Raw genomic sequence first — 112,031 nt, forward strand, 5'->3', positions numbered from 1 at the left:
TGGTGGAGCAAAGGGCCGCGTGGTGCGTTGTTCAAGGATCGAACCAGCGATATTGAAGCGTCAGTCCGACCGTTTGGAAGCTTCCGCCGACCCGCGTGATCAGCGACTTCGACCAGGCCAGCTTCGCGGACACGCCGTCGAGGATCGGCACGGAAAGGGTCAGGCCATAGCGCGAATTCGCCTGAAGGTCGTGCTTGGCGGTGCCGTTCAGGCTGGTTTCCCCACCCGTGTAATAGGTCGCGTCGGCTGCCAGCCAGAGGCCGGGGCGGAAGTTGTAGCCGCCGTGCATCTCGAACGTCCACAACGGATCCTGGCTGCGCCGGTTGCCCCGGAAGAAGTTTGGATTGTCGGTGAACAGCCAGACGCCGGTGGAGGCATCCGCGAACCAGTTCCCGTATGGCTGCGACAGGCCGATTTCGGGTTTGAACGCCCACCGGTGGGAGCTGACGTTGATCAAGTAGGCCGGGTTGTACTGCCCGGTCGGCGCCACGACGGTGAGGCTCGTGCCGAGCGTGGTCGTCGGTGCGCGTTGCGCAAACTCCGCCGGGGTGAGCGCCGGACCGCCGACGAGGTTCGCCGTAAACCGCAGTCTCACGTCGCCCAACCCGTTGCGGGAGACTTGCCGGCTCTGGTCTTCCAGATCCCCGCGGACGTCTCCGTTGATGAAGGGCACCAGCAAGGCCGCGCTGGCGGCACGCCCGGCCAAGCCGAAGGACCGCTGATAGCCAAGGATGCCGCTGGTGATCACGGCCTCGACGTTGGTGAGCGGCAACGACGGGTCAGTCGACACACCCCCTGTCGAGCGGCTGTAGCCCGCGACCAGAAAGTTGGTGCCGACGGGAGAGACGGAGAAGGCGCGCGGCTCCATCTCCTGTGCGCGGGCCCGATGAGTCCCCGACACGGCGCCGGCCATCGCGAGCGCGACAAGCGTCGAGACCATGCCACGTCCACAACGCGCATGGGCGCCCCTGCTCCGCCACGTCGACCAGGATTCGAGTGGTGACGCACTCATCCAATCCTCGCGCGCCCGATCCCGACCGCAACCTTCTGCATGGGCACGATCCACGCAGCATCCTGCTGTCGAGGTCGCAGCCCTGTCAATTGGGCCTTCGCCCCGGAAACTTCTTTCGAAACGGCATAAATGTATTCCTCAGATTGAGCGCCGGAGATAGCCCGACATTTCCGGAAAGCACAATTGAACGCATCGTTCCTCTTTTGAACGGTTAGGCCCGGTTCCTTTGGAAGAGCGAGCCTGATGTTGATCCAAATCAAGACAGCTATTGCTACAATGCTGAACGCTGCCAGTCCGGACGCTTTTCCCGAAAGGCATGGACTCCCGACATCCGATTCCGGTGACCGGCCTTACCGCCAACAGGTTTTCTCCTGACTACCCCGTCGAACGACGGGTGAGCCTGCGTCCGATCCAGATCAGGAGGTCGCATCGATGAGAAGGCTCACACGACCGCTATGGCCGGTCCTTGGCGTTTCGCTGCTGCTCAGCCCCGCCTGGGCCGCCGGGCAGCCTCCGTCCAGCGGCACGCCCATGGCGACGCAACAGGCGACGGCACCCGCGGCCGAGCCCCCCAAGGCCGGGGGCGACGCGCCGGTCATCGACAGCGGGGCGATGAACACGCTGAAGCGCATGGCCGACACCCTGGCGCAGGCCAAGGGGTTCCGCGTGACGATCCGGTCCAACTACGACGTGGTTCAGGACACCGGTGAGACGATCGAGTTCGGCGAACGCCGCACGGTTACCCTGACCCGTCCCGACGCGTTGCGCGTCGAAGCGCAGCAGAGCGACGGGAAGACGACGCTGGTGAGCTATGACGGCAAGGCGATCACCGTCTTCAATCCGGACCGGAACGTCTATGGCCAAGTCGACGAGCCAGGCAGTGTCGATGATGCCATCCACTCTATGGTCCAGGACCTTCAGGTGCGGGTGCCGCTGGCGCTGCTGCTGGTCACCACGCTGCCGGCGGAGTTGGACCAGCGCATCCAGGCGCTGGACTACGTGGAGCGCGACACGCTGACGCCGGTGCCGACCGATCATCTGGCGGCACGGACCGAGGATGCGGACTTCCAGGTCTGGATCGCCGGCGAGGGCACGCCCCTGCCGCAACGGATCACCATCACCTACAAGAACGACGAGGGCGAGCCGCAGTACCGCGCCGAGCTGACGGACTGGGCGCTGAATCCCGAGGTGGCGCCGGCGCAGCTCGCCGTCGCCCTGCCGGCGGGGGCGGAGCGCATCCCCTTCCTGATCCGGGTGCCGCGTGCAAAGTCCGACCAACCGCCGGCCACCACGTCGCCGCCCCAGACCAAGCCGGGACCATCCGGCAGCGCAGAAGGAGCACCGAAATGAACATTCGGTCATCCAGACTCGCCCTTCCGACCGCAGCCCTGCTGGTCCTGGTGGCCGGATCGGTGATGGACGCCCATGCCGTCGGCAATCGTGGCGGTGGTGGCGGGGGTGGGGGAGGCAACTTCTCCCGGTCCGGCCCCGCGGCGAGCGGCAGCCTCTCAGGCCAGAGAGGCGGTGCTGCGGCGACAGGGGCCCGGCAAGCCGGTGCGACGGAGCGTTCCGGGCAACGGGCGGCGACCACGCAGACCGCCTCCCGTCAGGCGGGCGCCACGGAGCGGTCGGGGCAACGCGCCGACACGCAGCAGACCCGCACCCAGTCCCGCGCCGACACCCGCACCTCGGGCCAGCAGGAACGGACCGAGCGGGAAGGACAGCGGCAGCAAGGCCAGACCGAACGCACCGATGCCCGCCAGCAAGGCCAGACCGAGCGCACGGAAACCCGGGCCAACGCGGCGCAGAACATGTCGGGCAACTGGGACGGCCATCATTATGACGACAACGACAACGAATGGGGCTACGCCCTGGCCGGCGCCGCGGTCGGGGCAACCGCCGGTTACATCGCGGGGGCCGCGACCACGGCGTCGACGGTGCCGGCCACCGTGACGGTGCTGCCCTGCACGCCGACGGTCGTGCCGGCGGGCGGCGTGAGCTATTACGGCTGCGGCGGCACTTGGTACAACCAAAGCTACGTCAACGGCAGCGTTTCCTACGTCACCGTCGCTCCGCCTCCGGGCTATTAGGGCCAGCGGGTCGTAGGGTGCCGGCCTTGGAGGCTTGATGATGCGGGCTGCCTTCCGAACCTGGGTTGCGGGTGCGGTTCTGCTGGTCGGGGTTCTCCTCGCCGGCGGTTGCGCGACCCCGGTCACCGTCGAGCGCGTGGACCATGGCACGGTCCATCAGCAGATCACCCGCAATGTCCTGTCGGCGAACGCGCTCAGCGACCCGACCCACAACGTGCTGCGTCGCTGGTCTCTCGCGGACCTTTACCTGGAAAAGCCCGAAGTCGCCATCGCCGACCTCCACACCGCGGTCGCCCAAGGGCGCGGTGGCGCCGATGAGGTCTTCGCGCTGGCGGAAATGGCGTTCCTGCACGCCGAAAACCGGGGTGGGCGCCCCTATTATCTCGCCTCCGCCCTCTACGCCTACGCCTTTCTTTTTCCCGGCGCGGCGGACCAGCCGCCCAGTCCCTACGATCCGCGTTTCCGCCTCGCCACCGACCTGTACAACCGTGGCCTGACCACGGGATTGGAAACCGAGGACCGGAACGGCATGGCCATCCAGGCGGCGAGCTATCGGTTGCCGTTCGGCCAGCTCGACGTCGCCTTCGACTCACGGGAACTCGCCTGGGGAGGACGCCAGCTGACCGACTTCTTTCCGATCGCCGAGGTGGAAGTCGATGGCCTCGACGCCCGCTACCGCCAGCCGGGTATCGGGGCGCCCCTGGCGGCCGGCACCACGCAGGGCACTCTGACCAAGGGATTCCAGGTTGCGCCGCGCGTCAAGACGCCGGTAACCGCCCTGCTGCGCATCACGGACCCCCGGCGCCAGATTGCCGACGGAACGGTGCGCGGGCAGCTCGAACTCTATCCGTCATCCGACACCGAAGCGGTGCTGATCGATCATCAGCATGTCCCGTTGGAGGTGGAGTACACCTCGACGCTCGCCTACATGCTGAGTGGATTGCCGGTATCGGAAATCGAGTTCGGCGGCTTCCTGCGCGGCAGCCTGCTGGAGCAGAAGGTTCCGTCCCGTCTGGTCGCCCTGGAACCCTACCGGGCCGGTCGCATTCCCGTCGTCTTCGTCCACGGGACGGCGTCGAGCGCCGTGCGCTGGGCCGAGATGCTGAACGACCTGAGAGGCGATCCGCGCATCCGCGACCACTTCCAGTTCTGGTTCTTCAGCTACGAAACCGGCAATCCGGTCCCCTATTCCGCGATGCTGCTGCGCGACGCGTTGCAGAACGCGGTCTCCGGCCTGGACCCATCCGGGCAGGATCCGGCGCTGCACGAGATGGTCGTCATCGGGCACAGCCAGGGCGGCCTGCTGACCAAAATGACGGCGATCGATACGGGTGACCGGTTCTGGAACACGGCGTTCCGGAAGCCGCCGGACGAGTTGCCCGTCGATCCGGACAGTCGGGATCTGTTGAAGCGCTTCCTGTTCATAAAGCCGGTGCCCTCGGTCAAGCGTCTCATCTTCATCGCCACCCCCCACGGCGGCAGCTACGTCGCCGGCAACCGGATCAACCAGTTCGTCGCAAGTCTGGTGCGTCTGCCGGGCAACCTGCTGAGGGAGGCCTTGGCCGTCGGAAAGCTGGACAGCACGAGCACCGCCCTGGCCGGACAAGGGGGGTTCGGCAGCGTCTACGGCATGACGCCCGGCAGCGTGCTGGTCCGGGCCTTGGCCGCCACTCCCATCGCCCCGGGGGTCAAGGCGCATTCGATCATCGCCGTGCGCGGCGACGGTCCCATCGAGTCCGGCGACGACGGCGTCGTCGAATACAAGAGCGCCCACATCGCGGGTGTCGAATCCGAGTACATCGTCCACTCCGGCCATTCCACGCAGGGCGATCCGCACACCATCGAGGAGGTGCGGCGCATCCTTCTCCTGCACTGGGCGGAGTCCTGCACAAAGCGCCAGGACTGCAGACCACCGGGCGTCGCAGCCCCCCGCGTGGCAAGCCGGTCGCCATGAGGCCGGGCTTGCGCAAAGGCGCTTTGTTCCCGGCCCTCATGCTCGCCGTTTTGCTGCTGTGCTCTGCGGCTCCCCAGACGGACGAGTCGCTGCGCTTGTCGCAGGTCATGGCCGAGCTGTCCCGGAATCCGGATTTCGTGGAGGCGGTGTACGCGCGCATGGGACGCACCCCGAAGGCCGGTGGCATTCTCGGGCCGGACGAGATCAAGCGCCTGCGTGAGTTGATCCTGGGCAAGGACTTCGCGGCGCTGGACCGCTTCCCCGGCCTGACCGTGCGGGGGATGGGGCGGTCCGTCCGTTTGGCGGCGGCAATGCTTGGCCGGCCCGTGGACAGCGCCCCGCCGCAGCCGGCGATCGCTGAAACGTCGGTCGACGACGCCCTCGGCATTCCCGCAACGGGCGATCCCCCAACGCCGGATGCCTATCTGCGCCCCCTGGGGTTCGGGTTGGAGATCGGCGACCGGATCGACCCAACGCTGGCCGACCGGTATGCCGACAGCCTGCGCCTTGCCGAGGTGCTGAACCGTCTCTCGCTGAACGCACCGGCGGGCCGGGGGAGCTACCGGATTGTCCTGAAGGGACGGGCCGTCAGCACCCCGGGCGCCCTGCTGGACGCGCTGGCGGCGGACGGACACGATGTGGAGGTCCGGGATTCCCGCTACTTCGCCAACTTCGGCGACCTGATCTATCGCGGCCGCGACGTCCTCACGCCGTTCTGGATCGACACCGAACTGCCGGTTCCCGGGACCGACCGGACGCTGCTGGTCCCGGTGAGCCATTCCCAGCATGAGTTCATCGTCCGCGGCCCCGTGGTCAACGCCGATCTGTCCTTCTATTTCGGGATCGACGGAGAGGCGGTGTTCCGCCCCAGCGTGACCCGCGATCAGGCCTGGGTCATGGGCCGGGTGGCGCACCGGTACCGGGGACCGGACGCCGTGGAGGTGACCCGCCTCGCCGGCGCCATCGTGCAGGCCTACGGCGCGATCAAGCGGCGCCATCCGGACCTGCCGTTCGGCGGCTACTACGCACTGGGAGTCTGCAACGACGTCAACGCCATGATCGAGTTGCGCATGCAGGGGGCAACGACCCTGTTCCCTCTGACGCTTGATCCGCAGTTCTTCGATGGGGGAGGCGAAGTCGATCATCTCGCCCGGCGCCTGCCGCTGGACGGCGGGTGGTGGGCGACGCCGGACCCGCGGCGCATCCTGGGGTCGATGCCCGTCGATGACCTCGCCACGCTGCCCTTCCCTGCCCTGAGGGACGATTTGAAGAGCGTCGGCGCGGCGTCGCAAAGAGACGTCACTCTTCCGGCCGATACGCGCGACCTTGCGCTTCTGGGCCTCGTCGCGGCGGCCGCCATCGTGATCGGCCTGCGGCTCGTCCGGCACCGGGGCCGGCACCGGCAAGGCTGACCAGGACGCTGTCCGGCCATGTCGCGACACCAACGCCCGCGACGATACAGTGAACGGTTACTGTAGCATGCCCGTGCTCATCCCAACGGTACTTCCAACGCGCCGCGTGGTTGCCGCTCAATGGTCCGTGATTGCGAGCGTTCCGCACACGTACCGAGGACCGGGTTACGATGGTGGTTGCGATGGTGAGTGGTGCGCCTCGTCATAAGCTCCGTCGGGCCACAAGGCTGGTTGCCGCCTTTGCGGCCCTGCTGCTGGTGGGGGGTGTTGCTGCGTGCGCGGTCGTCTCCGACGAGCCCGCCGACGCCAATGCCGCGCTTGAACAGTACAGGTCCGCGTTCGCCAGGATGCGTCCCGGTGAAATTCCGCCGGCGATGGACGACCGCAATTACAAGCTCTTTGAAAACATCTTCCATCTCGTGCTGGCGGCCTACGTGAAACCGGCGTCCCCCACACGTCTGGTCGATCAGGCGTGGGAGGGATTGTGGAAGAAAAAGGCAGAGAACCCCAGTGCCAGCGAGCGCGCGCTCACCGAAAGCGCCATCGAGAGCATGCTGACCGCCCTCGACCCTTATTCGAATTTCCTCAACGCGGACCGCGTCCGCGACGTTCGCGAGCAGATGCATGGCGAGTTTCCCGGTCTCGGCATCGAGGTCGTAATCGATAAGGAAACCGGCCTCCTGCGCGTCGTCGGCACCGATCAGAACACCCCCGCGGCCCGCGCCGGGGTTCGGTCCGGTGACCTGATCACCCGGATCAACGACCACAATGTGAAGGGCGTGAGCTTGCACGACGCAGTGACGGCCATGCGCGGTCCAGTCGGCGGTTCGGTGACCTTGGAACTGCTGCGGCCGGGCAGCGACGTTCCCATACAGGTGTTCGTCACGCGTGCTGTGGTCCAGGTCCCGTCCGTCGTTTATCGACTGCTGGACAATGTCGCTTACATCCGCATCGATTATTTCGGCGAGCAAGCGGCCCGTCTTGTGCGTGAAGGTCTGGCGAGCATGAACCTTCAGGCCATGGGGAATCTGGCCGGCATCGTCCTTGATCTGCGGAACAATCCGGGCGGGCTGTTCGAGCAGGGCGTGAACGTCGCCGGCATCTTCCTGGGGGCGGTGGACATCGTGTCCACCCGCGATCGCGACGCCAGCGTGCGGCACTACAAGGGCCGCGCGGATGATGATGTGCTGCCGGAACTTCCGCTGATGGTTCTGATCGACAGCGGTACGACGTCCGCGGCTGAGGTCGTTGCCGGCGCCTTGCAGGACCACCATCGAGCGCTGCTGATCGGTGCGCGCAGCTATGGCAAGGGCTCGGTGCAGACGATTTTCATGCTGCCGGGCGGTGATGGTCTTCGCTTGACGACGGCACGGTACTTCCGGCCCTCCGGCGGACCCGTGGAATGCTTCGGGATCACGCCGAATCTCGAGATAAAGCCAGCCGGGCGTCCCTTGCCCGCAGGACTGTGGCCGAGGGCGGGATCGTGCCCCGAGGCGTGGTGTCTGAGGGGGCCTCTGTGCTCTTCGGCGGGTTGAGGCCGCCGGTCTACTCCGCTGCGATGGACAGCGGATCAGGGGTGTGAGGGTGGCACAGCTCGGCCAGGCTTTCCATGGTCATGTAGCGCCGGGCCACCGCCCATTCATCATGCTGCTCCAGCAGCAAGGCGCCGACGAGGCGCACAACCGCCCCTTCGCCAGGGAAGATGCCGACGACGTTGGTGCGCCGCTTGATCTCGCCATTCAGCCGCTCCAGAGGATTCGTGCTGTGCAATTTGGTGCGCAGGTCCTTGGGGTACTTCATGTAGGCCAGCACGTCGAACTCCGCCTCGTCCATCAGCGCCGCCAGCTTGGAAAAGCGCGGCCGCAGGCTGTCGGCCACCCGGCGCCACTGCTCATGCGCCGCCTCAGCGGTCTCCTGGGCAAAGGCGGTGCGAATGGTGGCCGCGACCATCGTCTGGTGCGCCTTGCCGACGCAGGCGAGGAGATTCCTCATGCAATGAACACGACAGCGTTGAAGTGTGGCGCCCAGCACCTTGGAAGCGGCGGCCTTCAGCCCGAGATGCGCATCGGCGATCACCAGCTTTACGCCGCGTAGGCCCCGGCGGGTGAGGGTGCGCAGGAAATCGGTCCAGAAGGTCTCGGCTTCCGACAGCCCGAGGCCGAGCCCCAGCACCTCGCGCCGGCCATCGCTGTTGACGCCGATGGCCAGTATGGCGGCGAGCGAGACGATGCGGCCGTCCTGGCGCACTTTCACGTAGGTCGCATCCAGCCACACAAAGGGCCAGTCGCCTTCCAGCGGCCGGTTCAGGAACGCCTGCACGCGCTCGTCGATGTCCTGGCACAGGCGGCTGACCTGGCTCTTGGAGATGCCGGTCATGCCCATCGCCTTGACCAGATCATCGACGTTGCGCGTCGAGATGCCCTGCACGTAGGCCTCCTGAATCACCGCGATTAGCGCCTTCTCCGCGGTGCGGCGCGGCTCCAGGAAGGCCGGGAAGTAGGAGCCGCGCCGCAGCTTGGGGATGCGCAGGTCGATGGCCCCGGCGCGCGTCTCCCAGGTCCGCTCCCGGTAGCCGTTGCGCTTGGTCTGGCGGTCCTCGCTGCGTTCGCCATACCCGGCGCCGCACAGGCTCTCCACCTCCAGCTCCATCAGGCGCTGGGCGGCGAAGCCGACCATCTCGCGCAGAAAGTCGGCATCGGCGCTCTTCCCAATCAGCTCCTGAAGAGCGATCCTGTCCTCGGTCATCGTGGTCTCCGTCTTGGTTGATGGTCGTTAAGCAACCTCAACTTAGCCGAAGAACACGGTGACCGCCGCTCCCGAACGGCCGGCCCGCCTGCGCCAGCTATGGGGGAGCGCTCCGGCGGGCCAGCCTCACGCCTCAGACACCACGCGGTGGGACGCGATCGAGGGCGGCCGAGACCGGAGAAACGCATGCCGGCACGAGCGGTTGCGATCCCGGTGCTCTCGCGCCACCACCACCGCGGACCTGGGCCATGACCGAACTTTGCCCCGATGTGGTCAAGACGTGGACCAATCGAGCGTCCGATGGTCCGCTTGAGTGCGCCGTGGCCGCCATCCGCACGCATCGGGTGGAGAGCGCTTTGCCGAAATGAGCCTCTGCCGCCGTCGGGCCGGTGTTTCGTGCCTGGTCCGTGTACGGGCGCCTCCTCGTGGATAGGGTCATGCTGCGACAGCTTCTTCTGGGCAGTCTTCTCAGCCTTGGCAACATCGCCATCCACGCCGTCGTGATGACCGCGGCCGTCGGCACCGCCCGGCTCGCGTCGACATGGCAGCGTCGGTACCCTCAGTTGTGGCTTATGGCCGTTATGGTCGCGACCGTCGGGATTCTGCTGACGGCGCATGTCATGGAGGTGTTCACGTGGGCGCTTCTCTATTCATTTTTGAAGGTGGCCCAACCGCAGGCCAATCTCCTGTACTTTGCGTTCGTCAACTACACGACGCTCGGCTATGGAGACATCGTTCCAAAGGAACGCTGGCTTCTGCTTGGGCCAATGACCGCCATGAACGGGGTGCTGCTGTTCGGCTGGTCGACGGCGGTCATTTTTGAAGTGTCGATGCAGGCTCATCGTATCCGCGAGCGTTCAGGGGAGCCATGAACGCGGAGCGACGTTAGGCTGCAATGAATGTTCGCCGCAGCGCCCAGGGTTGCCCAACCGCCATCACCACGCCGTTTTTTCCCCGACACCCCCGGTTCGACCCTCAATAGGGTTCGCTCCCGGACGATCTGAACCGCGCCGGGTTTCCTGGAGCCCCCATTTCTTGAGAAACTGGGCTCATCTTGACGAAGCAGATACACCGGGCTGACGTGCTGGACGGTCCCCCGGCGCACGAGGGAAATCCGCAAGCGCGGTTTCCGATCACAGGAATCCGGCGCCGGCGTGGTCCTTGAAGAGGTCGGCGTCGCGCACGTAGCCGGCCAGCACGTCGAGGGACTCGTGCCGCGACTGGTCGCGCATCTTGAACAGCGACGCTCCGGTGGCGGCAGCCGAGGTGAGGAAGCCGGCGCGCAGGCTGTGTTCGTCGTACAAGGCAACGTCCGGGTCCCCATCGCCCAGCGGCGGCAGCGCCTTCACCCGCGCCAGCATGCGGTCGACCTTGGCCTGCTGGTCTGGAGTGAGACCGGCGGGAGTTGGCCGCTCACCGGGCTGGGCGTCGGCGTCGGCGTCTCCTGTTGTCGATCGGCCCGCGACGGTCTTCCGGGCCACGAGCCACGACGTGGTCGCCGTAGGACCAGTGTGGTGCCCATCGAACCATGCGGCAAGGCGACCCTGCCGATACGCTCCAAGGGCTGACGGCCACCCCGTTGGAGCAGGTCCGGTTGGTCGTGAGAAGACCGCATACTAACAGTTATATCCATGCAATTCCTATTTTTTGCCAAAGACCGATGACGGCTCCAATCTCCGCGATCGGCGCAACCCTCCAGACCTTTGCCCTGGTGCTCCAGATCCCAAATGCCTTGACCCTACCGTTCTAGGGTTTCGGACGCCCCGCCGCTATCGTCCTCGGGTCCCGGTCCAGGCAGCACCGGCTCCGCGCCGAACGGCCGGTTGATGACCGACAGCGCCTCCGTTGCCGCGAAGAGCCGGTTGCGCCGGTGTCCCGTCCGTTCGGTTAGGATGCCGGCTTGCTGCAACAGGCCGATGGCCGTGTCGGCAGCCCGGAAACTGACGTTCAGGAGCTTGGCCAAGCGCTTGACCGTGATGACCGGGTAGTGCGGCAGGATGTCGAGCGCGCGCAGGGCGGCCGACTTGGCACGGAATGGACGGCGGTTCAGCCAAACCCGGCGAAGATCCGCCAGTGCGGCCCGCGTCACCAACAGTTCGCTCACCGTGCCGACCACCGCATCCGCCAGATACCCGACCATGGCGTGCCATTCGAGGCGCTGCTGCGCGGCCTTGAGAGCGTCGTAATAGGCCTGTTTGTGAGCCTCGATGTAGGGGCTCAGGTAGAGCGGGACATGGCTTTCCGCGGCCATCATCAGGGGCAGCAAAAGGCGACCCACGCGGCCGTTGCCGTCGCGGAACGGGTGCACGGCCTCAAAATGCGCATGCGCGACCGCCATCCGCGTCAGCAGTCCCTGGGTCTGCCGCTGCAGTCCCTCGCAGCGAAGATAGTCGACAGTCTGCTCCAGGCACGCGGGCAGGTGCGGCGGCGGCGGTGGGTTGAAGGTGGAGTAGGCGATGTCCTTGCCGCCGCCGATCCAGGCGACGACTTGCCGGAAGTCGCCGGGCACGTCCTGGTATGCGGTGTCCCCCTTCATGACGGCCCGATGCAGATTCCGGATGAGATCGACCGTGAAGATGGCCGGCCCGGCCGCCTGGGCGCGCGGCAGCAACACATCGAGCGCCAGGGCATAGTCACGGACCTGGGCGGCCGCGTCCGTCGCCTCGCCGTCTTCGGTTTCCTCGACGGACAGCAGTTCGTCGAGGGTCGAGTTCGTGCCCTCGATTCCGCTGCTCGACACCGCCTCGCGCCGGGTCAGAACGCGGCTCAGCAGGTACGGGTCATGCAGGTCGGCCGCCAGCGTGTCGATGCGGGCGAGCGCCTGGTTGGCGGCCTCGCTGCGCGTCAGCACCGGCCCGAGCGGCACCGTGTCCTCCGGCGGAGGCGGGGGCACGACGCCATAGTGCGCCTGGTGCGGTGGCGGCAGGCGCACCAGCCGTTGGCGCACTTCGTGGCACAGGGTATCGCGGCGCATGACGGTCCGAAAGCTTCAATGACTGACCGCTCCGGCCAGCTGTATTGAAGCTTAGCATGCCAACCATAAGCAAGAAAGCCGGCGAAGAGGCCGTGATGAAGGCTCCAGGATTGCGCGGTTGGGAGGGCTGGACAAAAGACGGTCGGTGCGCGAGCTTCATCAGGGGCACCATCCACGAACAATCCGGCGAGCAACCGTCCATGACCGCGACAGGCCAGTCGACGAAGGTTCCCAAGGGCTGGGAAGAGTTCTACCGCGGCATGACGGCGATCACCGACGATGTCTGCTACCGACATCTCAACGAGGAATACGCAGAACTGGCGCGCGTCGCCATCGCCGCGCTGTGCCGCAAGCGGCCAAGCCCGCTGCGCTCGGGCAAGCCGGAAAGCTGGGCATGCGGGGTCCTCTACGCCTTGGGCCAGGCCAACTTCCTGTCCGACACATCCAGCTCCCCGTCCATGCCGTTGCAGGAGTTGTGCGCCCGGTTCGGGGTCACTCCATGGAACGGGCGAAATTATACGCTAAGCGAACAAAGCGAGAACGCGGCCGCTTCACGCCCAGTGACATGGGGTAATCGCGGACGCGTGGGGCTTCCAACCAAAGCGGTGAGTTCTGCGTTACCCGCTTCAAGGAAAGGCACTGCAAGGAGAGCCGCCATGGAGCAGTTTGTCGGGTTGGACGTGTCGCTGAACGAGACCTCGGTGTGCGTTGTGACGGAAGCCGGCAAGGCGGTGTGGAAGGGGAAATGCGCCTCGACCCCGGAGGCCATTGCGGAAACGCTGCGCCGCCACGCCCCTCAGGCGGTTCGCATTGGTCTGGAGAGCGGCCCTCTGTCGACCTGGCATTGGCACGCTCTGCGCGACCTGGGCCTGCCGGTGGTTTGCCTCGATGCTCGGCAAGTCAAGGCGGCGTTATCGTTGCAGATCAACAAAACCGATGCCAACGACGCCCATGGCTTGGCCCAGGTCGTCCGCACCGGCTGGTTTCGCGCAGTCGAGGTCAAGAGCCTGGACAGCCATCTCGCGCGCGCCCAGTTGATGGCCCGCACCCAGCTGGTGGCCATGCGCCGGGACGTCGTCAACCAGATGCGCGGCATCCTGAAGACCTTCGGCCTGATCCTGGGCAAGGTCGGCGGGGCGGCGCTGCCCGCACGGGTTCGGGAGTTGACCACCGGTCAGGCCGGTGTGGCGGTCGTCACCGAGGCGCTGCTGGCCGTCTGGCAACGCCTCACCGAGCAGATCGAGGTGCTTGACCGGACGGTTCTGCGCCAGGCGCGGGACAACCTGGTCTGTCGGCGCTTGATGACCATCCCAGGGATCGGGCCGATCACCGCGCTGAGCTTCACCACGGTGATCGATGATCCCGCGCGGTTCGCCAAGTCTTCAAGCGTGGGCGCCTACTTGGGCCTGACCCCGCGGCAGTACCAGTCGGGCGAAGTGGACTGGGCGGGGCGGATCTCGAAGGCCGGCGACAAGCTGACGCGCGGTTATCTGTTCGAAGCCGCGGGAACCCTGCTGACCCGGGTGGAGAAATGGTGCGCTCTCAAGGCCTGGGGCGTTCGCCTGGCCAAACGCATCGGCCTGAAGAAGGCCAAGGTCGCGGTGGCTAGGAAACTGGCGGTGCTGATGCATCGGCTTTGGGTGGACGGCAGCGAGTTTCGCTGGGCGGGCCAGGAGGTGGCCGCCTGAACCACGTTTGAACGCGAGGTCGAAAGGGTTCCGCCCGCCGCGGAGCGAGGTCCCTGCCGGGACGAAGCGGCAGCCATCCCGTCTATGTGGATGCAAGATCGCTGGGGCATCCCGCCCGCGATCACTGCGTCAGTGACATTGGGAGGCTGCGCTCCTCACGCCATCATGCGGCGGCACCTGCCGACCGCGGAGACAACCATGGATCCGGCAGTGGTCTTGGTCCTCGGAACGGACTGCGACATCAACGAGCCTCGTCGTCTGGAACGGTCGCCCAGGTGGGTCCACAGGCCCGCCCCGTCATTGATGGAGGTGCGAGGCGGGCCTGTGGACTACCTGGACGACCTGGCACAGTGAAATGAAAACCCACATTGGGAAAGTGCTTGATCCTTGGCCCGCGATTAGACAACCACATAGTTGTGCAGAATGGCCAAAAACGGCGGGGGCGGTTCCCGCCGTTCTCCAGAAAATCCGTTCTCTGACTGGATCGCGAATCGCCCTTCTAAGCCATTGACGCTGAGTACGTTGGACCGCCTTCCCGATGATGGTGACTGCAAGGGTGGGTTTTGACGGCAGATCGGCTTTGGGTCTGTTCCGCAACACCCCGCAGCGGTTCCGGCTACGCAAGGACTGACCGGCGTGGAAAGAGGGCAGTCACGCCGGCCGCACCGCGACTGGGCCGGCTATGGCTTGGCCGGAGACGAGGCGGGCGCTTCGGCAGTTTGCTCAATGGGCTCGGCTACTGGCATCATGATGTGAGCATAGGGCGTATTGCCCCACATCACATACGGCATCCGCGGGTTCTCAGCGGTCTTGGGATAACCTTGCAACAGGTCTACGGCATTCAGGATCATCACGTGCGGGCCGGTGTCCACCCACTTATGACCCGCCTGTGGCGCCGTCGCGTATGGGTCGTCGTTGCTGGCGTCAGAGCCGCCGGCCAGCATGTAGGCGAGACCGATCTGCCCCTTTGGCGGCTCCTTATGCTCCATCCACGCCTTGGCCCATTCCATGGCGTTCTTGTCCAGGCACATGGGGTCGTTGCCCGGACTCATGGGATTGTCGGGCATGCAGGTGAAATTGCCCGTGCCCTGGCGCAGGACGCGCATCTCGCCTTTCTCGTTCATAGCGATGATCGTCGCCGTCTCGGCGACCGCGCGCGGTGCCGCTGACATGGCGTTCGTGATCATCTCCGCATCGGTCTTTGGCGCCATGTGGGCACCGCCGTGGCTCTGAGCGAAGGTGCTGGCCGATGCGCAGGCCAGCACCACGGCGGATAGAGGCAGGGTCATCCTGAATGCGTTCATGTGACGCTCTCCTTTGGAGTGTGCAGCTTGTCCGGCTGCCCGGACTGTCCCTGCGGACGGGCTCTTCACGCAGTGAAGACGAAGCGGGTGCCCGTGTAGGAGCGCAGCAGCTTGCCTGGCATCTCGGCCTTGGCGATCTCGTAGAAGGGCTCACCGGTGCAATGCAGCGGGACAACATAGTCGGGGTCGATCTCCCGTAGGGTCGCAACCACCTGCCGCACGTAGTCCGCCTTGTACGGCGCCAGATGGAAGCCCCCGATCACCGCGTGGACCTTGCGCACCCCCGAGGCCGCCTGCGCCTGCCGGACGGCGTTGACCACGCCGCGGTGGCTGCACGAGGTCAGCACGACCAAGCCCCGCCCCTTCACGTTGAAGCTCGTTGCCAGCTCGTGCCGGAACTGGTCGGGCACGATGGCTTGGGTGCGCTCGTCGGGGGGAAGCTGGTCGGCGTAGCAGCCGATCCCGCGTTCCAGGCCGATCCGCATGGCACTCGGCGACAGCACCTTTTCAAAGCTCGCCAGTCCGATCTGGCCCGAGGTGAAGCCGTGCCCGGCGACGAGCGCCGGCCCCTCAGCATAGGTCACGGTGAGCTTTGCGTCCTCCAGCGCCCTGCGGTCGAGCGCGCCGAAATCCCCGCGGACCGGTCCGGCTGTCCATTCCCGCGAACAGAAGCAATCCTCGCCGCCGACGTAGAGCGGGAGGTTCGGCTTGAGCGCCGCCTTATGGAGGACAGCGCGATAAGTGTCTCGGCTTTGCGCATCGTGGGACATCCGTCCGTTCTGGGACGGTGGTCATCCGGCCAAGCGGAGTGCGGGATTGACGTGGCTCATGGAGCGTAGCAGACGGATTCGATGAGGCGGCGCAGGAGCGGAGGGGCGGTTTTCGTCATCTCGGTGGTTTCGGACGAGATGGCGAAAACCTGTTCGAACCACAGGTGCCGGCGCAGGCGGGCCAACGCATCAGCGAAGGTCGGCGCCGGCTTGGGGTACCACAGGGCGCGCCGCGGCGACAGCGCCAGCCGGTCGGCATGTTGGTGCACGTACAACGTGATCAGCGAATACAGCCCGAACAGCAGCGGCGTCGTGCGGAACACCGCCGGATCGGTCCACTGGCGCTGCGTCGCGATCCCGATGTGGGCGCGACTTTCTTCGTAAGTGGTTTCCATGGACCAGCGACGATTGAACCATTCCAGCACCGTGCGCGGCGGCACCGTCGGATCGGTACACAGGAAGGCTTCGGGCTCGCGCCGGCCGTCGGGATAGCGGACCAGCACCCACAGGATCGGCACGACCGGCTTACCCGCATGATACCACAGCGCCGTGCCGCTGGCGTACTCGATCCAGCCACCGGTGCGCCACTGGGTGCGGCTGGCCTGGACAGCGCGCCGCCAGACCGTCTCCGGGTCGCTCAGCCGAGCGCGCAAGCTCGGCTGCCGGGCTCCCTTGACCGCCGGGCGGCCATAGTGTTGCTCGGCCGGCGGGGGATCGAACAGGGCGGCATCCAAGCGCAAGCGCGTGACGACAATGATGGATGGGCTCAGCGCGTCGAGCAAATCCAGCGCGGCGAACCCGCCGTCCATAACGGCGACCACCAGCCGCTCCGGCAGCCAGCGGTGCAGGCGCCGCAGGACGGCGCGTGCCCAGTCGTTGACCGACCGGTAATGTCGTCCGTGCTCCTGGCACCAGGAGCGGCTGGGCGTCAGCGCGGTGAGCACCGGCAGGCCCCAGATGCGGCCGGCGAACGGCACCTCGACCAGCAGCATGGCGGTCAGCCAGCGCAGGCCGTGGCTGGTGACCCGTCTCTTCTTGGACGACCGCACCGCGTCATAATACTGGCTGGCCGGGCGGATGCACGGGCCGCGCCGGCGCTCCAGAGTGTGATCGACGCCGATGACGACCGGTCCGTCCGGAACGAAGGCGCCGACCAGGGCGTGCAGCAGCGTGCGGGCCAGCACCAACCCCGACCAGGCGTTGCGGTTGAGCACGCGGTGAAACGTCGCGAACCCCGGCTCATCGGCCAGACCGAGGGCGCGCAGCGCATTGGCGACCGTGCGCGGGCCGACCGCCAGCACGGCGCCGACGGCGAGTGCCGCCACCGTGGCGCGGGTGCGTCCGGAGAAGGCCTCCAGGTACGGCCAGAGCCACGCGACGAAGCTTTTGGGGAGGACAATGGGGCGTACCATGGTACACCTCTGGCGGCGCCGGATGTATGACCACCCAACAGACTTGCGCACGCGTGATCGCGATGCCCACGACCGACCCCGTCCTGGAGCGGATTGCCACCTATCCCTGGCCGCGCGGCGGCCTCACCGTCCGCCGGATCAACCGCGGCTACTCACTGTTCAGCGCCCGCACCGGCGCGCCAGTTGCCCGCTTGCGGCCACTGGGCGAGACCAACCGCGTCGAAGTTCTGTGGTGGCGGCGCGAGGCCTGGGGACCGGCTGGACCCTTCGGGGCGGTGTTCGACCTTGAGGACGCTCTCGCCTTCATCGCCGATGAACCGGCCTTCTGGATCCGGGCATGAGGGAAGGAATGCCGTCCCAGATCGCGCAAAGCCGAGTCAGCTAAACAACGCTAAGTCAGAACGAACAAAGAACTCCGTTCATAGATCAGCATCCTCGCTTCCGTTTACGCCAAGTGCTGCATAGAGCGCGGTCTTTCCGACCTTTATCCGCGCGGCGGCTTCACGAACCGTGAGACCTTGGGCGAGCAGTGCCATCGCCCGGCGGAGCTTGTCCTCGGTCACCACCGGCGTGCGCCCGCCCTTCCGGCCACGCGCGACAGCAGCGACCAAACCGGCACGGGTCCGTTCCCGGATGAGGTCACGCTCGAATTGGCCAAGAGCGCCGAAGATGTGGAACACCAGCCGGCCGCCGGGGGTGGTCGTATCGATCGCCTCGGTCAGAGACCGAAAGCCGACACCGCGGGCCTCCAACTGGTTCACCGTTTCGATCAGGTGCGGAAGAGATCGGCCGAGACGGTCGAGCTTCCAGACCACCAGACTGTCGCCGGCCCGTGCGAAAGCGATGGCCGCCGCCAGCCCAGGCCGATCAGCCTTGGCTCCGGATGCTTGATCCTGAAATACCCGCTCGCAGTCTGCCTTGGCCAAGGCGTCGAGTTGCAGGGCCGGATCCTGATCGACGGTCGAGACTCTGGCATAGCCGATGTTCGCCACCGCCCGCTCCTGTGACCTTCAGAGATAAGTGGCGGTCTTTTTCCAACGCTATGTGGCGCACATGATGTCGCTACCGGGCGAGGGTGCGGTAGACGGTGGGGCGCGAGACCGAGAACAGCTCGGCCAAATCGCTGATTGAGTAGTCACCGGTGTCGTGCATACGGCGCAATTCGCGCTGCTGCTTGTCGGAGAGCTTGGGCTGTTTGCCGCGCAGCTTGCCGCGGGCGCGAGCGATCGCCATGCCCTCGCGCGTACGCAGGCGGATGAGGTCGGCCTCGAATTCGGCAAAGGTGGCGAGGATGTTGAAGAACATCTTCCCCATCGGGTCGGCCGGGTCGTAGACGCTCGAGCCGAGCGCAAGCTTGACGCCACGGGCGACCAGCTCATCGGCGATGGCGCGCGCGTCGGGGACCGAGCGTGCCAGCCGATCAAGCTTCGGCACAACGAGCGTGTCGCCGGCGCGCACGGCGGCGAGCGCCTGGTCGAGCCCTGGCCGGGCCCGGCTCGTGCCGGTCAGCCCATGGTCGGTGTAGATGCGCTCGGGTGGCACGCCGAGGCGCTCAAGCGCGGCCCGCTGGGCGGCGAGGTCCTGCTTGTCGGTCGAGCAGCGGGCATAACCGATGGTGATCGCGGACATGGCCGAAGCGTACGATTGGGGCCCCTTCAATGAAAGGATCATCGTACCATCTCAATGAGATAGAAAGCTCCGTGATCCGAACGGCATGGACGGCGCGATGCGAACCGTCCGTTGAGCGATCCCCTTGCGGACGAAGGGGGATCGCCGGTTTCGGGAGGCGGTCATGGCTCGGGAGAGGACGACGGCTTCGTTCGCGACCCTGACCGAGGAGGGCCAAGCGCAGGCGATGGCGCGCTTCGCCGCCTTGCGGCCGCACCTTGAGGACGGCGTCCCCTTGGCGCGCGCGGCCGCCGACGCCGGCGTGCCACTGCGAACAGCGCAGCGTTGGCTCGCCTGTTACCGCCGGGACGGGCTGGCCAGCCTCGCGCGTCGTAGCCGCAGCGATGCCGGTGCGCGTCGCTCGCCCGACGACCTCGTCACATTGATCGAGGGTATGGGGTTGAAACGGCCGCGACTGTCGGCCGCCGCCATCCACCGTCGGGTCTGTGACGTCGCCGCGGCGCAGGGATGGCGTGCGCCGTCCTACGGCACGGTCCACGCCATCCTCGCGAGCCTGGACCCGGCGATCGTGACGCTCGCGCTGGACGGACCGGTCGCCTACCGCAACCGTTACGAGCTGATCCATCGGCACCGCGCCGAGACGCCCAACGCGCTCTGGCAAGCCGACCACACGCAACTCGACGTCCTCATCCTCGACGAAAGCGGGAAGCCGGCGCGGCCGTGGCTCACCACCGTCATCGACGATCGCTCCCGCGCGATCGCCGGGTACTTGGTGTTCCTCGGCGCGCCTTGTGTGCTCAACACCTGCCTTGCGCTTCGCCATGCGATCTGGCGCAAGGCCGACCCCGCTTGGCCGGTCTGCGGCGTGCCGGACGTTCTCTACGTCGACCACGGCAGCGATTTCACCAGCCGGCACCTTGACCGAGTGGCGGCGGACCTGCGGTTCCAGGTCGTCTACTCCGCCGTCGGCCGCCCACAGGGTCGGGGCAAAGTCGAGCGCCTGTTCGGCACGCTCAACACCGAGCTGTTGCCCGAACTGCCTGGGTATCTTGTCAAGGAAAGGCCCGCATCGCCCCCGACACTGTCGCTGGCGCGGCTCGACCATGAGGTCGGCGCCTTCATCGCCGGCACCTACCACGCCCGCATCCACGGCGAGATTGGTGAGACACCGCTCGACGCGTGGCGTAGCGAGGGCTTTCTGCCCCGCCTTCCCGACAGCCTCGAGGACCTCGACCTCCTGCTGGTCCAGCATGCCGAGCCGCGCCGCGTGCGGCGTGACGGCGTCCGCTTCCAAGGACTGCGCTACGTCGCCCCGACGCTCGCAGGCTTCATCGGCGAGGCGGTCACCGTCCGCTACGACCCCCGCGACCTGTCCGAGATCCGGCTCTTCCACCGCGGCGGCTTCCTCTGCCGCGCGGTGAGCGAGGAACACGCCGGGGAGGTGGTGACGCTCAAGGACATCCAGGCGGCCCGACGTGCTCATCGCCGGTCCTTGCGCACCGCGATCAACGAGCGCGTGGCGAAGGTGGCCGACTTCCTGCCCCACCACGACCAGCCGTCGAGGCAGGTCCCACCGCCGCGACCGGCGGCCTCACCGGCCCGGCCGCGGTTGCGTCTCTACGAGGAGGATGATCCGTGACCGGTGGCGAGCGGACAGGTGCGTTCATCGCGACGAAGGAACACCGGCGCTTTTCCGAGTTCGCCGATGCCGTGCGCAAGCACCGCTATATCGGCCTTTGCTTCGGTGCTGCCGGCGTCGGCAAGACCCTGTCGGCGCGGCGCTACGCGAAGTGGGATGTTGCCGAGCCCCTGCTCGTCGAATGGGGGCCACGCCAGCCGTCCGATGCCAAGGTGTACGCGGCGGTCGCCGGGACCCGGACCGTCTTCTACACGCCCACGGTCTGCTGCCCGTTTCGCGAGCTGCGCGACGGCATCGACACGCTGGTCACGCGGGCGGGCGTCTGCATCGACGCGCACCTGCACCGCGAGGACCTCATTCGCACGGGATTCACCCCCAATCCCGCCGAGTTGCTCATCGTCGATGAGGCCGAGCGGCTCTCGACCCCGGCGCTCGAGCACCTGCGCGACGTGTTCGACAGAACCGGCATCGGCGTGATCCTCATCGGCATGCCCGGCATCGAGAAGCGCCTGGCGCGCTACCCGCAGCTCTACAGCCGCGTCGGGTTTGCCCATCACTACCGCCCTTTGAAGGGCGACGAACTCGCCTTCGTGCTCACCCGCCACTGGCGGCAGCTCGGGCTTGCCCTCGACGAGGCCGACTTCACCGATGCCCAGGCCATGGCGTCAATCGCGCGGATCACGGGCGGCAATTTCCGCCTGCTCCATCGCCTGTTCGTCCAAATCGGGCGCATCCTGAAAATCAACGGCCTGTCTGTGATCACCGACGATGTGGTCGAGGCCGCGCGGAGTACGCTCGTCATCGGCGCCACATAGCGCTGGAGAAAGACCGCCACTTATCTCTGAAGGTCACAGGTGAGTCACGCGGGGCCGCCGCCGTCCCGCAACCGGTCGGTTGGGGGACCGCCATGGGCGTTATTCTGGGCTATGCGCGCGTATCCACCAGCGAGCAGGACGTCGCCGGCCAGACACTGCGCCTGGAGCAGGCCGGCGCGCTGAAGGTGTTCACCGATACCGGCTCGGGCCGTGCGATGGACCGACCGGGGCTGGAGGCGCTTCTCGCCTACGCGCGCCGCGGTGACACGCTGGCCGTCGTCCGCCTCGATCGCCTCGGCCGCTCGCTTTCCGAACTGCTCGCAGTTGTCGCCCGGTTGAAGGACCGAGGCATCGACCTGCTCAGCCTGGAGGAGAGGATCGACACCAGCTCGGCGGCCGGCGAGCTGATCTTCCATGTCTTCGGTGCCATCGCCCATTTCGAGCGGCGCCTGATTGCCGAGCGCACGAAGGATGGCATTGCCGCCGCCCGGGCTCGCGGCAAACGCCCCGGCCGCCAGCCCGTCGATGCGGAGAAGATCGCGGCGGCATTGACGCTGATTAAAGCCGGCCTGTCGCCGACGGCAGCAGCCAAACAACTCGGCCTTGGGCGCTCAACCGTTTATCGTGAAGTCAAGCGGATCAACCCACCGCGCCCCAGACCTTGAAACGCGGTCGTGACACAGGGATGATCCGGCGGTTCTTCAGATGACGGCGGCAATCAACGCCGGAACGGGCATCAGCTTCCCAGCAGGTTTGTGCGGACCTGCAGCAGATGTTCCTGGAGCGCGGCCCGAGCCTGATCCCCATCGCGGTCCCTGAGGGCGGTGACGATGCGCCGGTGCTGCTCCTCGTAGACGGTGCGTCGCGCCGGCGTGAGGCTACGCACCTTGAGTCGCGCCCATTCCGGCTGGTTTCGAATGGCGTTGATCGCGTCGTACACATCCGCCAGCAAACCATTCTTGGCAGCGCCGATGATCGCCACGTGCAGCATGCCGTCCCAGTGTTCGAACTCCGGGATGTCCTCGGCACGCTCGGCATGGGCCAGGCACTCCTCCATCCGGTGGAGGTCCGCCGCGGTGGCCCGCCCGGCGGCCAGCTCCGCCGCATGCGGCTCCACCATCAGCCGCAGCTCCATGATTTCCGCCGGACTGGCGCCGATGATGCGACTGGTCAGGTTTTGCCCCTCAGTCGTGGCCTTCAGCGTCGCCTCCGATGTGACGAACGAGCCACGTCCCACATGGCGGACAATCTTGCCCTGTTCTTCCAACACGCGGAGGCTTTTACGCAACGTGTTGCGGGAGACGTTAAAGCGTTTTTCCAATTCACGCTCGGTCGGCAGTTTGGTGCCGGGTCCCCAGGTGCCGTCGGCAATGCTCTGCTCGATCAAAGCCACGACCGCGCTCGCCCCGGAAGCAGCGCGATCCCTGAGATTCAGCGCGTCCATGATTACTCCATTACCAGCCCTGCCCCAATCGTAACCCAATATGGCGCGGGTCTTGTCGCCGCGCAACGTCGAATTTTGAGTTGCCGACAGCGCGCTCCGGTCAACCATTCCTGCAAAAATGCGCCAAGCGTACTTTTCCCTTGACCAATCGTGCGCCGTTCCCGTCATATTGGCTCACAGATGGCGCCGATCAACGCGCATTGGGGCGTTGATTGGATCAAAATTGGCGCAGAGGAGACAGCGTATGAAGTTCGCCACCTTCCAGCATGCAGGGCGCCGCACGGTCGGCGTGATCGACCCGGACAAACAGCGGGTGTGGCCGCTCGAAACCGTTTTGGGGGAGCCGGTCAGCGACATGCTCGACCTCATCCGCCGGTTCGACGCGATCAAAGAGCGCATTGCGCTCAATTCCGCCGGCATTCCGCTGGCCGATGTCCGCATCGACGCGCCCATTCCGCGCCCGGACCGCAACATCTTCTGCGTTGGCAAGAACTACCACGACCACGCCCACGAGTTCACCCGCAGCGGCTTCGACGCTGGATCGAAGGTGGCGGCCGACGCCATCCCGGCAGCGCCGATCTTCTTCACGAAGCCGCCGGAAACCGTGATCGCCAATGGTGAGCCAATCCGCTACCCGCACGGGGTGAGCGACAGCATCGACTACGAGGCCGAACTCGGCGTGGTCATCGGCAAGGGCGGCCGGGGCATCTCGAAGGCCGAGGCTTACGATCATGTGTTCGGCTACGTCATCATCAACGACGTGACGGCGCGCGATTGGCAGTCGCGCCACAAGCAATGGTTCCTCGGCAAGAGCTTCGACACCTTCTGCCCGATGGGCCCGTGGTTGGCCACGGCCGACGAGGTCGATGCCGCGAACCTGTCGCTCCGCTGCTGGGTGAACGAGGAACTGCGCCAGAACGCCAACACGCGCGATCTGATCTTCGACATCCCGACCATGATCGAGACGCTGTCGGCCGGCATCACGCTCTACCCCGGCGACGTCATCGCCACCGGCACGCCGGCCGGCGTCGGCATCGGCTTCACCCCGCCGAAGTTCCTGAAGCCGGGGGACCGCGTGACGATCGAGATCGACGGGCTCGGCCGCCTCAGCAACGTGCTCGACTGAACACGGCCGGCCTTTCGCAACGACAACAAGGGAAACGCTTTATGGCACAGCAATTGGCCGTCGAGGTGCACGGCAACGGAGATCCGGTGATCCTGGTCCACGGGCTGGGCGGCACCTCCAACGTCTTCACTCCGCAGATCGGTGCGTTGTCGCGTTTTTTCCAATGCGTGCGGTTCGATCTGCCCGGTTCGGGGCGCAGCCCGACCGATGGTGACGTGTCGATTACCGGTTTCGTTGATGCGGTCATGGCGGTGCTGGACAGCCGTGGCATTGAGCGCGCCCACGTGGTCGGCCACTCGCTCGGCACCATCGTGTGCCAGCACCTCGCCGTGCGGCAGCCGGAGCGGGTGCGCAGCCTGGCGCTGCTCGGGCCGTTGCACGCGCCGCCCGAGGCCGCCCGTCCGGCTCTGCGCGACCGCGCCGCCAAGGCGCGCGGCGAGGGCATGGTCGGCATTGCCGACGCCATCGTCCAAGGCGGCACCTCGGCCAACACCAAGGCCAACCGGCCGGAAGTCGCGGCGTTCGTGCGTGAGATCCTGATGCGTCAGGATCCGGAGGGCTACGCCCGCACCTGCGAGGCTCTCGCTGCCGCCGAGCCGGCCGAGGTGGCGCGGATCACCTGCCCGACGTTGCTCATCACGGGCGACGAGGACGGCACGGCCCCGCCCCCGGCCGTACGAGCCCTGGCGTCCAAGATTCCGGGATCAAGCCTGCGCATCCTTGATCGCTGCGGCCACTGGACGACGTTCGAACGTCCGGCGGCGGTCAACGAAGCGCTGGTCAACTTCCTGTTCTCCGCCGCCTGAACGCTGTCGTGACATCGCACCGCTGCGGCACGTGCCCGTCCTGTGGCGCAGCGGTGCCGTCCGGAAGAGAGACCCCTTGGTGTCAGCGCGTGGATGCCCGGCTTCGGCAGCCGCGCTCCGTGCGACGGAAGCGTCCATCCGGGGGTGAATGAAAACATAAGCCGGCGAACCGGCATCAACCCCGATCGATGAGGAGGAAACGATGCAAACGACCCTATTCACCAATGTGCGTGTCTTCGACGGCACCGGCGCGCAACCCTATGCCGGCGAGGTGCTGGTCCAGGGCAACCGCATCGTCGAAATTTCCCGGCAGGAAGGGGCGATCTCGCGCGACGCGCATCGCCATGTGAACGGCTGCGGCGCCACGCTGATGCCGGGCCTCATCGACGCGCATCTGCACCTGTCGTGGAACAACCAGCCAACGCTCGCGGCCATCCAGCAGATGCCGCCGGAAGAGCACGTTCTCTTCGCCGCTGACATGGCAAAGCTGGTGCTCGATGCCGGCTTCACGGCGGGTTTCGGGGCCGCCGCCGCGAAACCGCGCTTGGACGTGGTGATCCGCAACGCGATCAACGCGGGCCAGATTCCCGGGCCGCGGTACCGCGCGGCGGGCCAGGAGATCGCCACCCCCGGCGGGCTGGGCGACACCGCGCCGCCGCACATCGAGCATGAAGGGCTGAATTTCGGCACGATCGTGTCCGGGCCGGAGGAGGTGCGCCGCGCCGTGCGCCGGTACATCAAGTACGGCGTGGACAACGTCAAGCTGAACCTTTCCGGCGAGGAGATCACCGGCGTCGGGGCGGAGGTGACGCCGATGGCGCGCGATGAGATCGCCATGGCGGTCAGCGAGGCCAAGATGCATGGCAAGACCCTGTGCGCGCACGCGCGCTCCTCCAAATCGGTCAAGCTGTGCGTCGAGTTCGGCATCGAAGGCATCTTCCACGCGTCCTATGCGGACGAAGAAGCGCTCGACATGCTGGAGGCGGTCAAGGAGCAGCACTTCGTGGCGCCCGGTCTGGCGTGGCTGCTCACCACAGCCCGCGAGGCTGGCGCTTACGGCATCGCCCCCGGCTCGCCGCTGTCGCTGCAATATGAACGCGAGTTGGAAATCGCGGTCGATTCCATGAAGAAGATGCACAAGCGGGGCATCCGCGTTCTTCCAGGTGGCGATTACGGGTTTGCGTGGCAGCCGCACGGCACGAACGCCCGCGACTTGGAGATCTTTGTCAACCTGCTCGGCTTCACGCCGATGGAAACCCTGGTTGCCGCCACCCAGCTCGGCGGGCAGATCATGGGCATGGGCCATGAACTCGGCATGATCCAGGACGGCTATCTGGCGGACCTGCTGCTGGTGGATGGCGATCCCCTCACGGACATCACGATCCTGCAGGACCGGACCCGTCTTCTGGCGATCATGAAAGACGGTGTCTTCTATAAGGCTCCGGAAGCCCTCGCAACTCGCGAGCGCGCCTGAGGCCGATCTTGGTCACCACCGCCGGGTCGGTGGTGTAGCGCAGCTCGCAACTCGCGAGCGCGCCTGAGGCCGATCTGGTCCGATCGTTCCAAGCGGACCGCTCCTGGTGATGTTCGGCCGTCCGGGCTCGGACATCGCCTGGGGCTGGGCAGCCGGGGCGAGGCCCTCGGCATTATCTGCCTCCGCTGAAGTCGGCCGCCGTACAGACGAGGGAAAGAGGAGGGGAAAAGCATCATGGACGATCTCGGCTGGCGCAGCGTCCTGTTTGTCCCGGCATCACGCCCCGACCGCTTCGATAAGGCGCTTGCCGCCGGCGCCGATGCGGTCTGCGTGGACCTGGAGGATGCCGTCGCGCCGGCGTACAAGGAGGACGCCCGCGCTGCGGCCGTGCGCTTCCTGGCGGATTGTGCCGGCGCTCCCGACCGCGTTGTGCGGATCAACACGCCACGCAGCGTGGCGGGGCTGCGCGATGTTCTCGCGCTCATCGATGCACGTCTGTCAGGCGGGACCATCGTCATTCCCAAGATCGACTCTCCCGAGGAGGTCTGCTGGGTCGATCAATTGCTGACTGAGGCGGGGCTCAGTGTCCGCCTGGTGGCACAGATCGAAACGCTGCGCGGGGTGGAGCAAGCAGCAGCCATCACCGCCGCGACGCATCGCGTGAGCGCCGTCATGTTCGGAGGCTTGGATCTGGCGGCGGAACTCGGCGTTCCAGCGTCCTGGGACGGACTTCTGTATGGGCGGTCGCGCGTCGCGCATGCCGCGGCCCAGGCCGGCATTCCGGCCATCGATATGCCCTACGTCACGGTGCACGATGCCGACGGATGCCGCGCCGAAGCGCATCGCGCCTTGGCCCTGGGATTCACGGCGAAGATGGCGATCCATCCAAATCAGGTGTCCGTCATCAACGATGCCTACACGCCAACGGCGGACGAGGTTGCCGAAGCCGAGCGGGTCGTTGCAGCCTGGAAGGACGCTCCGGACGGCGTCATCCAAGTGGACGGGAAAATGGTCGAGCGACCGATCGTCCTCGCCATGCGGCGCACGGTAGCCCGCGCGCAGGCGTCCAGGCGAGCCGAAGAGAAGCGGTAAAAACATCATCGTCCAGGAAAGCCGTCCGCGGGAGAGCCGCTCGACGGACCCTCAAGGGGCGGATTGTCAGCAGAACTAAGGGAGGAAGAAGCCATGCGTTCATCACCGTCGTTCCGACAGCGGCTTGCACTTGGGGCAGTTTTGGCCGCTACGGCTGGCCTCGCCCTATCGTGTCCGGCACTGGCCGCCGATGTCCGGACGGGAAACAACCCGGCTTCCGGAGTCCGCCGCCCGAACATCCTTCTGATCCTTGCCGACGATCTGGGCTATTCCGACATCGGCGCCTTCGGAGGCGAAATCCAGACGCCCAATCTGGACGCTTTGGCGCGCTCGGGGCTTCAGTTGACGAATTTCCATGTGTCGCCGGCCTGCTCGCCGACGCGCGCCATGCTGATGTCGGGGGCCGACAACCACGTGGCCGGACTGGGCACCATGGCCGAGCTTCCGACCCCGGAACAGAAGGGCAAACCGGGCTACGAGGGGACGCTCAGCATGAACGTGGTTCCCTTCCCGGAACTGCTGCGCGATGCGGGATACCACACGTACATGGCCGGCAAGTGGCACCTGGGCTTGACGGAGGAACTGAGCCCGGCCGCCCGCGGGTTTGAACAGTCCTATGCCATGGTCCAAGGCGGGGCCGGCTTCTTCGATCAAACCGGAAACGCGCCGCCGCCGGACGGCAAGGGGACGAGCAAAGCCCGCTATCGGGAAAACGGCAAAGACGCCACGCTGCCCAAGATCGACTACACGACGAATTTCTATACGGACAAGATCATCGAGTACATCGGCCGCAATCGGACCGACGGCAAGCCGTTCTTCGCCTACGCGGCGTACACGGCGCCCCACTTTCCTTTGCAGGCGCCGGACGCCCTCATTGAGAAATACAAGAACACCTACAAGGTGGGGTACGACGTCATTCGCGACGAGCGTTTCAAGCGCATGCAAGCGGCGGGTCTCATCCCCGCGGACATGAAGCCCCCCGCTCCCTCCCCGACGTGGCCCAAATGGGAACAGCTCACACCGCAGCAGAAGGACGCCGAGGCCCGCCGGATGGCGGTCTACGCGGCCATGGTGGACGCTCTCGACCAGAACATCGGGCGGCTCGTCTCTTACCTGAAGGAGACCGGCGCGTTCGAGAACACGATCATCGTCTTCCTGTCCGACAACGGTGCGGAAGGGAATGACATTCTGGACCTGGTGCCCGCCAAGTGGGTGAATGAGACCTTCAACAACAGCGTAGAGAACACCGGACGACCGGGATCATACGTGGGGTATGGGCCGGGATGGGGGCAGGTGAGCGCCACGCCATTCCGCCTGTACAAGGGCTTTCCCACCGAAGGCGGTGTGCGATCGCCGACCATCATCTCCTACCCGAAGCTCGGGCGTGGCGGAAAGCCGGACGACCAACTCGCGACCGTCATGGATCTGGCGCCGACCTTCCTTGAGGCCGCCGGCATCAAACATCCGGGCGACAGCTACAAGGGCCGTGCCGTCCATCCCATGCAGGGCGCATCGCTGTGGCCCTACTTGAACGGCCAATCCGACCGCGTCCACCCGAGCGACTATGTGTTGGGCTTGGAGCTGTTCGGGCGCGCCTCCTTGCGGAAGGGCGATTGGAAGCTGGTTTGGGTGAACAAGCCGTGGGGGGCGGGCGAATGGCACCTGTACAATCTCGCCGAAGACCCCACCGAGGAGAAAAACCTCGCCGACGCCCGTCCAGAGAAAACCAAGGAGTTGCTGGCTTCCTGGCAGGACTTCCGCACCAGGAACGGCGTCATCTTCGACGAAAGGATTGCTGATCAGCTCGAATACAGCAACGGCACGCGGTACTACAAAGAACTGGAGCAGTAAGCGTTACGGTTGCGACGGCAACCGAGGTGAGTGGGGAGGATGCGGCCAGGGGGCACCGACCGCATCCTCCCAAGCAACCGGCGCCGAGGTCAGTGGAGTGCCGCGGGAGATTGTCTCATGGCTCGAAAGACCGTGTTTTTTCTTCTTACTGTGATGGCCATCGGGGCTGCTGGTGGTCTGACCATGCTCAGCGGGCCCCGCGCGGCCCCGGCCATACCGAATCCTGAGCAGGGTTTGCTTTGCCAAGCCTATTCCGGCATGCCAAACAACAAAGATTCGCACGCTGGAATGGTGTGGGTCCCCGGTGGGGAAGCTGCCATCGGTTCCGACGAGTATTACAGTGAAGAGGGGCCGGTTACGAAGGTCCGCGTGGATGGCTTCTGGATGGACCGGACCGAGGTCACGAATGCCCAGTTTGAACGATTTGTCGAAGCAACCGGGTACGTGACCGAGGCGGAGCGCGTCGTCACCCTGGCTGGCGCCGGTACGCCACAGCCGGCCGGATCGGTGGTTTTCGTGAGCCCGCTCAGCCAGGCGGGCAAGATCAACAGCTGGTGGCAGCTGGTGCCCGGAGCGAATTGGCGCCATCCGGAAGGCCCTGGCAGCGACATCAAGGGTCGCGAGAACCATCCGGTGGTTCACGTGACCCACAAGGATGCCTTGGCCTACGCTCGATGGTTGGGCAGGGACCTTCCCAACGAGGCGCAGTGGGAATTCGCCGCGCGTGGCGGACTTGAGGGTGCGCCGTATGCCTGGGGAGGGGAATTCACGCCACAGGGTCTGGCCATGGCCAACACCTGGCAGGGCTTTTTCCCGATCCAGAACACCCAGGCCGATGGGTACTTGGCCACAGCGCCTGTGGGCTGCTTCAAGCCGAATGGTTACGGTCTTTACGACATGATCGGCAACGTGTGGGAGTGGACGTCGGACTGGTACCGGCCCAGCCACGAGGGGTTGGAGATGTCCAATCCGACCGGGCCGCGTCAGGAGGAGAGTTATGATCCTCGCCAGCCAGACGTCCCCAGCCGGGTCATCAAAGGGGGCTCCTTCCTCTGTGCGCAGAATTTTTGTCAAAGGTACCGTCCAGCCTCACGCCATCCGCAGGAGGTCGGACTAGGGGCAAGTCATCTGGGGTTTCGGACGGTGTTGAATGTGAAGTAGGCGCGGTCCAGAGAAGAAACCTCTCAGCTGCTGGTTGAGCGGTCATCCACAGATCGCTGTCTCAAGCCCTCCCGAAGCACTGATGGTATGTCCAGCCCGCCATGATGACCCCTCGTTCATAATCCACCCTGGGCCGCCAGCATGCCGGCGCATGCAGCACGGTCATTGTCCGCCTATGTCAGAGCACGGGGTTGAAGGCGGCGAGATTGCCGGGTTTTCGGAGCATTTTGTCCACCTCACCGGCATGCTGCTCCTCCGTGTAAATCATCTGTCGGGCATACTCTTCGAGCATCACCGATCGCCCTTCCACCAACCCCAGAAGTTCGCGGTAGAGCGCCAGCGCTTTGCCCTCGGTGGCCAGCGATTCACGGAGAATCGCTCCGATATCGAGCTGGTGACTGTCGAGCAACGGGCCGATGGCGAGCGAGGGATAGGCACCGAGGTGGGTGATCATCTCTCCAGCCTGCTGAGCGTGGGTCAGCGATTCCGTGGCCTGATCGCGCAGCCAGGCGATGATTGGGATGCGATTGTAGCCGAAAACCAGGAACGAGTAGTGGGTGTAGCGCACGACACCGGCGAGTTCGGCTTCAAGGATGCGGTTGAGAACCTCGACCACCCGAGTCGTATCGAGATCAGCCATCACGCTGTCCTCCTCCGAAGGCTCGTGCATTGTTCGCCAGCACGCGAGCCAGCCGGCCCACTGCCATCAACCATCAGGCGGCCGAGTGATCACGCCGGCCATCAAAGGATCGCGTCCCACCGCGTGGTGTCTGAGGCGTGAGGCTGGCCCGCCGGAGCGCTCCCCCATAGCTGGCGCAGGCGGGCCGGCCGTTCGGGAGCGGCGGTCACCGTGTTCTTCGGCTAAGTTGAGGTTGCTTAACGACCATCAACCAAGACGGAGACCACGATGACCGAGGACAGGATCGCTCTTCAGGAGCTGATTGGGAAGAGCGCCGATGCCGACTTTCTGCGCGAGATGGTCGGCTTCGCCGCCCAGCGCCTGATGGAGCTGGAGGTGGAGAGCCTGTGCGGCGCCGGGTATGGCGAACGCAGCGAGGACCGCCAGACCAAGCGCAACGGCTACCGGGAGCGGACCTGGGAGACGCGCGCCGGGGCCATCGACCTGCGCATCCCCAAGCTGCGGCGCGGCTCCTACTTCCCGGCCTTCCTGGAGCCGCGCCGCACCGCGGAGAAGGCGCTAATCGCGGTGATTCAGGAGGCCTACGTGCAGGGCATCTCGACGCGCAACGTCGATGATCTGGTCAAGGCGATGGGCATGACCGGCATCTCCAAGAGCCAGGTCAGCCGCCTGTGCCAGGACATCGACGAGCGCGTGCAGGCGTTCCTGAACCGGCCGCTGGAAGGCGACTGGCCCTTTGTGTGGCTGGATGCGACCTACGTGAAAGTGCGCCAGGACGGCCGCATCGTCTCGCTCGCCGCCATACTGGCCATCGGCGTCAACAGCGATGGCCGGCGCGAGGTGCTGGGGCTCGGCCTCGGGCTGTCGGAAGCCGAGACCTTCTGGACCGATTTCCTGCGCACCCTCACCCGCCGGGGCCTACGCGGCGTAAAGCTGGTGATCGCCGATGCGCATCTCGGGCTGAAGGCCGCCGCTTCCAAGGTGCTGGGCGCCACACTTCAACGCTGTCGTGTTCATTGCATGAGGAATCTCCTCGCCTGCGTCGGCAAGGCGCACCAGACGATGGTCGCGGCCACCATTCGCACCGCCTTTGCCCAGGAGACCGCTGAGGCGGCGCATGAGCAGTGGCGCCGGGTGGCCGACAGCCTGCGGCCGCGCTTTTCCAAGCTGGCGGCGCTGATGGACGAGGCGGAGTTCGACGTGCTGGCCTACATGAAGTACCCCAAGGACCTGCGCACCAAATTGCACAGCACGAATCCTCTGGAGCGGCTGAATGGCGAGATCAAGCGGCGCACCAACGTCGTCGGCATCTTCCCTGGCGAAGGGGCGGTTGTGCGCCTCGTCGGCGCCTTGCTGCTGGAGCAGCATGATGAATGGGCGGTGGCCCGGCGCTACATGACCATGGAAAGCCTGGCCGAGCTGTGCCACCCTCACACCCCTGATCCGCTGTCCATCGCAGCGGAGTAGACCGGCGGCCTCAACCCGCCGAAGAGCACAGAGGCCCCCTCAGACACCACGCCTCGGGGCACGATCCATCAAAGCGAATTTTCGGATGAGAATGCCGAAACGCATGAGGGCGGGCGCAATTGGTGACGATGCACGCTGTCTACCTTTCCCTTTCACAACATCCCCGACGACAGCTTTTTTGGCGAAAAGCGGACGATCAAATTCTTTTCCTTCCACCAATCCTGCCCTTTGAGCCAGGACCAAGGCTGTTCTCACAATGTTCGACCTTGGCGTTGTTTGTGTGCTCGGCTTTGCGCGATCTGGGACGGCATTCCTTCCCTCATGCCCGGATCCAGAAGGCCGGTTCATCGGCGATGAAGGCGAGAGCGTCCTCAAGGTCGAACACCGCCCCGAAGGGTCCAGCCGGTCCCCAGGCCTCGCGCCGCCACCACAGAACTTCGACGCGGTTGGTCTCGCCCAGTGGCCGCAAGCGGGCAACTGGCGCGCCGGTGCGGGCGCTGAACAGTGAGTAGCCGCGGTTGATCCGGCGGACGGTGAGGCCGCCGCGCGGCCAGGGATAGGTGGCAATCCGCTCCAGGACGGGGTCGGTCGTGGGCATCGCGATCACGCGTGCGCAAGTCTGTTGGGTGGTCATACATCCGGCGCCGCCAGAGGTGTACCATGGTACGCCCCATTGTCCTCCCCAAAAGCTTCGTCGCGTGGCTCTGGCCGTACCTGGAGGCCTTCTCCGGACGCACCCGCGCCACGGTGGCGGCACTCGCCGTCGGCGCCGTGCTGGCGGTCGGCCCGCGCACGGTCGCCAATGCGCTGCGCGCCCTCGGTCTGGCCGATGAGCCGGGGTTCGCGACGTTTCACCGCGTGCTCAACCGCAACGCCTGGTCGGGGTTGGTGCTGGCCCGCACGCTGCTGCACGCCCTGGTCGGCGCCTTCGTTCCGGACGGACCGGTCGTCATCGGCGTCGATCACACTCTGGAGCGCCGGCGCGGCCCGTGCATCCGCCCGGCCAGCCAGTATTATGACGCGGTGCGGTCGTCCAAGAAGAGACGGGTCACCAGCCACGGCCTGCGCTGGCTGACCGCCATGCTGCTGGTCGAGGTGCCGTTCGCCGGCCGCATCTGGGGCCTGCCGGTGCTCACCGCGCTGACGCCCAGCCGCTCCTGGTGCCAGGAGCACGGACGACATTACCGGTCGGTCAACGACTGGGCACGCGCCGTCCTGCGGCGCCTGCACCGCTGGCTGCCGGAGCGGCTGGTGGTCGCCGTTATGGACGGCGGGTTCGCCGCGCTGGATTTGCTCGACGCGCTGAGCCCATCCATCATTGTCGTCACGCGCTTGCGCTTGGATGCCGCCCTGTTCGATCCCCCGCCGGCCGAGCAACACTATGGCCGCCCGGCGGTCAAGGGAGCCCGGCAGCCGAGCTTGCGCGCTCGGCTGAGCGACCCGGAGACGGTCTGGCGGCGCGCTGTCCAGGCCAGCCGCACCCAGTGGCGCACCGGTGGCTGGATCGAGTACGCCAGCGGCACGGCGCTGTGGTATCATGCGGGTAAGCCGGTCGTGCCGATCCTGTGGGTGCTGGTCCGCTATCCCGACGGCCGGCGCGAGCCCGAAGCCTTCCTGTGTACCGATCCGACGGTGCCGCCGCGCACGGTGCTGGAATGGTTCAATCGTCGCTGGTCCATGGAAACCACTTACGAAGAAAGTCGCGCCCACATCGGGATCGCGACGCAGCGCCAGTGGACCGATCCGGCGGTGTTCCGCACGACGCCGCTGCTGTTCGGGCTGTATTCGCTGATCACGTTGTACGTGCACCAACATGCCGACCGGCTGGCGCTGTCGCCGCGGCGCGCCCTGTGGTACCCCAAGCCGGCGCCGACCTTCGCTGATGCGTTGGCCCGCCTGCGCCGGCACCTGTGGTTCGAACAGGTTTTCGCCATCTCGTCCGAAACCACCGAGATGACGAAAACCGCCCCTCCGCTCCTGCGCCGCCTCATCGAATCCGTCTGCTACGCTCCATGAGCCACGTCAATCCCGCACTCCGCTTGGCCGGATGACCACCGTCCCAGAACGGACGGATGTCCCACGATGCGCAAAGCCGAGTGTGACACTCGGCGCCGCGCCCTCACAATGGCCCGCTCCTGCAAATCCAGAGCTGCTTGCCCGACCAGCAGCGACCGAGCGCGCCTTTCGGGATCACCATCGGCGGCTGCGTCCAAAGACCTGTCATCGCGCCCGGGGGCCAAGGGGGATCGAGCACGGCCGCGCAACGCTACGGCTGGACGACCCCGGACGGCGTCTACCGCGGCCTCACCCCCTGTCTCGAACCGATTCCGGTCACCCTCAACCACCAAGCGCGGGCGTGCTCCGGCTCCATGGATGGTTTCATGGGCAGCGTGTGGGGAGTCACCATGAGCGAGATCCACGTGCAGACCGACGCCAGCGCCGCGACCTACCGCAAGCTGCTCCCCTGCGGTCCTTGGGGGGCGCCCGAGGGAACGGTCGAGAAGGATGTCCAGGCGTGCGCCGGGCAGTATTACGACGACCTGGCGGGCGGCGTGTCCTGGCCGATGGTCCGCTATGGGGTGCGGCGGCAGGGCGGCGGCGAGAACGCGGTCGAGATGTTTTCTCCCATCACGCAATGCCTGCCCGACATCGATCCGCAGAAGCTCATTCAGCACGGCGAGCGGCAGGTCGGCTGGCAGCACGCCGACGGCATCCTGGCGTCGTTCCCGGTCATGCAGCGCACGCGCGACGGCGTCGACATCGGCCAGCTTTACATCGGCGATCCCGCCCAGCACTATGCCCTGGACTCCGAAGGCGTGGTCGACGCCGGTCCTCCCGAAATGGTCGGATGCGTGAGCTTTCAGGCACGCCAGCTGGTGCGCCGCTACCATCGCCCGGACGACAGCGCGGTCGACGTCCTCGGCCTTTACGACGCGCCGGTCATCACGGACAGGTGCGCTCGGTGATGCGAATGACCCGGTAGCAACGGCGTTCCCCTGCCCCACCACAGTCGCACTCCACCGTTGCGTCGTGGCGGTGTGGTGCGCCACGACAGAGGGTAATTACGGCGGTCATGGTGGTCGTCTTCCGGTGCAGGTGATCCCGGCCACGGTCACGGGCCGAAATAGGCGTCAGCCGCATCCTGATCGATGATGTGGCAGCCTCCTTTTCCCGCGACGGCGGCGGGATGGTGGCGCAACGCGAGCAGCAGGATGGACCAGCGGATGCGCCCGGTGGCCCAGAGGCGGACCGCCTCCACCGCGTAAGCGAGCGTCAATCGTTCCGGGCGGAAGTCATGGTCGGACAGCGATGGCATGGTGGGGTTCGTCCTCGGCTGGATACGGCGGGCGCGGGGCGCCGTGGGCGGGGTTTGCTGGCGGTGACGGTCATGAATCGATTCATGGATCGCCCGACCTGGTGATGGCGTGCCTCTCTCATGCAGTGACGCTGTGTTGAGAGGCTTTCCCTTTCGCGCGCGGGGCTGCGCGCCCTGGAGCGAGTTGAGCGCCAAACAGGCGCCAAGCGAAATCGGTGATGATAGCACCCTCCAGGCTGAGCAGCCCCATGCGCCGCAACGCCCCAACCGTCCGCGGCGCGCCGGCGACCAGTGCGCCCGACGCCAAGGCGCGAAGATAGGCGCGGCTGATCTTGGACAGGCGCGGGGTGTGCAAGCGCGTCGTTGGAAGGTCGCTACGCTCGTCGACCAGGAGCAAGTCTGCCCGAGCCGGCAATGGACGGCCGACGCCCCTTCGGACCCGCGCGATCTGCACGCCACACAGCCGCACGTCGCCATGCCGCGTTTCAATGCTTCGACCGATCCAGGCCAGGGCTTCCGTGACCGCTGCATTCTCGCGCTGCGCGGCAAGATCGATCATCGCCGCGCGCTGAATGACCGGCCGTTCACGCCTGGTGAAGCCCCGCGCGTAGCATAACGCGACAAAATCCCATTGGCCGGTCTCACCGCGCGCCAAGGCGACGCCGGCGGATCCGTCATGCGACGGCGCACGGCCATCGTCCAAGGCGCCGCAATGCCGGCGCCGTCCCTTTCGGCGCGGCGGAGCCTCCGGCCCAAGCTGACCGGCCGTCGGGATGGGGGGTGTATGTTACCGCGCGCGTCTACCATGCTCCCGACCTTTGCTCGTCCATCAGTCGCCGCGTCCGCATCTTCTGCCACGCCGGGAGCTGAGCCAGCCCTACCCGGCGGAGCCGTTGCGCAACCGATGCCGCCGAGGACCGCGCGAACGTAGAAGTAGGTTAACGCCGTGTAGTTGCTGCTTCCATGGTTTCGTTGCGCATATCTAATTATGCGCCTGCGGCGATTCACTACCTGCGATATGCCTGCGCGTCGGCAGCGGGCGGCCGCTCTCAGCGTCATCGTCAGTCCACCTCCTCGGGGTCAGCGGCACCGCGGCGGGAAAGCCCCAGCACTCCGACGCAGTGCTCTTCACGGGTTGCGTCGCCACTAGAGCACAACCCTCTTCGCTGGGAGCGAATTCTCCTTGACGGCCTATTCGCTATCAGCGATCATCCGCGCATGAAGCTCGTGATCGAAACCACCGCGTTGAAGGTGCTGCTTCGCATGCCGAAGGGCGATGCGGCGGGACTGCGGGCGAAGATCAAGGCGTTCGCCGAAGCTCCCTATGAACCGCACCCTTGGGCAAAGTCCTTTGGCGGCGGACGCGGCCGCATCCGCCATGGCGACTGGCGGGCCATCTATGAGATTGATGGCGATGCGCTGTTGATCACCGTGCTGAAGATTGGGAACCGGAAGGAGGTCTACCGATGAACGCTCTGCCCATCACGCCGATCGCCGAAACGGCCGACAGCGTCACGCTGAGCCGGGCGGACTTCGAAGCCCTCGCCGAGTTGGTGACTGACGCGCAGGACCTGGCCGACGTCGACGCGGTCAAGGCCCGCTTGGCCGCTGGGGAAACTGAGGTGTTCCCGTTCGAGGTCGCCGAGCGCATCCTCGACGGCGACCACCCGGTCACGGTCTTCCGCGAGCACCGCGGCTTCACATCCCGTGGCTTGGCTGAGGCCGCGGGGGTTTCGCAATCCTATCTGTCCGAGATCGAGAACGCCCGTAAGCCGGGGAGCCTGGACACGATGGCCCGCATCGCCAACGCGCTCAAGGTCCCGCTCGACCTGCTGGTGCGCACGTGATCGCTGGCGGGCTGCTGTCATCCGTGAATGTCCGTGAAGCTATAACCATGCTCCAGCTGCGCATCGACCACCGGACGGAGGTGGCGTGCGGCCGCATCCTGCGGGCCTGTGGTGTCGCCACCGATCATACCAACGCGCCTCGGGTGCCCGCGGTGACACCCACCTTTAACGACCCGTTCCACCCCGAGCCGACAGGAGTATGTGCCGAGCATGGAAGCCGAACTTTCGCCGCCGCCCGGTGGACTTCAGCTCGCCTCCGTGGCGATCTTGGACAAGGCCTTGATCGCTGCCGCAGACCACGCGGCGCGCTACTGGACGAGCGCCGATCCGGGTCCTCTGCGGCCCGGGACCGAGGCGCACACGCGCGCCGTCGCGCACATGTTCCGCGAGACCTTCAACCCCTACAAGCCGACCGTCATCGATTGGCCTCACCTGGACGTCGAGGCCCGGGAGCGGCTCATCAGCTTGCCGATCTGGGACATCGCGGTGCAGACCGAAGGCAAAGCGCGGATACGCATGCTCGCCTACGCGCACAGCCTCGCCGATCCCCTATGGCGAGAATCCATTGAGCTGAATGGTTGGGAGGAGGGCCGGCACAAAATGGTCCTCGCAAACCTGGTGGCCGCGTACGGAATCACGCTGGAGCCCGAGCCCCCCTACCCACCGCCGCAAAATACGGAATGGGCCTACCTCGTCACCGGGTTCAGCGAGTGCATCGACAGCTTCTTCGCCTTCGGGCTCTTCGCGCTTGCCGAACGGTCGGGCTTTTTCCCGCCCGAACTCGTTGAAACCTTTGAGCCGGTGATGCAGGAGGAATGCCGGCACATCTTATTGTTCGCGAATTGGCTCGCCTGGCATCGCCGAACCATCACCTGGTGGCGCCGTCCGTGGTTCGAGGTGAAGGTCGCGGCTGCTTGGTTGTTCCTCGGGTGGGAACGGATCGGTTTGGCCCGCGGCATGGACGACGGACAAGACGGGCGGGGCAAGCCGCAGGACAACAATTTCACGGTCACCGGCAGCAAGGCCGTGACCGATGGCGATGTCAGCATCCCGGACCTCCTGACCCTGTGCCTCGCTGAGAACGACCGCCGCTTCGCGGGCTACGACACGAGACTGCGGCGTCCAACGACAATGCCGGCTCTCGCCCGGTTGGCGCTCCGGTTCATGGGGCGCAAGCAGCCGATTCCTTCGGGGACAGCATCATGATGCGCTGCTGTGGTTCGTCAAGGCTCGCGCCTTGTTGACGAGAGCCTGGGCCCTGCCCCCCTTCCGCCACCAGCACCACGGCCGACAGAAACGCAACGCCGCGCATTGCCTGCAGAGCCTCGACCAGCGGCCGCAGCGCTCAGCTCCGGGCCAGCTCCTTAATTTGCCCGTTCAGCCGATCGCGCCGCGTCTCGGCATCGATGACGGTATCGATCAGCTCCTGCAAAACGATCTGCTGAGCCGGATGCTCGAAACGCTGATTGGCCAGCCAGCGCCGACGCACTCACGCCCGAGCTCGGTCATTTGCCGGTGCAGACTATCGCCGCACGGCCCGGCCTCGTAGCAGACGCTCAGCCGACCGTACTTGCTGGCCAGCTTCTCGATGAGCCGGCGCACGGCGTCAGCTCGGTTGGGGATCTCGCCCAGAAAGCGCACCTCGCCCAAGCGCCCGGGCGCGCCCACCGCGACGGCGATCGTCTCTTTGTGCATGTCCATGGCGACAAACACCCGGTCATTCTGCTCCATGGCTCGTCTCCTGTGTCTGAGGCATGGCGCCGGCCCACCCGGTGCAACCCTCGTTCGCGACAGAACGTGAGACGAGCCACCTTCGGCTCAGCAGGGACAGGGGGCTAGTGCTCCTTTCCGCCGTCTATGCCGCGAAGGGACACGATCATGTTGCCGCGCCCGCGGGGCGGTTCCGTTGGCGCGACCGTGAATAGGACCCCGTCCTGCTCCACAGCGCCATGGGCGGTTCGCACTGCCCACCGAAGCTGATAGCTGCCGGCTGGAAGCGCACCCAGGGCGACGAAGAGCGTGTTGGGCGCGCTGTTGAGTCGCGCGTGCAAAACGCGGGTCGATTCCGGTGTGACCAACTCGACGCGTGCCTGCGCGTGGTCGAACGGTTCCTCAAATCGGACGAGGAAGGAACGTGTCGACCCGGCGACGACAATATTCGCACGCTGCCCAGAGGCGAAACGGTCCTGCGAATCGGCATGAAGCGGCGATGTCCATGCAATCGTAACTAGGGCGGCACTGGCAATGGTCATGTGAATAAGCCAATGCCGCACCTTGCTTGGGGCGATGTGAGTATTCATGGCGGCTGCTCGAGGTTGGGCCCGGGAGCCCCCCATTCACCCCACCAGTAAGCGGATTTCTTTGGCTGCTTGCTGGTGGGGTGATCGGAGCCTGCCACCCGGACCATTGAAGCTGCGCAAGTCACATCCAGCAGATCGCTTACGGTACCGAAGGCGACCGAAGCGATTCTCGGACGACCCGGTCTCTCGCGGTTCTACTGGGTGCCTATGGTCAGTCGCTGCGGGTTGCCGTCTGGGGCTTCGGCACGCTTGGCGGGAAATCGCTGTCCATAGCTCTCTCCTGCTGCATCAGTTGACGGCATGGCGGGCCCCAGCGCCGTCTCCAACTTGGGTGGCCGGGTTCTGGACCTTGGTGTCAAGGCCCAAAATGCCGCGGGCGAAGCGCAGATACTCCTCGGCCTGAGCATCGTTGCCTTGGGCGTGCAAGGCCTGCGCGACACTCAAGTTCGTGGCGATGGTGGTCCTGGTATCGCGGCTCGCGTTGTCGCTGACCGACCTTGCTTCGATCGTGCCCCGAGGCGTGGTGTCTGAGGGGGCCTCTGTGCTCTTCGGCGGGTTGAGGCCGCCGGTCTACTCCGCTGCGATGGACAGCGGATCAGGGGTGTGAGGGTGGCACAGCTCGGCCAGGCTTTCCATGGTCATGTAGCGCCGGGCCACCGCCCATTCATCATGCTGCTCCAGCAGCAAGGCGCCGACGAGGCGCACAACCGCCCCTTCGCCAGGGAAGATGCCGACGACGTTGGTGCGCCGCTTGATCTCGCCATTCAGCCGCTCCAGAGGATTCGTGCTGTGCAATTTGGTGCGCAGGTCCTTGGGGTACTTCATGTAGGCCAGCACGTCGAACTCCGCCTCGTCCATCAGCGCCGCCAGCTTGGAAAAGCGCGGCCGCAGGCTGTCGGCCACCCGGCGCCACTGCTCATGCGCCGCCTCAGCGGTCTCCTGGGCAAAGGCGGTGCGAATGGTGGCCGCGACCATCGTCTGGTGCGCCTTGCCGACGCAGGCGAGGAGATTCCTCATGCAATGAACACGACAGCGTTGAAGTGTGGCGCCCAGCACCTTGGAAGCGGCGGCCTTCAGCCCGAGATGCGCATCGGCGATCACCAGCTTTACGCCGCGTAGGCCCCGGCGGGTGAGGGTGCGCAGGAAATCGGTCCAGAAGGTCTCGGCTTCCGACAGCCCGAGGCCGAGCCCCAGCACCTCGCGCCGGCCATCGCTGTTGACGCCGATGGCCAGTATGGCGGCGAGCGAGACGATGCGGCCGTCCTGGCGCACTTTCACGTAGGTCGCATCCAGCCACACAAAGGGCCAGTCGCCTTCCAGCGGCCGGTTCAGGAACGCCTGCACGCGCTCGTCGATGTCCTGGCACAGGCGGCTGACCTGGCTCTTGGAGATGCCGGTCATGCCCATCGCCTTGACCAGATCATCGACGTTGCGCGTCGAGATGCCCTGCACGTAGGCCTCCTGAATCACCGCGATTAGCGCCTTCTCCGCGGTGCGGCGCGGCTCCAGGAAGGCCGGGAAGTAGGAGCCGCGCCGCAGCTTGGGGATGCGCAGGTCGATGGCCCCGGCGCGCGTCTCCCAGGTCCGCTCCCGGTAGCCGTTGCGCTTGGTCTGGCGGTCCTCGCTGCGTTCGCCATACCCGGCGCCGCACAGGCTCTCCACCTCCAGCTCCATCAGGCGCTGGGCGGCGAAGCCGACCATCTCGCGCAGAAAGTCGGCATCGGCGCTCTTCCCAATCAGCTCCTGAAGAGCGATCCTGTCCTCGGTCATCGTGGTCTCCGTCTTGGTTGATGGTCGTTAAGCAACCTCAACTTAGCCGAAGAACACGGTGACCGCCGCTCCCGAACGGCCGGCCCGCCTGCGCCAGCTATGGGGGAGCGCTCCGGCGGGCCAGCCTCACGCCTCAGACACCACGCGGTGGGACGCGATCGTTGCTATCGTTGCTCGCGCCGAGCTTGCAATTCCTGTGGCAGCCAGCCACCACCATGCGCGCGGGCAAGGGCTTGTGCGATCTGCTCGGGGGATGTGAGTAATGCGCACAGATCCTGCCAGACCAAGTCGTCGAGCTGGTGGGCCGGGGCATAACGCGCCGAGCAGCGCTCGCCGCGCCCGCTCACGATTGGATCCCCTTTGCCGCGGCAGATGTAGTAGTCGTACCCCGGCTGGACCGTGCGGCACAGGCAGCTCGACTGACACACGCCGCAGCTCACCAGAGCGCGCAGCAGGTAACTGTGCCGGGTGTTGTGACGCCGGGCAAAGGCTTGGTTCTGGGCGAGTTTGGTCTGCGCCTGCTTGAAGCGCTCGACGCTGATCAGCGCCGGAATGCTCGCCACCGGCAGCCACTGCTCCGCTGGCGTCGGGACCGGCGAGTCACAAGGCCGGCCAATGGGGTGGGTCGCCGACCGACGGACCCGGGGCGGGCGGCTGCGCCAGCGTCCGGCGAAGACCTGACCGGTGTAGCTGGGGTTGGTCAGAATGCCGCGCAACGTCGTCGGCGACCACTGCGGCCGGCCGGTCGGTGAGACGATGCCCAAAGCGTGCAGATGCTTGGCCAGACTGAACAGACTGGCGTGGTCCTCGATGAAGCGAGTGAACAGCTCCCGGACCACGGCAGCCTCCACCGGCTCGACCGTCACGCCCGCTGGATCGCGCGGACGATTGGGGTCCAAGCGGTAGCCATACGGGGCTTGAGTCCAGGGCAACAAGCATCCGGCGCGCAGCTTCATCTGCCGTCCCCGTCGCATGCGCTCGGCGATCAGGGTGCGTTCATATTCCGCCACGGCACCCCGGATCTGCAACGGTAGGTGATCTTGCGGATCGCGCCCCATTGGGCGGTCCAGAAACTCGACCCGATAACCGAAGCGCTCCAGTTCCTCCAGGAGGACCATGAGCTGGACGTAGTTGCGGGCCAAACGATCCGGGTCGGTAACCAGCACCCGCTCGACCTCGCCCGCCCGCACCGCATCGCGCAGCCGATCCAGGCCCGGCCGGTTCAGTGTCGCCCCGCTGTACCCGTCATCCCGGAAGATGGTCTCGCTGGTGAACTCCTCGCCGTGGGCGCAGAGGTGGGTGCGCAACCGGTCGAGCTGCTGGTCGATGGTTTGGGCCTGCGCCTGACGCGAGGTCGAGACGCGCACATAGACGACCGTCCTCATGGCTCACCTCCTGCGTTGGCGGAGAGGTGACGGTCGCCTCGACCGGCGCCGTCTGACCGTCCAAGCGGCTCCAGCCCAGGATGAGCATGTACGCCCGATCCCATTGCCGGGCTCCGTCCGCGGCAGCCTGCGGCTGCCGGCGAACCTGCCAGTGGCGCTTCATCGGCACCTCCCCGATCACTTTCCTGATCGGGAACCGTGCCAGCCCCCTCCTGCGCGCGATCCCGCAGCCGCAGAGGTCGGCGCCACCAGTTCAGGACAAGCTGCCCTGACCGCGACAGGCAGAATTTGTCATTTGTGATCAGCCCATTGAGCGGCTGATCAACAAGTTGAAGCAGTTCCGGCGAATCGCGACCCGGTATGAGAAGCGCGCCGTCAACTATCTCGCCATGATCACCATCGCAGCGATTCTTCTATGGCTCTGACCTTTGCCAACACGACCTAACATTACAGTTGCGCTCGGCCCTTGAGGTGAGCCTCTCTGGCGAGAGCTTGGTGGCATCGCCTCCAGGCGGACCAGGCGATCACAAAGGCCGGCTCGATGCGCCGCTGGGCTAAGCGGTTGGCAACACGACGGATCTCCTGCATCGACCAGCGGACCATCGGCGGGGTACTTTCCTCGCCGTTTTTGGGGGCGCGGCCAGGGCATCAGCCTTGTGGCGGACCACCGCGAGCAGAGCGAAAGCGAGCATCACCAGCGAGACATGCCGGTGCCAGCCATGCCAGCTCCGCGTCTCGTTGTGGTCCAGCCCGAGTTCAGTTTTGGCCGTCTCAAACGCGTCCTCGATCGCCCACCTCTGGCCCTCAACCCGGACCAGCGTGTCGATCGGGGTGCCTTCGGGGCACCAGGTCGTGAAGAACGCCAACTCACCATCGGCGGGACGCCGCCGGATCAGCAGGCCGCGCGTCCAGAGGCCCAGGCCGGGTGGCGCCCCGACATAGTCCGGATCGAGATCGGCCAGTTCCAGATAGGCCCAGTCGAACAGCCGCGGCCCCTTGCTGCCCGCGCCCGCCGACAGGCGGACCCAATCGTCCTCAGCAAGAGCCTTGGCGATGTCCTCCGCCGTGCCACCGACGTCGGGCCGCGCGCCCCAGGAGTTGAAGTGGGCGGCCCCCGTGACACCGAGCACATAGCCCTTGCCGGCACGACGCAAGGCCATCTCCAGTTCGCCGACACCGTAGACCGTGTCGGCCGCCACCCAGGCGAAGGGGACCGCCGCCTCCAGCGCCCGGCGCACCATCGCGACGGCGATGGCCGGCTTGGTGGCGAAACGGACGGCTTCGGGGACATGGGCCATGGCCAAGCGGTCCGGATTGCTGGTCCAGTCCTTGGGCAGGTAGAGCCGACGGTCGATGAAGGCGTGCCCCTTGGCCGAGACGTAGGCGGCGAAGACGCCGATCTGGCAGTTGGTGATCTTGCCCGCCGAGCCGGTGTACTGGCGCCCCACGCCACACGATGCCTTGCCCTGCTTGAGAAAGCCGGTCTCGTCGATCACCAGGGTGGCGTCGGGCTCCGTCAGGGCCTCAAGGGCGTACTCGCGCACCACGTCGCGCAGCGCGTCGGCATCCCAGGCGGTGCGGCCGAGCACCGCCTGCTGGCGCCACGGGCCCTTGTCACCCGCGGCTTCCGCGCGCATCCACCCGGTCTTACGCCGCTCCGGCCCGAGCAGCCCATCCAGGAACATGGCGGCCGAGACCGCTGTGCTGGCCTGCAAGAACAAGGGCGGCAGCCGGGACTTGACCTCGCGCAGCTCGGCAGACCACAGCTCCAGCAGGTCCTCGATCGCAATGCCGGACATGGCGACCTCCCAAAGCCCAGATCAACAGGCGGGTGGCCGCTTCATCGCAACTGTAATGCTAAGCTCAGCCTGCGCGATCTCGCGGAAACTCTGCTGTCGCGTGGTCTGGTCTTCTCCCACGAGGCCGTGCGGGAGTGGGAGGCCAAGGTGGCCCCGCTGCTCACCGATGCTCTCCGGCGCCGCCGGCGCGGTACGGTGGGGCGGAGCTGGTCCGTCGACGAGACGTACCTGAAGGTCGGCGGGCGCTGGTGCTATTTGCACCGGGCGATCGACAGCGATGGTGCCCTGGGCGAGGTCTACCTCAGCGAACACCGCGACCAGGTGGCCGCCGAACAGTTCTTCCATTCCGCGGTGGCGGTCACCGGCCGCATGCCCGAGACGGTTACGACGGACAAGCACGCCGGCTACCCGCCAGCCATCAAGCAGGTGTTCGGGGATGCGGCTGAGCACCGCACCTCCAAATTCAAGGACAACCATTTGGAGCAAGATCATCGCGGGATGAAAGGAAGGACGCGGCCGATGCGCGGATTCCAGCTCCCAGACAGCGCCCATCTTTTCTGCCGGGCCCATGACGAGGTGCGCAACTTTCTGCGCCCGGCAACCCGGCGCAACCAGCATGTTCCGACCGCCCGGCGACGGGCGATCTATGTCCGGAGGGACGCCGCCCTGCGCGACATGCTCGCCGTCGCGTAATCGACCCTTCCAATTCAGGGCGGCGTCATGCCCTCATGCACGCTGTGGCGCGAGATCTGACGCAACCCGCCGTCGCGTCCCGATGGTGACGAGCGCCCGGCTCCCGTCGCGCTCTGCGACAAGGCTTGCGTGGTGCGCATTGAGATCTCAGCCAGGCGCGTGCCGGCCTCCACCATGGCCTCCACGGTGTCCCGGAGGTAACGACTGTGCGCTTCGGCAACGGCGAGGGGCGTGACGCCGCGGGCGAAGCACTGCAGGACGCGCGTGTTTGCGTCGGCCGTTCTGTTCGTATAGATCATCCAGGTTTCACTCGTGTCGCGCAACGCGTCGCCAAGGGCCGTCGGCCACGCCGCCAGTGCGTCGATGGCTGCCCTGTTCGGTTGCGCCAGGTCCGTCAGCCGGCGCGCCGTCTCGAACAAGGTCGCGGTCGCCTGCTGCGTGGCTTGGCCAGCGACGCCGGCGGTCTGGCGGGTGCCCTCCTGCGCCATGTCGGCGGCCGCGCGTGCCGCCACGCCACCGGTCCGAAGCACCTGCTCGCCGCCGATTGCCGCGGTCTCAACCGGACGCATCATCGCGATGCTGGCCTCGCGCAGCGAGCGCCGCTGGGCCTCCTCGGCGGCTTGCGCGCGCTCCGCCTCCTCCGCGCGCCTCTGGCTTTCGATCTGGATGCGCCCGGCCTCCAGCCTTTCGCTAACCGTTTGCGCTTCCTCGTCGCTCAGCGCTTTGCGCACGGCCGGCAGCAGCTCCTTGCGTTCATCGCGGACATGCTGCTGGAAGACCTTCTTCAGCTCCGCCACCTTCGTGGCGAAGTCTTCGTTGTCCTTGGGCATCCGGTCGAGATCGCTGAGCAGTGAGCGAACCTGCCTGATGTCGTTGATCGCGTCGGCGACCAGGTCCTTGGTTTCCTTGTGCTTACGAAGCACTGGAAACAGGTGCTTTTCCTCGAGTGTCGCGTGCGTCTCCAATTCCTCCTTCAGCTCGCTGAACAAGCGCTCACGCGTTTTCACGGCGTTGTTGGACGTATCGGCGAGACGGGAGAAGAGTTCGTTCACCTTGGTCAGGCTCTCCTGCATCTGCTGTGCGATGGTCATGCTACCTTCCCCTTCAATGTTCCGCTGGTCGTGCACCGCGGTCGTCATGCTGCAGTGCGGCATAGGATGAACCAGAGGATAGAGCTCTGGGTTCCAAGCGTAATGGGATGAGCATTCCTGCGAACGAGAGGCAAACCATGGGTGCTTTGATGAGATGGATGCTCCCTTTTCGGCACGGCAGTGCCAGATAACGGACAGGCTCATCTCATCACGGGGGTTGTGCCACGACTGCGGCGTTTATCGGTCTCGATCTGACGAAGTCGCCGCAAGCGCATCGGCAGCCTGCACTTCGTTCGCTGCCAAATGGGCATCCTGCAACACGCAAAGCTGGTGTCTCACTGAGCACGATCGAACAGGGTCCTCCGCAGGACCATGTTGCCCGGCCGATCTTCGGGCGTCGGATCGTGCCCCTAGGTGTGGTGTCTGAGGGGGCTTGTGTGCTCTTCGGCGGTTTGAGGCCGCCGGTCTACTCCGCGGCAATGGGCAGCGGGTCAGTGAGCTGAGGGTGGCACAGCTCGGTCAGGCTTTCCATGGTCATGTAGCGCCGGGCCACCGCCCATTCATCATGCTGCTCCAGCAGCAAGGCGCCGACCAGGCGCATAACCGCCCCTTCGCCAGGGAAAATGCCGACGACGTTGGTGCGCCGCTTGATCTCGCCGTTCAGGCGCTCCAGCGGGTTCGTGCTGTGCAGCTTGGTGCGCAGGTCTTTGGGGTACTTCATGTAGGCCAGCACGTCGAACTCCGCCTCGTCCATCAGCGCGGCCAGCTTGGAAAAGCGCGGCCGCAGGCTGTCGGCCACCCGGCGCCACTGCTCGTGCGCCGCCTCGGCGGTCTCCTGGGCAAAGGCGGTGCGGATGGTGGCCGCGACCATCGTCTGGTGCGTCTTGCCGACGCAAGCGAGGAGATTCCTCATACAATGCACGATCCGAACGCAATCGACAAAATCCGCTTCACCGCGACGCTTCCGTTCGCCTGGACGAGTATTGGCAAGCCACGCCGACGCTGGTGACTCGTGTGCCGGCCTGTTGGTCCGGCACCTCCACAGCCGAGGTGCCCCCCAATGCCGCGCCGACGATGTTGCCCGACACCAGCAACGTGGACCGTTCACTCCGTCTTTGTTCGCACTCGCGACGGACCGGATCGGCTTGCGGATGCGTACCGCCACCTTCTCCGGCCCCCCACTCCCACCGCTTCTGAAAGCCCGCCCGCCGACGCTACCGCGGCAGGGCCGGTCGAGGGAGATCAACCATGCGCGCTGCCATCTACGCCCGCGTCTCCACCGAACGCCAGGAACGCCAGCAAACCATCGAAAGCCAGCTCACCGCTCTGCGCGCGTGGGCCGACGCCAACCGCCACGACCTGAATGACCGCCATGTGTTTCGCGACGAAGGCTACAGCGGTGCCCGGCTCGACCGGCCGGGGCTGGATGCCTTGCGCGATGCGGTGCGCGATGGTGAGGTGGAGGTCGTCGCGGTGCTGGCTCCTGACCGTCTGGCCCGCCGCTACGCCTACCAGGTGCTGCTCCTGGAGGAGTTCCGCCGTGTGGGCTGTGCGGTGGCCTTTCTCAATCACACCATCTCCGATGACCCCGGCGATCAGCTTCTCCTGCAGATCCAGGGAGCGGTCGCCGAATATGAGCGAGCCCTGCTGAGCGAACGGTTTCGCCGCGGCAAGCTGCAGAAGGCGCGAGCCGGTCAATTCATCGGCGTCCATGCGCCCTATGGGTACCGCTATCTACGGCGCCAAGGCGGCGCTGCGGGACGCCTGATCATCGACGAGGCCGAGGCGGAAACCGTGCGGATGCTCTACGCTTGGTTGACCGAGGAGCGGATGACCCTGCGTCAGATCATCAAGCGCCTGAACTTCGGGCCTTGGTTTCCGCGTTGCGGTCGGCGGCCTTGGTCGGTCTCGACCGTCCACGACATTCTGTCGGACCCGGTCTATACGGGAACCGCGTACTCAAACCGTTACGAGTATGTTCCAGCGAAGAAGCCACGCTCGCGCAAGCCCACCTACCGTGGTGTTGGCTGCCGCCGCTTACGGCCAAAGGAACAATGGATTCCGATTGCCGTCCCGCCCATCGTTGACCAGGAGACTTGGGATCGCGGTCAGGAGCAACTCGCGCGGAATGCCGCCTTGTCCTTCCGCAACAACAAAAAATACGACTACCTGCTGCGCTGCCTGCTCACGTGTGGCGCATGCGGTCTTGCCATGTACGGCATCACCCGGACGGCGGCGGGGAACATCCCTTGTCACTATTATCGCTGTGCCGGCAAAGACTGCGTGGAAACCGCGCGCCCACGTCCCTGTCCGCGCGCCCACGTCAAAGGCGCGGATTTGGACCGAGTGGTGTGGGAGCACGTTCGCGATCTCTTGCGCGCCCCCGAGCGGTTGATCGCTCAATTTCACCAGTTTGCCGGCGAAGCGGATCGGCATACGGCTCACGAGCGTCAAACGGAGCAACGGATCACGGCGCGGCTCAATGGCCTGGCCCGTGCCGATCAACGCCTGCTGGATGCCTATCAGGCGGAGGTGATCAGCCTGGAGGAATTGACCGATCGGCGCCGCCAACTTGATGACCAGCGCCGTGCGCTCACCCACCAGCTCGATCAACAGCGCGGGTTAAGCCGCCAACGCGCCAAAGCGTTGGAGGTGGTGTCCAACCTGACTGCGTTTTGCGAGCGCGTTCAAGGGCGCCTCGACGGCGCCTCGCTCGCTGACAAACAGGCCATCTTGCACCTCGTGATCGAGCGCATCATCGTTCACGACGGCAGCGTGGAGATCCGCCATGTCATTCCCTTGCACAGCCCACCGCCGGGGCGCGACCCCATGGCCGAGCCGATTGGAGGATTGCGTTCGGATCGTGTGAACACGACAGCGTTGAAGTGTGGCGCCCAGCACTTTGGAGGCGGCGGCCTTCAGCCCGAGATGCGCGTCGGCGATCACCAGCTTCACGCCACGCAGGCCGCGACGGGTGAGCGAGCGCAAGAAGTCGCTCCAGAAGATCTCGGCCTCTGACAGCCCAAGGCCGAGGCCCAGCACTTCACGCCGGCCGTCGGTGTTGACGCCGATCGCCAGTATGGCGGCGAGCGAGACGATGCGGCCATCCTGGCGGACCTTCACGTAGGTCGCGTCCAGCCAGACAAAGGGCCAGTCGCCCTCCAGCGGGCGGTTCAGGAACGCCTGCACGCGCTCGTCGATGTCCTGGCACAGCCGGCTGACCTGGCTTTTCGAGATGCCGGTCATGCCCATCGCCTTGACCAGCTCATCGACGTTGCGCGTCGAGATGCCCTGCACATACGCCTCCTGGATCACCGCGATCAGTGCCTTCTCCGCGGTGCGCCGCGGCTCCAGGAAGGCTGGGAAGTAGGAGCCGCGCCGCAGCTTGGGGATGCGCAGGTCGATGGCGCCGGCGCGCGTCTCCCAGGTCCGCTCCCGGTAGCCGTTGCGTTTGGTCAGCCGGTCCTCGCTGCGTTCACCGTAGCCGGCGCCGCAGAGGCCCTCGACCTCCAACTCCATCAGGCGCTGGGCGGCGAAACCGACCATTTCGCGCAGAAAGTCGGCGTCGGCGCTCTTCCCAATCAGCTCGTGAAGAGCGATCCTGTCCTCGGTCATCGTGTTGCTCCGTCTCGGTTGATGGTCGTCAAGCAACCTCAACTTAGCCGAAGAACACGGTGACCGCCCGCTCCCGGACGGCTGGCCCGCCTGCGCCAGCTAGGGGGAGCGCTCCGGCGGGCCAGCCTTACGCCTCAGACACCACGTGCCGGGACACGGCCCGGCGTCGCGACCGAGTGGGAATTGGCGCTGCGCGATCGCGCCCGCGCGCAAGGCTTGCTGAAGCGTGACGACCGCGCCGTGGTGGAGTAGCTTCCAACCAACTCGGGATCAAGGGGCCGGCATGTTTACGGTGAGCGAGGAGGAACGCGCGGCGATCAGTCGCGCCTACGAGGACGGCGGCGAGTGGGCGGCTGTTGCCGAACTGCGTCGTTACTTTGCCATCGAGGACAACGACAATGCCCTGTTCGCGGTGCGCAGCATCGTGCGCTGGCGGGCGGCTCCCGTCTCCCCACCGCCGCGCCGCCCACCGAACGGAGCCTCGCGATAAGATTCGCCTGACGAACATGGAATCAAGGGTGATGTCCTCACGATGGTGCTCGGTGAAATCTCCAAGCAGGGCAACGACCTCACTCCAGGCCAGACATGCGCAACCGCGATCTGATCGGCAAACCGGACTGGACACCCGCGACCTATGAGGCCGTCGCCGCGGATCGGATCGCGCCGAACCAAGTCATCGTCATCATGATCACCGGGGAGGTCCGCGGCGCCTTCGGCATCGATCCGCGCACCGCCGATGACGGCATGCCGGTCTGGATTATCACGCATCTGGCAACGGGACATCGCCTGCCACGCGAGTTCCTGTCGCGGGACGCCGCCGTGGCCTGCGCCCAGACGCTGGAGGGGCTGGCCTGCTGGACCATGGACGATCCGGGACAGATGCTGAGCCACCCCGATGCCCGGCTTGCCCGTCGGCTGGTGGCCAGCGCTCCGGGAAGTCGCGCAGACCGTGCCGAACCGTCCGGCAATGTCTTCAGGAGTGGCGTGGAGCCGAGCTAACCAGCAGGCCCACGGCAACGATGCGGTGGACTCTGGCAGCAGAGCCAGCACGATGCCATGGTGGGCGTGCGAGAGCGGCGCTGTTGCGGGGAGTCGCACAGGCGGCTTTTCCCGCTGCGTCCGCGTCACAGCTCCGTGATGTGTGAAAAGCGGAGAGGAGGGGTGCGGTCGGAACATTTTCTAGCGTTGCGTGATCGGCCCCAATCGCGTTCTCCCGAGCAAACGCCCGTCGATGGCGGCGAGGGCGCATCCAATCAATGCCATGGCGAGGACATGGCGCGGTTCGAGCCGCTCACCGAGGAGAAGCGCGCCCAGGACAATCGCCGAGACCGGGATGAGGAACGTGACAAGCAACAAATTCGTCGCGCCCGCCGTGGCCAGGAGGCGGAAATAGAGCACGTAGGCCAACGCGGTCGAGAGCCCCGCGATGCCGAGCACCGCGCCCGATACGGTGAGACTTGGCGCCGCCAGCGTCCAGGGGTGATCGACCAGAAGAGCCACGGGCAGCAGCACAAGCGTCGAAGCGGTGACCTGGCCCGCCGCCGTCACCATGGCTGGGACTCCCATGCGCTTGAAGCGCCGCCCGAACACGCCAGCAAAGGCGTAGGACAAGGCCGCGGCCAGCACAGCGCCCTGTGCGACGACGTTGGTCCCCAAGCCCGTCAGCACCGCTGGGCCGACGAGAACGGCGACACCGGCGAGGCCGACGAGAACGCCAACGAGCCGGTTCGTGGTCATCTTTTCGTCGGGCGTCAGAAAGTGCGCAACAACCACGGCGGACAGTGGCGTCGTGGCATTGAGGATCGCCGCGAGCCCGCTCGCGATACGCGTCTGGCCCCACACGATGAGGCAGAATGGTACAGCGTTGTTGAGCAGTCCCATGCCGAGGAACGCGGCCCAGGCCCGTCCATCGCACGGCATCTTCAACCCGAGCATTGGAACGACGAGGTTGAGGATAAAGGCGGCGAGCCCGACGCGCAGCACAACCAGGGTGATGGGGGGCAGTTCCCGGAGTGCGACGCCGGTGAAAAAGAACGAGCCGCCCCAGAGGGCCGAGAGCGCGAGGAGCATGCCCCATTCCGAGGGCCGCATGCTGTGATTCAGAGCGGGTTGCATAGGGCCTCCAACGTGGGAAAGCCCACGATGCTTACGACGAAGCCGTGTCGCCGCGCGACCCGTTTCTTGCTCTCAAATTCCAAATGTCGCGTGCGATGGGGAGCGTTCCACACGCTGGCGTTCGTGCCCACCGCGTGAACGGGGCGAGCGAATACGCGGCCGTCCCCAGCTGATGCGTCAGCACCTCTTGCGGTTGCCGCGCCGAGGTGGGCTATTGCAGCACGCCGATCCCATGGGCCTGGTTATCCTGCTGGCATTCCGGTCCGGTCTCGCCGGTTAGAATGATGCCGGGCACCGGCCGACCGACACGCTCGCCCAGCTTGAGGATCACCGCGGTGCCGACGCGCCCATGGCTTCGGTAAGAGTCGGCCAGCAACACGTCGGGGCTCTGGCTCACCGTGCGCAATGAGGTCAGCGGAAACCCGGCCTCACTGCGCGGCTTCCAGCTGCCGATCCAAAGCCCGCCCCAATTGCCGTGGCGTGACGGGCTTGTGCATCACACGCAAGCCGTAACTTGCGGCATCCCGATGGCATTCCGGCCCCGTCTCGCCCGTAAGGATGATCCCGGGGATCGCGGTGCGGAACATCCGTCGGATGGCGAGAATGGCCTCGGTGCCGATGCGCCCCTCGCGCAGCCGGTAATCGGCCACGATGATGTGGGGTGGACGCCCAGCACGCTGAAGCCGTTCGAGCGCATCATCGGTCGAGCCTGCGATCACGACCTCGTAGCCCCATTCCTCAAGCATTGTCTTGAGCCCGAGCAGGACAATCGGGTCGTCGTCAACCACGACGGCGAGCTGCCCGGAACCGCGGGTTGGTGTCGCCGTCTCCATGGAACGGGGGACGGCGGCGGCGCGGCCGGCTGGAACGCCAATGGAAAACACGGAGCCCGCGTCGGGAACGGAGCGGACATCGATCGGGTGATCGAGCAACTCGGTGATGCGCCGCACGATCGCCAGCCCCAAGCCAAAGCCTTGGGCGCGGTCGCGCTCGGCATTGCCGACCTGATGGAACTCCTCCCAGACGCGGCTCAAATGCTCCTCTGGAATGCCGATCCCGGTGTCGTGGACCGCGATCCGCACCGTGGTGCCGACCCGGTCGCACGCGATCCGAACCTCACCGGTCTCGGTGTAGCGGATGGCATTCTCGACAAGGTTGCGGATCACCCGCGCCAGCAGCGTGCGGTCGCTCCGGACGACATCCGCGCAGGGGGCGGCCCGCAGCATCAGCCCCTTACCCTCGGCAATCGGTGCGTATTCGACCGCGACTTGATCGATCAGCGTGCCAAGCGCAAAGTCTTCGAGTATGGGCTGAACAACGCCCGCATCGAAGCGCGATACGTCCAGCAGGCTGTCGAGCAGGCCCTTGAGCGCGTCGAGTCCGCGCTCGAGGTGGATCAGCGCCTCACGCCCCTTCGCTCCGGACACGCTCCCATGCAGCGCGGCCGCGAACAGGAACAGCGACTGAAGCGGCTGACGCAGGTCGTGGCTGGCGGCGGCCAAGAACTTTGATTTCGACACGTTGGCGCGCTCGGCCCGGTCACGGGCGTCCTTGATGTCCTGTTCCGCGCGCTGGGCCTCGGTGATGTCCCGGACCGCGCCGATCAGGCGAACGGGCTGCCGCCTCCCCTGCCCGTCTCTCCAAAGCACCTTGCCGGTCGCGTCCAGCCACCGCACCGTGCCATCCGGCCACAGCGCGCGAAACCGCAGGCGGTATTCGCCGGAGCTCGCCGGATCCATCGCCCCCTCCTCGGCCCGCCGAACTAAGGGAACATCGGCCGGGTGGACGCGCGAAAGGTAGACGGCACCGGTCACCGCGGCGTCGGCTGACAGCCCGAACATCGCCTTGCAGCGCGCCGACCACGTCAGCTCCCGGCTAATAAGGTCGAGATCGAAGGTTCCGAGATCAGCCGCGGCAACAGCGAGGCGCAACCGTTCATCGCTGATGCGGGAGTGGGCTTCGGCCTCACGTTCGGCGGTTACATCCAGAACTAGGCCGTCCCACACCACACGGCCGTCCGCCTCGTGCCGGGTGTGCGCCAGACTGCGCTGCCACCGGGTGCGTCCGTCCCGCCCGATGACCTCCAGCTCCACCGAGTACGGCTCGCCAGTCTCCGCGGAGGTCCGGATGGCGGTTTCCCAGCGCGCTCGGGACTCCGGCGTCATGCCATGCTGCAACGTCCGGAGCAGGTTTTCCCCAGCGATGCTGCCCGGCTCGTAATCCGGATAGAGCCGTGAGCATTCGCTGACGAAGGGATAGCTGACGACTCCGTCCTTGAGAACGCGCCGGTAGATCATACCGGGAAAGTTGCTGGTGATATCGGTGAGCCGGTCAGCGACCGCCTGCTCCATCTTCAGCGCGTCAAACCGCTGTTCGGCTTGGCGCTGACGCCGATAGGCCCGAAGCTGCCCGAAGGCGAGGACTCCGGCGAGAGCGACCGCCACAAGGCCGCCGAGTGCCGCGATGGCGACGGGTTTGCGCGACAGCGCGGAGATCGCCGCGGAATGAGTTCCGGCAACGATGGCCCACCCGGTCAAGTCGGAGCGGACCACGGCCACGGTCAGCTGCGCTCCGTCGCGGCTAACGGCTTCAAAGACATCATCGTTTTTGTCTTCGGCGCCTTTCAAGACCGATGCGGTCACCCGTTGGCTGATGGCGGGATCGGTCCGACCGGCGGATGCGGTACTCGCCACCAGGTGGCCTTGGCGGTCGACGATGGCCAGACGCCAACCCTCGGGGACGCCCTGCTCGCCCAGCAGTTTGGACAGGGCATCTGTGCGGATGATGGCGGTCAAGGCGTACCGCGGCTCACCGTTGCGGAACACGGGGACGCGAACCGTTACGATCGGCTCCGGCATTCTGGCAGTGTCGACCAGGAGGTTGCCAGCTTGTGGCTTTCCCGTCCGAAAGACTTGTTCCAGGCTCCCCGGGTCAGCGACCGGCGGCAAGGGCATGCCTCCCGGAATGCGCGTATTCATGACCTGGCGCTCATGGTCGGTGAGCACGACACCGAGCCAGGAGGACCGTGCTTCCAATACGCGCTGGGCCTGAGTCTGAAAAGATCGGAGGTTTGGCGCATCGAGAGCTTCGGAGGTTGCCAGAGCGTGAAGCACGCCGAATTCGTTGGCGATCTGCCGCTCGACCGCGGTGGCGACCGCGCTCGCCTTCATACGCAGGCCATTCTCGACGCCCGCCGCACGCTCTTTACTGTACAGGAACAGCATCACCGTCGCGAACAGCACGGCCGGCAAACCGGCCGCGGCGGCGAGTGCGGAAAGGCGCAAGTCCGACGTCATGCAAACGGGTCCCCAGTGCCAAAGCCAGCATTCCGGCCCGGAAACAATTAATCCTTTGTTAACCTATCACCAAAGGACGATGGCCCCCTTCGGGAGCCGATGCCATTCGGCAGCGCGAGAGGGGTGCTGTCAGACGCGCCGCGCCGACGTGGCCGCCCGCCCAAGTCACTGAAGGCAATAGGCTTTGTTGCACAAGTCCGGTCAGGGACCGCTCTGTTGGCCTGAGGGGCGATTGGGGTATAGAGGCGAGCGCTGAAGCCGAGAGCCCGCATGCCGTACAAGCACAACGAACCGCGTCGCCACAAGATCCCGAAGGCCAAGTACAAAGTCGGGAACTGGCGGGAGTACAACCGGGCTTTGCGGCAGCGCGGCAGTTTGACGGTGTGGGTCACCCCCGAGGCCCTGGCCACGTGGACGCCGGCCCAGACCGGGCGGCGGGGCTGGCCGCTGGCATACTCGGACCTCGCCATCGAGACGGGGATCATGCTGCGCCTGGCGATGGGGCGGCCGTGGCGCCAGACCAAGGGCCTGTTGCGCTCCATCGTCCAGTTGCTCGGGCTCGACGTGCCGGTCCCCGACGACACCACGCTGGCCCGCCGCAGCGCCCGGTTACCGCTGACTACCGCACTGAAGACGCCGACTGGGCCGGTCGATGTCGTCATCGACTCCTCCGGGCTGAAGGTGTTTGGCGCCGGCGAGTGGTGTCATGAGAAGCACGGTGGCAAACCGCGCCGCAGCTGGCGTCGGTTGCACCTGGCCGTCGATCCGGAGAGCGGTAACGTCCTCGCCGCCGAACTGACCACGACCGAGGACGGCGACGCGTCCCAGGTCGGGCCCTTGCTCGATCAAATCGCTGGCCCGGTCCGGGCCGTGCTGGCCGATGGCGCCTATGATGGCGAGCCGGTGTACCAGACCATCGCCGAACGCCACACCGACGCCGCGGTGATCATTCCACCGCGCTCCACGGCGGTGCTCAGTGACACCGCCCCGACCGCCCCGACGCAGCGCGATCAGCATATCCACGTCCTCGCCGAAAAGGGCCGGATGGGCTGGCAGCGGGCGACCGGCTATGGAAAGCGCGCGCTGGGCGAAACCGCCTTCTCCCGGTACAAAACTTTGATCGGACGCACGCTCCGGGCTCGGACTCTGCCCGCGCAGAAGGTCGAAGCCCGCATCGCCTGCGCGGTCATCAACCGCATGACCAGCCTCGGCATGCCGGTTTCCCATAAGGTGGCCTGAGGGCCGCGGGCAAGGCGCGAAGCCTGTCCGTAGCGCGATTTACGCAACAACGCCCGCTGAGGCGCTCGGGATCACCGTCAAACCGGTCGCCCGCGGTCGGAACGGGACCTTCATTCCGGCCGGAATTTGCTGGGCGGTGGAACGCTCTTTCGGATGGCTCGCCCTCTATCGCCGGTTGAACACGGTCGTCGAGCGGACGAAGGAGCACCTCGTCGCCTTCATCGAGATCGCCTTCGTCTCGATCCTCTCACGCCGCCTCAAACGGCTCGCTGCCGAGACCGTCAAAGCATGACAGCTACGAACAAGCTCTCAGAGGCAATGGCTGCTCCCGCCGCCAACGGTCGTAGTCTTCCTCGACCTGCTCGGCGGCACGCAGGCGCTCCTCCCAGGCGCGCTCCAGGGAGCGGGCAACCAATCGGTTTTCCGGCTCGACCGCGTCGTATTGCCGGCGGGCGCGCTCGGCCTCGTACCGGGCCCGCTCGCGCCGGAGCGCCCATTGCCGCTCGAGCAGGCGGGCTTCCTCCTCCAGGGTGTTCAAGGCGGCGATCGCCAGGGCCACCCGGTCGGGGGCGAGCGCCTCCAGGATCAGGCGCTCCACTTCGACATCGACGGCGAGCGCGCGGACTTCCTGGCAGCCCGGATCGCCGCGTTGAGCCTTGTCGGCATGACATCGGTACACCGGATACTCGCCATGGGGCCCGGAGTACCCCAGGGTCATCCGGCGACCGCTGCGCCCACACACAGCGATGCCCTGCAACAGGGCCATGCCCTTGCGGGGCACACCGCGGTGGTTGGCCTCGTAGCGGTTGACGTTGTCCGACAGCCGTTTCTGATTGGCCATGAACTCCTCCCAACCGATGTAGCCGGGGTGAGCGTCCAGCAGACACACCGGCCAGTCCGCCAAAGGGCGCGTCACCGTTCCGCTGCGCGCCGAACCGGACCGCCGATGGCCGCGATCCTGGAAATGCCGGCCATAGACGTAGGCACCGGCATACCCCGGATTTTTCAGGATGCTGAGCACCCGGCTGCTGTCGGCCGGCTGCCACACCACAGCGTGCGGAGCGGGCCCCCGCAACGGGCGGACCGGCACCGACAGGCCGGCCTGGCGCAACGCCCGTACGACGGCGTGGGCGCTGCCCAGGTCGCGGAACAGGCGAAACACCAGGTGGATGCGGGCTTGAACCTCTTCGTCGGGATTGAGGATGATGGCTCCGCCGCTGTCCTCCGCCAGCCCGCCGGGCAACGGCTGACGCAATTTGCCGCGGGCCGCCTTCTGGCGTTCGCCCTGATGAAGGCGGACCTTGATCTGGTGCAACTCCGCCTCGCTCATGATGCCCGACAGCCCTAGCAGCAGCCGGTCGTGATAGGCTGCCGGGTCGAACAGCCGTTCCCCATCGGCGATCAGCACGCCGAAGAGCCCGCACAGTTCCACGAGCTGGTACCAATCGCGGTTGTTCCGCGCCAAACGGGAGGCATCCAGGCTGAGCACAAGGCCGGCGTGGCCCAACCCGATCTCGGCAATCAGCCGCTGGAACCCTTGTCGACCGTCGCTGGTAGCACCGGAACACCCAAGATCCTCGTCGATGACCTGTACCCGCTCCCGCGGCCAGCCCAGCGCGCGGGCGCGGTCGGCAAGGCGGTATTGCAGTTCGGTGCTCTCCTGATGCAGGCGCACCTGACCGATTGACGACTGGCGCACATAGATGAAGGCCAGCTTGGCGCGGTGCGCCGTGGTGATCCGGTCCTCACCGGGAAGCGGCGCGGTCAGCACGGTGGGTCTCCGGGACGGATCGCGGATGCGGCGCGCGCATCCGAACCAACATGGCGGCATAGGCCGCCACAATCCTTCGCCGCACGTCCATTGGCAACGCCGTCCACAACGCCGGGGCGGTCCCCAAGACCACCGGTGGCGGCTGGGCATGAAGGCTGATCCGCGGCGTCGACGCGATGCTGCTCATCGGCGGCATCCCCTTTGGAAACCTTCAACAGCGCGCGTAGGCAATCCGCTAACGGCAGCAGCGTGCGCGCAGAAATGCGCGCCTCGCACGGCTCGCGTGACGTGCCCCCGTCCGTATCCGAAATGAGGTCGGTGGCCGCCCGATGCACATGCCGGCGCCGACCATCGGGCAGAAAAACCGTCAGCCAGTCCGGACCGCGGCTGGATGCCTCCGGGGCGACTTGAAGCCGTTGGCCGTAAAGGGAATGTCGCCGGCTGGTGATCACGACGTCAGTGATCACCAGCTCCATGATGGAGGCGGTCTGGGGTGATCGGGGACCCAACTCTCGGAGACGCGATCCTGGACCGCATTCTTCACAACGCCTACCGCATCGACCTCACGGGCGACTCATTGCGCAAACCGCGACGCCCGCCAGCCCTGGCCGAAGGAGAGTGACGAGACCGCCGGGCGTCCCTGGAGCTCCACAGGCACCTCCCGGGCAAGCCGGCCGCTCACCAGCGTGATAGAGCGCGCTCGCGGCCGGCTTGCCCGGGGCCCTCCTGTGGATTCCAGGGACGCTCTCCACCTCGACATGATCATGGCGGCTTGACCCGACGCCATGATCATGCGACACGAAAAACGCCTCGCGGGGACACGCCACCCCGGCCGCTTTCCTTCGGAACCCTGGCCGGCTTCATTTCGGAACGGTGGCCGCCTTCAAATCGGAATACCCGGCCGGCTTCATCGGAATCTGCATCGTGGCGGCACAGGGCCCGCGGAACCTGGCCGAGTTGATTGCCCAGCTGGAGGATCTGCCGATCCCCGCTCTGGCGCGCGCGGCCCTGCTGGACGTGGCCGAGCATATCGAGACGAGCAACCGCCGGATCGCGGCTCTGGAGGCGGCGATCATGGCGTAGCATCGCACCACTGAGGCGAGCCGCAACCGCGCTACCATTCCCGGCATCGGCCCGATCACCGCCTCGATGCTCGCGGCCACTATCAGCGATCCGTCGGCCTTCAAGACCGGGCGCCATCGCGCCGCTTGGCTGGGCTTGGTCCCCCGACAGAACTCCAGTGGCGGCAAGGATCGGCTCGGCGGCATCACCAAGGCGGGCGACCGCTCCATCCGCCACCTTCTGGTCATGGGAGCGACTACGAGCATCCGGTATGCTCGCAGCAAAGCGCCCGGAGAGGGAGAGTGGCTGAAGCGCCGGTTCGCCCGCAAACCGGCCCGGCTCGTCAGCATTGCCCTGGCCAACAAGATGGCCCGCATCACCTGGGCCGTCCTGAACCGGGGCGACGTCTCCCGTAAAACGCCCCCTGTTCCCGTCGCCGCGTGAGGCCGGCGGCGTCGCGAGTAGGGACCCAGCTGTGTGAGGGTGCTGAGGGAGGGGATGGCGAGACGGTTCAAGCCGGGGATCGGGAAGACCCATGGACTGTCATGCGCCTCGAGCGCGGCAAGTTGATCGGGACCCAATCCCGCGGAGTTCATCATGGCCCGCGGTCATCAGCACCGCATTCTTCGAGGCCGGACACATGACCGCACCCGACCTTTTCGCCAAGCCAGATCTCTTTTCCCTTGCGCCGCAGCGGTCGTCCACACATGACAATACCCTTCCCTGTCTGCCCGGATGCCTATTTGGCCGGATAGGTGATCTTGCCGGTGGCCTTGTCGCTGGGCCACACGACCTCCTGGCCGCTGTCCGGCTTGTACTGCACCGCGATCATACTCTTGTCGGTGATCAGTTGGTGCTTGCCGCCCATTTCCGCCGCCGCGTAGGCCACCTTGCCATAAGGCGTGTCGAAGGTCATCGACCCGAGATTGGCGAGGATCTTGGACCGATCCCACGAGCCCGCGGCCTTCGCGGCGTCCGTTAGCGTCTTCATGGCCACATAGCCCTGAACAGCGCTTGATACGACCTCGCCGCCCCGTTTCGCCTCGGCCGTCTTCACCCAGTCCGCCAAGCCGGGGGTGGACTGCTTGGCCGACCACAGGTCGATGACCACGACGTTGTCGCCGGCTGGGCCGAAGTCGGACCGCTTCTCGCCGGCACCCTGCGTGACCAGCAACTTCGGCTGGGCGCCGAGTTGTTCGGCCTGCCGGGCGATTTGGATGTTGTCGCCGGAATAACCGATGATGAACAGAACGTCGGGATTCAGCCCCTTCGCCCGGTTCAGGATGGGCGAGAAGTCGGGCGTCCCGGCGCGAAACGGCTCGTTCATCACCACCTCGATGCCCGCTTCCTTGGCGTATTGCTGGGTGAACTTGGAGCCATCGGTGCCGTACAGCTTGTCCTCATAGGCGATGGCCAGAGTCTTCACGGCGGGGATGCTCTTGAAGAAGTTTACAGCCGCCTTCTGTCGGTGATAGTCCCAGATGTAGACGTGATAGTACCAGTCGTTCTTGCCAAAGGTTTCTTCTAGCCGCACGGAGGAGGAGCCCGCGTGGACGAAGATCGGCTCGTAGCGCTGGAGCGCGCTCAGCAGCGCGAAGTCGGAGGTGCTGCCGAAGCCACCCACGAAGGCGTCGACCTTGTCCTGGGTGGCGAGCTTCGCGGCGACTGTGGCCGAGGTGTTCGGCTCGCCCTTGGTGTCCTCGGTGACCAGCTCGATTTTCCGGCCGAACAGGCCGCCGTTCTCGTTCACCTCCTCCGCCGCGTACTGGATGCCCCAGAGGATCTGGTTGCCGCCACCCGCCAGCGCGCCGGTCAGCGGCAGCGGCACGCCGATCTTGATCGGCCCCTGCTGCGCACCGACCGGCGCCACGGTCACCGACCACGCGAGCGCGGCCGTCGCCAGGATGCGCCGGCCCGACATGTGTCTGAAAAATCCTCCCATGGCTTTTTCCTCCCCTGATTTTTGTGCGTTGATGCGGTCGGCACGGCGTTTTGACGCGTTTCACAGGCCCAGGTAGGCGACCCTCAGTCGTTCGTTGTGGCGTATCTCCGCGGCGGGGCCGGCCAGCGCCACGTGCCCTTCGTCGAGCACAAGGCAGCTGTCCGCGATCCCCATGGCCGCGGCGAAATTCTGCTCCGCCATCAAGATGGCGCAGCCGGCGGAGTCCTTGATGCGGCCGAGCGCCTCGAACAGCTCTTCCACCAGCTTCGGCGCCAGACCGGCGGAGGGCTCGTCGAGGATCAGCAGCTTGGGCTCGATCATCAGCGCCCGCGCGATGGCCAGCATCTGGCGCTGCCCGCCGCTCATGGAACCGGCGAGCTGGCCCTGGCGCTGGTGCAGGATCGGAAAGAGGTTGAACACGGTGTCGAGCAGCCGTCGGCGTTCTCCCTGGGCGCCGCGGGGCCGCAACGCCTCGAAGGCGCCGCGCAGGTTCTCCTCCACGGTGGCGTTGGCGAAGCAGCGGGCGCCGTCGGGGACAAAGGCGACGCCGGCGTGCGCCAATTGCCAGGTGGACAGGCGCGACAGGTCGCGGTCGTCGAGGCGGAGCGTGCGCCGGCTGACGTCCACAGTGCCCACCAGCGCGCGCAGCGACGTCGTCTTGCCCGCCCCGTTGGGGCCGAGCAGGACGAGAAGTTCCCCGCCCGACACCGCGAACTCCAGGTGCGGAACCACCATCAGGTCGCCGTAGCCGGCCTTTTCGATGCGGACCTGGACCCTGTTCACAGCGTGAATCCCTTTCCCAGATAGGCCTCGCGGACGTCGGGGTCGGTCAGGACGCGTTGCGGCGCACCCTCGGCCAGCAGGCGCCCCTGGTTGAGCACGATGGCGTGCTGGCACAGCCGCGCGATGATGCGCATGACGTGCTCGATCACCACGACCGTGACGCCCAAGACGTGGATCTCGCGCACCAGCCCGATCACCTGGTCGGTGTCCTCCAGGCTCAAGCCGGCCATGGACTCGTCGAGCAGCAGGACCTCTGGGCGGCAGGCCAGCGCCCGCGCGATCTCCAGCCGCCGCAGGTCGGAGACGGACAGCTGGCCACAGCGGGTGGTGACCGCCGGACGCAGGCCGCAGTAGTGCGCCAGGTCCGCCGCGCTACGCACTCCGGACGGCAGGGGCCGGTCAGAGCGGGCGTAGAGCAGCGGGACGGAGATGACCTCCTGAATCGTCAGCTCCTTCGGCACCTTCGGGACTTGGTAGGTCCGGGCGAGGCCGCGGTGCACGATGCGGTCCGGCCGCAGGCCGGTGATCGGTTGCCCCTTCAGCACGACGCGCCCCGCCACGGGCGGAATCTGGCCCGAGACCATGTTCACGAAGGTGCTCTTGCCCGACCCGTTCGGCCCGATCAGCGCGGTGATCGTCCCGCCGGGAATGTCGAGCGTGACGTTGTCGATGGCCCGCAGACCCCCAAAGGCGACGGTGCAGCCGTCGATGCGCAGACCATCCATCACAATCTCATCCATCACGGCCCCGCTCATGACGCGAGCCTCGCCTTGACGGTGTCCGCCTCGGCCGCGGGCTTGCGGCGCCGCCGGACGAGGCCCCTCGCGAAGCCGACCAGCCCCACCGGCATGCCGACGATGAAAAGGATGATCACCGCGCCATAGACGACCTGGTACCCGACGCCGCCGACGAAATGGCGCGCCACCTCCTCCAGCGCGCGCAGCGCCACGGCGCCGATGATCGGCCCCAGCGTCGTGTCCATGCCGCCGAGGATGGTCACCGCCAGCGGCAGGACGTTCCAGTTGGTGGTGAAGACGTCCTCAGGGATGACGTAGCCGTAAAGCCCGGCGTAGCAGGCCCCGGCCAGCCCGGCGACCATGCCCGACACGGCGAAGGCCAGGATTTTCAACCGGGTGACCGGTACGCCCGAGGCCGCGGCGAGGTGGGGGTTGTTGCGGATCATGAAGAAGGCCGGCCGGAACCGCGGGCCGAGGAAGATATCGCTGACCGTGGCCGCCACGACCAGACAGGCGGTGATGAAGAGAAGCTGGTGGGGCGGCGAGCCGCCTGCGATGACCGGCGGCATGATGCCCGTCGATCCGCCGGTCAGGTCCGGCGTCACCAGGATGAAGACCTGGATGGACAGGCTGAACGACAGGGTGGCGATGGTGAAGTAGAGCCGGCGCAGACGCAGCGTCACCGCGCCCAGCAGCACCGCGACGGCGCCGCACAGGAGGATGCCCGCGGCCCATCCCAACACGGGCCCGAACACCGGCGTCAACAGCGCCGAGCCGTAGCCGCCCATGCCGAAGAAAGCCGCGTGCCCCAGCGACACTTGGCCGGTGCGGGACAGGATATCCCAGGCGAGTGCCAGGATGGCTGACACGGCAACGCCGATGGCGATCTGCACAAAGAAGGGATGCTCCGCGACCGCCACCACGACGAAGGGCGCCGCGACCGCCGCGTAGAAGCCGAGCCGGTTGAGAAGCCGTGCCGCGTTCATGTCTGCACCTGCTTGCCGAACAGGCCGCTGGGCCGGACGATAAGGACGAGCAGCAGCAACAGGAAGGCAACCCCGAAGCCCCAGCTTCCGCCTTGCGGCACGAAGGTGCTCGTCAGTCCCTCCGCCAAGGCGAGGATGGCCGCCCCGACCAGCGCGCCCGGAATGTTGCCGAGCCCGCCCAACGCGATGATGGCGAAGGCGCGGATGACCAAGTCCACTCCGACCGTTGGCTGCACATACAGCACCAGCGCGACCAGCCCGCCCGACACCCCGGCCGCCGCCCCGCCGATGACGAAGGACAGCTCGAAAACGCGGTCGACGTTGATGCCGGCGTGTAGCGCAAGCTCGGGATCGTCGCTGGCGAAGCGCATCTGCGTGCCGTAGCGGGTGTGGGTCTTGATCCACAGCATCACCAGGAACAGCGTCAGACCGACCAGCGCGACTGCGAAGTTGTTGCCCGGAATGGACACGTCTCCCAGGCGCAGCGAGGGCAGCAGGGCCGGAGCCTGCATGACCCGCGGGTCGGGCGACCACAGGATGACGGCGATGTTCAGCAGCAAGATCGACAGGCCGAGCGTGGCGAGCAGCTGGTTGTGCTCGTCCTGCTTCAGAACGCGGGCCAGGAACACGCGGTAGACCAGCATCGAGAACAGCCCGAGCGCCACGCCCGAGGCTGCCATGCCAAGCCAGGGGGATAAGGCGTAGCGCGTGTGCAGCCAATAGGTCAAGAAGGCGCCGAGCATGACGAATTCGCCATGCGCGAAGTTGATGATGCGGGTCACCCCAACCGTCAGCGTCAGTCCTGCGGCCACCGCCGCATAGAGCCCCGCGATGGTGAGGGACAGGAGAACGGCTTGGCTCACTGAGGCGATGGTCATGCCCGCCTTCCTGCGAAGGGACGCTCACGCGTCGCCGTTGGCGTCCGATGTGGCTTCCGAGAAGTCCAGCAGCTTCGACTTGTATTCGCTGCGCGGCAGCGTGCCGGCGGGGACGAGCTGGACCGCCGTGCTCACCACCAGGGTCGCGCGCATATCCCGCTCGATCCGTTCACGCAGGTCGTCGGAGGGCGCCGCGCCCTCGGCCAGTTCCACGACCACCTTCAGGGGCGGCGCCTGCTTCACCCCCTTGGCACTTGGTCGGATGGAGATGACGCCGCTGACCGCCGGTGCGAAGCGGTTGACCACCTCGCGCACGGCGGAGGGGAAGACGTTGACGCCACGCACAATCAGCATGTCGTCGGTCCGTCCGATGCAGCGGACGCGCGGCGACGTGCGGCCACAGGCGCAGGGCTCGGTCCAGATTACGGCATGGTCGCGGGTGCGAAAGCGCAGCAGGGGCGCGCCCCGGTGCCGCAGATGGGTGAGCACCAGCTCGCCCTTCGCCCCGTCGGCGACGGGAACCGGCGCACCGGTTTCGGGGTCGATCAGCTCGAAATGGACGAAGCCGCGCCCGGAGAAATGCATGCCCTGCTGGTGCTCGCATTCGCCCCAGAGAGAGACGGAGATGTCGCCGATCCCCATGGCCTCGGTGACCCGGGCGTTCCAGGCCTCCTGCAGCTTGGTGCGCATGGCGGGCTCGCCGCCGCCCGGTTCGCCGGCGACCATGATGCGCTCGATGCTGCTGCCGCGCAGATCGAGCCCGCGGTCCCGCCCGATCTCGGCGAGGTGCAGTGCGTAGGACGGCGTGCAGGCCAGGGCCTGGGGCTTCAGGAGTTTGATCGCCGCCAGCAGCCGCTCGGTGTTGCCGGTGCCGACGGGGATGTGGCACAGGCCCAGCCTAGGAAAGGCGTCGAGCGCCGCACCCGCCACGAAGGGGCCGGCGTTGTAGGTGGTGACGATGCGCTGGCCAGGCGACACCCCAGAGGCCGCGTAGCTGCGGCAGGAGGTGCGGACCCAGTTGTCCAGATCGCCCGCGGTCAGCGGGATGTAGCTGGGAATGCCCGTCGTACCACTGGTGGAGAAGATGCGCACGACCTCCTCCATCGGGGCTGCCAGATGCGTGCCGATGGGGTCCGCCTCGCTGCGGCTTCTGCGCAGTTCGTCCTTCTCCGTCAGAGGCAGGGCACTGATGTCGTCCAGCCCGCCCACCGCCTCCGGCGTGGTGAAGCCGGCGGCTGTCAGCTTATCGCGGAAGAAGCGCGACTTGGCGAAGAGGTAGCGGATTTGCTCCCGGTACAGCGCGTCGTCCTGCTCCCGCTGCTCCGCCCAAGGGCGCGTTTCGATTTCCGGTTCGAACATCACGGGGACACCTCCTTCAACCGGCGGGGTCGTAGGTGATGGCAGCCTCGGCGTGGTGCGCCAGGAGGAAGCCGATGGGGCGCCGCTGCTCCTCGGCGAGGTGGCCCAAGATGCCCGCGGTGCGCGCCAGGATCGGGATGGCCTTGATCATGGCGGGCGGGAAGTCGAGATCCATCAGCACCGCGGCAATGGGACCGGACACGTTCAACGGCAGCGCTTTGCCCCACGCCGCGTTCACGGCGGTGCGGAACCGGTCGAGCAGGTCGACATGGCGTCCCGCCACCCCGCGCTCCCGCGCCAGCGCCATGATGCGCTCCGCCCGCGGATCGTCGGGATGGTGGATGGGATGGCCGAAGCCGGGCATCTTGCCGCCCTGCCCTCGAATGGCGGCTGCGATGTCGCCGACCACCGCGTCGGCATCCTCGCCGGCGGCGGTGCGGGCCGCGGCGTCGGCAAGCACCTTGGCGCAGAGTTCGGCGGTGCCCAGCACGACCGTGCCACAGCCCAGGATGCCCGCGGCGACGGCCCCCTGCAGGCAGTCGGGCGCCGCCGCCAGCGTCATGCGCGCGGCCTGCGCCGTGGGGGTCAGGCCATGTTCCGTGATCGCGACGAGAAGCAGGTCGAGGAAATAGCGCTGCTCGTCGGTGGGCTTCCTGCCGGTTATGAGAAAGAAAAAGAAATCCGTGAATCCGTATTGGCCCATGATCTCATCAACGAGATCCTTGCCGCGAACCTCGATCCGGTGCGCTTCCGAGGTGCAGATCCCGCTGACCGCCGGACCCGGCTTTCCGATCAACATCACGCTCCTCCCCTCAACCTGAGTTGCGCAGGGAACGAGTCGGCCCGCTCGGGCGCTTCAACGGCGCGCGGAGCCGTGGCGACAGCGGCGGCAGCCGCCTTTGCGGGGCCGTGGGACCTTTCCTCGTCGCTGCGTCGAGCCGTTCTTTTTGGCAGTCGATTGTAGGACAATAACGCCCTATAGTTGGGTCGTCAAACAATTCGCGGCCTGCTATGACCATTGATCATGGCGCTCACCGAAAACAGAATGGCCATGCCTGATTCCGACGGACGTCCGACGATCCCTGCCCACGGCGGGACGGTCGATTACGTTGTCGATCACCTGCGGTCCGGCATGCTTCAGGGCCGCTACGCGCCGGGCCAACGGCTGATCGAGGCGGACCTCACCCGTGATCTCCGCGTCAGCCGCGGGCCGCTGCGCGAGGCGTTCCGGAGGTTGTCGGCGGAAGGCCTAATCGAGATCGTACCCCACCGGGGCGCGCTGGTCCGACGGTTGACCCTGCGCGAAATGACAGAGTTGTTCCAGATACGCCAAAGCTTGGAGATGCTCGCTGCCCGCCTCGCCGCGGAGGCCATGACCGACCCGGCGGTCCGGGCGCGGTTCGAGACGGACATCGAACCGATCTGGAACGACGCCCCGCGCGTTGCCAGCCTCGACTACATCGACGAGAACCATCGTTTCCACGACGCCATCGTGGCCGCCAGCGGAAATGAACAGCTGATGAAGCTCACGCGTCAGCTTCGGTTGCCGGTGCTCATGTCCCAGCTCATCAGCTCGCTGAAATCCGAAAACATCGCCGCGTCGCTCGCCGAGCATCGAGCCATCGCGCGTGCCATTCTCGCGGGCGACGGCAAGGCGGCGGAAGAGCGTGTGACGGCGCACCTTCAGCGAGCGCTTGGGGTCGCCGAGGCCATGCCGAACCGTGTGTTCAGCCCATGACGACCCTCTCGTCCTTCATCGAGGCTGAACTGAAGGGTAAAGACTGGACATTGGTGCAAAAAAGGCAGGTGAGCTCTGGCGGCCCGCCGGCTCAGTCGATATAGAGGCGTCCCGCTGAAGCCGAGAGCCGGATGCCCTACAAGGCCAACGAGAGCCGTCGTCACAAGATCCCGCGCGCCCGTTATCGTGTTGAGAACTGACACTGTTGGCGAACCCGGTGGCTCAGGTCACAGCGGGGCTACACACGGTTGCGAAGCGTGAGCGGCGCGTTTTTGCAAGTGGCTGGTCGGAAAGCCAAGCGTAGGCCCGGACCAAGTTCATGGCCGTGGCCGCAAGGACTTCCTGGAGAGAGATCTTTGCCAAACCAAAGTAGCGGCATTTTCGGAGTTCAAAGGCTCGGGTCCCCTGCGAAAGGGTACCTTCGATGCCCGCGCGCCGCGCGTAGTCGGCCTGCCAGCCCTCGTTTTGCTGCTCGCGGCGCGCCTTCTGGGTGGCCTCGTGTTCGGGCTGCGGGCGTACCGTGATGCGGCGCGACGCCGAGGGCGCATGAGTACACAGAGCCCGGCTTGGGCAGCGTCGGCAGATCGCATGGCCAAAGGTAATTTCAAGAACGTCGTTTCCCTGCATGTCTTTGCCGGGTTTCCAGGTCGTATTGAGCTGCCCTTGCGGGCAGCGCACCTTGCGGTTCTCCCAGTCAATGGTGAAGGCATCAATGGTGTAGCCGCCCGGCACTTTGCTTTGCCAGTTGCTGTTGGGCCGAACCGGACTGACGGGCGCGACGTGGAAATCCCGTGTCGAGCAGACCCGAATGCCGGCATCGATATACCCCGCATCCAGATAATGGCGATGCGGCAGGAGGCCCCGAGTTGCGAGCGCCTCGTGGATCGGCACGGTCATACTCAGGTCCGGGACCGTTGCTGACGTCGTCACCACGTGGGTGATGAAATGAGGAGCGCCCTCATCACACGTTTCCGTCAGGTGAACCTTGTCGCCGTGCCAGCCGGTCGTCCGCCGGTTGGCGTAGCGCGAATCTGGATCATAAGGCGTGTGCGCGCGCAGGCCCGCTGGCGGCAGATCAGCCGGTGTCCGCCACGTCACCTTGTCGTCGGCCACGTAGAACTGCTGAACCCAGTATTGGCGCAGGCACTGGACGGCTGGGCGCTCTCGCAGCCACGGCGGCGTTGTCGGCTCATAAAGAGCGGCGAGCAGCTGATGCCCATCGCTGCCAATTTGCTCGGCTAAGGTGCGCCGAGCGGCTTCGGTTTTGGGAAGGCGATGATCCTCCACGCGCCGACTGTAGCGGTCGCTCCAGTCTTCCCGGACCTGCGTGCGCAGCCATGCCGGGGCCACAGTGGCCAAATCGTTGAGCGCTGCTCGGAGCATCTCGCCGACGCCTTCCAAGCGGTTGATGGTCCGTACCGCCGCCAAGACATCGGTGGAATCCGTCCGGTACCGGCCATGCGGCTTCAACAGACCACATTCGATGAGCCGTCGGACAAGCGCGTCAAACACCAAATGCTCACCATGATCCGCAACCAAGCGGGCGCGAAACTCACACAGGACGGAAAAGTCGAAGCCCGGGTCGGTCAACTCAAGAGCCAAGGCGTATTTCCAGTCAATCCGGCTGCGCACGGCCTCCGCGGCTTGGCGGTCAGACAGCCCCTCAGCAAACTGCAGAACGCAGATGAGGGCCAGGCGCCATGGCGAGACGGCCGGCTGGCCGGTGTGCGACTATAGGGTGCTGAACAGCGTATCTTGGAAGATTGGGCCAAACTCATCCCGTAAGCGCATGCAAAGAGTGCCCTTGGGAAACGCCGCGCGGGCCACCCGGGCCGTCTCCGCCGGAATAGACTCAATGCGCTGTTTTGGCAGTGACATGGCAGTTCTCCCCAACGGCATCACCTCCCCTAACAGCCGGAGCAGAGGTTCGATCGGCTCAGGAACGGCGGACCGACGCTGCCAAGTTCGCCAACGGTATCAATTGGTCACGCGCCGCTTCGGTCGTGTGATGTGGTGACGGCGGGCAGCGTTCGCTTTGTAGGGCTCGGCCAGGAACCTGAACGGAGGCGGAGCCATGGCCTACGGCATCAGCCCCATCCGTGCAACAGCCCGTCTCGCGGAAGACTTTGGAACTCACCGCCCGGACAGCTTGGCTTGGGCACTGAGCTTGAAACAAGTGTGCTTGCGCAGCGTTCTAAATCTGGAGCATTGCTGAACGTGAGGTCGGGACGAATGCGCCGGTTTCTACGGGACAATGGGCTGTCGATCACACTGTTCGCCCTGTTCTTCGTCTCGGTCGTCGGCCAAGTTTTGACCGGGTGGCGAGCACTTGTGGCGGACCTTGGTATTCATGGCCTGCCGCCGGTCGGCTTGCTCGACTACCTGACCACTGGCCATTTCCTGTCGGCAACCTTCGAGAACTGGGAGAGCGAGTTTCTCCAGATGTCGGTCTACGTTCTGCTGACCGTCATCCTGATCCAGAAGGGCTCGTCGGAGTCCAAAAAGCCGGACGAAGCCAACCCTGAGGACGAGACGCCGGAGGCGAAGCACGGCGATCCCGACGCGCCCTGGCCGGTCCACCGCGGCGGCTTGCTGCTCCGGCTCTACTCGCATTCGCTCAGCCTCGCCCTGCTGACGCTATTCGTTCTGTCGTTTTGGCTGCATCTGGCGGGCAGCACGCGGCGCTCCAACGAGGAGGCGTTGTGGCATCAGCAGCCCACGAAGACCATGAGCGAAACCCTCGTCGACCCGGAGTTCTGGTACGAGAGCTTCCAGAACTGGCAAAGCGAGTTCCTGTCCATGGGCGTACTCATGGTCTTGGGCATTTATCTGCGCGAGCGCGGGTCGCCGGAGTCCAAGCCGGTCGCCGCACCGCACGCCAAGACTGGCCATTGACCGCTTTCGCGTACGCTTTGCACAAACCGCCCAATTGCTGAGCGAGCGGCGCCCGAAAGGTCGTCATTGATTTGTGTTCCATGCGAATAGTGCATATCGCACCACGGTCAGCCGGGCGTTGCTTGTTGTGCGGCGCAGCATTACGTTTGGCTCGTTAACGCTCTTGGGCGTTTCCTCCCTAGACTTTCAGGCCGCTGGGCAAACCCAGCGGCCATCTTTCTGGCCGATGGGCCCCGAAGGATTTGTGCGCCAACTCGGCGTCGAGATCGTCGTCAAGGAAGCCAGACCTGGGGCGCGCTGGAGGGGCCGTCTGCCGGTTCAAGGCCCACAATGACATCGCCACCGCGTCAACGGTGTAGGCGTAGCTGAACCCAAACGCCAGCCCGACGACAACGCCGGTGGTCCAAACACACGCCGCTGGTCCGTGCGCCACACCGGGAGCAGCACGACGATAACTCCCATCACCGCCACCGGCAGGATGGCAGCAAGGGCAAGCAGCGTCAGGCGGCGCAGCAGGGTTATTTGGTCACGAACACGTGAAGAGAACGTCCGAAGACAGAGACGATTCCTTCACCGGGCGCAGCAAAGTGCAGAAGCGCATGGAAATATGGGAGAGAGTGGCTCATGAGAGTGTTGCGCAGGCACGGACAACAGTGCGCTGTGAGGGTGCCACGGGGAGAGCCTGAGGTGGTGTGAGAAGGAACCCGGGGCATCGCGGAGGCAACCATCCGGCGCTCTGGAATGTTTGCCCATTTATCGCGTCAAAGCGGACGCGAGCGGTTGCGCACCCGCGTGGGCATGGAGGGCTCGGAGCAATGTCCATGGTCCACCGCCTGCTCCTGCTTCTTCTGGCCATCGCCCCCTTGGTCGGATTCCAGGTCTACACCCAAGTGGACCTGCGCGCCGCCCGCGAAGCGGAAATCCAACAGCAGGCGGAACACCTTCTCGACCTCCTCGAAACCGAGCAGCAGCGCATCGCCGACAACCTCCAAGGCATCCTAACGGTGCTTGCCACGACCGCCGCCGAGGCAATCTCCGGTCCAGCCTGCCAAGCCACGATGGAGCGTCTCAAACACGGGATTCCCGAGTACATAACGATCGAAGTCACTGACCTCCAGGGCACGGTCCGCTGCGCCACCGACCCGCGGGCTGTGGGTGTCTTCTTGGGAGACCGAGCGAACGTCCAGCGTGCGCTGGAGACCGGCCGGTTTGTGGTGGGCGATTTCGGTGTGGCCCGCGGCATCGGCAAGCCCATTCTTCCCTATGGCTTGCCCTACGATCAGCCCGGTGGCGGACGGGCCGGGGTGATCACCGGCCTGCTCGACCTCAAATGGCTGGAAGACTACCTGGCCCGCAAACCCTTGCCGCCCAACGCCTCCATTCTGCTGACGGACGCCGCCGGGATCGTCATTGCCCGGGTCCCCGACCGACCGGGTGTGGTCGGAACCCCCCTTCCCGAGCGCTTCCGGCACTTCCTGCACGGCGATCGGCATGGCTTGGCCGAAATTCCTGGAGTCGACGGCATCACAAGGGTGCTGGCCTACTCCCCACCAGCGGCTGGTGCGCGTGGCGTGATGGTGGGCATTGGCATCGACAAACGGGCTGCCTTGTGGCCCGTCGAATACGCGGCACTCTGGTCAGCGGCGCTCACCGCGCTTCTCCTGCTCCTGTCCATCGTGGGGGCCTTCTGGGGCATGGGGCGCCTGTCGAAGCGGATCGAGGCCGAACGGTCGCTGTTGAAGGCGGTGCTCCAGAACCTGCCGGTGGGCGCCGTGGTGGCGGAGGTTCCCTCCGGTCGGTTGGTCGTCCACAACTCCGCCGCAGAACGTCTGATGGGACGCCCGATCGCGTCCACCGACACGGTGGCGGAGTTCAACAGGCCCTGCCTCCACCCCGATGGCCGCCCCTATGACTACGATGAGTGCGCGCTTGTCCGCGCCATGCGCAACGGGGACACCGTGGCGCAGGAGGAGATGCTGTACCGGCGTCCCGACGGGCATCTGCTGCCACTTATCGTCAACGGCTCCCCGGTGCGGGACCACACGGACCGTATCGCCCTGGCCGTCGTGTCGTTGTCGGACATCTCCGAACGCAAAGCCATGGAAACGGCCCTGCGCGACAGTGAGACGCGCTACCGTGGGCTGGTCGAATCCCAAGCCGACATGGTGATAAGGTTCGACGCCGAAGGGCGGTTCACTTTCATCAACGACACGACGTGCCGGTTGTTGGGACGGTTTCGTGACGCGCTGCTCGCCTCGCACTGGCGCGACGTCGTGCATGCCGACGACATCACCGCCACCGAGCGGGCGATCGAGCGGACCCTGATCCCGCCACACCACCGCGCGTCGGTGGAGAACCGCATGCTCACCGTCGAGGGGCCGCGGTGGTTCTCTTGGGAAGGATACGCCATCTTCGATGACGCTGGCCAGTTCACCGAAGTTCAAGCGGTCGGCCGCGACGTGACCGAACGCAAGCGGCTGGAGGAGACCCTCCGCGCGGCCAAGGAGGACGCTGAGCGGGCCAACCTGTCAAAATCGAAGTTCCTGGCCGCCGCCAGCCACGACTTGCGCCAACCCATGCAGTCGATGTTCCTGTTCGCCGCCGCGCTGCACCCGCACGTGAGCGGCGAGCGCGGCCGGAACGCGCTGACCATGCTCGAGCGCGGGCTGGATGCGATGAAGGGCCTGCTCGACAGCCTGCTGGATGTGTCGCGCCTGGATGCTGATGTCATCCGACCGACGATCGAGGACCTCCAACTCCGACCGGTCCTCGACCACATCGGCGCCGCCTACCAACCGGTGGCCGCGGCCAAGGGGCTAGAACTCCAGATCAAGAACTCCCACGACATCGTCGTGCTCAGCGACCGCAACCTGCTCGGCCGCATGGTCCGCAACCTGGTCGAGAACGCCATCCGCTACACCGAGCAGGGCTTCATCCGGCTGGAGTGCCGGGTGGTCGACGGCCATGCGCGCATTGAGGTGCGCGACACCGGCATCGGCATCCCCGGCAATCAACTGGAGCGCATCTTCGAGGAGTTCCACCAGCTGGGCAATTCGGAACGCGACCGAAGTCAGGGATTGGGGCTGGGCTTGTCCATCGTCCAGCGTTTGTCAAAGTTGCTTGGCCACCCCGTCACCGTGGAGTCGGAGCCAGGCCGCGGATCGGTGTTCACCATCGACGTTCCCCTGGGGAAGGCGCCGGTCCTGGGGGCCCGGCCGCCAAGCGCTCCTGCGCTCCGGGACAGGGAAGGCCGGTTTGCGGTGCTGATCGACGATGACATCACGGTCCTCTTGGGCCTCCAGGCCATCTTCCGGGAGTGGCGGTACCAGACGCTGATCGCCATCTCCGCCGAGCAGGCCATCGAACGTTTGACCGCCGCGGACCGTCTCCCCGACGTGATCATCGCCGACTACAGACTGCGGGGTGGCGAGCGCGGAACCGACGCCGTCCAGCGCATCCGCGCAGCCCTTGGCCGCACTGTCCCGGCCATCATCCTGACTGGCGAGACTGGCCTGGATTGGCAGAGGGAGGCCGCCGCCCTCGGCTACGGCGTGGCGTTCAAGCCGATCGCGCCGCGTCAGCTTCAGGACGTGCTGCGCACACATCTCGGCGACGCGGCGTAGCCACAACCCTGGTGCGCCAGCATTACAGCCCGCCTTCAGCGGCCACACACCGGCGTCACGGTCTGCTCCGCCTTTTGGTGAACGCATTCCACTTGGGCGCGTCACAACCACCGGCGCCACCGGAAGTACAGGTACGGGGCTTTGTTGCACAAACCCGGCCACGGGCCTCCCTGGTGGCCTGAGGGGCGATTGGGATATAGAAGCGGGAGCTGAAGCCGAGACCGCGCATGCCGTACAAGCACAACGAACCGCGTCGCCACAAGATCCCGAAAGCCAAGTACAAGGTCGGGAACTGGCGGGAGTACAACCAGGCTCTACGGCAGCGCGGCAGTTTGACGGTGTGGGTCTCCTCCGAGGCGCTGGCCCTGTGGACGCCGGTCCAGACCGGGCGGCGGGGCCGGCCGCTGGCATACTCGGACCTTGCCATCGAGACGGGGATCATGCTGCGCCTGGCGATGGGGCAGCCGTGGCGCCAGACCGAGGGCCTGTTGCGCTCCATCGTCCAGTTGCTCGGGCTCGACGTGCCGGTCCCCGACGACACCACGCTGGCCCGCCGCAGCGCCCGGTTACCGCTGACCACCGCATTGAAGACGCCGACTGGGCCGGTCGACGTCGTCATCGACTCCTCCGGGCTGAAGGTGTTTGGCGCCGGCGAGTGGCGTCATGAGAAGCACGGTGGCAAACCGCGCCGCAGCTGGCGTCGGTTGCACCTGGCCGTTGATCCGGACGGCGGCGCCATTCTGGCTGTCGAGCTGACCACGATCCAAGACGGCGACGCGTCCCAGGTCGGGCCCTTGCTCGATCAAATCGCTGGCCCGGTCCGGGCCGTGCTGGCCGATGGCTCGCTGTCGCATAAACCGCGCCATCGGCCAGCAGGGTGGTTCAACCCGCTCAACTCGAGTTTGGCGCGAGCTCTGACGGAACCATCCTGACCGCAATATGCGCGGGGTGGGTGTCGCCGGCGCTGGGTGCGAACAGGGAAATGATGCGGGCGCACGCCACCTCCAACCGACCAACCCCGACCGGCGCCCGCGAGGCGCCTTTTCCATGCCTGAAAAACGGAGAGAGGCGGCCATCGCTGACCGCCTCTCAGTTTTGACCGAGATGCCCCGGCCACGCTCCATTTCCCGCCGTGGATGCTCATCGGGTTGGAGCTTGGCGTGCTCGGACTGGCCGCGCGTCCGCTTCGTGCAGTGAGGGCAATTTGCCTGCGGATTGCCTGCACAGCAATCAACGCATCAGCCTTGCTGTCTGCGAATTCGGGGGAACGCGGCCGGTCTAAGAAGCGGCAGCAAAAAGAACGGCGGCCGCACCGGGCCGCCTAAGTTGCTCTGCCCTGGAAAGCAGATGGCCGGACGCTAAACCGTGGCCAGCTCTGCAAACAACCACAAAGGGAATATGTCTCATGGCTACCACGCTCTCCAGCGCGGCGATCCCACGCGACTCCACGCTGCCCCGGGGAATCCGTAATCGGAACCCCGGCAACCTGCGCCACGGCGACGACTGGCAGGGCCTGTCCGCCATCCAGGGCGACGCGGCCTTCTGCCAGTTCGACGATCCGGTCCACGGCCTGCGCGCCCTGATGCGCGTGCTGCTGAACTACCGCCGGAAGGCGGACAACCACGGCAAGCGCATCGTCACCATTCGGCAGGCGATCAACCGCTGGGCCCCGCCGAATGAGAACGACACTAACGCCTATGTGAACACGGTGGCCCGGCGGCTCGGCGTGGATCCTGACGCCCCGGTGGACTGGGCCTACGCCGAGACGCTGATCGGCATGGCCCGCGCGATTGCCACCCACGAGAATGGCCGGGCCCCACAGGACTATCCCGCTGACTGGTACAGCCGCGAGCAATACCACCGGGCGGCCATGATGGCCCTCGGCTTGGTGGAGGCGTGATCTTGGAAATGTCTGCCGAAAGCATCGCACAGTTTTCGTGATCGCCGCATCAAAGAATGATGCGCAATCCAAGAAATATAATGCTCCAGGACAGTAGAGGGCAGAGAACCCAGCCGAGCGACAGGCCGAAGCTGCTTAGTCGCTTCCGCGGCACATTGTAAGGATCGAGTTCTTGTGGGACTGCGTCCGCAACGCTTTCCGCCTGATTGGAGGTGATGGACTCTGCGTTATCCAGCATCGAAGTCTCCGAAGCGGCCATCACGGTATTGGCAGCTTATAGCAAAATCTGACTGAACGTTCTTTGGGCGTTGAGGCTACTGCAAACGAGAGCAGCTGGAATTGCTCCGAAAGCTCTCAACTCCACCACTGGTCGCCCGGTGCTCTCAATGGGCACATCAAGACGTTCCATTGATTGCCGTCGTAAGGGCGGCGCGCAGGGACTCCGCGGGGAATGGCTTTAGCAGCAAGGGCCAGCCTTGCTTTTCGGCGGCCGCCTGGATTTGCGGGTCGCTGTCCCCCGTCATAGCAACGACTGGCGCTGAGATGCCGGTGCGCTTCAAGAACCCCGACACACTGTTCACGGTCCAGGCGCCGTCTGCTGGATATGAGAGAGGAAGGTTGATGAGGAATATTTCAGGATTGAAACGCTCCTGCAGTATTATCCCTTCTCCTTCCGCCATAGATGACGCGGTGAAAACATTGAGGCCCCAATCGCCTAATATGATCGCTAATGCCGAACATACGATGATATGTTCTTCGATCACAAGGATGCGTGCGCCCGATAATTGGGGCGAATGGTTCATTTTGCCGCCGCTCAACTGACCAACGGCACGTTATAAGATCACAAATGTATTTTCGGCAAGCATTCTGAAATTGCGGATTTCGCCGGCTCGCGCGTAGGCGCGCGATGCTCACGATCCAATGACTCGACAAAGCCCCATCACTACGCCGCCCGGCACTTCGCCCGGCGGCTTTTCCATTTCTGGAGACATGCAATGGCTGAGCTTTCCAAGATCCTCCGCAGCGTTGAGGGCGGCGGACTGATGTTCTGGTGCCCCGGCTGTGATGGCGCCCACATGGTCCGGGTCGGCGACGGTCCCGGCCCGCGCTGGGGTTACAACGGCAACCCCGACGCCCCGACCTTCACGCCGTCCATTCTGGTGAACGCCGGCCGCCTCAACCCCATGGCCCACGTCTGTCACTCCTTCGTGACGGACGGCCGCATCCAGTTCCTCAATGACTGCACGCACCACCTCGCCGGGCAAACGGCCGAGATCCCCGCCTGGGACAGCCCGTTCTGAGCCGCTCTGCCGGCCGCGTTAATTTGTGTCGCCGCCAATGAGGGCGGAAAAATCGACACGCATGGCCACGCGCATAATCTGCGGCCGATGTCGTAAAAAATCGGCCGGTCATCTGGCTACGGATAGCGCTTGCGCGATGGAGCGTTCGATCTCATCGGCTGGGACGCCCAGAAAGCCCGCTACCTTTCCAAGCAGTTCTGGGCGTCGCTTCGCCCAGGCCTGACCGAAGTCGATCACTGTCACACCGTTGGGAAGGCCTTCTTCCGCACTGTAACGGCGCAAGATGCCATCGGCCCCAGGTTCGCAGAATGAATGCTGAGACGGCCCAACGTCGATGTAAAGCACATCGCCCTGTGGATGGTAGGAGGCGGTTGCGAGGCGGGTCCGGGCCATGGCGTTCCCCTTGTTACCGTTATCTCTGGCGGTTCCGGTCATACGTCTAGCCTCGGCCGTCGGATTTAACATACCCTGATATGTCATTAAGCCGCCCGGCGCCCGCCCGGCGGCTTTTCTCATGCCCGAAAGGAGGGCCCCATGCTCCAACTCCTTCCCCTGCTGATGCCGATCATCCAGGACCTGATCGGCCGCATCCCCGACCCGCAGGCTCAGGCCAAGGCGGCCGCCGAGATGCAGACCAAGCTCATCGACGTGCTGTCGGCGAGCGACGCGGCGCAGCTGCAGGTGAACGCCGCCGAGGCGGTCAACCCGTCGGTGTTCGCGTCCGGCTGGCGGCCCTTCGTCGGCTGGCTGTGCGCGATCGGCTTGGGCGTGCAGACTATCGCCTATCCCCTGGCCGGCTGGGCGCTGTCGGTCTACTCGCCGGGCACGCGCCTGCCGCAGATGGACACGGACACGCTGCTGGCCCTGCTGTTCCCCATGCTTGGCATCGGGGCGTACCGGACCATCGAGAAGGTCAAGGGGGTGGCGAAGTGACCGCGCCTGGAGTCGCCGGTGGCCTGGGTGAAATAGAGCGGGCCGCTCGGTGGCGGCCCGTGATCCCTGGGTATGGTCAAGGCATTTCTCCGCCTGACGCCTTCCGGCGATGTGATGAGGCTGTTCTGAAGCAGATCGGGAAACTGCCGGACGAGGTGGCCGTTATCCATGCACAAGCGAAAACCGATGACGGGCCATATAGCATAGTTGAAATTTGCTATGAAGCTACGAAGTACCAGAAGGGTATAGTGCTGGTGTTTGCGCGCTGTCCATTAGATGACGCGGGAGTAGTCAAATTCACCCAGGTCTACGACGAGTTCGATTCGATAAGGTATTGCCGTTCGCCGACGCGATGGCGTGGTGAAGGGGGTGTGGGACGACGGTAGGACGACATCACCCCCTCGCCCGCGCCGCCTCCATGTTGGCGACCAGTTGATCGCGCCGGGCTAGCACCTCGGCCTCATCGCCCGGCCCAGCTCGCCGCTCCGCACCGATCTCCCAGGCGAGGGTCGCGTTGACCAGTAACTGTACGTCCTCACCACCGGCGCGGACCACCTCCACAACGTCTGGCGTGCAGGCGGCCGGCTGGCGGGGCCGGGCATTGATGGCCTTGATCAGGTCGAGATAGGTTGTCATTCGTAAGCGTGGTCTGGAGGCTGCCTTGCGGGAGCGGCGGGCGGCGTGCTGAAAGCTGGAGGTCGGCGCCGCTCCTGAGCGTGGCCGGCTTGGCATCGTGGCAAGCAGCGTGACGTTGGTGCAGAACTCGTTGTGTTGACGGCCTCTGCCGTTGGGAAGCTGGTGCTCAGGCGGCCTTGCGGGAGACCGGCATGCCGAGTCTGGTCATTATGTTGAGGACCTTGCAGCCGGCGGCTGCCTCGGCCTTCTGCGCTGGCAGAGTCCGGGCGCGGAGGCGGGTCACGCGCGCGCTGGACTACATCCGCGCCGGCGACATTTACCAGGCCAACATCACGCAACGCTTTCTCGCCGACCGCCCCGCCGGCCTGGACGACTACGCCCTGTTCGAGCGCCTGCGCGCGCTCAGCCCGGCGCCCTTCGCCGCCTTCTTGAACTGTGGCCCACGCCTTCGTATCGCCAGCGCCTCGCCGGAGCGGTTCATCCGGCTTTCCGCCAGCGGGGCTATCGAGACGCGCCCGATCAAGGGCACCCGACCGCGTTACGCCGACCCGGCGCTGGACGCGGCGGCGGCCGCGGAGCTGGTCGGCAGCGTCAAGGACCGGGCGGAGAACCTGATGATCACCGACCTGTTGCGCAACGACCTCGGCCGCGTCGCGGCCCTCGGCAGCGTGCGGGTGCCCGTCCTCTATGGGCTGGAGAGCTTCGCCAGCGTCCACCACCTCGTCTCCGTGGTCACGGCGCAACTGCGGCCCGGTCTCGGTCCGGTGGACCTGCTGCGCGCCGCCTGTCCAGGCGGCTCGATCACCGGCGCGCCGAAGATCCGCGCCATGGAGATCATCGACGAGCTGGAGCCGGCCCGGCGCGGCGCCTACTGCGGGTCGGTCGCCTGGATCGGGTTCGACGGCGCGATGGACAGCAGCATCGTCATCCGCAGCCTGTCGCTCACGCCCGACGCCGTGGTCGCCCAGGCCGGCGGTGGCATCGTTGCGGATTCCGATCCGGCGGCGGAGCATGAGGAGATGCTGGTCAAGGTGCGCCCCCTGCTGCGCGCCCTGGACCAAGTGTGACGGTGGAAAGGGATCGCGATGACCGTGTGGCTGAACGGGCGCCTGCTGCCGACAGATGCGGCGTGGATCGACCCCGCCGACCGTGGCTTCACGCTCGGCGACGGGCTGTTCGAGACGATCCGCGTCACCGGCGGCCGGGCGCGTCATCTGGACCGGCACCTCGCCCGGCTGCAGGCGAGCGCTGCGGTGCTGGACCTGCCGGTGCCCTACCGCGACGACGCGCTGGCTAACGCGGTGGCGGCGTTGATCGCGGCGCGCGGCGTGGCTGAGGGCGTCGCCCGCCTGACCCTGACGCGGGGCATCGGGGCGCGCGGCGTGCTGCCGCCCGCGGACCCACAGCCGACGGTGCTGATCACACTGACGCCGGCCGGGCCACCGGCCGGACCGGTCGAGGCGGTGATCGCCCAAGGCACCCGGCGCAACGAGCACTCGCCGCTGTCGCGACTGAAGACACTGAACTACCTGGACGCCATTCTCGCCCGGCGGGAGGCGGCGCGGCGGGGCGCCGGGGAGGCGCTTCTGCTCAACACCGCCGGGCGGCTCGCCGAAGCCAGCGTCGCCACCCTGTTCATCGTCCGGGATGGGCGCTTGGCTGACCCCGTCCGTGTCGGAGGGGGCGCTGCCCGGCATCCGTCGCGCCCTGATCCTGGAGCGTCACGGGGCGGAGGAGCGCCCCATCACCCTGGACGAGCTTTCGGCCGCCGAGGAGGCCTTTCTGTCCAACAGCCTTGGCCTTCGCCCGCTTCTGGCCGTCGACGGCCGCCCCATCGGGATCGGGTCGCCCGGCCCCGTGACCATCGCGCTGGTGAACGATCCTGACGGCGCGTGACGCACGCCCTCAGCACCCCGGCAGCCTGGACCGCAGCACCTCGTTGCGCAACAGTAAGCGGTGGTCGTGCGCCGTTAGGAGGTGCAGCGCCGCCACGCCGATCATACCGTCGGCGCGTGAACAGGTCCAATGAGGCGCTGGGAAAGACGCTGATACTTTGATTGCGGGCCCGTCTCGCCTTCGAAAGAACCACAGAGCTGGCAGATCACCTCATCAAAACCGTTCCCGACGATTCTCCCTTCGAGGGCTTGTCTCCCCCGCAATCAAAGAACGGCCCATTGTACGCTCCACTCGTCTCGAAAGGAGCGTACATACCGCTCCGTTTCCGCTGGCACCCCATTCGCCAGCACGCACTCAACTGCACAACAAACTTTCAAGCGCGCTCTCACCCAACAGGCCAGGCGATACGGCGGTTGGCGAGATATCAGGAAGCGCTCCCGTTTCATTCGAAAACGCAAACATCAATCCAACAAAATAACCGTCCACCAAATTGGGCTGAAATTTGACATTGGCAAGGCGATCTCGGTGCAGACACACTGCACGCCAGAAGTCTATCCGAACTCCCGATTGCGCAACATAACGCCGCGCATTCCTTACTGTTGGGTTTTGCCCGAGATGAATATCAAACTAGCCAGCCTTCTTGCCGCAGTCGCTCTGCTTGCCGCCTGTGATACGGCGCCTAAGGATTCCGGCAACGGATCGCTGAACGGTGGTGCCAACACTGGCAACGTTAACAACGCGAGTACCGTTGGAGGACCCGGCCAAGTCGCCCCAGGCAGTCAGCAGGATCTGGTGGTCAATGTCGGCGACCGAGTGTTCTTCGGTACCGACAAATATGATCTGTCGGCGGAGGCTCGCGCCACGTTGGACCGCCAAGCCCAGTGGTTGAAACAATATTCGCACGTGACCGTCACTGTCGAAGGGCATTCCGACGAACGGGGCACTCGCGAGTACAACCTAGCGCTTGGGGACCGCCGTGCCAATTCAGTTCGCAACTACATGGTCGCCCAAGGCATCAATCCGGCGCGTGTCAAGGTGATCTCTTTCGGCAAGGAGAAACCCGCGGTCGTCGGTTCCAATCAAGCGGCTTGGGCGCAGAACCGCCGAGGCGTCACCGTCGTCGATTGATCCGTCACGATGCCGTTCCAGCCCGCGAGCGGCATCGTCCCATCTCCGGAGAACCTTGCGAGGCCAGCCGACGCGCTGCTCCTATCGCTCGACCATCAGGCCTCGCCGCCCCATAGACGCGCCAGCAGACCGACCAGCTCAGCCTGCCGCGTGGCGCCAATTTTGCTCAGGATCGCGGCGATCTGCGAGCGGATCGTCGTAATCGCGATGCCGCGTTCATCGGCGACCTGCTTGGCTTCCTTCCAGGCCAGCCCCAACCGGCTCATACCCATCGGTCCGCGCGGGGTTTTGTGGCGCCATCGCCACGGATTGGAACACGTCTCGGCACGACGTCAACGCTCAACATTCATGATAGCGCCAGGCGCCAAATGCAAAAGCATAAAGCGCCACGCTCCTACGGGCGACGGTTTGGGCATCCCGCAAAACCCCTTGCTCCCATGACTTCGTGGCCTACTATAGGAAAAGTTGACAACGAGCCGATCAGTGCTGGGGGAGATTGATGCAATGGGTGCATACCATGATATGTACTTGGTTGCTCTATCACTGATCGTTGCGGTTTTTGGCGGCTTCGTTGCGCTCGATCTGGGGCAGCGGGCTCGCCACGCCGTCCGTCACCGCCGCTCTTGGGTGGCCGCCGCCGCCGCTGCGTTGGGTGTCAGCGTCTGGTCGATGCACTTCATCGGCATGCTCGCGCTTCAATTGCCGGTGGCGACGAGCCACGATCTGGGCCTGACCGCACTCTCGCTGGCCTTGGCCACCGTGATGTCCGGTGTCGGCTTCTTCGCGGTCGCCGGTGGTGGGACGAGCGTGCCGGTCATGGCCTTGGCCGGCACCGTGACCGGCCTGGGCATCGTCGCCATGCATTACGTCGGCATGGCCGGCCTGCAGGTGCCCGCTGCCGTGTCCTACGATGCCCGGCTGGTCGGCGCCTCAATCCTCATCGCCATCGTCGCCTCCACCGGGGCGCTGTGGCTCGCCTTTCGCCGGCAGCGCCGCTGGCAGCGGCTAGCCGGTGCGGTGGTGCTCGGGCTGGCTATCACGTGCATGCACTACACCGGGATGGCTGCGGCGGTGATCGCGCCTCTGGAGGCGCCGCACACAACGACGACGGCGTCCTTGTCCGCGCAACATCTGGCGACGGGGACCGCGCTCGGCACGCTGAGCGTGTTGGCGCTGGCGTTCGCCGCCGCCTCGATCGACCGGCGGCGCGCTGCCACGCGGGCCGCGGAGCAGGAGGCGCGTTATCGAGCGGTCGTCGACACGGCCGGCGACCCGATCATCGTCACTGACGAGCACGGTCGCATCACCGCCTTCAACCGAGCGGCCGAACGCGTGTTCGGCTACAGCGCCAGCGATGTCATCGATCAGCCCGTCTCGCGGCTTCTGCCGACGGTCCATGGCTCCGCCCAAGAGGCTCTCTTCGCCCTGGCCCGTCAGGCCGGCGACAATGGCCGAGAGATCGACGGCCGGCGCAAAGACGGCACGACCGTCCCACTGGAGCTTTCGGTCGCCGCCTGGCACGCCGAAGGCGCCCGGTACGTCACCAGCGTTCTGCGCGACATCACCGAACGTAAGGCCTTCGAAGAGGACCTCCGGCGCGCCAAGGAGCGGGCGGAGAAGGCCGACGCGGCAAAGACCCAGTTTCTCGCCGCCGCCGGCCATGATCTGCGCCAACCGGTGCAGTCCTTGTATTTCCTGGCACACGCCCTGGCGGATCGCCGCAACGGGCCGGCGTCCAGCGACCTGCTCGCCAGCGTGGGCGAATGCCTGGACGCGCTGAAGCTGTCGCTCGACAGCATGCTGGACATGTCCAAACTCGACGCCGGTGTGGTGCAACCCTGTGTGACGGAGTTCGCGGTGGCCCCCCTGCTCGCCCGGATTGCCGCCGACTTCGGGCCACGCGCGGCCGTAGAGGGCGTGCGATTGCGGGTGGTCCCCAGCTCCGCGTGGACGCGCTCCGACCCGCTGCTGCTTGAACGGATGCTGCGCAATCTGGTGGAAAACGCCCTCCGCTTCACGCCTCAGGGCAGCGTCGTGGTCGGCTGCCGCCGCGCCGCCGGCGAACTGCGCATCGATGTGGCCGACAACGGGATCGGCATCGACGCGGCCCACCTCCCGGCCATCTGGGAGGAGTTTTACCAGATCGGCAATCCGGAACGGGACCGCCGCAAAGGCCTTGGCCTGGGGCTGGCGATCGTCAAGCGGCTGGCCAGAACACTGGGCCATGCCGTCGTGGCGCACTCACGCCTGGGCCGCGGCACCATCGTCTCCATCGGCCTGCCAAGGGTGCCCGCGCGCGCCGTGCCGACCGGCAGGCGCCCCCGCCCCGCCAACGACGACGGCAAGGGACTGGTCGTTGTGGTCGAGGATGACACCGTCGTGCTGCTGACCTTGAGCGCAATGCTCGAGGAGTGGGGCTACGAGGTGATTGCCGCGCCGTCCGGCGACGAGGCGGTGCATCGTCTCAAAGCTCTTGAGCGTGTCCCGCGGGCGATCATCGCCGATTACCGTCTCGGTGAGGGCCGCACCGGAGTGGAGACCATTCGCGACCTCCACAAGGCCTGCGGCGTCAAGGTGCCCGCCTTCGTGCTCACCGGCGATACGACGCCCGAACGCCTCGCGGAGGTCGAGCGCAACGGGCTGCACCTGCTGCGCAAGCCATTGCCTCCGGATCGCCTGCACGCGGTGCTCGCGACGGTCGCCTGAGATGTCTCCGTCCTATGGTCACCCGACGCTTCTGGTTCAGACAGACTTGGCCGTCTCGACCGTTGCCGCAAGCCGCAACGCCCCTGAACCGCTCGCGTGATGGCTACGGTTCCAGACGCTATGGCTTTGGCGGCGCGTTTTGCAGGGCCAAGGTCACGGCAAGCAACAAAACGCTCGGGTGAAAGGGCTTCACCAGCACACTCCAGCCTCGCGCCACGACGGCCGCCCTCACCGTCAGGGAGACATCGCCCGTGATGATGATCACCGGCACATCCACGCCCATGTTGGTCAATAAGGCGGGCACGACCGTCAGCGCGCTGTCCCGCCCGATCCAATAGTCAGACACGATGACATCGGGCGACACGCGCCGCCGTCTCGCTGCTCTCAGCAGATCGAGTCCATTCTCGCCCGATAAAACGGTTATGTTTCGAAACGACAGATACTGCTCGATGCTGCGCCGCAGCAGCGCGTTGTCTTCGAGCAAAGCCACAACGGCGCCATCGGGCATGGTGCTGCTTAGGGTCATGAGCGATCATAAAGCGACAACCATGCACATTATAGATGAATTTAGTTACAAATTGGAAACATCACGCGCGGCCCTGTGGCTGCCCGTTGCTCGCGACGTGCGCGACGACGTTTCGGCGCAACGAGCCGACCCCACATGCGTAATGGCTTCGTCTCGCAAGCCGGGGTGGAGTGGGCAGAGACCACCGTGAAACGGGCATCACCAAGCCGCGCCATCCCACGCTGGGCCGAGAGACGGACACACCCAGCAACAGGTGATATCCTTAACCCCTGCGACCGCCCCTCCCGGCATAACGTGCAGGCTTCTGGCTGGCCCCTTCAGCCGACGGCGGGAGCGATCGGTGCGGGCACCGCGATGCCGTTGTTCATCGCCCAGATGGCGGCCTGGGTGCGGTTGACCACGTTGATCTTGCGCAGCAGGGTCTTGAGATGAACCTTCACCGTCGCCTCGGTGATGCCAAGGTCATTGGCGATGCGCTTGTTGCTGTGCCCGCCGAGCAAGCCGTGCAGGATGTCCCTCTCGCGCGCCGACAGCGGCCGGCCCGCGACCCGCTTTGTTTCGCTCGGCGCCAAGCCTTGCGCCAGGATGCCGGCCAGGTCGCGCGGGAAGGCCTTGCCGCCGGCCAGCGTGACGTGGAGCCACTCGGCCAACGCGCGGCTCGAGGTGTCCGCGGTCAGGCAACCGTCCGCGCCAGCCTCCAGAGCCTCGCGCAGCAGTGGGGCGCTGATGGTGCCGACCAGCAGCACCACGCGGCTGCCGGGGTGCAACGCGCGCAGCGCCCGAACCTCGTCCCCGACCCGCGGCACGCCGGTGGCATCGTAGACGATAACGTCCGTCCAGGCGGCGGGGAGCGCTTGCGCGGAGGCGGCCTCGGCGACGACCGTGAAGCCCTCTTCGTCCAGCAGGTGGCGCAGCCCCCCGCGCTGGAGCCCGCTGGCTCCGATGAGCGTAACCGTGGGCACAGCGCCCTTCCCCCTTGCCGGTCCGTGGTGGCCTGCAAATGACCCTTTTCGGCCCCGGTTCCAATCGGCAAAAGGGCGAAGTTGGCGTCGCGCAGCGGATACGCGGACCCGACGAGTCCGCCGCCACCGCGCCGTTCCGCCTACGCACGTCGGAGCACCAGGCCCTAGGCCTCCGGCGCGAGGGCCGCCGGCGCGGGACGGGGGCGAAACAGCGCTTCCGCGGCCGCACGCGGATCCGCTGGGGAGACGGCGCCCATACCATCCGTCCGACGAGCGCCGGTGATGGTCGCCACCGTTTCGGCCAGCCAAAGCCGCGTCGCCATGCGGTCGTTCGCCGCCGGCCGCGCTAAGTCCTGGAGATAGTTGCGCACCGCCTGGAGCAACGCTTGGTCGCCGGACAGTCCGTAGACGCGCCCGGCCGCCGCGGCAAAGCGCCGGCGTTCCTCCGCATCGGCTTTGACGCGCTCCTCGATGGCCTTGAGCAGAACCGCCCGCGTGCGCGCGCCGTCCAGCAGGTTGGCGGCCAGGACCAACGGATCCGTGGCCGGCACGTTCCGGGGCCGAGGGTCTTTGATCGCGCGTGGCTGGGCGTCCCAGCGGCGCTGGTCCTGTCGATGCTGCATGAGGGTGGTGGCTCTTTCTCGAGGGGGCCAGTCGGTGTCTCAGAGACGGTAAGTGCCTTCGAACAGATCACCGAGGGCGAAGCGCATCAGCGCCCGCATGCGCGCGACGCGTCGGTGCTCCTCGCGCCCGGTGACCAGGTGACAACGCCGGCAGAGCCGATGCCGTTCCAGTTCGGTCATTACGGCCACCGCCGCCTCGGCGCGGCGCCGATACAGGCCGACGACACTGCGCGACGTCCGCACGCGGGTGTACTCCACCACGTCGGGCCAAGGGGCCGGCGCGCCGTCGGGGCCGACCCAGAGGCCGTCGGGCGAGAGCCAGCGCCCGTCGGGCAGGCAGCGCAGTGCGTGACCATGGGGACGCCCGCAGTGCTCGCAGACCCGGGGGGCGGATGGCGCGATCGGCGTGGCGTGGGGCTGAGGACTGGGAACCATGCGGGCCAGATGTGGTGGGTGGCGGAGAAACCAGCCCCGAGTCTAGCGCAGGTCGAGTCCCAGGGGAATCCCCGACCGTGGCTCCCAAACGGATGAAGTGTGGCCGCTCGGATCCAAGGGGGGCGCCAAGCGCCATGCCGGGCAAATGCCTCATGAACGCTCGCAAACCATCTCCAGCGTCCTTCGTAGCGGAACGCGCGTCGTCCGCGATGAAGACCTCCAGATCGAGCGGTGGGTCGCCCTCCCCGTTGTCAGTGTGCCGTGGACGATCACCACCATCCACACCCGCCTGCCATCCAGCGCAAGCCTGGTGCCATAGCAATACCGGACCGGGGCCTCGCGTCGGGTTGCGCGGCTCCGCTGGATGCCTGCGGTGCGAGGGGAGAAGTCGCCGCCACGCCAATGCCGGCACGTGCACGGCGGCTTGCCCGTTGCAGCTAGCCGCCGTGCCGGAGGCCGGTGATCAGGCGACCTTCTTGCGCCGGCTCTTCGTGGGAGCCGGTTCACTCGGCGCCGCCTCCACGGCCGTGCCGCGCCTCTTGGTTCCAAGGCCGAACTGCTTAGCGAATTCGCTGCGCTTGGCGGTGTAGTTGGGCGCGGTCATCGGGTAGTCGGGCGGCAGGCTCCATTTGGCCCGATACTCCTCGGGCGACATGTTGTAGGTGGTGCGCAGATAGCGCTTGAGCATCTTCATCTTCTTGCCGTCTTCCAGGCAGACGATGTAGTCCGGCGTCACCGACTTCTTGACCGGCACCGCCGGTTCCTGTTTCACCGCCTCGACCTTCGGCTGGCCGGTGCCGCCCAGAGCGTTGAACACCTCCGTGACCACCAGCGGAATATCCGTGGAGGCGACCCGGTTGGCGCTGACATAGGACGCGACGATCTCGGCGGTCAACGCGACCAACTTTTCACGCTCCATCCAAACGCTCCCAATCTTGAGTGACAGACCCTTTTTGCTGCGGGGTCGTGGTTCCATTCGGCAGAATTCAATGCCTTTCATATGGGCTTTCGTGTAGCCAAACAACCCCACGGCTGCCCGGACTTGGAATGGTGCGACGACACCGGATCATCGAAGGCCTGATGACTTGAGATGATGCGCCCCAGAAGATCATCCGCCGCCCGCATTGCTCACCGGATCGCATCACAACAACGGCCCTGACAGAGTGACCAAAGCTGCAGCCGGACGCATTCTTAGTGGTCCGGGCCTCCCGCCCGTGAGGGTAAGTACAATGAGGATCTTTCTTTTTCATGTCGCGTTCCACATTTCAGGCAGTGAAATGGCGCTAACAGGACCGAGGCAGACATGGCAAAAGACCGCGACGCGCGCATTCGGGAGCGGGCGCACAGCATTTGGGAACGCGACGGCCGCCCGGAGGGCATGGCGGAGGTGCATTGGATCCAGGCGTGCCGGGAGATCGAAGCGGAGGAACAGGCCGCCGACGCGGCGCGAAGCGCCCCGGTGGCAAAGCGCCGTCGCAAAGCGGCAGCGCCGGCCCCGGCCGCCGCTCCGCCCGACACGCCGCGGCGTTCACGCAAGGCGAAGACCTCGGAGAGCACGCTCACAGACGCCGCTCGCCAGATGGGGCGGATGGTCGCCGAGACGGTGAGCGACGCAGTCACCGCCGGAGTGGAAACCGTGTCGGACGCCGTGGAGTCGATCGTTCAGCCCAACAAAAAAACACGACGGACACCGGCGTCCGCGACGAAGACCGACACGCCAGCTAAACGCGGCAAGGCGGCGTGGTCGCCAACCGACATTGAGAAGGCCGCTGCTCCAGCCAACGTTGAGCGAGCCCCGAAGCGGAAGACAGCGGGCGCGGCCAAAACGACCGGCCCATCCTCACCGGCAACGCCGGCTGTTACCGCGCGCCGCACCACCGGAAAGCGCCGCTCGTCCGCGAGCGTCCATTGATCGCCGCCGACCGGAACACTCGGTGCTGCAAGGCGGCCGCGCGTTCCGGTCGGCGATTGTGGACATCGACCTGGTCGCCAAGCCAGCTCAGGCCGCTCCTTGATCGACGGCGGCGTTGATCCCGGAGTTATCGTGCACACGCTGCACCGTCAGTCCGCCGCCACCCAGTTCCACGGCCTTCACCCGGCTGTGAGGCCGGAAGGTCAGGTGGACGCTCGCGTGATCGTGCCCCGCCGAACCGGAGAATACCGCCACGCCAAGCGAAAGCCCTTGCGCGTGGAGTCGCTGACCAGTTACCTCAAAGGCTTCGGGAATCCCTGGGGGAACGCTGGGGGTCCGCCACGAACGGGGAGACAAGAAATGACCAAGTCCGACCTCATCGACGCCGTCGCCGCCAAGCTGGGTGGCAGCAAGGCGGACGCCGGCAAGGCGCTGGACGCGGTGATCGACAGCTTGCAGGACGCGCTCATCAAGGGCGAGACGGTGAAGCTGCCCGGCTTCGGCCAGTTCGAGATCGCCGAACGCGGCGAGCGCACCGGCCGCAACCCGCAGACCGGCGCTGAGATTAAGATTGCGGCCTCCAAGGCCCCGAAGTTCTCGGCCGGTAAGGCCCTCAAGGACGCCATCAACACCGGCAAGGCGGCGTGACCGTTTTCCGCTGAGCGGACGGCGCGGGCAGTCGGAAGGCTGCCCCCGCTTCGCTGTGTCCAGGGGGCACGCTCGCGCGCCGAGAGACACCGGTAGCTCACGGGCGGACCGGTCCAACCATGCAGCCTCCGGCGTTCGCCGTGAACCGCGCCTCCCCGCGCAGCGACCGTGCTGGAACCTGAGAACACGGTCGTTTGTTGAAGAACCGGCTGCAATCTTGCGCGACCGCGTGCGCCAGGTGAGGGATCGGAGTTGCGCCATGGGCTTGTCAGCCGCTCAGCGGAACGCCTACGAGATGCGCTTGCACCGCTTGGAAAGCGCGCTGCTCCGGCTCAGCGCGGCCTACCTGACGGCGGTCGCCGAGGCTCCCCATACGGCCAAGATCCTACATGACCGCTTGGAAGCGGCCGACATCGAAATGGAGTTGATCCGCGAGGCTCTGGAGCAGGATCGCCTGGCGCCGAACGCCTGATCGGGTTCGCCCCATTCCTTACCGCTTGGGGGCGTCTGTCCATGTCCTGAGCCCGCGCCACACAGGAACCGCTCGCCGTCCTCCGCCTCAGGCCGCTCCCCTGGATGTGGTGCGGCGACGGGATGTGCTGGACCAAATCGCCAGGCACGCACCCGCGCTGTCGGCGGTGCCGATGCGCACCGCCCCATCCCGGTCATGAAAGTACAGGGCATAGCGGCCGGCCTTGTCGCGCTCGAACGTGAAAAGGGGCGCCGGGCGACCGGCGACCATGATCGCGATGCGGTCGCCCCAGTCGCCGGAGTGGCGCGCAACCGCGCTCCAGTGGCCGCTTGCCAGGCGCGGCAGCGCGATCTCGTTGAAGGCCGCGATGTCGGCCGGGGTGAACCGGGTGCGAGCAAACGGGATGACGCTCATGGCGACGGCTCCTGGTGGTGCGGACACCACAATCCTGCGTGCTACTCCCCGCCGCCGCTGTGACGGAGCCCACACGTCCGGTCTTGGCGCGTCAAGGAAGCGCGATCCGAGCGTGCCCATTCCCCGGCAGGCACAAGACCCCGGTGACCCTATACCGGGTTCGCGCTCGCGTTTCATCTCGTCCCCTGCCGCTGCTTTCCATCGCGGTGATCGGCATTGGTTTGCTCATCATCAATGGCAATGGCGAGTTCGCCTGCCGGGGGAGGCTGAGCATTGCACCTGCGGCTCCGGATGCATCCGATCAGCGGGACAGGGCGGCCGCTCCCAGGCCTGCCAGACCGCGGGACCGCCCGACCCGTTGGTCGGCCAGCAACCGGTTCGCATACACGCAGGGCCGAGGAACTGACTCGCACCATCGCATGCGCTTAAAAAGTGCAATTGAGGCACGCACTCGCCTACTATGAAGCACGTGTTGCTCCAACGCTCCGAGGTCGTTCCGCCATGGGCCAGCACAACAAGCCCTCACCGGACGTGGTTGCCGCCTACATTCTCGCGCATCATGCCAACCCGAACTCCGGGGAGTTGACGGCGGGAGACGTGGCCGAAGTGCTCGGAATGACCTTGGCGGACGTGTTCGACGTGGTTGATCGCGACCCACGTGTGAGATGGTTCGTCGCCGGGCCCAACTCAGGGTGGAACATGCCCGCTCACGGCGGGCGTCACGATGTCGGCAGCCAAGGGCCGCCCGGCCGAGCCGACTGGGAAATCGGCGATGATCGCCGCAGATCAAGGTCCCCAGCACTGCTCCGACGCGACCAATCACCTGACCGCACCTGACCAGGTCGCCAGGGCGGCCCTCTTTTTCCTTGCGCCGCGGTAGCCGTCCGACCATGACAACGTCGAGCCGCCGTTTGCGCGGCGGTGGCAAACATGCGTGGCGGTGATGACTTGGATGATCTGGCGATGAACGCTCCCAGGCTCGACCGCTGGCGGCTGGTCCAAACCGCCGCCCACGCGGTCCTGATTGGCCGCGTTACTGGGCGTCCGCGAACGCCGGTCGGGGCCGTCGTGGTCACCTCGCCCGTCGTGCAGTTGGCCGAGGACCGCGGCACGGCAATCACGCGCTCGGGCAGCATCTACCGTCTCGGCGCGCCATGGCCGGCGGACGAGGCGCTGCCCGACACGTACCGGCTTGCCCTGGTCGAGAAACTGGTTGCCAGTGCCAGTGGCGCTCCGACGGCTGAACGGTTGGCCGCGATCACCGCGGCGGCAACCCGCTGCTGCCAGCCGGGCGCGAGCGTCCAGGACGCGATCCTGGCCCGCCTGCGTCCCGTCAGCCTGTCGTGGACCGAAGAGCAGCTCCGACCGCAACGCGTGCCCGCCAAAAGCAGCCGATAAGCGGGATTGTTGGTCTCGTCCCAGTACGGATAGCCCAGGTCGTCGAGGCAGCGCCGGAACCATGCGCGATCCCCTTCGGGCACCTATATGCCGGCCAGCACGCGACCATAGGGGCCTCATCGCAGAACTTGTTCAGGATCGTTCGCTAAGCGGCGGGCCCAGGAGAGCAAGCGGCTGGCCGCGGCGGGATGGACGCCGAAGCGCCGGGAAACCTCGGCGGCGGACTTCTTCCCCGACGCCACCATCCCAACGATCTCGCGGCATTGGGCGGTCGTGAGTTTCAGGCGTCGGCCGTCGCGCCGCCCCTGATTTTTGGCAGCTTCCAATCCCGATCAGCCTGTAGGCGGTGTCGTTACCTCCCTCCGGGCCGATGATTCGCCGATCGCCGCAAGCCCCTTCGGCCGGGAGCGCTTGGCGCGCTCGCGGCCGAGACGACAAGGGTGCGATGCTCAGGCCGCGCGTGCTTCGCGCGGGCGACGGTCGCGGTGCGGGCAGGTGGCCGGCCGCATCATCGAGAGATCGAACGGGCCCGGCTCGTCCCAACGACCCTCGGGGCGGATGACCACCATTGGGTCGGCGTCAACGCCGATCGCCTGCGGGTGCGGCTCCAGGTGGCCAACCATCAGCACGTAGGTGTGATCGGCGTAGACGATCTCCTCACCGGTCGCCTGGTAACCGTGACGCTTCCAGAACGGGTAGAGGCGCTTCTGCGCGTGCCCAACCATCTGCCGGTAGCCCTTGCGGCGGATGAGCTCGACCGCGAAGCCCGCCAGCGCGTCGGCGATGTGCCGCGCGCCGGCCTTGCCGCCGGTGCGGAACTCGGAGCGCACGCTCAGACGCTCGATCTTGGCGAAATTCGCGAACCAGCGGATCCGCAGGGCGCCAGCCGGTTCACCCGCGACTTTGCACAGAACGTGCGTGCACGAAAATTCGTTGTCGAACTCTTCGCCCCAAGGGGACTCCTGCTCGCCGAGAAAGCTCAAGGCGCGCATGGTGAGAGCCTGAATAAATTCGTCGTGAGTTCGTACAATATCCACAACAACAGGACCGGGCTGAAAAGCTTGAGCGGGCGCAGCCACAGACGTCTCGAACACTTCGTCAGTATCACGCGTGGTCTTCTGGATGACAGACATGATCGGTTCTCCTTCGCTGTGCCTGTTTTTTGTGCCGCGCCCGGCGTCGAATGCCATACTACGGTATGGCATTGCTGCGGTGTGCGAAATACTTGATTTTGGAAAACAATCTACTTAAAACTGGAAAGATGCTCCTGTCCGGCCAACTCTCCGCGTCAGCATCGCCCCTCGACCGCCATTGGGATTTGATGCGGGTCTTTCTCGCCGTGGCTCGGGAAGGTGCACTGCTGCGCGGCGCCAAGGCCCTGGATGAGCCTCTGTCGTCGGTTCACCGTCAGATCGGTGCGCTGGAATCGGCGCTCAGCGCCCAGCTGTTCACCCGCTCGTCCACCGGCCTGAAGCCCACGCCCGCCGGACACTCGCTCTTGAACACCGCGGAGACGATGGACGATGCCGCCGCGACCGCCCTTCAGACCGTGACGGCGCTTCGCGGCGCCGGCCGTCAGCCCCAGACGCCAGCCCCCACGCTCAACGGGCAGTGGGACGGGTTGCGCATCTTCCTGGCTTATGCCCGCACCGGCACGTTCGTCCGGGCCGCCGCCGAGGCCGGAATGAGCTTTGAGACGGCCCGGCGTCACCTCTACAGCCTTGAGCACGCGCTTGGCTTGGCGCTCAGCACACGGTCGCGCGGCGCCATCCACTTGACTCCGGCCGGGGACGCTCTGCACACCGCCGCTCTCGTCATGGAAGCGGCGGTTGCCGACGCCAACCGGAGCCTCGCCGGGCTCAACCAGCGGCCCGAAGGCCTGGTGCGCATCGCCACGACGGATGGCCTGGGCGCGTTCTGGGTCACGCCGCGCCTGGAGCGCCTGTACGAGCGGTTCCCCGGCCTTGGCGTGCAGCTGCAATACCGCCCACACCAGCCCGACCTGGCCAACGGCGAAGCCGATCTCTGGATCGGCTACAGCGAGCCGCAGGCCAAGGCGCTCATCCGCATGCCGCTCGGGCGGATCGACTTCCGCCCGGTGGCCTCACGCAGCTATCTGGCCCGGCACGGCACGCCGTGGAGTTGGGACGAGCTGGCGAGCGACCACTGGCTGCTCACCCACAGCTATTACACCGAACACAGCGATGACCCCGACTTCGCGCGCTGGGGCCGCATCTGCCGAGGCTCACCCCGCGTGCGTTTGGAGACCGATCTGTCGATGTCGTTGCTGGCGGCTACGGTGGCGGGCCATGGCATTTCTCTCCAGCCCAGCGGGGTCCTCGATCAGCACGACACGCTCGCCCTGGTCGACCTGCCCTGCGCCGCCACCGCACCCTTCTGGCTCGTCTACCACGAGCATCTGCGGCACATCGCCCGGTACCGCGCCGTTATCGAGGAAACCATAGCGATCATGACTCAGGCCGGGCTTCGTTGAGCGGACGCCAGCTTGCGGGAGTGCCGGGATTCGCGTACGGCGCCGATGACGAGTGTCGCCATACAGAGAACATCGGCCGCCAGGCCGTACGGGCTGCCGGTGATCACGTCGTGGCAGATCCACGCCACGCCGGAACCGAGAAAGCCCAACCGCAAGCCGAGCGCGGTGCCGTGCCAGCGGCCGGCGGTGGACAGAAGCAACCCAACCGCGGCGCACAGTGATGACCAGCCGTGCCATGTCACGCCCACCAAGGTGAGCATGGCGGGCACGGTGGCAGCGAACACCACGGTCCGCCAGCCCGATCGGCCGGCCGGCAATACGGCCAATCCCTGCACCAGCGATAGAGCGGTCATCGCGGCGCCGGTGTGCGCTCTCAACAGCAGGTAATGCACACCGAACGCGAGGGCGCTGACCGCTTGGCCGAGCAGCATCGCCCGTCGCCCCTTCAACAACGGCCACAGCGCGACCAAAGCAAAGGCGACCGCGCCGACGGTGTCCGCCGGCGACATAGAGGCAAAACGATCAGTTAACACGTGTGCCTGTCGCTTGATGGGGGATAAGCGCCTCGAGCGCGCATCCCGCAACGTAATCTTCGCTCGCCGCCCACGGCGCGGTGCTTCCCCAGGCCTCCCGCACCCGCGCCGCGAAATCACACAGATCGACGCGCGACACCGTCGCAATCATTTTGACCCGGCCATCGGTGAGCACCGGAGCCAAGGCATCCTGCATCCGGAGAACCAGCCCATCGAAATGGTTTTGCGGCGGGTTGCCCAGGTGCCACAGCACCGCCCGGATCCGAGCGTCCGCGTTCATATTGGGCATCTCGGCTGCCGAACGCCAATAGCGCAAAATGAACTCGCGCAGGGCGAAGGTAGGGCCATAGACACCGGCGGCCCGTACCAGGATCCGGCGAGCAAGATGGCTTGGCGAGGCCTTGATTGTGGCGCTGATGCGCTCGAAATCTTCCCACAGCTCCTGCTCCATACGGACCGAAACCTCGTTGCCGAGGACGCGCAGCTTGCGCGGCTTCGGCGTGATCCGCGGGATGCTGATGGAGATTCCCAGATAATTGGACCGCTCGGTGGACCGCTCCGAAAAGGGCTTCACATCCGGTGACGAGGGTCGAACCATGTACGGTTGGATGATGGTCATCTTCGGCTGCCCTTCTGGTCTGGAAGTCTCGGCGCGTTCATGTCGGACACAATCAAGCGACGCCATGCCACCGTATGGCATCGCTCGCCGGGCGGGAATTCCTCAAAAACGGAAATCTCCGACGCGGATTTGGAAAGGCACGACGACCGGGTGCGGCGCTTGGCGGCACCCAACGGACCCTTCATTCCGCCGCCATAGAGGGGTTGGCCTGAGGCCGAAGGCGCGCTTGCATGGCGGTGCCCAGCCGCCTCCTGAGACTGGCCGCCACCTCCGGCGCCAGGGCACTCGCCACCGCCAAGGCGGCATCATGGCGGTCTTCCTTCGGCGTGCCTCCGAGCCGCACCAAGGCGGCGGCGTTGTCGATCTCGCTCTGGATCGCGTCGAGCAGTTTGCCGCGCACACGCTGCACGGATCCTCGACATTGCAGGCCATCACTCCCTTCGGAAAAATCCCGCAACGCGGCAGCAGCGCGAACCGCCCGATCAGCATCAAGAGCGCTTCCCGCCCTGTGCAGCGGGCCGGATGCCAGCGCCCCCAGCAAAGGGATGAGCACCTCCCTGACCCGCGGCTCTATCCGGAACCGGATGGCGTCCAGGCGCCGTTGCATGTCCCCCTGGGGCTTCAGGAAGCCGGCGCCTTCTATTCCGCGAATGTTCCTGGACAGGTCAACCGTCGCCTCCGCGGTCGAGAACAGCGCCTGCATCGCGCTCTGCTCGTCGGCCCGGGCAATGTTCAGCTGGCGCTCGATGTGGGCCGCTCGGTTTTCGAGGCTTCCAATCAGATCCTCGACCAGAGCGGCCATGTCAGCGGTGGTGCGTGTGTCGTTTGGACGCGGGTCTCTCAGCTCCATGCGGGTGCGGCGTCGGATGACGTCGACCAGCAGCCAGGGATGCGGCGCCGAACGCCCGAGCAGCACGAAGAACGCGGCTGCCGGCGACCGCGCCAGATCCGCCGCGGGCGTTTCCCCTTTCAGTTTGGTGACGGCTTGGCCGATTTCGAACAGAGCATGGTCCAGCTCCGGCGCTTCGCGCCAATGCCGCCGTTCGAGGGCCAGCGTGACCCACCCCACCGTGTTGGCAATGGAGCGCCCCGCTCGGTCTCGGGTGGCGTAGGCACTCCGGAGCCGGGTCAGCAGATCGGCCAGCCGCTCAGCATGGTCGTTGTTCCGCCCCCACGCGACGCCGCGCATCACGTCGGCGTTCGTCGCGAGGAAAGCGCCGTCCTGCGCCATGTCGGCGAGCAAGGCACTCATGGCCGCTTGCGCCTGCATGGCGATTTGGGAAACCGCTGCCGGCTCTGGGCAGCCCTCCGAGGCCAGGACAAGGTTGGCGTAGCGATCGGCCAGTTCCGCAAGGCGACCCGGCTCCCGGCGACGCGCCAACACCCACACCGGCCGCAGCCACGTTCGCGGCACCGACCACGGGCGCACATCGTCCGCGCTGTGGAACAGGGGTTCGACTGGCATCAGCGCCAGACGCGACAGCGTGTGCAGCCGTGGCTGGCCCTCGTCGACCAGCAGCGGTTGCAGCGCCGCAAGCATGATGTCCAAATTCGTGTCGGCCAGCCACTCAGGCTCCCACGCCAGTATGCGCTGGATTTCAATGTCTCTCACCACCCGTTCAATCGTGCGCGTGTCTTGGTCCGACAGCAGAGAGACGGCTTGCTCGATGGGCGACGGCGACGGCAGCGCGCAGCCATTCGTACCGCGCGCGGTCGATGGCGCATCGACCGGTCGAGCGCGATCCGCACCCAGCTTCGCGGTCAAGGCCGAGAACAGCCGCTTCGGCATCTCGCCGTCCTTTCCTTCCGAGGCCGTTCAGCGGGTCCGACCGTAGGTGACACCGACGCGCCGAACCGGCCCGTTGCCGCCCACCTTCAGATCCAGCCGCTCGCCCTCTTTCATGCGCAGCGCTTCTTCGATGCGAACGATTTCCGGCTCCGGCGCCTTCGTCGGCCGACGCTGGTCAGACCCAACGTCCTGCCGCTTCAGGGCGGATGCCTCGATCACAAGCTCCACAACGGCGTGTCCCGCGGCTTGGGGTGTCAGCCGGACCCCAATGGCACTGCCGGCGCAAACCGGAACCATCACCACCCCGTCCTTACCGTCCACGGATACGTCACGTTTCTGGATGGCCTGCGACGTCACCGTCATCCCTGGAAGGGCCACAAATGGCACTTGTTCGACCACACGATTGGCAGCGTCGATCAGCAGCACCTCAACCACGAACCCCGCCGTCCGGTCGGACGCCATATCCTTGATCGCGGTCCCGGCCGGACCATCGCAAAGCTGTGCCAGCGACACGTCCAAAGGGGGTTGGCTCGCGGCCGGAGTACCGTGGAGAGCGCCGATCAGAATGAGCGCAAAGACGGGAAACGGGCGCGGCATGGCTGAACTCCAGCAGCAAATCCTGACCCATCGGCCTAGCAGCATCAGCCGCTTGGTTTCGATAGAGAAAGACACCGGTTTTCGGCGTCTTTCGAAGGCGCGGCGATGTGGTCCGTCCCGCTCTACTCTCGCCCAGCAATTTCCAGCGGGAGACGATCCGTGAAACGCCTTGTGCTCATGCTACCCATTGCCCTCGCCCTCAGCGCCGCGGCCCCGGCTTTCGCCGCGGACGAGACCGTGGTGGACACGCTGCTGAACCGCATCGAGCGGTTGACGGAGCGGAACGCGCATCTCACCAGCGAGAACGAGCGCCTGTCGCGCGCCGTGGCCGATGCTGGCACGTCTCCCATCGCCAAAGCCCTCGTCTCCGCACAAAAGCTTTCCGCTGATGACGCGGCGGCCCAGGCCGGCGTGACGGGCGCCCGCGTGGTCCCGTCGCCTCAGGCGCCTCCTGTCACGCCGTCGGCCGCCCCGCTCGACCAGGGGCAGTTCGATGCCCGGATGCGTCAGTGGGTGGCGGACAATGCCGGCTTCATCTTCGACAGTGTGAACAAGCACCTCGCCGAGAAGCAGCAGGCCTCCCAACCGAAGACGGCCGATTTCGCCGCCCGGGCCGACGACATCTTCCGCAAGGGCGCCCTGAAAGCGGGGGCCCCCGACACCGCGGCCAAGGTTCGGCTGGTGGTTTTCGCCGACTACAACTGCCGCTATTGCAAGCAGATGGACCCGGTGGTCGAGGAGCTGATGCAGGCGAACCCCGATCTTCAGGTCGTCTACCGCGATCTGCCGATCCTCGCCCCCACGTCGCGTCTCGCCGCCCAAGCCGCCCGCGCCGCCGACCGGCAGGGCAAATTCCTCGCGTTCCACCGGGAGCTCTACAAGCTTCCGCAAATCGACGAGAAAGCCATCCAGGACCTGGCCGCCACGCTCGGACTCGATTTGGAGCGGCTGAAGCAGGACATGACCTCGCCTGAGATCGCCAGCCAAGTCACCAACGACTTCAATCTCGGCCAGAGCCTACGGATCAACGGGACGCCGTTCCTTTATGTCGAGGGAGCAGACCGCACGTTCCCCGGTGCTGTTCCGGCGGCCGATCTCCAGCAGGCCATCGCTCAGGTGCGCAGCAAGGGGTGACGCATGGCGCTTGGTCGTACGCTCGCCGCCGGCATCATGCTGGCGGCGGCTGCGGGCTCCGCCAGCGCGACGCCCCGGCAGAATTCGTGGAAGAGCACCGAGGCGGCGACCCAGCGCGCAGCGGTCGACACGGGCGATCTGACGTTGATCCTGCGGGTCCTGGCGAGCAGCGTCAGCACCACCGAATTTACCGTCGCCATGTCGCCCCTGACAGCGGAGGTTCGCACCCGGTACCAGGGCGACGAATGCCTCTTTTACGAAGAAGTGACCAACACGCCGTTTGCTTCCAACCCCAACTTCGCTCCCGTCGCAGGCGAGATCGTGAAAGCGACCCTGCCCGCCAAGTTCTACAACAACAAGGTCGTGGGCAAACTCGCCAGTTACATCGCATACATGGCGGCAACGGGCGATCCCCCTGCGTGTGTGTGCGAGCCGATGCCGGTTCAGGAGGTGATCGACCTCTGCCGGCGCCAATACTACCCGGCCGCTTCAGAGGACCGGGCGCGCTATGACAGGGCGTTGCGGTCCCCTTGAACGGGGACCAGCTCGCCCTCACCGCAGCGCGTATCCTCCATTGTCCCACCGGGGCGCGGGCGGCGAAGCGACCGTTTCGCCCAGCAAGCCAGCGAACGGGTTGAGCACGTCGATGGCCTCGCCGACTTGGCCCGAAGCCCAGTGCAGCGCCACCGCGGTGGTGCCGGGCTTGCTGTGCTCGAAATACATGCCGATGCCGATCCCGATTATCATCATGATCACGGGCGATCGCACGAGTTGGAGGAAGAACGCGAAGAGAAACGTTCTTATAATCATGTTGAGCATGGGGACCTCTCTCGCTTTGTGCCTGGCATCCTACCGGGACGCCAAAGCGCCGCGCGCCGGAGAAAGGCATCGCTTTCCCGCGCCTTTCACAGGCGCGGAGCGCACTGGCCGATGCCCAAAATTGGCAACGCTGCCTAAGCTGGTCTTTGCACGTTGTGAGCGCTTGAGATCAGGCGTTGATCCAGAAGAAGCCCTCCGTCGCGATGAAGTCGAGCGCCTGGTCGAGCGGCATGATGACGGGCCCGAAGTCGCCGGGAGCGGCCCAGGCATCGCGACGCCACCAGAGCACCTGAACCGTATCGTCGCGTCCGGTCGGGCGTAGGCGAGCCACCGGCCCGCCGGTTCGGCGGCTGTAGAGCGTGTAGCCGCGATTGGCGCGCACCACCTCGACCCCGCCGTGCGGAAAGGCGAAGGCCGCGATGCACTCGCGCAGCGCGTCGCTTTTGGCGGCCGTCGTGATCTCCTCCCCCGGCACGGGTCGCCGTGGCGCCATCCCTCGGAGCGCCTTCATGGTCAACACGGTCCCGCGCCCTTTGGTCCAGTGGCTTTGGCCCTTCATCGGCTGCTTTTCCGCCGCGAACTGGCACCACGTCCAGGTGCTGGTCGCCGGGGCTGTGCTGTGCCCCGGCCGGCGCACCGTCGCGGGCGCGCTGCGCGTCATGGGCCTGGAGCAGGCCGCCGGCTTCGCCATCTATCACCGTGTCCTGAGCACCGCCCGCTGGTCGGCCCGGCGCGTCGCACGCGTGCTGCTGCACCTCCTCGTCAGCGCTCTGGTGCCGCACGGGCCGGTGGTCATCGCCCTCGACGACACCATCGAGCGTCGCTGGGGCAAACGGATCGCCATGCGCGGTATTTACCGCGATCCGGTGCGCTCCAGCCACGGCCACTTCGTCAAGGTCAGCGGCCTGCGCTGGCTGTGTGTCATGCTGCTCGCCCCCGTGCCCTGGGCCGGCGCCGTCTGGGCCCTGCCGTTCCTGAGCGTGCTGGCGCCTTCCGAACGCGCCACGCAGAGCCAGGGCCGGCGGCACAAGCCGCTGACCGATTGGGCACGGCAGGCGCTGCTGCAGACCGCGCGCTGGCTGCCCGGCCGGACCGTGATCGCGGTGGCCGACAGCAGCTTTTCGGCCATCGAGCTGTTGCGCGCCGTCGCCGCGCACCTCACCGTGATCACCCGCTTGCGCCTGGATGCCGGGCTGTACGAGCCGGCCCCGGCGCGCACCGCGCGGACCCTGGGGCGACCGCGGGTGAAGGGGGCGCGGCTGCCCACGCTGAACGAGCGGCTGGTTGATCCAGCGACCGTGTGGCAGCGGGTGACGCTGCGTGGCTGGTACGGCCAGAGCGAACGGCGGCTCGACCTCGCCTCGGGCACGGCTATCTGGCGCCACCCCGGCCGTCAGGTGGCGATCCGCTGGGTGCTGGTGCGCGATGGCGAGGGTGAGAAACCGCCGCAGGCGTTTCTGAGCACCGATCCCGCCGCCGACCCGCTGGCGATCCTCGGCTGGTTCGTCCAAAGGTGGCGCGTCGAGATCGACCAGCCATGATGCCTCTCAAGTGTCACGGATTTGACGAGGGGAGCGGCCGGAAGGCCGCGAGCATTCACGGAGCTTTTTCAAACGGTCGAGTTCGGCGTCATCGACCTTGAGCAGCCATATCCGATAACTGGAAACGGTGCTCAACCGTCCTTGGACTTTTCCTTGCCGGACCCAGGCGAACAGCGTTTGATGGGGCATGCCCAGGCGCTCGGCCAGTTCCAGGATGGTCATCTCGTTCTCCTGACGCTCGATATGGTCGGCGGGAGCCAGCTGGCGGCGAGCGACCAGACCTTGTCGGCGCAGCAGATCACTGACCATTCCACGCGTGCAGCCGGGGCGGTGGCGAGCCGAGCGCCAGCCTTCCTCATTCAGCTTGGCTGCGATGACGCGTTGAATACAGCCGGCTCGGCGCAGTTCCGCGACCCGAGTCAGCAGCGCGTCATAGTCGCTGAGTTGGTTCAGACGGGCCAGGGGCCGGCGGATCTCGGTTCGCGTCCGGGAGCCGCCGGCCCAATGGCACTCGACAGTGACATGGGGTAATCGCGGACGCGTGGGGCTTCCAACCAAAGCGGTGAGTTCTGCGTTACCCGCTTCAAGGAAAGGCACTGCAAGGAGAGCCGCCATGGAGCAGTTTGTCGGGTTGGACGTGTCGCTGAACGAGACCTCGGTGTGCGTTGTGACGGAAGCCGGCAAGGCGGTGTGGAAGGGGAAATGCGCCTCGACCCCGGAGGCCATTGCGGAAACGCTGCGCCGCCACGCCCCTCAGGCGGTTCGCATTGGTCTGGAGAGCGGCCCTCTGTCGACCTGGCATTGGCACGCTCTGCGCGACCTGGGCCTGCCGGTGGTTTGCCTCGATGCTCGGCAAGTCAAGGCGGCGTTATCGTTGCAGATCAACAAAACCGATGCCAACGACGCCCATGGCTTGGCCCAGGTCGTCCGCACCGGCTGGTTTCGCGCAGTCGAGGTCAAGAGCCTGGACAGCCATCTCGCGCGCGCCCAGTTGATGGCCCGCACCCAGCTGGTGGCCATGCGCCGGGACGTCGTCAACCAGATGCGCGGCATCCTGAAGACCTTCGGCCTGATCCTGGGCAAGGTCGGCGGGGCGGCGCTGCCCGCACGGGTTCGGGAGTTGACCACCGGTCAGGCCGGTGTGGCGGTCGTCACCGAGGCGCTGCTGGCCGTCTGGCAACGCCTCACCGAGCAGATCGAGGTGCTTGACCGGACGGTTCTGCGCCAGGCGCGGGACAACCTGGTCTGTCGGCGCTTGATGACCATCCCAGGGATCGGGCCGATCACCGCGCTGAGCTTCACCACGGTGATCGATGATCCCGCGCGGTTCGCCAAGTCTTCAAGCGTGGGCGCCTACTTGGGCCTGACCCCGCGGCAGTACCAGTCGGGCGAAGTGGACTGGGCGGGGCGGATCTCGAAGGCCGGCGACAAGCTGACGCGCGGTTATCTGTTCGAAGCCGCGGGAACCCTGCTGACCCGGGTGGAGAAATGGTGCGCTCTCAAGGCCTGGGGCGTTCGCCTGGCCAAACGCATCGGCCTGAAGAAGGCCAAGGTCGCGGTGGCTAGGAAACTGGCGGTGCTGATGCATCGGCTTTGGGTGGACGGCAGCGAGTTTCGCTGGGCGGGCCAGGAGGTGGCCGCCTGAACCACGTTTGAACGCGAGGTCGAAAGGGTTCCGCCCGCCGCGGAGCGAGGTCCCTGCCGGGACGAAGCGGCAGCCATCCCGTCTATGTGGATGCAAGATCGCTGGGGCATCCCGCCCGCGATCACTGCGTCAGTGACATTGGGAGGCTGCGCTCCTCACGCCATCATGCGGCGGCACCTGCCGACCGCGGAGACAACCATGGATCCGGCAGTGGTCTTGGTCCTCGGAACGGACTGCGACATCAACGAGCCTCGTCGTCTGGAACGGTCGCCCAGGTGGGTCCACAGGCCCGCCCCGTCATTGATGGAGGTGCGAGGCGGGCCTGTGGACTACCTGGACGACCTGGCACAGTGAAATGAAAACCCACATTGGGAAAGTGCTTGATCCTTGGCCCGCGATTAGACAACCACTTCGGTCGTACCGGCGACGGTCACCACAATGCGCTCCAGCACCAGGCGCACCAATTCCTGGCGCTCCACTACGGTCGTCGTTGGGGCCCGCCAGAGGGCGGGAATATCCGCGGCCAAGCGCCGGATGGCGTCCTGCTCGGCGGCGGTCAGGCGCCGTGGGGCACGGCGCTGGAAGCTCTCATAGTCCGCCGTCAGACGCTGTTCGGTTGCCAACGCCTCTTCCCATTGCCGCTCCAGCGTCCGGGCGACCAAGCGGTTCTCCGGTTCCACCGCGGCATACATCCGGGACGCCCGATCGGCCTCGTAATGGGCCCGCTCCAGGCGCAGGCGCCACTGGCGGTGCTGGTCCGCTCGTTCCAGTTCCAAATCCTCCGCCAGCTGAAGGCTGGTGTCCAAAGCCGCCGGGGTGAGCGCTCGCAAGACCAGCTCGGTGACGTGCGCATCGAGCGCGTCCCCCGCCAGCGCTTGGCAGATTGGTACCCCGTAGCAAGCGCTCTCCGCACCGCACACGTAGCGGAGGCCGCGCCCGTTGTGGTTGTGGTGGGTGAACATGCGATGGCCACAGCGCCCGCAGGCGAGCAGCCCGGACAGCAGTCCCGGCCCATGGCGGGGAATGCCCCGATGGTCGCTGCGATTGGCCGCCATTTGCTCCAGGTTCGCCATGTAGCGCTCCCAGCTGATGTAAGCCGGCAGGCGGTCGCGCAGAACAATGACCCCGTTCTCCAGGTCATGACCACGCGGCGGATCGTGCCCCGAGGCGTGGTGTCTGAGGGGGCCTCTGTGCTCTTCGGCGGGTTGAGGCCGCCGGTCTACTCCGCTGCGATGGACAGCGGATCAGGGGTGTGAGGGTGGCACAGCTCGGCCAGGCTTTCCATGGTCATGTAGCGCCGGGCCACCGCCCATTCATCATGCTGCTCCAGCAGCAAGGCGCCGACGAGGCGCACAACCGCCCCTTCGCCAGGGAAGATGCCGACGACGTTGGTGCGCCGCTTGATCTCGCCATTCAGCCGCTCCAGAGGATTCGTGCTGTGCAATTTGGTGCGCAGGTCCTTGGGGTACTTCATGTAGGCCAGCACGTCGAACTCCGCCTCGTCCATCAGCGCCGCCAGCTTGGAAAAGCGCGGCCGCAGGCTGTCGGCCACCCGGCGCCACTGCTCATGCGCCGCCTCAGCGGTCTCCTGGGCAAAGGCGGTGCGAATGGTGGCCACGACCATCGTCTGGTGCGCCTTGCCGACGCAGGCGAGGAGATTCCTCATGCAATGAACACGACAGCGTTGAAGTGTGGCGCCCAGCACCTTGGAAGCGGCGGCCTTCAGCCCGAGATGCGCATCGGCGATCACCAGCTTTACGCCGCGTAGGCCCCGGCGGGTGAGGGTGCGCAGGAAATCGGTCCAGAAGGTCTCGGCTTCCGACAGCCCGAGGCCGAGCCCCAGCACCTCGCGCCGGCCATCGCTGTTGACGCCGATGGCCAGTATGGCGGCGAGCGAGACGATGCGGCCGTCCTGGCGCACTTTCACGTAGGTCGCATCCAGCCACACAAAGGGCCAGTCGCCTTCCAGCGGCCGGTTCAGGAACGCCTGCACGCGCTCGTCGATGTCCTGGCACAGGCGGCTGACCTGGCTCTTGGAGATGCCGGTCATGCCCATCGCCTTGACCAGATCATCGACGTTGCGCGTCGAGATGCCCTGCACGTAGGCCTCCTGAATCACCGCGATTAGCGCCTTCTCCGCGGTGCGGCGCGGCTCCAGGAAGGCCGGGAAGTAGGAGCCGCGCCGCAGCTTGGGGATGCGCAGGTCGATGGCCCCGGCGCGCGTCTCCCAGGTCCGCTCCCGGTAGCCGTTGCGCTTGGTCTGGCGGTCCTCGCTGCGTTCGCCATACCCGGCGCCGCACAGGCTCTCCACCTCCAGCTCCATCAGGCGCTGGGCGGCGAAGCCGACCATCTCGCGCAGAAAGTCGGCATCGGCGCTCTTCCCAATCAGCTCCTGAAGAGCGATCCTGTCCTCGGTCATCGTGGTCTCCGTCTTGGTTGATGGTCGTTAAGCAACCTCAACTTAGCCGAAGAACACGGTGACCGCCGCTCCCGAACGGCCGGCCCGCCTGCGCCAGCTATGGGGGAGCGCTCCGGCGGGCCAGCCTCACGCCTCAGACACCACGCGGTGGGACGCGATCGCGATCACCGACCGGCTCACCCAGGAGGGGCTGAGCAGCGCCACCGGCAAACCCCTCACCGGGGCCATGATTCAGTGGATCCGCTACGTGCACCGAATCCCGCTGCCGCCACCGCCGCCCGACACGCTGACGGTCAAGGAGGTCAGCCGGCGCTACGGCGTCAGTGCCGGCGTCGTGTACTACTGGATCGAGCATGGGCTCGTGCCGGCGCATCGCCGCAGGCCGGGCTGCCCCTATGCCATCACCCTGGACGCCACCACCGACGCCGCCTTGCGCCAACGGGCCGCCACCGTCAAGCGGCCGGCGTCCACCAACTCCCCAAATCCATCCTGATGGAGGTGCATTATGTCGTCACTATTGGAATGCCCAAGGGCCGCCTGCGCCCGTCCGCCTTCGGAATGTAGACCCGGCGGACCGGTTGCGGGCGATAGCCCTTGAGGCTCAGATCGTTGCTCAACCTCATCCGACTCTCCGGCGTCCTGCACACCACGCCGTCGATGCCGGGAGTTTTGTGGCCGGCGTTCTGCTGGGTGACCCGGCGGACCGCCAACCGTTTCGCGGATGTCGAGCGGACCAGGAGCTTCTGCAGGTTCTTCACCTGCCGTCCCTTCCCGGCCGCCGCGGCACGGTAGATCCGTTCTTGAAGGCGCTTCACGACCGCTTCCGTCGCGGTCCAATCGATGGCGGACCACGTCGGTGTCGGTTGTCGTTCACCGGTCTGTTCGGTTTGCACCATCCAACGTCTCCGGCAATTCCAAGCACCCCAAGGGGTTCGACCGTTGAGACCATGGCGGAAGTCTGCGCCCTTTCAGGCTGGGGATTCCCTCGTCACCGAGGCCCTATCCATCCCATTACTGGATGGCCTTCGCTTTCTCCGCCTTTCCTCTACCCTCTCCACCGTTTCCTCCCTTGCGGACGGCATACCATCAGCTCGCGGCGGACGGGGTGAATAGGGCTTACCCTGTTGTCTGATGTGGAGAAGCGGATGGGGAGGCTGCGCCCTATAGTCCGGCGGGGTTTCCTGCCACCGTCGTCGGGGCTGGCAACCGACGATCCGACCCGCGTACCGTTTTGGCGTCGGCCTGTCAGCACCTTTGGCCGGTTGCCGATGACGGACCTTGACGACGGGCGTTCACATGCGTTCAGCCTTCCATCCTCTGCTGGGCCGCCTCCGGATCGGTGCTCCCAGATTGTGGCCGTTGTCCCCAGAGCTTCACACGTTGGATCGCTCCTTCGCCTGTCCAGGTAGCAGCACTTGGGTGGACAAGGTTCCTTCATAGGACACTCCAACATCAAACCTTGCGGGCTGTCGGGAAGGTGTGTTTCCCGACACCCCTCAGGTCACACGCCAGCGGTCGGCGATCTGGAAGGCTTTGGGGGCGCCGCGGGCCGCGCCGTCGGCGTAGGCCCCGGCCCGGTCGCGCACCACGACGGACACGCTGGGGTGAGCGGTCAGCCACGCCGCCAGCGTGTCGGCGGCGCGGTCCGGCAGCAGGTCGATGACCCGCCGGCGTTCGAGGTCGCACAGGATCGTGCCGTACCGCTGGCCCTTGCGCCAGGCCCAGTCGTCCACCCCGAGCACCGTCACCGCCGGGACCGGCCTCGCGGCGCCGGCGCGGATGCGGCGCAGCAGCGTCGTGCGGCTGATCGGCACGCCCATAGCGGCGGCGTGGCGGGCTCCGGGATTGCCGCCAAGGGCCAAGCCGATGCTCCGGTGCACGACCCGCAACCGTTCCGTCTGGCGCGCGCGGGGCGGGGCGACCGCCGGCAGCGGTTCGCTGAAGGTCCGCTGGGGACAGGCGGGCGCGCCGCACCGGAAGCGGCGGACCCGAACGAGGAGAAACACCGGCCGTCCGAAGCACGCCAGATCGCCGAGGCGCCGCCAGTAGGTGCCGTGGACCCGATGGGACAGCGTGCCGCAGGCCGGACAAGATGCCGCGGACGCGGTCGTCTGGGTGCGCAGCGTGATGCGCGGAAGGTCGGGATCGATCCGGTCGAGGATCTGCAAGGTGGACGGGAAACCGAAAGCGTGAAGCGACGGGGTCAATAGTGGTTCCATACTGGAGAAAACATTGGCTTCTCTATGGCCACTCTCCGCGCAACCACGACGCTACACGCTGAAGGTTGAAGGCATTGTCGCATTCAACCGGCGCTTGGCCACATGAAACTTTCAAGAACCCGGATTTCGATAGCACAGTCAGGCAGATCGAGAGGAACATCGTCGGCGTCCTCGGTGATAACCTGGAACTCCGCGTCGATCGTCCGCGTGGTGTCGGGGGCCGGCAGCGTCGGTCCCGATCCCGGCCGGGCGCCACGGGCGTGCTCCAGCCGCGCCCGCCGGCTGCGGCCGCGGGCCTCGTCGACCAGCTTGCGCCGCGCCAGCACCATCTCGAAGATCATCGCCTCGTCGACGCCGGCTCGTCCCTGCCGGCGCAGCGCGCGGGTGGCCGCCTTCAGCTCCCACTTGGAAATGGCCGAACGGCGCAGGTTTCGGTAGGGCACCTCCAGATAGTCCCCCGACACGCCCCGGACGAAGACCTTGGACAGGTTGGCCGGATCGTAGTGGACCGTCACCCACGCGTTGTTGTGAAGGAAGGGCGTCAGCGCGTCGTGCCAGTAGAGGACGTTGAAGAGGTGGATGCCGTCCTGCTGGACCTTCCGTTCCTCGAACGGCAGGAAGTCGCGGTGGAACGTCCGCAGGTCGGCCGGGGTGCGGAAGGTCCGCCCCTCCGTGTCGGCGGTCCATTTGGCGAGCGGTGCCGTGCCGATGCCTTCGTGGAAGCTGGCGTGATGCTCCAGGATGATGCTGGCCACCAGCCACTCGATCTCGGCGATGGTGAGGCAGGCGTTGCCGGCCGGATCGTAGATGCCCCGCTCCTTGATGTTGGAGAAGGTAGTGCCTGGCAGCAGGTGGAGTTCCTGCATGAGGTGGCCGATCCGCCGTTCGACATGTCCGCCCATGTGCGGCGTTCCCGGTGGCCGGTACCGCACCTCAATGCCGTAATCCTCGCAGGCCCGGGTGAACGCCTTGGAGTGGAACTCCTTGCCGTTGTCGACGTGGATGACCTCGCATAGGCCCGCAACCGGCCATTTGGCCGGAAGGCCGCGCGCCGACAGCCACTCGCTCTTGTCCATCACCGCGTGGGCGACGCAGGCCGCCACGCTGGATGCGCTCGGGGGATCGAAGGTCAGGTGGAAACCGCAGTACATCCGGGTTCGGACATCGACCGCCAAGGTGATGAACGGGCGCCCGATGACCTCCAGCGTGTCCGGCTCCACTCCCATCACGTCGGTCGGGGTGTGGTCGATCTGGACGATCTCCAGGGCGCGCTCGGCCTCCAGCGATCCGAGGATCGGGTCGAAGTCCTCGCGCGCCTTCTTGGGGCCGTGGCGACGCTTGGTCTGCTCACGCTTGCTGATGGCCGCCAGTCGCGCCTTGACGGTCTCGCGCGCTGGTTTGCTCAGCCCTTCCGCCGTGCAACGGGCGTGAATGTCCTTCACCAGCAGGGATTTCTTCGGTTTGAGCCGGTCCAGGTAACGGCTCTGGATCTCTTCCTCGATGATCGTTTCGACGCGGAGAGCGAGCCGGCGGGCGCCGGCCTGTGGACCGGGCGTTTTCGGCACCAGTGACCGGGTTCGCGGATCGGCTTCGTAGGCTTTGAGCAGCCGATAGAGATGGTGGGGACTGAGCCCCAGTTCGGCCGCTGCTGCGGCCATCACTTCGCTGCGGGCACCGTAGGCGGGGGGCTCCAGGACCAGCCGCCGGATCACGCGTTCACGCTCTCGGGCGATCTCCCAGACCTCGTCCGGCACGCCCGTCAGCGGTTGGTCCCCGCGTGGATGGCTCTGCACTTTTCACCCGATCCACTCTCGGCTTTTCACCAGAATAGCTCTGCTTTTCGCACGAACCGCTCTGAGGAAAGGGCTTAACCACCGCAGAATTCCTCACTCACTTTTCGCATCAACGACTCTACGGCGACACACACATCAAACTGTACAAACGCCGTTGCTGTAGCTACGAAAACCACTTGCCCGTCCGTGTTTTTGTAGCTACAATTACGCCCAATGAATACCTGGGACGAAAACAAGCGTGCCGCCAACCTCGCCAAGCATGGCGTGGATTTCGCGACCGCCAACGGGTTCGACTGGGACACCGCACTGACCGCCGCGGATGATCGCTGCGATTATGGAGAGGACCGCTTCATCTCCATCGGCTACATCGGCCCCCGCCTGCATGTGATGGTGTGGACGCCACGCGGCGACGATACGCGCATCATCGGATTGAGGAAAGCCAATGACCGAGAAGACCGCCGCTTCCACGCCGCCCAAACCTGACCACATCCGCCAGGAGGATTGGGACGCTGTGGATGTGCCGGAATTGACCGACGCGTGGTTCGCCAAGGCCCGGCGGGGTGGCCGACCGAAGGCCACCGCGCCCAAGGAATTGACAACGCTCCGCCTTGATCCCGATGTGTTGGCGCATTTCCGGGCGACCGGGCCGGGCTGGCAGACCCGGATCAACGAAGCCCTGCGCAAGGCCGCCGGCCTCCAGCCATGACCGCTCTCCGCGTCAAGGACGGTGGGCTCCCTGTACGGCTTGGAGGCCGCGCGGGTTGCCGCCCAGTGATCAACGCTGCTCCAGGCGTTGGGCACGTCGGTCGACTGGCTGGTCCTCTATGGGCGTCACGACACCGTACGGGGCGGAGGAACTTGCGAGGACACCCATGGCGCTGATCGGCTACGCGCGTGTGTCCACCGAGGATCAGGCCACCTTCAGTCAGCTCGACGAGCTGAAGGCCGCCGGCTGCGCGGTGATTTACGAGGAGAAGGCGTCGGGCGGCAGCCGGGCGCGGCCGGAACTGGCCAAGGCCATCGCCCAGGTGAAGCGCGGCGACATCCTGGTGGTGGCGCGCATCGACCGGTTGGCCCGTTCGCTCTCCCACCTGCTCGATGTGATCGAAGGGCTGGAGGCGGTTGGCGCCCATTTCAAATCGCTGCGCGACCCGATCGACACCTCCACGCCGCAGGGCAAGTTCGCCTTGCAGGTGTTGGGGGCGGCGGCGGAGCTGGAGCGTGCCCTAATCCGCGAGCGAACCAAGGCCGACTTGAACGCCGCCAAGGCGCGCGGGCGGGTGGGCGGCAATCCCGGCCTCAAGCGCTGCGATCCCGACGCTATCGCCGAGTTGTCCGCCATCCGCGACCGGTAGTATGTGGCCGACCTCTTGGCGACCATGGAGGCGTGGCTTCCGAAAGTGCGCGCCCTGCGCCCGGGGCACTCCTGGGGGAAGGTGGCCAAAACCCTTGGCCGGCTTGGCTCGCCCGACCGGCCCTGGACGGCGGACCGGCTGTCGCGCGCGGTCCACCGGCTCGTCGCGGAAGGCTTGGCCGAACCGGAACTCATCGCACCGGCGCCGCGCAAGCCGCCCAAGGACGACCTCCTGCTGGTCATTGCCGGCATCAAGGGGGCCGACCCGACCATCAGCCTGCGCGCCATCGCCGCGCGGCTGGAGGAGATGCGCATCCGCACGCCGCGCCGTGGCACGACCTGGTCGGCGTCTTCGGTCAAAGCGTTGCTCGACCGCGCCGAGCGCTTCGGACTGATCTCCCCGGTGGCCGAGGGAAAGCGGGCTCGTCGCCAGGCGCCTG

General features: G+C 66.2%; 109 protein-coding genes and 12 pseudogenes (1 of these 121 running past the window's edge). 61 read left to right on the top strand and 60 right to left on the bottom strand.

The features are described 5' to 3' along the window. Positions 1-31 precede the first annotated feature (31 nt). A complete protein-coding gene (locus tag M2351_RS18790; RefSeq protein ID WP_264657636.1) occupies positions 32-940 on the bottom strand; it encodes a transporter in 909 nt (302 codons plus the stop codon). 504 nt (positions 941-1,444) lie between these two features. On the opposite strand from M2351_RS18790, the gene M2351_RS18795 reads away from it, so the two are divergent. The 5 genes from M2351_RS18795 to M2351_RS18815 all read left to right on the top strand — a co-directional run bounded on the left by M2351_RS18795 (position 1,445) and on the right by M2351_RS18815 (position 8,003). Further along, on the top strand, positions 1,445-2,362 hold the full coding sequence (locus M2351_RS18795; RefSeq protein WP_264657637.1) for a DUF2092 domain-containing protein: 918 nt from the start codon (positions 1,445-1,447) through the stop codon (positions 2,360-2,362). Next, a complete protein-coding gene (locus M2351_RS18800) occupies positions 2,359-3,102 on the top strand; it encodes a hypothetical protein (RefSeq protein WP_264657638.1) in 744 nt (247 codons plus the stop codon). The genes M2351_RS18795 and M2351_RS18800 overlap by 4 nt, the downstream gene beginning before the upstream one ends. A gap of 37 nt (positions 3,103-3,139) precedes the next feature. Then, positions 3,140-5,056, top strand: a complete 1,917-nt coding sequence (locus M2351_RS18805) for an esterase/lipase family protein (RefSeq protein ID WP_264657639.1) — start codon at positions 3,140-3,142, stop codon at positions 5,054-5,056. Between the two features lie 8 nt (positions 5,057-5,064). Continuing rightward, the gene (locus tag M2351_RS18810; RefSeq protein WP_264657640.1) at positions 5,065-6,468 is read left to right on the top strand and encodes a hypothetical protein; all 1,404 of its coding nucleotides are present in this window, start codon (positions 5,065-5,067) and stop codon (positions 6,466-6,468) included. A gap of 170 nt (positions 6,469-6,638) precedes the next feature. Beyond that, positions 6,639-8,003, top strand: coding sequence for a S41 family peptidase (locus tag M2351_RS18815; RefSeq protein WP_264657641.1), 1,365 nt, complete (start codon positions 6,639-6,641; stop codon positions 8,001-8,003). A gap of 10 nt (positions 8,004-8,013) precedes the next feature. Here the strand turns inward: M2351_RS18815 and M2351_RS18820 are convergent, their stop codons facing one another. Next, entirely contained in the window at positions 8,014-9,213 is a 1,200-nt protein-coding gene (locus tag M2351_RS18820) for an IS256 family transposase (RefSeq protein ID WP_264654291.1), read from the bottom strand. Positions 9,214-9,650: 437 nt separating this feature from the next. Here M2351_RS18820 and M2351_RS18825 point away from each other — a divergent pair, with 437 nt between their 5' ends. Beyond that, positions 9,651-10,085, top strand: coding sequence for a potassium channel family protein (locus tag M2351_RS18825; protein ID WP_264657642.1), 435 nt, complete (start codon positions 9,651-9,653; stop codon positions 10,083-10,085). Positions 10,086-10,346: 261 nt separating this feature from the next. Here the strand turns inward: M2351_RS18825 and M2351_RS18830 are convergent, their stop codons facing one another. Next, the gene (locus tag M2351_RS18830) at positions 10,347-10,694 is read right to left on the bottom strand and encodes a site-specific integrase (RefSeq protein WP_264657643.1); all 348 of its coding nucleotides are present in this window, start codon (positions 10,692-10,694) and stop codon (positions 10,347-10,349) included. Positions 10,695-10,951: 257 nt separating this feature from the next. Then, positions 10,952-12,187, bottom strand: coding sequence for a Fic family protein (locus M2351_RS18835; RefSeq protein ID WP_264657644.1), 1,236 nt, complete (start codon positions 12,185-12,187; stop codon positions 10,952-10,954). Between the two features lie 260 nt (positions 12,188-12,447). Between M2351_RS18835 and M2351_RS18840 the strand changes: the two are divergent. Beyond that, positions 12,448-12,675, top strand: a pseudogene (locus M2351_RS18840) (DUF6398 domain-containing protein); the annotation flags it as partial. A gap of 168 nt (positions 12,676-12,843) precedes the next feature. Then, a complete protein-coding gene (locus M2351_RS18845) occupies positions 12,844-13,875 on the top strand; it encodes an IS110 family RNA-guided transposase (protein WP_264657727.1) in 1,032 nt (343 codons plus the stop codon). A gap of 680 nt (positions 13,876-14,555) precedes the next feature. Here the strand turns inward: M2351_RS18845 and M2351_RS18850 are convergent. The 3 genes from M2351_RS18850 to M2351_RS18860 form a co-directional block, all read right to left on the bottom strand. Continuing rightward, positions 14,556-15,179 carry a hypothetical protein gene (locus M2351_RS18850; protein WP_264657645.1) on the bottom strand — a complete coding sequence of 208 codons (624 nt, stop codon included), beginning with the start codon at positions 15,177-15,179 and terminating at the stop codon, positions 14,556-14,558. Positions 15,180-15,244: 65 nt separating this feature from the next. Then, the gene (locus M2351_RS18855) at positions 15,245-15,949 is read right to left on the bottom strand and encodes an MBL fold metallo-hydrolase (RefSeq protein ID WP_264657646.1); all 705 of its coding nucleotides are present in this window, start codon (positions 15,947-15,949) and stop codon (positions 15,245-15,247) included. A 56-nt stretch (positions 15,950-16,005) separates the two neighbouring features. Continuing rightward, on the bottom strand, positions 16,006-17,361 hold the full coding sequence (locus tag M2351_RS18860; protein WP_264657647.1) for an IS701 family transposase: 1,356 nt from the start codon (positions 17,359-17,361) through the stop codon (positions 16,006-16,008). A gap of 62 nt (positions 17,362-17,423) precedes the next feature. Between M2351_RS18860 and M2351_RS18865 the strand changes: the two genes are divergently transcribed. Then, positions 17,424-17,702: a hypothetical protein gene (locus tag M2351_RS18865; RefSeq protein ID WP_264657648.1), complete on the top strand. Its 279-nt coding sequence runs from the start codon at positions 17,424-17,426 to the stop codon at positions 17,700-17,702. Between the two features lie 78 nt (positions 17,703-17,780). On the opposite strand, the gene M2351_RS18870 is transcribed toward M2351_RS18865, so the two are convergent. Then, the gene (locus M2351_RS18870; RefSeq protein ID WP_264657649.1) at positions 17,781-18,353 is read right to left on the bottom strand and encodes a recombinase family protein; all 573 of its coding nucleotides are present in this window, start codon (positions 18,351-18,353) and stop codon (positions 17,781-17,783) included. Between the two features lie 70 nt (positions 18,354-18,423). Continuing rightward, positions 18,424-18,990 (bottom strand): recombinase family protein, encoded by a 567-nt coding sequence (locus M2351_RS18875; protein ID WP_264657650.1) that lies wholly within the window; start codon positions 18,988-18,990, stop codon positions 18,424-18,426. 163 nt (positions 18,991-19,153) lie between these two features. Here M2351_RS18875 and M2351_RS18880 point away from each other — a divergent pair, with 163 nt between their 5' ends. The 3 genes from M2351_RS18880 (at position 19,154) to M2351_RS18890 (ending at position 22,109) form a co-directional block, all read left to right on the top strand. Further along, positions 19,154-20,629 carry a Mu transposase C-terminal domain-containing protein gene (locus tag M2351_RS18880; protein ID WP_264657651.1) on the top strand — a complete coding sequence of 492 codons (1,476 nt, stop codon included), beginning with the start codon at positions 19,154-19,156 and terminating at the stop codon, positions 20,627-20,629. Continuing rightward, entirely contained in the window at positions 20,626-21,444 is an 819-nt protein-coding gene (locus M2351_RS18885) for an AAA family ATPase (protein WP_264657652.1), read from the top strand. Before M2351_RS18880 ends, M2351_RS18885 begins: the two co-directional genes overlap by 4 nt. 92 nt (positions 21,445-21,536) lie before the next feature. After that, complete coding sequence (locus M2351_RS18890) at positions 21,537-22,109, top strand: recombinase family protein (RefSeq protein WP_264657653.1); 573 nt, start codon at positions 21,537-21,539, stop codon at positions 22,107-22,109. Between the two features lie 71 nt (positions 22,110-22,180). Here the strand turns inward: M2351_RS18890 and M2351_RS18895 are convergent, their stop codons facing one another. Continuing rightward, the gene (locus M2351_RS18895; RefSeq protein ID WP_264657654.1) at positions 22,181-22,888 is read right to left on the bottom strand and encodes a FadR/GntR family transcriptional regulator; all 708 of its coding nucleotides are present in this window, start codon (positions 22,886-22,888) and stop codon (positions 22,181-22,183) included. Positions 22,889-23,132: 244 nt separating this feature from the next. On the opposite strand from M2351_RS18895, the gene M2351_RS18900 reads away from it, so the two are divergent. The 6 genes from M2351_RS18900 (at position 23,133) to M2351_RS18925 (ending at position 30,398) form a co-directional block, all read left to right on the top strand. Continuing rightward, entirely contained in the window at positions 23,133-24,014 is an 882-nt protein-coding gene (locus M2351_RS18900) for a fumarylacetoacetate hydrolase family protein (RefSeq protein WP_264657655.1), read from the top strand. A gap of 41 nt (positions 24,015-24,055) precedes the next feature. Beyond that, on the top strand, positions 24,056-24,820 hold the full coding sequence (locus M2351_RS18905; RefSeq protein ID WP_264657656.1) for an alpha/beta fold hydrolase: 765 nt from the start codon (positions 24,056-24,058) through the stop codon (positions 24,818-24,820). Between the two features lie 202 nt (positions 24,821-25,022). Beyond that, positions 25,023-26,294, top strand: a complete 1,272-nt coding sequence (locus tag M2351_RS18910) for a metal-dependent hydrolase family protein (protein WP_264657657.1) — start codon at positions 25,023-25,025, stop codon at positions 26,292-26,294. A gap of 234 nt (positions 26,295-26,528) precedes the next feature. Next, positions 26,529-27,386: an HpcH/HpaI aldolase/citrate lyase family protein gene (locus M2351_RS18915; protein WP_264657658.1), complete on the top strand. Its 858-nt coding sequence runs from the start codon at positions 26,529-26,531 to the stop codon at positions 27,384-27,386. A 93-nt stretch (positions 27,387-27,479) separates the two neighbouring features. Continuing rightward, complete coding sequence (locus M2351_RS18920) at positions 27,480-29,237, top strand: arylsulfatase (protein WP_264657659.1); 1,758 nt, start codon at positions 27,480-27,482, stop codon at positions 29,235-29,237. 117 nt (positions 29,238-29,354) lie between these two features. Next, positions 29,355-30,398: a formylglycine-generating enzyme family protein gene (locus M2351_RS18925; protein WP_264657660.1), complete on the top strand. Its 1,044-nt coding sequence runs from the start codon at positions 29,355-29,357 to the stop codon at positions 30,396-30,398. A 178-nt stretch (positions 30,399-30,576) separates the two neighbouring features. Here the strand turns inward: M2351_RS18925 and M2351_RS18930 are convergent, their stop codons facing one another. Beyond that, entirely contained in the window at positions 30,577-31,038 is a 462-nt protein-coding gene (locus M2351_RS18930) for a ferritin-like domain-containing protein (protein ID WP_264657661.1), read from the bottom strand. A 267-nt stretch (positions 31,039-31,305) separates the two neighbouring features. Between M2351_RS18930 and M2351_RS18935 the strand changes: the two genes are divergently transcribed. Continuing rightward, positions 31,306-32,505 (top strand): IS256 family transposase, encoded by a 1,200-nt coding sequence (locus tag M2351_RS18935; protein ID WP_264654291.1) that lies wholly within the window; start codon positions 31,306-31,308, stop codon positions 32,503-32,505. A gap of 319 nt (positions 32,506-32,824) precedes the next feature. Here the strand turns inward: M2351_RS18935 and M2351_RS18940 are convergent, their stop codons facing one another. Further along, a complete protein-coding gene (locus tag M2351_RS18940) occupies positions 32,825-33,103 on the bottom strand; it encodes a hypothetical protein (protein ID WP_264657648.1) in 279 nt (92 codons plus the stop codon). A gap of 62 nt (positions 33,104-33,165) precedes the next feature. Here M2351_RS18940 and M2351_RS18945 point away from each other — a divergent pair, with 62 nt between their 5' ends. Continuing rightward, the gene (locus tag M2351_RS18945; protein ID WP_264657647.1) at positions 33,166-34,521 is read left to right on the top strand and encodes an IS701 family transposase; all 1,356 of its coding nucleotides are present in this window, start codon (positions 33,166-33,168) and stop codon (positions 34,519-34,521) included. Positions 34,522-34,910: 389 nt separating this feature from the next. Beyond that, positions 34,911-35,471, top strand: coding sequence for a hypothetical protein (locus M2351_RS18950; RefSeq protein WP_264657662.1), 561 nt, complete (start codon positions 34,911-34,913; stop codon positions 35,469-35,471). Between the two features lie 146 nt (positions 35,472-35,617). On the opposite strand, the gene M2351_RS18955 is transcribed toward M2351_RS18950, so the two are convergent. Both M2351_RS18955 and M2351_RS18960 read right to left on the bottom strand, forming a co-directional pair. Continuing rightward, on the bottom strand, positions 35,618-35,821 hold the full coding sequence (locus M2351_RS18955) for a hypothetical protein (RefSeq protein ID WP_264657663.1): 204 nt from the start codon (positions 35,819-35,821) through the stop codon (positions 35,618-35,620). Between the two features lie 118 nt (positions 35,822-35,939). Next, on the bottom strand, positions 35,940-36,524 hold the full coding sequence (locus M2351_RS18960) for a hypothetical protein (RefSeq protein WP_264657664.1): 585 nt from the start codon (positions 36,522-36,524) through the stop codon (positions 35,940-35,942). A gap of 515 nt (positions 36,525-37,039) precedes the next feature. On the opposite strand from M2351_RS18960, the gene M2351_RS18965 reads away from it, so the two are divergent. The 3 genes from M2351_RS18965 to M2351_RS18975 all read left to right on the top strand — a co-directional run bounded on the left by M2351_RS18965 (position 37,040) and on the right by M2351_RS18975 (position 38,874). Then, positions 37,040-37,291 (top strand): type II toxin-antitoxin system RelE family toxin, encoded by a 252-nt coding sequence (locus M2351_RS18965; protein ID WP_264657665.1) that lies wholly within the window; start codon positions 37,040-37,042, stop codon positions 37,289-37,291. Next, positions 37,288-37,668 (top strand): helix-turn-helix domain-containing protein, encoded by a 381-nt coding sequence (locus tag M2351_RS18970; protein WP_264657666.1) that lies wholly within the window; start codon positions 37,288-37,290, stop codon positions 37,666-37,668. The genes M2351_RS18965 and M2351_RS18970 overlap by 4 nt, the downstream gene beginning before the upstream one ends. A gap of 210 nt (positions 37,669-37,878) precedes the next feature. After that, positions 37,879-38,874: a ferritin-like domain-containing protein gene (locus tag M2351_RS18975; protein ID WP_264657667.1), complete on the top strand. Its 996-nt coding sequence runs from the start codon at positions 37,879-37,881 to the stop codon at positions 38,872-38,874. 213 nt (positions 38,875-39,087) lie between these two features. Here the strand turns inward: M2351_RS18975 and M2351_RS18980 are convergent, their stop codons facing one another. The 4 genes from M2351_RS18980 to M2351_RS18995 all read right to left on the bottom strand — a co-directional run bounded on the left by M2351_RS18980 (position 39,088) and on the right by M2351_RS18995 (position 43,123). Beyond that, positions 39,088-39,399, bottom strand: coding sequence for a hypothetical protein (locus tag M2351_RS18980; protein WP_264657668.1), 312 nt, complete (start codon positions 39,397-39,399; stop codon positions 39,088-39,090). A gap of 104 nt (positions 39,400-39,503) precedes the next feature. Then, complete coding sequence (locus M2351_RS18985) at positions 39,504-39,968, bottom strand: copper resistance protein CopC (RefSeq protein WP_264657669.1); 465 nt, start codon at positions 39,966-39,968, stop codon at positions 39,504-39,506. Between the two features lie 570 nt (positions 39,969-40,538). Then, positions 40,539-41,738 carry an IS256 family transposase gene (locus M2351_RS18990; RefSeq protein WP_264654291.1) on the bottom strand — a complete coding sequence of 400 codons (1,200 nt, stop codon included), beginning with the start codon at positions 41,736-41,738 and terminating at the stop codon, positions 40,539-40,541. 164 nt (positions 41,739-41,902) lie between these two features. Next, positions 41,903-43,123, bottom strand: a complete 1,221-nt coding sequence (locus M2351_RS18995) for a recombinase family protein (protein ID WP_264657670.1) — start codon at positions 43,121-43,123, stop codon at positions 41,903-41,905. Between the two features lie 308 nt (positions 43,124-43,431). Here M2351_RS18995 and M2351_RS19000 point away from each other — a divergent pair. Continuing rightward, positions 43,432-43,548, top strand: a pseudogene (locus M2351_RS19000) (IS5-like element ISMra2 family transposase); the annotation flags it as partial. Positions 43,549-43,677: 129 nt separating this feature from the next. On the opposite strand, the gene M2351_RS19005 reads toward M2351_RS19000, so the two are convergent. Then, a complete protein-coding gene (locus M2351_RS19005; RefSeq protein ID WP_264657671.1) occupies positions 43,678-44,922 on the bottom strand; it encodes an IS701 family transposase in 1,245 nt (414 codons plus the stop codon). Between M2351_RS19005 and M2351_RS19010 the strand changes: the two genes are divergently transcribed. Continuing rightward, positions 44,833-45,615, top strand: a complete 783-nt coding sequence (locus tag M2351_RS19010; RefSeq protein ID WP_264658084.1) for an IS6 family transposase — start codon at positions 44,833-44,835, stop codon at positions 45,613-45,615. The genes M2351_RS19005 and M2351_RS19010 overlap by 90 nt on opposite strands. A 14-nt stretch (positions 45,616-45,629) precedes the next feature. Here the strand turns inward: M2351_RS19010 and M2351_RS19015 are convergent, their stop codons facing one another. Both M2351_RS19015 and M2351_RS19020 read right to left on the bottom strand, forming a co-directional pair. After that, a complete protein-coding gene (locus M2351_RS19015; RefSeq protein WP_264657672.1) occupies positions 45,630-46,706 on the bottom strand; it encodes a hemerythrin domain-containing protein in 1,077 nt (358 codons plus the stop codon). Between the two features lie 466 nt (positions 46,707-47,172). Continuing rightward, a pseudogene (locus tag M2351_RS19020) lies at positions 47,173-47,628 on the bottom strand (transposase); the annotation flags it as partial. Positions 47,629-47,954: 326 nt separating this feature from the next. Between M2351_RS19020 and M2351_RS45150 the strand changes: the two are divergent. Then, positions 47,955-49,013: pseudogene (locus M2351_RS45150) on the top strand (recombinase family protein); the annotation flags it as partial. A gap of 522 nt (positions 49,014-49,535) precedes the next feature. Here M2351_RS45150 and M2351_RS19035 read toward each other — a convergent pair. Next, positions 49,536-50,321, bottom strand: a pseudogene (locus tag M2351_RS19035) (IS256 family transposase); the annotation flags it as partial. Between the two features lie 283 nt (positions 50,322-50,604). Between M2351_RS19035 and M2351_RS19040 the strand changes: the two are divergent. Together M2351_RS19040 and M2351_RS19045 are read left to right on the top strand one after the other, a co-directional pair. After that, the gene (locus M2351_RS19040; RefSeq protein ID WP_264657675.1) at positions 50,605-50,811 is read left to right on the top strand and encodes a hypothetical protein; all 207 of its coding nucleotides are present in this window, start codon (positions 50,605-50,607) and stop codon (positions 50,809-50,811) included. Between the two features lie 95 nt (positions 50,812-50,906). Next, a complete protein-coding gene (locus tag M2351_RS19045; protein ID WP_264657676.1) occupies positions 50,907-51,320 on the top strand; it encodes a hypothetical protein in 414 nt (137 codons plus the stop codon). Between the two features lie 180 nt (positions 51,321-51,500). On the opposite strand, the gene M2351_RS19050 is transcribed toward M2351_RS19045, so the two are convergent. The 3 genes from M2351_RS19050 to M2351_RS19060 all read right to left on the bottom strand — a co-directional run bounded on the left by M2351_RS19050 (position 51,501) and on the right by M2351_RS19060 (position 55,732). Beyond that, positions 51,501-52,391, bottom strand: coding sequence for a DMT family transporter (locus M2351_RS19050; RefSeq protein ID WP_264657677.1), 891 nt, complete (start codon positions 52,389-52,391; stop codon positions 51,501-51,503). Between the two features lie 256 nt (positions 52,392-52,647). Further along, the gene (locus M2351_RS19055) at positions 52,648-52,815 is read right to left on the bottom strand and encodes a hypothetical protein (protein WP_264657678.1); all 168 of its coding nucleotides are present in this window, start codon (positions 52,813-52,815) and stop codon (positions 52,648-52,650) included. A gap of 49 nt (positions 52,816-52,864) precedes the next feature. Further along, positions 52,865-55,732, bottom strand: a complete 2,868-nt coding sequence (locus M2351_RS19060) for a hybrid sensor histidine kinase/response regulator (RefSeq protein WP_264657679.1) — start codon at positions 55,730-55,732, stop codon at positions 52,865-52,867. A gap of 270 nt (positions 55,733-56,002) precedes the next feature. Here M2351_RS19060 and M2351_RS19065 point away from each other — a divergent pair, with 270 nt between their 5' ends. Together M2351_RS19065 and M2351_RS19070 are read left to right on the top strand one after the other, a co-directional pair. Further along, on the top strand, positions 56,003-56,971 hold the full coding sequence (locus M2351_RS19065) for an IS5 family transposase (RefSeq protein WP_264657680.1): 969 nt from the start codon (positions 56,003-56,005) through the stop codon (positions 56,969-56,971). A 136-nt stretch (positions 56,972-57,107) separates the two neighbouring features. Continuing rightward, positions 57,108-57,263 carry a hypothetical protein gene (locus M2351_RS19070; protein WP_406567407.1) on the top strand — a complete coding sequence of 52 codons (156 nt, stop codon included), beginning with the start codon at positions 57,108-57,110 and terminating at the stop codon, positions 57,261-57,263. Between the two features lie 3 nt (positions 57,264-57,266). Here the strand turns inward: M2351_RS19070 and M2351_RS19075 are convergent, their stop codons facing one another. Both M2351_RS19075 and M2351_RS19080 read right to left on the bottom strand, forming a co-directional pair. Then, on the bottom strand, positions 57,267-58,742 hold the full coding sequence (locus tag M2351_RS19075; protein ID WP_264657681.1) for a recombinase family protein: 1,476 nt from the start codon (positions 58,740-58,742) through the stop codon (positions 57,267-57,269). Then, positions 58,736-59,218: a hypothetical protein gene (locus tag M2351_RS19080; protein ID WP_264657682.1), complete on the bottom strand. Its 483-nt coding sequence runs from the start codon at positions 59,216-59,218 to the stop codon at positions 58,736-58,738. The genes M2351_RS19075 and M2351_RS19080 overlap by 7 nt, the downstream gene beginning before the upstream one ends. A 17-nt stretch (positions 59,219-59,235) precedes the next feature. Here M2351_RS19080 and M2351_RS19085 point away from each other — a divergent pair. The 3 genes and pseudogenes from M2351_RS19085 to M2351_RS19095 form a co-directional block, all read left to right on the top strand. Beyond that, a pseudogene (locus M2351_RS19085) lies at positions 59,236-59,364 on the top strand (ATP-binding protein); the annotation flags it as partial. Positions 59,365-59,615: 251 nt separating this feature from the next. Then, positions 59,616-59,825, top strand: coding sequence for a hypothetical protein (locus tag M2351_RS19090; protein WP_264657683.1), 210 nt, complete (start codon positions 59,616-59,618; stop codon positions 59,823-59,825). A 36-nt stretch (positions 59,826-59,861) separates the two neighbouring features. Beyond that, a complete protein-coding gene (locus M2351_RS19095; protein WP_264658086.1) occupies positions 59,862-60,248 on the top strand; it encodes a transposase in 387 nt (128 codons plus the stop codon). 295 nt (positions 60,249-60,543) lie between these two features. Here M2351_RS19095 and M2351_RS19100 read toward each other — a convergent pair whose 3' ends face one another. From M2351_RS19100 to M2351_RS19130, 7 genes are all read right to left on the bottom strand, one after another. Next, positions 60,544-61,725, bottom strand: coding sequence for an ABC transporter substrate-binding protein (locus M2351_RS19100; RefSeq protein WP_264657684.1), 1,182 nt, complete (start codon positions 61,723-61,725; stop codon positions 60,544-60,546). An 81-nt stretch (positions 61,726-61,806) separates the two neighbouring features. Next, positions 61,807-62,529, bottom strand: a complete 723-nt coding sequence (locus M2351_RS19105; protein WP_264657685.1) for an ABC transporter ATP-binding protein — start codon at positions 62,527-62,529, stop codon at positions 61,807-61,809. Next, entirely contained in the window at positions 62,526-63,269 is a 744-nt protein-coding gene (locus M2351_RS19110; RefSeq protein ID WP_264658087.1) for an ABC transporter ATP-binding protein, read from the bottom strand. The genes M2351_RS19105 and M2351_RS19110 overlap by 4 nt, the downstream gene beginning before the upstream one ends. An 11-nt stretch (positions 63,270-63,280) precedes the next feature. Beyond that, on the bottom strand, positions 63,281-64,252 hold the full coding sequence (locus M2351_RS19115) for a branched-chain amino acid ABC transporter permease (protein WP_264657686.1): 972 nt from the start codon (positions 64,250-64,252) through the stop codon (positions 63,281-63,283). After that, a complete protein-coding gene (locus M2351_RS19120) occupies positions 64,249-65,130 on the bottom strand; it encodes a branched-chain amino acid ABC transporter permease (protein WP_264657687.1) in 882 nt (293 codons plus the stop codon). Before M2351_RS19120 ends, M2351_RS19115 begins: the two co-directional genes overlap by 4 nt. Positions 65,131-65,154: 24 nt before the next feature. After that, positions 65,155-66,489, bottom strand: coding sequence for a phenylacetate--CoA ligase family protein (locus M2351_RS19125; RefSeq protein ID WP_264657688.1), 1,335 nt, complete (start codon positions 66,487-66,489; stop codon positions 65,155-65,157). 16 nt (positions 66,490-66,505) lie between these two features. Further along, positions 66,506-67,288: a citryl-CoA lyase gene (locus M2351_RS19130; RefSeq protein ID WP_264657689.1), complete on the bottom strand. Its 783-nt coding sequence runs from the start codon at positions 67,286-67,288 to the stop codon at positions 66,506-66,508. 225 nt (positions 67,289-67,513) lie between these two features. Between M2351_RS19130 and M2351_RS19135 the strand changes: the two genes are divergently transcribed. Continuing rightward, positions 67,514-68,227: a GntR family transcriptional regulator gene (locus M2351_RS19135; protein ID WP_264657690.1), complete on the top strand. Its 714-nt coding sequence runs from the start codon at positions 67,514-67,516 to the stop codon at positions 68,225-68,227. A gap of 222 nt (positions 68,228-68,449) precedes the next feature. Here M2351_RS19135 and M2351_RS19140 read toward each other — a convergent pair. Continuing rightward, positions 68,450-69,946: pseudogene (locus M2351_RS19140) on the bottom strand (IS1182 family transposase); the annotation flags it as partial. A gap of 513 nt (positions 69,947-70,459) precedes the next feature. On the opposite strand from M2351_RS19140, the gene M2351_RS19145 reads away from it, so the two are divergent. The 4 genes and pseudogenes from M2351_RS19145 (at position 70,460) to M2351_RS19160 (ending at position 76,645) form a co-directional block, all read left to right on the top strand. Then, the gene (locus tag M2351_RS19145; RefSeq protein ID WP_264657691.1) at positions 70,460-71,122 is read left to right on the top strand and encodes a DUF6766 family protein; all 663 of its coding nucleotides are present in this window, start codon (positions 70,460-70,462) and stop codon (positions 71,120-71,122) included. Positions 71,123-72,012: 890 nt separating this feature from the next. Next, positions 72,013-74,745, top strand: a complete 2,733-nt coding sequence (locus M2351_RS19150) for an ATP-binding protein (protein WP_264657692.1) — start codon at positions 72,013-72,015, stop codon at positions 74,743-74,745. Between the two features lie 227 nt (positions 74,746-74,972). Further along, positions 74,973-75,605: pseudogene (locus M2351_RS19155) on the top strand (IS5 family transposase); the annotation flags it as partial. A 545-nt stretch (positions 75,606-76,150) separates the two neighbouring features. Then, positions 76,151-76,645: a structural protein gene (locus tag M2351_RS19160; RefSeq protein ID WP_264657694.1), complete on the top strand. Its 495-nt coding sequence runs from the start codon at positions 76,151-76,153 to the stop codon at positions 76,643-76,645. Positions 76,646-76,694: 49 nt separating this feature from the next. Here the strand turns inward: M2351_RS19160 and M2351_RS19165 are convergent, their stop codons facing one another. Then, positions 76,695-76,883 carry a hypothetical protein gene (locus M2351_RS19165; RefSeq protein WP_264657695.1) on the bottom strand — a complete coding sequence of 63 codons (189 nt, stop codon included), beginning with the start codon at positions 76,881-76,883 and terminating at the stop codon, positions 76,695-76,697. Between the two features lie 157 nt (positions 76,884-77,040). Further along, entirely contained in the window at positions 77,041-77,448 is a 408-nt protein-coding gene (locus M2351_RS19170; protein ID WP_264657696.1) for a response regulator, read from the bottom strand. A gap of 192 nt (positions 77,449-77,640) precedes the next feature. On the opposite strand from M2351_RS19170, the gene M2351_RS19175 reads away from it, so the two are divergent. Further along, entirely contained in the window at positions 77,641-77,946 is a 306-nt protein-coding gene (locus tag M2351_RS19175) for a DUF6527 family protein (RefSeq protein ID WP_264657697.1), read from the top strand. A 108-nt stretch (positions 77,947-78,054) separates the two neighbouring features. Here the strand turns inward: M2351_RS19175 and M2351_RS19180 are convergent, their stop codons facing one another. Then, positions 78,055-78,381, bottom strand: coding sequence for a hypothetical protein (locus M2351_RS19180; RefSeq protein WP_264657698.1), 327 nt, complete (start codon positions 78,379-78,381; stop codon positions 78,055-78,057). A gap of 99 nt (positions 78,382-78,480) precedes the next feature. Here M2351_RS19180 and M2351_RS19185 point away from each other — a divergent pair, with 99 nt between their 5' ends. After that, positions 78,481-78,879 (top strand): holin family protein, encoded by a 399-nt coding sequence (locus M2351_RS19185; RefSeq protein ID WP_264657699.1) that lies wholly within the window; start codon positions 78,481-78,483, stop codon positions 78,877-78,879. Positions 78,880-79,272: 393 nt separating this feature from the next. Here the strand turns inward: M2351_RS19185 and M2351_RS19190 are convergent, their stop codons facing one another. Both M2351_RS19190 and M2351_RS19195 read right to left on the bottom strand, forming a co-directional pair. Beyond that, complete coding sequence (locus tag M2351_RS19190; RefSeq protein ID WP_264657700.1) at positions 79,273-79,515, bottom strand: hypothetical protein; 243 nt, start codon at positions 79,513-79,515, stop codon at positions 79,273-79,275. Positions 79,516-79,681: 166 nt separating this feature from the next. Beyond that, positions 79,682-79,789 (bottom strand): annotated as a pseudogene (locus M2351_RS19195) (IS5/IS1182 family transposase); the annotation flags it as partial. Between the two features lies 1 nt (position 79,790). Here M2351_RS19195 and M2351_RS19200 point away from each other — a divergent pair. From M2351_RS19200 to pal, 4 genes and pseudogenes are all read left to right on the top strand, one after another. Beyond that, positions 79,791-80,582 (top strand): annotated as a pseudogene (locus M2351_RS19200) (anthranilate synthase component I family protein); the annotation flags it as partial. Positions 80,583-80,600: 18 nt separating this feature from the next. Beyond that, a pseudogene (locus M2351_RS44940) lies at positions 80,601-81,104 on the top strand (aminotransferase class IV); the annotation flags it as partial. A 58-nt stretch (positions 81,105-81,162) separates the two neighbouring features. After that, positions 81,163-81,411 carry an aminotransferase class IV gene (locus M2351_RS44945; protein ID WP_319801899.1) on the top strand — a complete coding sequence of 83 codons (249 nt, stop codon included), beginning with the start codon at positions 81,163-81,165 and terminating at the stop codon, positions 81,409-81,411. A 615-nt stretch (positions 81,412-82,026) separates the two neighbouring features. Then, complete coding sequence (gene pal / locus M2351_RS19210) at positions 82,027-82,539, top strand: peptidoglycan-associated lipoprotein Pal (protein WP_264657701.1); 513 nt, start codon at positions 82,027-82,029, stop codon at positions 82,537-82,539. Positions 82,540-82,634: 95 nt separating this feature from the next. Here pal and M2351_RS19215 read toward each other — a convergent pair whose 3' ends face one another. Beyond that, positions 82,635-82,805: a helix-turn-helix domain-containing protein gene (locus M2351_RS19215; protein ID WP_264657702.1), complete on the bottom strand. Its 171-nt coding sequence runs from the start codon at positions 82,803-82,805 to the stop codon at positions 82,635-82,637. 256 nt (positions 82,806-83,061) lie between these two features. On the opposite strand from M2351_RS19215, the gene M2351_RS19220 reads away from it, so the two are divergent. Beyond that, a complete protein-coding gene (locus tag M2351_RS19220) occupies positions 83,062-85,245 on the top strand; it encodes a hybrid sensor histidine kinase/response regulator (protein WP_264657703.1) in 2,184 nt (727 codons plus the stop codon). A gap of 118 nt (positions 85,246-85,363) precedes the next feature. On the opposite strand, the gene M2351_RS19225 is transcribed toward M2351_RS19220, so the two are convergent. The 5 genes from M2351_RS19225 to M2351_RS19245 form a co-directional block, all read right to left on the bottom strand. Further along, a complete protein-coding gene (locus M2351_RS19225) occupies positions 85,364-85,753 on the bottom strand; it encodes a response regulator (protein ID WP_264657704.1) in 390 nt (129 codons plus the stop codon). A 335-nt stretch (positions 85,754-86,088) separates the two neighbouring features. Then, positions 86,089-86,733, bottom strand: a complete 645-nt coding sequence (locus M2351_RS19230; protein ID WP_264657705.1) for a LuxR C-terminal-related transcriptional regulator — start codon at positions 86,731-86,733, stop codon at positions 86,089-86,091. A 164-nt stretch (positions 86,734-86,897) separates the two neighbouring features. Beyond that, positions 86,898-87,356, bottom strand: a complete 459-nt coding sequence (locus M2351_RS19235; RefSeq protein WP_264657706.1) for a hypothetical protein — start codon at positions 87,354-87,356, stop codon at positions 86,898-86,900. Between the two features lie 39 nt (positions 87,357-87,395). After that, complete coding sequence (locus tag M2351_RS19240) at positions 87,396-87,791, bottom strand: hypothetical protein (protein ID WP_264657707.1); 396 nt, start codon at positions 87,789-87,791, stop codon at positions 87,396-87,398. A gap of 463 nt (positions 87,792-88,254) precedes the next feature. Next, positions 88,255-88,710, bottom strand: coding sequence for a MucR family transcriptional regulator (locus M2351_RS19245; RefSeq protein WP_264657708.1), 456 nt, complete (start codon positions 88,708-88,710; stop codon positions 88,255-88,257). 384 nt (positions 88,711-89,094) lie between these two features. On the opposite strand from M2351_RS19245, the gene M2351_RS19250 reads away from it, so the two are divergent. From M2351_RS19250 to M2351_RS19260, 3 genes are all read left to right on the top strand, one after another. Then, a complete protein-coding gene (locus M2351_RS19250; RefSeq protein ID WP_264657709.1) occupies positions 89,095-89,703 on the top strand; it encodes a DUF2934 domain-containing protein in 609 nt (202 codons plus the stop codon). 360 nt (positions 89,704-90,063) lie between these two features. Next, positions 90,064-90,351, top strand: a complete 288-nt coding sequence (locus M2351_RS19255) for an HU family DNA-binding protein (RefSeq protein WP_264657710.1) — start codon at positions 90,064-90,066, stop codon at positions 90,349-90,351. 259 nt (positions 90,352-90,610) lie between these two features. Beyond that, complete coding sequence (locus M2351_RS19260; RefSeq protein WP_264657711.1) at positions 90,611-90,823, top strand: hypothetical protein; 213 nt, start codon at positions 90,611-90,613, stop codon at positions 90,821-90,823. 87 nt (positions 90,824-90,910) lie between these two features. Here the strand turns inward: M2351_RS19260 and M2351_RS19265 are convergent, their stop codons facing one another. Further along, positions 90,911-91,237, bottom strand: a complete 327-nt coding sequence (locus tag M2351_RS19265; RefSeq protein WP_264657712.1) for a hypothetical protein — start codon at positions 91,235-91,237, stop codon at positions 90,911-90,913. 501 nt (positions 91,238-91,738) lie between these two features. Here M2351_RS19265 and M2351_RS19270 point away from each other — a divergent pair. Further along, positions 91,739-92,074, top strand: a complete 336-nt coding sequence (locus tag M2351_RS19270) for a hypothetical protein (RefSeq protein WP_264657713.1) — start codon at positions 91,739-91,741, stop codon at positions 92,072-92,074. Positions 92,075-92,185: 111 nt separating this feature from the next. Next, positions 92,186-92,635, top strand: a complete 450-nt coding sequence (locus M2351_RS19275) for a hypothetical protein (protein WP_264657714.1) — start codon at positions 92,186-92,188, stop codon at positions 92,633-92,635. A gap of 449 nt (positions 92,636-93,084) precedes the next feature. Here M2351_RS19275 and M2351_RS19280 read toward each other — a convergent pair whose 3' ends face one another. Beyond that, positions 93,085-93,768, bottom strand: coding sequence for a GNAT family N-acetyltransferase (locus M2351_RS19280; RefSeq protein ID WP_264657715.1), 684 nt, complete (start codon positions 93,766-93,768; stop codon positions 93,085-93,087). Positions 93,769-93,833: 65 nt separating this feature from the next. On the opposite strand from M2351_RS19280, the gene M2351_RS19285 reads away from it, so the two are divergent. Beyond that, complete coding sequence (locus tag M2351_RS19285) at positions 93,834-95,129, top strand: LysR substrate-binding domain-containing protein (protein ID WP_264657716.1); 1,296 nt, start codon at positions 93,834-93,836, stop codon at positions 95,127-95,129. On the opposite strand, the gene M2351_RS19290 is transcribed toward M2351_RS19285, so the two are convergent. From M2351_RS19290 to M2351_RS19305, 4 genes are all read right to left on the bottom strand, one after another. Beyond that, positions 95,111-95,638, bottom strand: coding sequence for a YgjV family protein (locus tag M2351_RS19290; protein WP_264657717.1), 528 nt, complete (start codon positions 95,636-95,638; stop codon positions 95,111-95,113). The genes M2351_RS19285 and M2351_RS19290 overlap by 19 nt on opposite strands. A gap of 13 nt (positions 95,639-95,651) precedes the next feature. Further along, positions 95,652-96,281, bottom strand: coding sequence for a hypothetical protein (locus M2351_RS19295; protein WP_264657718.1), 630 nt, complete (start codon positions 96,279-96,281; stop codon positions 95,652-95,654). 181 nt (positions 96,282-96,462) lie between these two features. After that, positions 96,463-98,070, bottom strand: a complete 1,608-nt coding sequence (locus M2351_RS19300) for a hypothetical protein (protein ID WP_264657719.1) — start codon at positions 98,068-98,070, stop codon at positions 96,463-96,465. Between the two features lie 27 nt (positions 98,071-98,097). Beyond that, positions 98,098-98,667 carry a hypothetical protein gene (locus M2351_RS19305; protein ID WP_264657720.1) on the bottom strand — a complete coding sequence of 190 codons (570 nt, stop codon included), beginning with the start codon at positions 98,665-98,667 and terminating at the stop codon, positions 98,098-98,100. Between the two features lie 159 nt (positions 98,668-98,826). Between M2351_RS19305 and M2351_RS19310 the strand changes: the two genes are divergently transcribed. Together M2351_RS19310 and M2351_RS19315 are read left to right on the top strand one after the other, a co-directional pair. Further along, a complete protein-coding gene (locus M2351_RS19310) occupies positions 98,827-99,801 on the top strand; it encodes a DsbA family protein (RefSeq protein WP_264657721.1) in 975 nt (324 codons plus the stop codon). A 3-nt stretch (positions 99,802-99,804) separates the two neighbouring features. After that, positions 99,805-100,335, top strand: coding sequence for a hypothetical protein (locus tag M2351_RS19315; protein WP_264657722.1), 531 nt, complete (start codon positions 99,805-99,807; stop codon positions 100,333-100,335). 18 nt (positions 100,336-100,353) lie between these two features. Here M2351_RS19315 and M2351_RS19320 read toward each other — a convergent pair whose 3' ends face one another. Both M2351_RS19320 and M2351_RS19325 read right to left on the bottom strand, forming a co-directional pair. Continuing rightward, complete coding sequence (locus M2351_RS19320; protein WP_264657723.1) at positions 100,354-100,620, bottom strand: hypothetical protein; 267 nt, start codon at positions 100,618-100,620, stop codon at positions 100,354-100,356. A 169-nt stretch (positions 100,621-100,789) separates the two neighbouring features. Further along, positions 100,790-101,131, bottom strand: a complete 342-nt coding sequence (locus tag M2351_RS19325; protein ID WP_264657724.1) for a hypothetical protein — start codon at positions 101,129-101,131, stop codon at positions 100,790-100,792. On the opposite strand from M2351_RS19325, the gene M2351_RS19330 reads away from it, so the two are divergent. Further along, positions 101,130-102,161: an IS701 family transposase gene (locus M2351_RS19330; RefSeq protein ID WP_264657725.1), complete on the top strand. Its 1,032-nt coding sequence runs from the start codon at positions 101,130-101,132 to the stop codon at positions 102,159-102,161. The two genes, M2351_RS19325 and M2351_RS19330, sit on opposite strands and share 2 nt — an antisense overlap. Positions 102,162-102,167: 6 nt before the next feature. Here the strand turns inward: M2351_RS19330 and M2351_RS19335 are convergent, their stop codons facing one another. Further along, the gene (locus tag M2351_RS19335) at positions 102,168-102,776 is read right to left on the bottom strand and encodes a transposase (RefSeq protein ID WP_264657726.1); all 609 of its coding nucleotides are present in this window, start codon (positions 102,774-102,776) and stop codon (positions 102,168-102,170) included. Between M2351_RS19335 and M2351_RS19340 the strand changes: the two genes are divergently transcribed. After that, positions 102,775-103,806, top strand: a complete 1,032-nt coding sequence (locus M2351_RS19340; RefSeq protein ID WP_264657727.1) for an IS110 family RNA-guided transposase — start codon at positions 102,775-102,777, stop codon at positions 103,804-103,806. The two genes, M2351_RS19335 and M2351_RS19340, sit on opposite strands and share 2 nt — an antisense overlap. A gap of 398 nt (positions 103,807-104,204) precedes the next feature. On the opposite strand, the gene M2351_RS19345 is transcribed toward M2351_RS19340, so the two are convergent. Together M2351_RS19345 and M2351_RS19350 are read right to left on the bottom strand one after the other, a co-directional pair. Then, positions 104,205-104,879 (bottom strand): zinc ribbon domain-containing protein, encoded by a 675-nt coding sequence (locus M2351_RS19345; protein ID WP_264657728.1) that lies wholly within the window; start codon positions 104,877-104,879, stop codon positions 104,205-104,207. 146 nt (positions 104,880-105,025) lie between these two features. Then, a complete protein-coding gene (locus tag M2351_RS19350; RefSeq protein WP_264657729.1) occupies positions 105,026-106,225 on the bottom strand; it encodes an IS256 family transposase in 1,200 nt (399 codons plus the stop codon). Between the two features lie 247 nt (positions 106,226-106,472). Between M2351_RS19350 and M2351_RS19355 the strand changes: the two genes are divergently transcribed. Continuing rightward, positions 106,473-106,718 carry a MerR family transcriptional regulator gene (locus tag M2351_RS19355; protein WP_264657730.1) on the top strand — a complete coding sequence of 82 codons (246 nt, stop codon included), beginning with the start codon at positions 106,473-106,475 and terminating at the stop codon, positions 106,716-106,718. A gap of 10 nt (positions 106,719-106,728) precedes the next feature. Here M2351_RS19355 and M2351_RS19360 read toward each other — a convergent pair whose 3' ends face one another. The 3 genes and pseudogenes from M2351_RS19360 to M2351_RS19370 form a co-directional block, all read right to left on the bottom strand. Next, complete coding sequence (locus tag M2351_RS19360; protein ID WP_264657731.1) at positions 106,729-107,121, bottom strand: reverse transcriptase N-terminal domain-containing protein; 393 nt, start codon at positions 107,119-107,121, stop codon at positions 106,729-106,731. Between the two features lie 606 nt (positions 107,122-107,727). Beyond that, a pseudogene (locus M2351_RS19365) lies at positions 107,728-108,444 on the bottom strand (ISL3 family transposase); the annotation flags it as partial. Positions 108,445-108,527: 83 nt separating this feature from the next. Next, positions 108,528-110,237 carry a Mu transposase C-terminal domain-containing protein gene (locus tag M2351_RS19370; protein WP_264657732.1) on the bottom strand — a complete coding sequence of 570 codons (1,710 nt, stop codon included), beginning with the start codon at positions 110,235-110,237 and terminating at the stop codon, positions 108,528-108,530. 213 nt (positions 110,238-110,450) lie between these two features. Between M2351_RS19370 and M2351_RS19375 the strand changes: the two genes are divergently transcribed. The 4 genes from M2351_RS19375 to M2351_RS44955 form a co-directional block, all read left to right on the top strand. Beyond that, positions 110,451-110,720: a BrnT family toxin gene (locus M2351_RS19375; RefSeq protein ID WP_264657733.1), complete on the top strand. Its 270-nt coding sequence runs from the start codon at positions 110,451-110,453 to the stop codon at positions 110,718-110,720. Then, a complete protein-coding gene (locus M2351_RS19380) occupies positions 110,680-110,943 on the top strand; it encodes a BrnA antitoxin family protein (RefSeq protein ID WP_264657734.1) in 264 nt (87 codons plus the stop codon). Before M2351_RS19375 ends, M2351_RS19380 begins: the two co-directional genes overlap by 41 nt. Before the next feature lie 166 nt (positions 110,944-111,109). Then, positions 111,110-111,592 carry a recombinase family protein gene (locus M2351_RS44950; RefSeq protein ID WP_319801900.1) on the top strand — a complete coding sequence of 161 codons (483 nt, stop codon included), beginning with the start codon at positions 111,110-111,112 and terminating at the stop codon, positions 111,590-111,592. A 3-nt stretch (positions 111,593-111,595) separates the two neighbouring features. Then, positions 111,596-112,031: the 5' portion of a hypothetical protein gene (locus M2351_RS44955; protein ID WP_319801901.1), read on the top strand. 26 nt of this gene lie beyond the right edge of the window; 436 of the gene's 462 nt are visible here — the first part of the coding sequence; its start codon is at positions 111,596-111,598; its stop codon lies off the right edge, out of view.

This window comes from Azospirillum canadense (assembly GCF_025961225.1).
GTDB classification, from domain to species: Bacteria; Pseudomonadota; Alphaproteobacteria; order Azospirillales; family Azospirillaceae; genus Azospirillum; species Azospirillum canadense.

Bases quoted from the DNA above. Each gene is read 5' to 3' on its own strand.
- M2351_RS18790 (WP_264657636.1), bottom strand. From the start codon at position 940: ATGGTCTCGACGCTTGTCGCGCTCGCGATGGCCGGCGCCGTGTCGGGG.
- M2351_RS18795 (WP_264657637.1), top strand. From the start codon at position 1,445: ATGAGAAGGCTCACACGACCGCTATGGCCGGTCCTTGGCGTTTCGCTG.
- M2351_RS18800 (WP_264657638.1), top strand. From the start codon at position 2,359: ATGAACATTCGGTCATCCAGACTCGCCCTTCCGACCGCAGCCCTGCTG.
- M2351_RS18805 (WP_264657639.1), top strand. From the start codon at position 3,140: ATGATGCGGGCTGCCTTCCGAACCTGGGTTGCGGGTGCGGTTCTGCTG.
- M2351_RS18815 (WP_264657641.1), top strand. From the start codon at position 6,639: ATGGTGGTTGCGATGGTGAGTGGTGCGCCTCGTCATAAGCTCCGTCGG.
- M2351_RS18820 (WP_264654291.1), bottom strand. From the start codon at position 9,213: ATGACCGAGGACAGGATCGCTCTTCAGGAGCTGATTGGGAAGAGCGCC.
- M2351_RS18825 (WP_264657642.1), top strand. From the start codon at position 9,651: ATGCTGCGACAGCTTCTTCTGGGCAGTCTTCTCAGCCTTGGCAACATC.
- M2351_RS18835 (WP_264657644.1), bottom strand. From the start codon at position 12,187: ATGCGCCGCGATACCCTGTGCCACGAAGTGCGCCAACGGCTGGTGCGC.
- M2351_RS18845 (WP_264657727.1), top strand. From the start codon at position 12,844: ATGGAGCAGTTTGTCGGGTTGGACGTGTCGCTGAACGAGACCTCGGTG.
- M2351_RS18850 (WP_264657645.1), bottom strand. From the start codon at position 15,179: ATGAACGCATTCAGGATGACCCTGCCTCTATCCGCCGTGGTGCTGGCC.
- M2351_RS18855 (WP_264657646.1), bottom strand. From the start codon at position 15,949: ATGTCCCACGATGCGCAAAGCCGAGACACTTATCGCGCTGTCCTCCAT.
- M2351_RS18860 (WP_264657647.1), bottom strand. From the start codon at position 17,361: ATGGTACGCCCCATTGTCCTCCCCAAAAGCTTCGTCGCGTGGCTCTGG.
- M2351_RS18865 (WP_264657648.1), top strand. From the start codon at position 17,424: ATGCCCACGACCGACCCCGTCCTGGAGCGGATTGCCACCTATCCCTGG.
- M2351_RS18875 (WP_264657650.1), bottom strand. From the start codon at position 18,990: ATGTCCGCGATCACCATCGGTTATGCCCGCTGCTCGACCGACAAGCAG.
- M2351_RS18880 (WP_264657651.1), top strand. From the start codon at position 19,154: ATGGCTCGGGAGAGGACGACGGCTTCGTTCGCGACCCTGACCGAGGAG.
- M2351_RS18890 (WP_264657653.1), top strand. From the start codon at position 21,537: ATGGGCGTTATTCTGGGCTATGCGCGCGTATCCACCAGCGAGCAGGAC.
- M2351_RS18895 (WP_264657654.1), bottom strand. From the start codon at position 22,888: ATGGACGCGCTGAATCTCAGGGATCGCGCTGCTTCCGGGGCGAGCGCG.
- M2351_RS18900 (WP_264657655.1), top strand. From the start codon at position 23,133: ATGAAGTTCGCCACCTTCCAGCATGCAGGGCGCCGCACGGTCGGCGTG.
- M2351_RS18905 (WP_264657656.1), top strand. From the start codon at position 24,056: ATGGCACAGCAATTGGCCGTCGAGGTGCACGGCAACGGAGATCCGGTG.
- M2351_RS18910 (WP_264657657.1), top strand. From the start codon at position 25,023: ATGCAAACGACCCTATTCACCAATGTGCGTGTCTTCGACGGCACCGGC.
- M2351_RS18915 (WP_264657658.1), top strand. From the start codon at position 26,529: ATGGACGATCTCGGCTGGCGCAGCGTCCTGTTTGTCCCGGCATCACGC.
- M2351_RS18920 (WP_264657659.1), top strand. From the start codon at position 27,480: ATGCGTTCATCACCGTCGTTCCGACAGCGGCTTGCACTTGGGGCAGTT.
- M2351_RS18925 (WP_264657660.1), top strand. From the start codon at position 29,355: ATGGCTCGAAAGACCGTGTTTTTTCTTCTTACTGTGATGGCCATCGGG.
- M2351_RS18930 (WP_264657661.1), bottom strand. From the start codon at position 31,038: ATGGCTGATCTCGATACGACTCGGGTGGTCGAGGTTCTCAACCGCATC.
- M2351_RS18935 (WP_264654291.1), top strand. From the start codon at position 31,306: ATGACCGAGGACAGGATCGCTCTTCAGGAGCTGATTGGGAAGAGCGCC.
- M2351_RS18940 (WP_264657648.1), bottom strand. From the start codon at position 33,103: ATGCCCACGACCGACCCCGTCCTGGAGCGGATTGCCACCTATCCCTGG.
- M2351_RS18945 (WP_264657647.1), top strand. From the start codon at position 33,166: ATGGTACGCCCCATTGTCCTCCCCAAAAGCTTCGTCGCGTGGCTCTGG.
- M2351_RS18950 (WP_264657662.1), top strand. From the start codon at position 34,911: ATGAGCGAGATCCACGTGCAGACCGACGCCAGCGCCGCGACCTACCGC.
- M2351_RS18955 (WP_264657663.1), bottom strand. From the start codon at position 35,821: ATGCCATCGCTGTCCGACCATGACTTCCGCCCGGAACGATTGACGCTC.
- M2351_RS18965 (WP_264657665.1), top strand. From the start codon at position 37,040: ATGAAGCTCGTGATCGAAACCACCGCGTTGAAGGTGCTGCTTCGCATG.
- M2351_RS18970 (WP_264657666.1), top strand. From the start codon at position 37,288: ATGAACGCTCTGCCCATCACGCCGATCGCCGAAACGGCCGACAGCGTC.
- M2351_RS18975 (WP_264657667.1), top strand. From the start codon at position 37,879: ATGGAAGCCGAACTTTCGCCGCCGCCCGGTGGACTTCAGCTCGCCTCC.
- M2351_RS18980 (WP_264657668.1), bottom strand. From the start codon at position 39,399: ATGGAGCAGAATGACCGGGTGTTTGTCGCCATGGACATGCACAAAGAG.
- M2351_RS18985 (WP_264657669.1), bottom strand. From the start codon at position 39,968: ATGAATACTCACATCGCCCCAAGCAAGGTGCGGCATTGGCTTATTCAC.
- M2351_RS18990 (WP_264654291.1), bottom strand. From the start codon at position 41,738: ATGACCGAGGACAGGATCGCTCTTCAGGAGCTGATTGGGAAGAGCGCC.
- M2351_RS18995 (WP_264657670.1), bottom strand. From the start codon at position 43,123: ATGAGGACGGTCGTCTATGTGCGCGTCTCGACCTCGCGTCAGGCGCAG.
- M2351_RS19005 (WP_264657671.1), bottom strand. From the start codon at position 44,922: ATGTCCGGCATTGCGATCGAGGACCTGCTGGAGCTGTGGTCTGCCGAG.
- M2351_RS19015 (WP_264657672.1), bottom strand. From the start codon at position 46,706: ATGACCATCGCACAGCAGATGCAGGAGAGCCTGACCAAGGTGAACGAA.
- M2351_RS19040 (WP_264657675.1), top strand. From the start codon at position 50,605: ATGTTTACGGTGAGCGAGGAGGAACGCGCGGCGATCAGTCGCGCCTAC.
- M2351_RS19045 (WP_264657676.1), top strand. From the start codon at position 50,907: ATGCGCAACCGCGATCTGATCGGCAAACCGGACTGGACACCCGCGACC.
- M2351_RS19050 (WP_264657677.1), bottom strand. From the start codon at position 52,391: ATGCTCCTCGCGCTCTCGGCCCTCTGGGGCGGCTCGTTCTTTTTCACC.
- M2351_RS19060 (WP_264657679.1), bottom strand. From the start codon at position 55,732: ATGACGTCGGACTTGCGCCTTTCCGCACTCGCCGCCGCGGCCGGTTTG.
- M2351_RS19065 (WP_264657680.1), top strand. From the start codon at position 56,003: ATGCCGTACAAGCACAACGAACCGCGTCGCCACAAGATCCCGAAGGCC.
- M2351_RS19080 (WP_264657682.1), bottom strand. From the start codon at position 59,218: ATGGAGCTGGTGATCACTGACGTCGTGATCACCAGCCGGCGACATTCC.
- M2351_RS19100 (WP_264657684.1), bottom strand. From the start codon at position 61,725: ATGTCGGGCCGGCGCATCCTGGCGACGGCCGCGCTCGCGTGGTCGGTG.
- M2351_RS19110 (WP_264658087.1), bottom strand. From the start codon at position 63,269: ATGGATGAGATTGTGATGGATGGTCTGCGCATCGACGGCTGCACCGTC.
- M2351_RS19115 (WP_264657686.1), bottom strand. From the start codon at position 64,252: ATGAACGCGGCACGGCTTCTCAACCGGCTCGGCTTCTACGCGGCGGTC.
- M2351_RS19120 (WP_264657687.1), bottom strand. From the start codon at position 65,130: ATGACCATCGCCTCAGTGAGCCAAGCCGTTCTCCTGTCCCTCACCATC.
- M2351_RS19125 (WP_264657688.1), bottom strand. From the start codon at position 66,489: ATGTTCGAACCGGAAATCGAAACGCGCCCTTGGGCGGAGCAGCGGGAG.
- M2351_RS19130 (WP_264657689.1), bottom strand. From the start codon at position 67,288: ATGTTGATCGGAAAGCCGGGTCCGGCGGTCAGCGGGATCTGCACCTCG.
- M2351_RS19135 (WP_264657690.1), top strand. From the start codon at position 67,514: ATGGCGCTCACCGAAAACAGAATGGCCATGCCTGATTCCGACGGACGT.
- M2351_RS19145 (WP_264657691.1), top strand. From the start codon at position 70,460: ATGCGCCGGTTTCTACGGGACAATGGGCTGTCGATCACACTGTTCGCC.
- M2351_RS19160 (WP_264657694.1), top strand. From the start codon at position 76,151: ATGGCTACCACGCTCTCCAGCGCGGCGATCCCACGCGACTCCACGCTG.
- M2351_RS19165 (WP_264657695.1), bottom strand. From the start codon at position 76,883: ATGCTGGATAACGCAGAGTCCATCACCTCCAATCAGGCGGAAAGCGTT.
- M2351_RS19170 (WP_264657696.1), bottom strand. From the start codon at position 77,448: ATGAACCATTCGCCCCAATTATCGGGCGCACGCATCCTTGTGATCGAA.
- M2351_RS19175 (WP_264657697.1), top strand. From the start codon at position 77,641: ATGGCTGAGCTTTCCAAGATCCTCCGCAGCGTTGAGGGCGGCGGACTG.
- M2351_RS19180 (WP_264657698.1), bottom strand. From the start codon at position 78,381: ATGACCGGAACCGCCAGAGATAACGGTAACAAGGGGAACGCCATGGCC.
- M2351_RS19185 (WP_264657699.1), top strand. From the start codon at position 78,481: ATGCTCCAACTCCTTCCCCTGCTGATGCCGATCATCCAGGACCTGATC.
- M2351_RS19190 (WP_264657700.1), bottom strand. From the start codon at position 79,515: ATGACAACCTATCTCGACCTGATCAAGGCCATCAATGCCCGGCCCCGC.
- M2351_RS44945 (WP_319801899.1), top strand. From the start codon at position 81,163: ATGGGCGCTTGGCTGACCCCGTCCGTGTCGGAGGGGGCGCTGCCCGGC.
- pal (WP_264657701.1), top strand. From the start codon at position 82,027: ATGAATATCAAACTAGCCAGCCTTCTTGCCGCAGTCGCTCTGCTTGCC.
- M2351_RS19215 (WP_264657702.1), bottom strand. From the start codon at position 82,805: ATGAGCCGGTTGGGGCTGGCCTGGAAGGAAGCCAAGCAGGTCGCCGAT.
- M2351_RS19220 (WP_264657703.1), top strand. From the start codon at position 83,062: ATGTACTTGGTTGCTCTATCACTGATCGTTGCGGTTTTTGGCGGCTTC.
- M2351_RS19225 (WP_264657704.1), bottom strand. From the start codon at position 85,753: ATGCCCGATGGCGCCGTTGTGGCTTTGCTCGAAGACAACGCGCTGCTG.
- M2351_RS19235 (WP_264657706.1), bottom strand. From the start codon at position 87,356: ATGCAGCATCGACAGGACCAGCGCCGCTGGGACGCCCAGCCACGCGCG.
- M2351_RS19240 (WP_264657707.1), bottom strand. From the start codon at position 87,791: ATGGTTCCCAGTCCTCAGCCCCACGCCACGCCGATCGCGCCATCCGCC.
- M2351_RS19245 (WP_264657708.1), bottom strand. From the start codon at position 88,710: ATGGAGCGTGAAAAGTTGGTCGCGTTGACCGCCGAGATCGTCGCGTCC.
- M2351_RS19250 (WP_264657709.1), top strand. From the start codon at position 89,095: ATGGCAAAAGACCGCGACGCGCGCATTCGGGAGCGGGCGCACAGCATT.
- M2351_RS19255 (WP_264657710.1), top strand. From the start codon at position 90,064: ATGACCAAGTCCGACCTCATCGACGCCGTCGCCGCCAAGCTGGGTGGC.
- M2351_RS19260 (WP_264657711.1), top strand. From the start codon at position 90,611: ATGGGCTTGTCAGCCGCTCAGCGGAACGCCTACGAGATGCGCTTGCAC.
- M2351_RS19265 (WP_264657712.1), bottom strand. From the start codon at position 91,237: ATGAGCGTCATCCCGTTTGCTCGCACCCGGTTCACCCCGGCCGACATC.
- M2351_RS19270 (WP_264657713.1), top strand. From the start codon at position 91,739: ATGGGCCAGCACAACAAGCCCTCACCGGACGTGGTTGCCGCCTACATT.
- M2351_RS19280 (WP_264657715.1), bottom strand. From the start codon at position 93,768: ATGTCTGTCATCCAGAAGACCACGCGTGATACTGACGAAGTGTTCGAG.
- M2351_RS19285 (WP_264657716.1), top strand. From the start codon at position 93,834: ATGGCATTGCTGCGGTGTGCGAAATACTTGATTTTGGAAAACAATCTA.
- M2351_RS19290 (WP_264657717.1), bottom strand. From the start codon at position 95,638: ATGTCGCCGGCGGACACCGTCGGCGCGGTCGCCTTTGCTTTGGTCGCG.
- M2351_RS19295 (WP_264657718.1), bottom strand. From the start codon at position 96,281: ATGACCATCATCCAACCGTACATGGTTCGACCCTCGTCACCGGATGTG.
- M2351_RS19300 (WP_264657719.1), bottom strand. From the start codon at position 98,070: ATGCCGAAGCGGCTGTTCTCGGCCTTGACCGCGAAGCTGGGTGCGGAT.
- M2351_RS19305 (WP_264657720.1), bottom strand. From the start codon at position 98,667: ATGCCGCGCCCGTTTCCCGTCTTTGCGCTCATTCTGATCGGCGCTCTC.
- M2351_RS19315 (WP_264657722.1), top strand. From the start codon at position 99,805: ATGGCGCTTGGTCGTACGCTCGCCGCCGGCATCATGCTGGCGGCGGCT.
- M2351_RS19320 (WP_264657723.1), bottom strand. From the start codon at position 100,620: ATGCTCAACATGATTATAAGAACGTTTCTCTTCGCGTTCTTCCTCCAA.
- M2351_RS19330 (WP_264657725.1), top strand. From the start codon at position 101,130: ATGGTCAACACGGTCCCGCGCCCTTTGGTCCAGTGGCTTTGGCCCTTC.
- M2351_RS19325 (WP_264657724.1), bottom strand. From the start codon at position 101,131: ATGAAGGCGCTCCGAGGGATGGCGCCACGGCGACCCGTGCCGGGGGAG.
- M2351_RS19340 (WP_264657727.1), top strand. From the start codon at position 102,775: ATGGAGCAGTTTGTCGGGTTGGACGTGTCGCTGAACGAGACCTCGGTG.
- M2351_RS19335 (WP_264657726.1), bottom strand. From the start codon at position 102,776: ATGGCGGCTCTCCTTGCAGTGCCTTTCCTTGAAGCGGGTAACGCAGAA.
- M2351_RS19345 (WP_264657728.1), bottom strand. From the start codon at position 104,879: ATGGCGAACCTGGAGCAAATGGCGGCCAATCGCAGCGACCATCGGGGC.
- M2351_RS19350 (WP_264657729.1), bottom strand. From the start codon at position 106,225: ATGACCGAGGACAGGATCGCTCTTCAGGAGCTGATTGGGAAGAGCGCC.
- M2351_RS19360 (WP_264657731.1), bottom strand. From the start codon at position 107,121: ATGGTGCAAACCGAACAGACCGGTGAACGACAACCGACACCGACGTGG.
- M2351_RS19375 (WP_264657733.1), top strand. From the start codon at position 110,451: ATGAATACCTGGGACGAAAACAAGCGTGCCGCCAACCTCGCCAAGCAT.
- M2351_RS19380 (WP_264657734.1), top strand. From the start codon at position 110,680: ATGACCGAGAAGACCGCCGCTTCCACGCCGCCCAAACCTGACCACATC.
- M2351_RS44950 (WP_319801900.1), top strand. From the start codon at position 111,110: ATGGCGCTGATCGGCTACGCGCGTGTGTCCACCGAGGATCAGGCCACC.